Genomic DNA, 115343 nt, shown 5'->3' with positions numbered 1-115343 from the left:
AGAACTCCGAGCGATAACGTTGCAGGTCTTCCGCTTGCGCCGCCAATTCCTCGTTCTGACCGGCCAACGCCTCGGCCTCGGCCTCAAGGCGCAGGCGTTCGGCTTCTTCCAACAGGCGGCGGCGGCGTTCTTCAGATGCGGCACGGGCCAGCGCCGCGTTCAGATCCTGCCCCAAAGTTTGAATCTGAATCTCTGCGGCCTCATTCCGCTCTTCAAAATCGTCGAGCAATGCCTGTAACGACCCCAACTGCCCGCGCAGGGCGGCGATTTGTTGGTTCAGCAATACCGCTTCGCGCTGCGCCTCGGCCGAGATTTCTTTCTCATCCGAAAGCGTCGATTCCGCCAAAGCCAGCAACGCCTGACGCTGTTCAGCCAGCGTTCGTTGTTCATCGGCATCTGCCTGTGCTTGCGTCTGTGCCTGCAAAGCGGCTTCAAGCTGGGCCCTTAACTCATCAGGATTCACGTCACCGAACCGGCTTTCCAGTTCGGCCTGCGCGGCTTGTGCGGCGGCCAGCAGGGTCAACGTGTCTTCGGCCTCTTGGCGTTGCGCTTCCAATGCCAACGTCATGGCGGTTAGTTCCGCATCGGCATCTTGCAGGCGATTGCGCAACGCCTCAGCGGCGGCGGCTTCGGCCAGGCGGGCGGCTTCTTCATCGCTCAGTTGCTGTTCAAGGGACGTGATTTGCGCGGCACGTTCCTCACCACTTTGCTCAAGATCGGCAACCAGTGCTTCCAGCGCCTCACGGCGGGCGGCCGCCAGCCGGGCGGCTTCGGTTTGCGCATCAATTTCTTCACGGCTTTGGGCCAGAGCGAGGTTCAGGGCCTCTTGCTCGGTCAGCAATTGCTCACGCTGCGTCTCCAGCGCCGCGATATCGCCCAGTGCCTGTTCCTGTTCGGCCAATAGGGCGGCAACCTGTGCTTCGAAATTTGTGATCCTCGTCTGCGCCTGATCCAAAGCCGCGGCCTGTCGGTCACGCTCGGTGGTCAGCGAGGCGATCAGAGATTGTGCCTGGGCCAGATCGTCTTCGGCCTGCGATAAGGTTGTGTTCAACGCCCCAAGTCGCGCCTGCAAGCGGCTGTTCTCACGCTCCTCCAGACCCAAAGCACCTGCAAGCGCCGCAACTTCATCCGCCAACGAGGTCAGTTCATCTTCTTGCCCCGAGATGGTTTCGCGCAATACGAACTGGATCACCATGAAGATGGTCAGGACAAAAGTCAGCACCATCAACAGACCCGTCATCGCATCCACGAATCCAGGCCAGACCGAGCCCTGGAACCGTTGACCGGTGCGGCGGGACAGCGCCATGGGTTACTCTCCTTCCGGCGTGGTGCGTACTGCGCCGCGCGGCAGAGTCAGTGCCTTGACCAGAAGTTCGATATCCTTACGGAATTCGTTCATGCTTTCCTGTCGACCCGCCGAAATCTCTTCGAGAATACGCAGCAACTGAACGTCCATTGAACGAAGCCGCATTCGGCTTTCCGCGTCGATACCCTCACCTGCGCCGTGTTCACGCATGTGATCCAGCAGCGCATCCTGCCCAAGCGCAACACGCTCCAAAGCCGAGGTGACACTTTCGCTATTGGCCTGACGATTGTTCATCTCACCGATCACATCGACCAGTTGACCTAGCTTAGCCGAAACCTCTGCCCGATCACTTTCCTGGGCTGAGAACAAATCCTGCAGGGCGTCCATCTGTTCGGACATGGCATCTAAGACCGGCGCGAGCACAGCGATCTCGGCTCCGCCTTCCTCACCGCCTGCAAAGCCAACGCGCGTAATCGAAGACAGCCATTCTTCGAGTTCACGATAAAACCTGTTCTGCCCGTGTCCGGCAAACACTTCGAGCAGACCGACGATCAGAGACCCGGCCAAGCCCAGCAAGGACGAACCAAACGCAACACCCATACCCTGCAACTGTGCCTCAAGCCCGGTCATCAGACGGTTGAAGACGGCCAGACCTTCTTCGCCCTCCTGCGGGTTCAGGCTTCGGATGGTGTCAACGATGGCCGGAACGGTTGTCGCCAAACCAAAGAATGTGCCCAAAAGACCCAAATAGATCAGGACGTTGGTGATATAGCGGGTAATTTCTCGCTCTTCCTCGACCCGCTCCGCCACGGAATCCAGAATGGATCTGGTCGAGGTAGAACTGATCTGAGACCGGGCACCGCGCTCGCGCAATAGTGATGCCAAAGGGGCCAACAGCTGCGGTGTACGGGCGTCTTCTCGAACAACACCCCCCACAAAGGCTTCGATCCAGCGCACAGACCCAATCAGCTGTGTCACCTGATAGAAACACGCAAAAACGCCGATCAGGAATACCAGCAGGATAAAGCCATTCAGATACGGATTGGCGAAGAATACCGGCAGCACGTAGGGCAGCGCCAGAAACACACCCAGCCCGGACAGGCCGATTGCCATCAACATCAACAGGATTTGTCGTGTTGGATGCGAGAAATGGGGTCTCGCGCCCTGATGTGCCTGCGCCATGCGCGTGGTTCCCGGTCTTTGCCTGCTCTGCGATGAATCTAGCGAAATTCCGCGGGTTACGCCAAGAGTTTATGCGGTGATGCTGCGCACCCGTTGCGCCAACCACTCAAGATCGGAGTCGCGCAGACCGATCTCGGCCAAATGTTCGGCGGTATTGTACAGGTATTCGTCGTTGGGACCGCGCCCACCAATCGCGTTGGCGATGATCTGGGCCTGATCCTCTAATGGCATCCCACCGCAATACTGGACGTGGTCTGCATCGATCACATAGGTGACGGCATTGACGATGTCTCCGGTTTCCAGATGCACATCCAGCATCCGCTCGACATAGGCCGACGAAATCAGTTCGCGTTCGCGCAATTCGTGCAGGGTACGCTCTTCGTGGCCAGCCTCAACCGCCAGGGCCAAACCCGTGCAATTTGCGTTTACCTGCTCGTCCAGCGCCAGCACCAGACCCGGTTTTTCCTCGGTCCCGCGGTGGTGGATCGAGCTCATGCAGAAGGATCGGGCAAACCCGTGCAACGTTGCGCGTTCGCTGCGCGCCACCGGAAAGCCCGGATTCCACAGCAGCGATCCATATCCGAATACCCACATCGTCATTGCACTGGTCCTTGCCTGTTTCGGCCTATAAACATCAAATCCGAGGCAGGAAAAAGGGCCAAAGCTCATGCGCCGTCTATTACGAGTGTTCATCTTTATAGCCGCTCTGTGGAGCATCTATTGGTTCATCGCCGGATTTGGGCTGCGCAATGCCATCACCGGCTGGTTCGACCAACAGCAGGAGCTGGGCTGGCAAGCGGAGTTCTCGGAGGTTGAGACAGCGGGCTACCCGACCCATCACATGACACGGCTGAACAATCCCGCCCTAGCGGATCCGGTAACGGGTACCGCATGGAGCGCGGACTGGATTGAGTTCGAAAGCCCTGCGATCTGGCCCGGACGTCAGATCCTGCGCTTTGCCGATACACCGCAGCGCCTGTCATATTTCGATCAGACCGCAACGATCGAAGCAGATGCGTTGCAAGCGCAATTGCAGTTGCGGCCGGGCGTAGCGTTGGTTCTGGAAAAAATGGCACTGACCGCAGGCCCATGGTCCATTACCGAGAACGCGCAGGCTTTGGCCGCGGGTGGAACCCTGGAACTGCTGATGGAGCAAACCGCCACACCCGAAGCCTATAACATGGCTGTGCGCGTGGATGGATTTGCCCCTGGCGATGAGCTGCGTGATCTGATGAAGTCCGCCGCCTCGCTGCCGCAAGCTTTTGACACACTTGAACTGGACATGGTCGCGACCTTCAGCAAACCCTGGGACCGGTCCGCGCTGGAACAGGGTCGACCTCAGCCGGTCAGGATCGACCTTAAGCTCGCCGAGGCCAAGTGGGGTGGGCTCAGGTTATTCGCCACCGGCGCATTGGATGTGGATGAGCAAGGAATTCCAACAGGAGAGATAGCGGTCAAGGCAGAAAACTGGCGGGACATGATCGCCATGGCAAATGCGGCGGGTGCCCTACCCGATCAGGCCGTAGATCCGGTTACGCGCGCGCTCAACTTTATGGCTGGGTTGGGGGGGAACCCTAATGCACTGGACTTGCAGCTGAATTTCCGCGACGGATTTGTAGCACTTGGACCATTGCCCTTGGGGCCTGCCCCTCGCCTGATCTTGCGCTAGCGGCAGTAAGTGCCACTGCGATAGCGGGCTGTGTCCAGATGGAAATGATCCTTGTGATAGCGGTCTGAATTCGGCCCCAGAACGGTGCCAAACGGGCCGCACGCGCCGCGCCAGATCTTCTTGAGTTGCTTTTGCGAGGGGTTCTTGCGCCAGCCTTTCAGTACTGTCACCACCTCGCCATCGGCCATCGTGAACCCCGAGATGTCAATTGCCCGACCCTTGCCATGCTCGGAAATCCGAGCACCCTTGCGGTTGTTGCGGGTTCGGCACGCGTAATGGGCAGCCACTTGTAGCTCAACCACAGGGCCACGGCGCTTAAAAGTGGGTTTGACTGTTTTATCAACCCATTTGTTCAGTGCGATCGCGGTGCCACAGTCCATGGTCGAAGGACGGCTGAGCGCCACACCCGAGACAGAAGTGATCTGCACTGCGTCTTTGACGCCACAAGCTGAATTCTTACTTCCGACCCGACCCACTGGCTTGCCCTGAATGGCAATATCACCGCAGACCGAGCTTTTGCGCAGCTTGCGCTTCTTGAACAGCACCTCTTGTTCCAGCCATTCGGGGCGCATCAAGGGTCTAAGCGGCACCTCCGACGGACGCACCACCGCAGCTGTAACCTGTGGCGAAACCGGGCGTGATACAGGTCGCAATGTTGGTTGAGCACCGTCGGTTTTCGCGACCTGCCCCAACGCCGGACGCGTCAAAGGCACCAAGGACCGATCCAGAGGCGCAGCCTGCGATGTCATGGCCGTTAAGGCCAGGACTCCGATCAGAACGTGCCCCCAGCTTAGCTTCATGTACTTGACTTCCCGCGCCCAAAATCCGGAGCATCCGTATCCTGCCCCGCATCGATAATGCCGCGACGAATAGCACGCGTCCGGGTAAAGTAGTCAAACAAATGTTCTCCGTCACCGGTTCGGATGGCGCGTTGCAGGGCAAACAGCTCTTCGGTGAAGCGGCCCAGAATTTCCAGCGTGGCATCCTTGTTGGACAGGAAAACATCCCGCCACATGGTCGGGTCGGATGCTGCGATGCGGGTGAAGTCCCGGAAACCGGCGGCCGAATATTTTATGACCTCACTGTCGGTTACGCGTCGCAGATCGTCTGCCACGCCAACCATTGTATAGGCAATCAGGTGCGGCGCATGAGAGGTCACGGCCAACACCAGATCATGGTGATCTGCATCCATCTCATCGACGTTTGACCCCATGCCTTCCCACAACGCACGTAGGCGGGCAATCGCCTCGGGGTCCGAGTTCTCGACCGGGACCAACAGGCACCAGCGGTTGTCAAACAGTTCTGCAAAACCAGATTCCGGGCCGGAATGTTCGGTACCTGCCAACGGGTGTGCCGGGATAAAATGCACGGTTTCGGGGATGTGCGGCTGCACAGCGTCGATCACGTTGCGCTTGACCGAACCGACATCCGACACCGTCGCGCCGGATTTCAAAACGGGTGCAATCTCTTCTGCGACAGCCCCCATCGCCCCGACCGGGACACAGAGGACAACCAGATCGGCGCCCTCAACGGCTTCTTGCGCGGTATCGCAAACGCGGTCGCACAGCCCTATTCTGCGCGCGGTGTCCCGAGTGGCCTCGGACCGGGCATAACCCGTGACTTCCCCGGCCAGCCCTGCCCGTTTGATCGCCCAGAACATGGACGAAGCAATCAGGCCCAGCCCGATAAGCGCAACACGGTCGTATATCTGGCTCATGCTGCGCCCTTCTTAAATGCAGTAATCGCCGCAACGACACGGCGGCAGGCTTCTTCGTCGCCCACGGTAATCCGCAGGGCGTTTGGCAGGTTGTAGCCTGCAACACGACGGACAATCAAACCCTGCGATTTGAGGTAGTCGTCGCAGGCTTCGGCCTCGGCCCTGTCTGCGAAACGTGCGAGGATGAAGTTGGTACAGGACGGGTCCGAGGGCACATCGACCTTGTCCAGCTCATCCGCCAGAAACACACGCAGACGCGCGTTTTCAGATTGGCAAAAGGACAGAAACTCGACATCGTTCACCGCAGCCTCAGCCGCAGCCAAGGCAGTCAGTGAAAGGTTGAACGGTTGGCGTACCCGGTTCAGCACGTCGATGATCGATTGATGCGCATAGCCCCAGCCAACCCGCATTCCACCCAGCCCGTACACTTTTGAAAAGGTACGGGTCATGATGACATTCTCATGGGCATCGACCAGCGACGCACCGCCGTCGAACCCGTCCACAAACTCGGCATAGGCCCCGTCCAGAACTATCAAGCAGGTGTCAGGCAGACCCTGTGCAAGCCGTTCCAGTTCGTCATTCGAGATCATGGTTGAGGTCGGGTTGCCCGGGTTGGTGACAAACACGATCCGCGTTTGCCCCGTCACTGCAGACAGAATGGCATCCACATCCACCTTGCGGTCACGCTCGGCTACCATGACCGGCGTCGCACCCGCCATGCGGGCGATGATTGGGTACATCGAGAACCCGTGCTCGGTGTAAATCACCTCATCCCCCGGGCCCGCATAAGCCTGAGCGATGAATTGCAGCACCTCGTCACTGCCGACACCGCAGATGATCCGCGCCGGGTCCAGCCCGTGGCGCGCGCCGATTGCTGCGCGCAGGCTTGCGTGGTCAGTGCTGGGATAACGATGCAAAGTTGCCGCGCTGTCGCGTACCGCCTCAATCGCCTTGGGGCTTGGCCCAAACGGGTTTTCGTTCGAGCTCAGCTTGATCACGTGTTCCACCCCGGCCACATGCGACTGGCCGCCCTGATAGAGCGCGATGTCCATAATGCCGGGTTGAGGGGTGATCTTGGTCATTGAGAGGCTCCGTTGAATGGGCCTCTCATACCTGTCTCAACGGGTTGAGAAAAGCGGCAAATCCATCATGCGGCTTTGAAGCGCGCGGTTGCCGGGTCGGCGTTGTAAAAGGGCGCGAACTCTTCGGTTCGGCGGGACAAGTCATTGACGCTGTCGATAATGAACTGAACCGTTTCCTCGTCCATCAGATACGAGAAATTCAAGCGCACCCAACCGGGCTTCTTCATCTCTTCTCCGGCCGACAAATCCGCATGCAACTCCTCGGACATGGCGCGATCTATCCCCAACAAACGATGCGCATATGGTCCCGCGCAGGCACAGCCACCGCGCGCCTGAATACCATAGATGTCGCTGAGCATCCGGGTGAACAGCTGCTGATGCACCGGTTGTCCAGCATTGTCGCGAACAAGAAACGAGAAGATTGGCAAGCGATGCGGGTTATCGACCCCAAGCAAAGTCAGGTGCGGGTTGTCCTGCCAACCTTCCAGAGCCATCTGGTTGAATTGCGCTTCGCGCCCGGCAATTTCCTCTGTTCCGACGACATCCTTCACGATGAACGCCAGTGCCGCGCGTATGTCTCCGATCACGTTGGGCGTTCCGGCCTCTTCGCGAGTTGACAGATCGGCGCTGTAATCGTGGCGCCATGGCGATACAAAACTGACCGTGCCACCGCCGGGCCAGCTGGGGCAATTTCTTTGAACGGCCGATTGATTCACGATCAAAATGCCTGACGCGCCCGGACCACCGGGGAACTTATGCGGAGAAACCACGATGGCGTCTTTGCGCGCATCCGCCGGACCCATATCCATCGGCAGATACGGCCCGCCGCCGGCATAGTCCCACACGGCCAAAGCCCCATGCGCCTTGAGCAATCGCGTCACCGGATCTGGGTCAGTAATAATGCCCGTCACATTAGATGCGGCAGAAAACGACCCGATCAACAGGTCAGCGTCCGCATGTGATTGCAACGCATTTTGCAATGCGTTCAGATCAACACCCCCACCCCGTGCCTCGGGGATTTCGATCACCTGCGCCTTGCTCTCGCGCCAGGGCAAGATGTTTGAATGATGCTCGTATGGCCCGATCAAAACAACCGGCTGGTCAGCCTCTTCCACTCCCATCAAACTGACCAACCGGTTGAGCCCCGCCGTGGCACCGGACCCGGTAAAGATCACCGTGTCCTCTCCCCTCGCGCCAACAAGGCGGGCTATCTCATCGCGTGCTTCGCGACGCAGACGTGTCATGTAGGAACCGCAGTAGGAGGCCTCGGTATGGCTGTTCGCGTAGAACGGCAACACATGCTGCGCGACATAGTCTTCGACCTGCCGCAATGCACGGCCCGAAGCGACGTAATCCGCATAGACAAGCGGTACGTCCCCAAGCAGGCCCGGGATCAGAACATTTTCTCCGATAAGTCCGTCGCGCAGGTTGGAATTGTGAGTGGTCGAACAAAGATCCGCACGAAATTTGGACAGGGTCATGGCATGGGCTCCTAAGTGCCCAACCAATGTGATTTATTCGCACCGGGGAAACTTCACCTATCTTTGCGTAGATTTCGAATATTTTGTGTCATATGATCAAGTATGACTTCAAAATTAGATCAAATTGACACGCGCATTCTGAAAGAACTGCAAAAGGACGCCACCCTATCCCAACGGGAATTGGCAGATCGCGTTGGTCTTTCTCAAAATGCCTGCTGGCGGCGATTGAAGGCCCTCAACGAAGATGGCGTCCTGATTGGATCCACCGCTCGTATCGCGCGCGAGAAACTAGGGCTGAGCTTAGCGGTCTTTGTCATGCTGCGCACGCGGCATCATTCGGCCGAATGGCTTCAGGCGTTTCGCAGCCATGTTCTGACCATCCCAGAAGTCGTGGATTTTCATCGCATCGGCGGCGATTACGATTACCAACTGAAAGTCGTCACCGAAGATATGGCGTCTTACGACAAGGTCTACCAACGCCTGATCGAAAAGGTCGAACTGGACAGTGTGACCTCGTATTTCGCGATGGAAGCGATCGCCGAAGGGCGACCGCTGCCGATTTAGACCTCAGGCCAGCCCGAGCATCGTTTTCATTCCACCGATGAAGGTGGCATCGTCCAGTGCCTTGCGGTTGTCGAGGTATTCGACCGCATCCTCGCCCGCGCGATACCGCAATGTGTCAGTCCCCTCGGTCACTGCATCCCAGATCACGTCGGCCACAACGCTGGGCGGTGAGGTGCGCGATGCCATCTCTTCTGAACCCCAGGCGCCGAACAAGGCCTGGACCACCGGCTGGTATTCCGTCATGGATTCATCATTGACGAAGTCGAACGAGCGGCCGCCGAAATCTGTGGCGATCAGCCCGGGCTCGACAATCTTGACCTTGATGCCAGCCGCAGCGAGTTCGTAATGCAGCGACTCTGACAGACCTTCGACTGCGAACTTCGTGCCGTGATACAGCGCCCCAAGCGGGAAGGTGATCTGTCCACCGATGGATGAGATGTTGACGATGCAGCCAGAGCCGTTCGCCCGCATGTGCGGCAATACCGCTTTGGTTACGGCCAGCAGACCGATGACGTTGGTGTCAAATTGCCGACGAATGCGGTCCATCGGGAACGCCTCCAACGGCCCGTAGGCCCCATACCCTGCATTGTTCAGCAGAACATCGATCTGGCCGAACCGCGCGATCCCGTTTGCAACGGCCGTTGTGATCGAAGCTTCGTCGGTTACGTCCAGACGGGTGACCAGAACGTTTTCCAACTGCGATAGCTCGGTTTCCTTTTCCGGGCTGCGCATGGTGGCGATGACGTTCCAACCTTGTTTCTGAAACAGTTCTGCCGTGACTTTGCCGATACCAGACGACGCGCCGGTGATGAGGATGGTCTGTGCCATGGTCTTTCTCCGCAATGATAAGCCTGAGAGACAAATAACTTTGCGCACCGCGAAATACCTGCCGGATCCTCCTCAACTTCTGCCTGATTCTCCAAAGCTTCGGATTTTCAATGGTGCGAACACGCCCCACAAACTATGCTGGGCATAACCAAAAGGCGCTACAGCATGACGTTTGATCTGATCACCGATATTTGCAAAGCCGTACACGAACAGTCAGAAAGTGAACCGTTCTACACGACCAAACTGGATGGGTTCGGCCTGTTACATGACATCAGAACTAAACCCATTGAGGCGCAGGTTTATGAACCCATCGTCTGCCTAGTTCTACAAGGTAAGAAGGAAACACACATCGGAGATCGGCTTGTCCAATTCGGAGCAGGCGACTCTTTGATCGTCAGTCATTCCATCCCGGTATTGGCCGCTGTTACCGAAGCGAGCCGGCAGAAACCGTATGTCGGGCTTGTCTTCTCACTCAACTTGTCCATCCTTCGTGGATTGTATGATGAAGTCGGCTCTGCACCGGCAGCGCCCGAAATGGCACAAAGCCTTGCTGCGTCCAAAGCCACACCTGATCTAATCGATGCCATGACCCGCCTGTTTCGCGCCAGTCAGAACGCGATGGACACGCAGATTTTAGCCCCGATGATCAGCCGCGAAGTTCATTACAGACTGCTACAAGCGGATCACGGTGGAATGCTGCGGCAAATGCTATGGCGCGACAGCCCCGCCAGTCGAATCGCGCGGGTGATTGACGTTATCCGCTCAGGTTTTCGAACCTCACTACCGGTGTCTGACCTTGCGCAAACCGCTGGGATGAGCGTTTCAGCCTTTCACGCGCATTTTAAATCGGTGACGGCCAAATCTCCGCTGCAATATCAAAAAGACCTCAAGTTGCTCGAAGCACGGCGGATTTTATCACACGGCGCGGTAAGCGTATCGCAAGCGGCGTTTGACGTGGGATATGAAAGCCCCACTCAATTCAGCCGGGAGTATTCCCGCAAGTTTGGTGTTTCCCCAAGGCAAGACATTGGAACGCAAAACGCTGCATAAAAAAGGCCGCGCAACTTGCGCGGCCTTGGAAATCTGTATGTCGGCGAAGATTAGTTCTTCGCGTAGAATTCGACGACCAGGTTCGGCTCCATAACAACCGGGTAAGGCACATCGCCCAGACCAGGTGCGCGCACGAAAGTGGCGGTCATTTTCGAGTGATCCGCGTCGATGTAATCCGGAACATCACGCTCTGCCAGTGCGGCCGCTTCCAGAACAACGGCCAGTTGCTTGGATTTGTCACGCACTTCGATCACGTCACCTTCTTTGACACGGTAGGACGGGATGTTGACCCGCTTGCCGTTTACTTTGACGTGACCGTGGTTGACGAACTGACGAGCAGCAAAGACGGTCGCAACAAACTTGGCACGATAAACGACAGCGTCCAGGCGGCGCTCCAGCAGACCGATCAGGTTTTCACCGGTGTCGCCGTTCACACGTACGGCTTCGGCATAGATGCGGCGGAACTGCTTCTCGGTCAGGTCGCCATAGTAGCCTTTGAGCTTTTGCTTGGCGCGCAGCTGCAGACCGAAGTCCGACAGTTTGCCCTTGCGGCGCTGTCCGTGCTGGCCGGGGCCGTATTCGCGACGGTTGACCGGGGATTTCGGACGACCCCAGATGTTTTCGCCCATCCGGCGGTCAATTTTGTACTTGGCAGACGTGCGTTTGGTCACGGCTGATCTCCTTCGTTCAGGTCGAGGCCCAAAGGGCCACTATGAAGGGCGTTGTCCTCTTGAGGTTTCCCCCATGACAGGCTTCCCCTTGCGGGGGCCACCAACACCAATGAAGCCGCGCTTATATCCGCAGGATTGGCAGAGTCAATAAGCGAATTGAATCACGAAAAGGAGCGGCACTAAAACACGCCGACGCGGACCCGTCAGGAAAAGACGACAGGAAGTTGGTTCGCGCTTGGGATCAGCTGTGCCGCGACAGGGCCTGACGGGGAAAGCTTACAACCGTAGTGTCAGGCTCGGGCTGCACAAAGGCCGAGGCGACGAACTCGCTCACTTCGCTCACCCAAAAGGCCTGGTCCCGTGGGGGGCATCCATTCGTGAAGACAAATGTCGGATCAATATCACCCTCCTGAACGACCAGATCCGCACTGAACCTTTGCGCGCCATTGGTCAACACGACAGTGCCACACATGTCCCCAGTGATATCCCGAATGACTGCAAAGCGATCCTTCGTCGAAGAAGCGGTTCTTCCGACACTTCCAGATCGTTCAACAATCTGCTCGATACTCTCGCTCAGAAAAACGGCCTGACCACGCCAGGACCATGCTGCCCCGACGACCAAAAAAGCCAAAGGCGGTGCCTCAAGCTCATCAAGCTCTGTCTGGTTCCAAGAAATGGCTATTTGACCGTTTGCTCCGGCTCTCATCTGCCCACTCGCACTTTTTACCGCCCCAACATTTAGATAAACGCTTATCAGCACAGATTTCGGCGGAAAAGAGACGGAATTGCAGCATTCACGCGATTGTTGCAGATGTGAATCACAACTCAGTGAAGCAAACCCGAAGTTTTGCAACACCAACAAGAGGTTCAATGAAGATGCACCCTTGTGCTGTGTTTTATGAAAAACGCCCCGTAAATATCATATTGAAACCAACTGTACCGTCAGCGAACTCAGCGCAGTGCACTGTAAGTGTCGCGACAAAGTTCAAAGTGAACTGCAAGACCGGTTGCGATTAACCCTGGGTCCGAACCCTAGGCCTTGCCGCATGGCAATCTGGCATTAAACGAAGCCTTAGGAATCCTTTCCGAGCAGCAGACCATTGAAAGACGGGTTTACCCTGAACCGCCAGCAGAACACCGCCTGGTGAATCGGTTCTTTTGATCCACAAAAAAGAGCTAAGACAGGGCCCAAGCGGACCCCGCCTGATACGCTTTGGATCACTTCAAGGGCAGGCAGATCTCGGTCAGCAAATCATCCGGCGCTTTTTCGCGAGGGTCATTGAGGTAGATCTCGTAACACGGCTCGTCTGCAGGTTCTTCACCTGAGTCTGGAAGCCAGTTGCCAAACAGGCTGTGATAGGCAGCCGCAATTCCGGAGTATGGCCCCTTGTAAGTCAACACAGCCGTTTTGCCACCGGCGATCGACATCTCCTCCATCCCTTCAGGGGTTGTTGCACCCCGGAATTCAGCCCCGGCGTAACTACGCAATTGATCCTCGGGAACATCATCGGGACTATCGAAGTATAACGCCAGAACTGGCCCAACCTGCGGCCAAAGCTGGCGAGACTCGCACAAAGCTCCGAAAGCTTCAAAGCTTTTGCCGATCTCTGAATAAGCCCCTTTGTGCGGCAAGGCGACGACACGACGGGCAGGTTCTGTTCGGGTTGTGACAGGATGCATCGGATATCCTCCGGTTTTAAAATCAGGTTGCGCGGGGTGAAATTGACCCGCTTTACGAAAGGCGGCAGGGCTGCCGCCATAGGCATCAGAAAATGCCCGCGCAAAAGAACTTGGATTGGGATATCCCACAGACGCTGCAATATCCGTGATCGGCCGATCCGTGCACACAAGCCAAGTGGCCGCTCGGTGCAGACGAACGCGACGCACCGCCTGCGCACAGGTTTCACCGGTCAGAGCGCGAAACACCCGGTGCCAGTGAAACCTGGACATCGCTGCCACGTCGGCCAGCGCATCCAGCGACAAGTCCCCGGCAGGGTTGTCGTGGATATAAGCCAAAACGCGCAGCACGCGATCTTCATAGCTAGTGGCCATCGTCATCCTTCCTTCTTCTTGCCCAACCGTGGTCGCATAGTGCGAAGCCACAAATCTTGCTGAGTTGCATCCCGGGCAACGTCAGGCCATATAGCAGGGAACTTCCGCGTTGAGAGGCGTCATGACCCAGTATCTGGATTTCGAAAAACCGCTGGCCGAGATTGAAGGCAAAGCTGAAGAGCTGCGTGCGCTGGCCCGCACCAACGAAGAAATGGATGTGTCCGAAGAAGCCGCCGCGCTGGATGCAAAAGCCGCAAAGCTGCTGGAAGAGCTGTACGCCGATTTGACCCCCTGGCGGAAATGTCAGGTGGCGCGTCACCCGGAACGCCCGCACTGCAATGATTACGTGGACGCTCTGTTCACCGAGTTTACGCCGCTGGCAGGCGATCGCAACTTTGCCGACGATCTGGCCGTGATCGGTGGCCTTGCACGATTCAACGATCAGCCGGTTATGGTGATTGGGCACGAAAAAGGTTCTGACACCAAATCGCGGATTGAGCGCAATTTCGGCATGGCCCGCCCCGAAGGTTATCGTAAGGCCGTTCGCCTTATGGAGATGGCCGGGCGTTTCGGCCTGCCGGTTATTACACTGATCGATACAGCCGGGGCCTATCCCGGCAAAGGAGCCGAAGAACGCGGCCAATCAGAAGCCATCGCGCGGTCAACCGAGATGTGCCTGAAAATCGGCGTGCCTTTGGTCTCGGTTATTATAGGTGAAGGTGGGTCCGGCGGCGCTGTGGCGTTTGCCACGGCAAACCGCGTCGCAATGCTGGAACACTCGGTCTATTCGGTGATCTCGCCCGAAGGCTGCGCGTCGATCTTGTGGAAAGACGCAGAAAAGATGCGTGAGGCCGCCGAAGCGCTGCGCTTGACTGCCCAGGACCTTTATAAGCTGGGCGTCTGCGACCGTATTATCACCGAGCCCAAGGGCGGTGCGCATCGCGATCGTCCGGCAGCCGTTGAAGCCGTACGCTCTGCCATCGCCGCCATGCTGCAAGAGCTGGACGGAAAAGATGCAGCGGCCCTGATTCAGGACCGCCGTCAGAAATTCCTGGATATCGGTTCAAAAGGGCTGGCGGCGTAACCGTCAGCCGCCCAAGCGGCGCAGCAAACCAATCGAAGGTTCACCCGTGACAGGCAAGCCATTTGCGGTTTGATAAGCGCTGATGGCGGATGTGGTGTTCTTGCCAATCACCCCATCCGCGCCTTTGGTGTCATGCCCGGCGGATGTCAGACGGCGTTGCAACTCTTTACGGTCCTCCAACGTCAGACCATTTGCGTCCGGTCCGAACGAGGCCTGAAACGGCGCACCACCTGCGATCCTGTCTGCCAGATGGCCCACACCAATCGCGTAGCTATCTGAATTGTTATATCGCTTGATGACCTGAAAGTTACGGAACACGGCAATGCGCGGCCCCGGTGTCTGCGGTTGCAACACGGCGACGGGTGTACCCGAAACCGTTCCGACCTCTCCTCCCCAGGGTTGGCCCCGAACCCAACCGGCGCGCGCGAGATACGACGCCGTAGAGGCCAGCGAATCCGTCGGATCCTCGGACCAGATATCGCGCCGTCCATCCCCTGTGAAATCGACCGCATAGGCGAGGTAAGAGGTCGGGATGAACTGCGTATGCCCCATCGCCCCGGCCCAGCTGCCGGTCATGTTGGCGGGTGTGGTATCGCCTTCCTGCAAGATACGCAGAGCCGCGACCAATTGCTTTTCGAAAAACGCACCGCGTCGCCCGTCATAGGCCAGCGTCGAAGTGGCCGAGATCACAGGCACATCGCCGCGACGCGCGCCATAACGGCTTTCCAGACCCCACACGGCCACGACAACTTCCTTGTCCACGCCATATTGTGCCTCGATCTGCGCCAGGGTGCCGTTGTATTTGCGAAGCATCTGCTGACCGGTTTCGATCCGCTCGTCCGAGGCGGCGATGGCCAGATAATCCTCGAGCGAGCGCTTGAACTCGACCTGATTGCGGTCGCGTTCGATCACGTCGGGCAAATACCCTGCCCCGCGAAACGCTTGATCGAGTGTAGTCTGGGAGATTCCCTGCGATGTGGCGCGGGTCTTGAACCCGGCAACCCAGGCATCCCAACCCGCGTTCGGAACTGCCCGCATCCGGGATGCAGGGGCTCGAGTCGGAGCACTGCCGCCCGTGCAGGCAGCCAATAATGTTGATCCAAGACAAATAGAAAAGGCGCGGCGCGAAATCATGATGGGGTCTGCTCTTGTTTGTGATTTGACTCAAGAGTACCCCAGCAGAACCTCTCAGGCCAGTAGAGTGGCGCAAAGGAAGGGCATCAATGCAATGTCGGCGGGAAGCCGCTCAGCTCACCAGCAAACGCAACCCCTGCGTCACATCCGAGCGTACCGCCAGCCGCAAACCCGGCTCGTCCCCGGCCTTTAGCGCAGCAATGATCAGCTTGTGATAATGCGGGGGCTCAGTGCGCCGCAGACGCCCATACAACGCCCGCATTGTTGGTCCCAATTGCAACCAGACGGTTTCGGCAATGGCAAGCATCGCAGGCGCTTGCGCGCGCAGATACAAAGTGCGGTGAAACTCCAGATTTGACCGAATATAGCCAACCGCGTCTCGCTTGGTCACCATCTCGGCAACGGTCATGTTGATGCTCTGCAACCGATCGATCAGCGCGATATGCGCGCGCGGCAAAGCCCGGCTTGCCAGCTCGACCTCTAACAATGCCCGCAACGCTGCCAACTCCTCGATCCGGTCATTTGTCAGCTCCGGCGTCGATACACGGCCCGATGTAGAAAGGAAAAGCGCCCCTTCAGCAGCCAGACGGCGCACCGCCTCACGTGCAGGGGTCATTGAAACACCGAATTCCTTGCCGATGCCGCGCAGGGTCAGTGCCTGACCCGGCGCCATCTCTCCATGCATGATTCGAGATCGCAGGACCCGATACACCCGGTCATGCGTGGCTGTTTGGGTCTCGGAGGTGCGCGCGTTCATCATGCGCTTATGTGATCACAAAATCACGCGAGGTCAACTCGGCTTATCATCAAATCTAAAGCGATGCAGCTCCGCCCCGTTGTCGCGCAACCAGCGGCGAGGGTGTTGATAGGGACCAAAGATCTTCTCGACCTGCGCCCAGAACGCAGGCGAATGGTTCATTTCGGCAAGATGCGCCACCTCATGAGCCGCCACATAGTGCAATACCTCAGGTGGCGCCAGGATCAGTCGCCACGAGAACATCAGCCCACCATGCGAGCTGCACGAACCCCAACGAGACCGCGTATCTCGCAGACTCAGCGTCGAATAAGGCCGTCCCAGCATAGCCGCATAGTCGTCGCACGCCCCGGTTAGCCGGTCCCGCGCCAATTCCTTAAGAAATCGCGCCAACCGCCGCGCCTCTGCGCCCTCTGGAACCGCGACCTCGTTTGCTTGCAGCAAAACCCGCCGGCCAACAGCAGGCACGATTCGCCGATCAACGCCTTCAATTGGAATCGTTTGCCCAAACTGAACCTTGGCCATATCCGGCCGGTCCTCAAGATGCTGCCGAATCCATTCTTCTTTCGTGCGCGCAAAGTTCAGGGCCTCGGTCTCTGGCACGCCAATTGGGTACGTCAACGTAACCCGCCCATCCAACTGAGAAATTCGCAAACTGATACGCCGTGCCCGGGCTGATTTGCGCAGCCTCAGCGGCACCGGCGGCGTCCCTGGCAATGCGTGCTCTCCCATATCGCGACCTCTCTTGCGCAAAGACTTTGACAGTGCCCTCTGCCTGTGGCAGGTGAGCTGAATCATTTAGACGACTCACCTGATATCAAGGGGATTTGACATGCCCAAGGAAGAATGGGGCGTAAAGCGCGTTTGCCCGACAACCGGTAAGCGGTTCTACGACCTGAACAAGGACCCGATCATCAGCCCCTACACCGGCGAGATCGTGGAGCTTGAAACATCCAAAAGCCGCATGATCGCGGCGGATGCGGAAGATGCAGCTTCGGTCAAGGCGCGTGAAAAGGCGTCAGAAGAGGATCTGGTTCTGGACGATGACGATAATGTTGACGTCGAATTGGATGACGATCTGCTGGACGACGATGACGACAACAATGATGACGTTTCTTTGGACGACATTACCGACATGTCCTCGGAAGACGACAACTGATCAAGCAGAAGGCGGCCCCAAGGGTCGCCTTTTTCATTTGACCTGAAGGCGGGGCGGAAATTCACGCTCAAATCCAATTTTGGACTTGCACTTGCCGTCACTGTCTCCTAAACGTCCGCTCACCGCATCGACGGTACCATGATGGGGCCTTAGCTCAGTTGGGAGAGCGCTTGCATGGCATGCAAGAGGTCAGGGGTTCGACTCCCCTAGGCTCCACCAAAACCTAACAATACAACTAGATAGCAAGCATTAGAGCGGTGTGACACACAGGTGTGACACAAAATGAAGCTGCATGCGTATCTCTCACTGTACAGACACTGCATTTATAACTTCCGTCGGCCACTGTCCTATACGACACCACCCCCCCCCGCACGAGACCAAGCACCACACCTAGAACCGTTAGGATGAAGTGTATGGCGTTGTCATGGACGCTCCTGTGCAGTAGCGTCCAGCACCATGGTCATCCGGCGATACCCATTTGTGCTTTTGGTTAGCTTTCTGGTCATCCTGACCGGCATAGCTGGCGTTGCTCACGCGGTATCAAATGGTTGCATTGGCATTCATTGTGAAGAACATGCGCAAACTGCGAAACACTCTGTATCAGCAATGAGCAGCGGTGACATCTCGGTTCCAAGTCATCATCATGACCCAGAGAGTTCTGGAACCGGAGAATGTAATCCCTTTATCTGCCAAGTAGTGGTATTGCTCGTCGAGAACGGTGAACCCGCTCAAGGTCAACGTGATATTGACCTAGAGCTCCAGGATAGTGCCCAAGCCAAGCTGAATGAACCAGATAGCCCATACAGGCCCCCTGACCTTTGAAGCAGCGTAAATCCTTGCGGACGCAAGCGACAAGCCCGTGCGGCTGTTCGCGATGTTTCGCAGCACTAACAGCTTCCAAAATGTCAGGACCAATCTATGAAAAAAAGATACTTAACAATAGGCCTATGCACCGTCGCTGCTGTCGCCGCTTTCACAACTGTTCGGCCCGGTTCAATCGAAGAGGCCGCACCACAGGAACCACTTGAAGGCGATGCTATGGTCGCAATTCAGATGCCGCCCATCGAGGGTAACGCTGAAATCGGCCAGCGTGTCTTTGAGGTCTCCTGCGCCTCTTGCCATGGTGTCAATGCGGTCGGTGTGGAAGGCGCAGGACCGCCTCTGATCCACAAGATCTACGAACCCAGCCACCACGCGGATGAAGCCTTTCAGAGGGCAGTTTCACAAGGTGTGAGAAGCCACCATTGGCAGTTTGGCGACATGCCGCCCGTGGAAGGTCTGACGCGAGGTGACGTTGCCATGGTGATCGCGTACATTCGTGAAATTCAACGTGCCAACGGGATAAATTGAGGACAGGACCATGAAAAAGTTCATAACACTCGCACTCATGGCTGCCCTTCCCAGCGGCGTACTCGCGCATTCCAAGATCGAAGAAACAACTCCTGCCGACGGAGCCACAATAACCACTGTGCCCGCTGAAATTGGCCTCAACTTCTCTAAGGATATCCGGTTGACACGGATACAGATGGCCCATGAAGAACACTCGGCCGTAAGCCTGGATTTGGGCGACCAGACAAATTTTGGTCAGGAGTTCACGATCCCACTGCCGAGCAATGGAACGGGCACCTATGTCATCGAATGGCGTGGTTTAGGTGAAGACGGCCATGCGATGCAGGGCAAGTTTTCCTTTACCGTGGAATGAGCATGCCAGACATTTGGGGTATTGCCTCGATCCTCGCAAAGCTAGGGCTCTACATCGGCTTTGCGGGGTCCACCGGGCTTGTGATTGTTAGTTACCTCTATTCCGGCTTTGTCGCACCGATAAGCCTCGGGATAAAACGCCAAGCTAGAGCCTTAGCGTGGCTTGCTCTCGCCGCAACGGTTGTTGGTTTCCTGCTTCGTGGAGCCGCCTTAACAGGCGGAGTTGACGGCATGGTCGATCCAGAAATGCTTGGTCTGCTTTGGCAGACATCCGTGGGAGACGCCTTTGTCTACCGCCTTATCGGCGCAGTGTTGATCCTTGTGGGGCTGTCTGTTCCTCGCTTTGGTCAATGGATCGCACTGTTGGGTGGCACAGTGGCTTTGTGGTCCTTTGCACAGATCGGGCACGTACCCGAGCTAGAGAGTGTCGGCATCCAGCTCTTGCTGCTATTGCACCTGCTATGTGTAGCCTTCTGGGTGGGCATATTTAGCCCGCTGCGGAGTTTGGCTCTCATGCCTGAACATCTGACAGATGCTGCTGGACTGGGGCACAGGTTTGGACAAGCTGCTGCATTGATTGTTCCGACTTTGATCGTGGCAGGTCTCTGGATGGCTTGGTTGCTTGTTGGCAATCTCCAAGGGCTCTTGTTCACTGGCTACGGGCAGGCACTGTTGTTCAAAGTGTTGCTGGTGGGGCTTTTGTTGATACTCGCCGCAGCGAACAAGCTCCGATTTGTTCCGTCCATGCAAAGCGGAGATGCTAAAGCAGCGCGACACCTCGCCCGATCTATCGAGGTGGAGGCAATAGTCGTATTAGTGGTTTTGGCGACAACAGCCACACTCACGAGCGTACTAACGCTTCCGAGTTAAGGTAGGCAGAGATGAAAAAACACCTTTCCGCACTTGCTATATGCTGCATTGGTACCAGCGTCGCTGCAGACCATGAGTTGTTAGATAGAGACCTTGCGAATGGGCAGGAACTCTATGCAGAGCACTGCGCCTCATGCCATGGAGTTAATCTGGAAGGCCAACCCAACTGGCAGACACCCGACGATGACGGAGTGTTGCCTGCTCCACCACATGACGTGACAGGGCACACATGGCACCATGATAATCAGCTGCTGTTCGAGTATACCAAACTAGGTGGGGCAGACGCGTTGGCAGCACGCGGTGTTAAAGACTTTAACAGTGGCATGCCCGGCTTTGAAAGCACCCTGACTGACGAAGACATATGGGACGTGCTGGCCTACATACGTTCCACTTGGCCTGACGATGTTCAACAGATGCAGGCTAGTCGCAACCTGCCGCACCAATAGAAGACATTATTCCAGAGTGGGTTTGGGTACTGGCCGCAGAAGGCGTCTCGGGTAGTGAACTAATCGGCATACACCAATTACTTGAGAACTCGAACTGGAGTTTTGATGCCGCGCACCACTGTTTTGATGCGCGGCTTGCGACATTACTCGCTCCGAACGATGTCCGAGTAAGCACCATTTAGGTTGAGTGTGACGGTTACCGCCTCATCGTCCCTGTTTCGCCAGAACCAGCCGTGATCACCGGCGAAGGGGGTTTCAAAACTGCCCTCGCCTTCGTTTTGACCGCGCCCCTTCTCGTAGGTCACGTTTTGGTCGCCCGCATGCGCGTGGAGGTCGAAGTTGATACGACCACCTTCAGCCGCCCACGCGTAAAAGAGGGTCGCGCCCTCTTCCATAGTTGCCTTAATCTCGGTGAACTCGCCAGGTTCGAGCGTGAACGTGATTGTATCCTGCCACGCCTCCTGAGCAAGTGCTCTGCCAACGAACAGACCGAATACGTTATCCCATAAGCTTGACGACTGATCGGCCCCATGAAGCTGTTGGTCTTGTTCGGCTTCATCCGCCAGGTCCTGTTTGATTTCACCCATCTCGGTCAGGCCAAGCACGCGCCCTGCACCCGTTGGGTCGATCCCGTATTCCGCAGGCAGCACAACAGCGACCAGTATTGCCACGGCGCTGACAGCCGCGATGATGGTGGACCGAAGGAGTTGGGCTGAGCTTGGTAACTCTTCGAGGCTCGGTTTCTTTGCGTTAAACATTTGTGGGGTTCCTTATGCGGCCACAAAATAGCCGGTGAGTTGGTATCCCATCAGCACAAAGCCGATGGTCATCATGACGACATTGACGGTGTAGGCTTGTTCGAAAAACTTGGCGCTCTTTCGCCAGTACCCCATGACGATGAGGATGGCAGCCAATGCCAGAAGTTGCCCGATCTCGACGCCAACGTTGAACGCCAGGAGGTTGGGCAGAAGCCCGTCGGGTGCGATCTGGTAGTCGAGTATCTTCGTGGCCAAGCCGGTGCCGTGAAACAGGCCGAAGATGAAAGTCGCCGCCTTGGTGTTGGGCTGAAAGCCGAACCAACGTTGATAGGCCCCTAGGTTGTCGAGTGCCTTGTAGACAACGGACAACCCAATGATGGCATCCACAATGTATGAACTGATGCCCCAGCCAAACCAGACGCCTGCAAGCATCGTGATGGAATGCCCCACTGCAAAGAGGCTCACGTAGACTGCAACGTCTTTCGACCGATAGAGGAAGAAGACGACGCCAAGGAGGAACAGGATATGGTCGTAGCCCGTCACCATATGTTTGGCGCCGAGGTACATGAAGGGGATGATGTGCACGCCCCAGATTTCTTGGATGTAGCCAGCATCGCCGGGCGTAACATCATGCGCCAAAGCTGCGCTGGTCGATAGCAGCAACATGGATAGGACGAAGAACGCGAGACGCTTAGAATTGCGTCTGACGCCTTCAATGAAGGTTCTCATGGAGTAACTCCGCTTAGTATTTAGATTGATCGGTGATGCGCATGAACTGCGCAGTGCCGATCAAGCGCGCGGAGGTCGGTCTATTCTGAACTTACGGGTGGGGCCGTTGGCCGAAGCTAGCCGCCGCCACGCCTCGCCTATGTGCAATTCAGGAGCAGTGCTGGGACCACTGGAGAGAAACGCCTGGTTGTGGTCATGATCGGCCACATCGTGGCTATGACCGTGCATCGCCCAAAAGAGGTCTTCTTCAAACCCATGTGAGTGGCCATGATCCTCGACCATTTCCAGATGATCTTGGATTGTCTCAAAAATCGCCGGTGCGTGCGAGAATGATGGCGTTACGGACCAAACGACCAACGCGAGACAGAGGACAGCTAGGCCAGCCCTCAAAAAGTGTTGGTATGCCCGTTTCATTGCATGTGCCCGCCTGTCAGTCGCGACTTTCTCGCCGCCGTCGAAGTTATGTTTTGTCTACAATAGTGCTCGCCTCATGGTCAATTGCGTCTAACTACCCTGCGCAATGTGCAGCAGGGGTAACTGCGATACTGCGCGACTATAGTTTCGATAGCATCAACTTCTCCGCGATAAACAGAACACAATAAATCACTGTTGGAAGAAATAAACGACCACATGGTGCATACTACTGTGGAAGGGAACAGGGTGTTGACCAACTGATAGAGCAAACAAAAAACCAGACCCATAGATGCACTGACAAACAAACATTTGTACACACTTCGGTGTGACACACTGCAAACCAACACACTACAATAGTGTTTACTATCAGCGCATTAGGCGTTCGGCGACATTTCCCCTAGGCTCCATCAAGACTTTCACGTGACCACACACCCCACGCCGAGGCCATCAGGTTTCATTGCCACTGCTGAAGTGCGCAACTTTAGCGCGAGTGGCTTGGTCGCCAATTGGCCTGCCTCATAGCGTCACCAAGGTCTTTCCCATATTTTGGGTCCGCGAACAGCTTTTGAAACAGCGCGTCCACGCGACTGTCGGGCCACTCACGTGACAGTTTTTCTGACAGGGCCTGCGCTTTGCTTTCGTTGCCTAACATCTGATAAGACGCCATCAGGTAAGCAACAGACACAGGTCCGACAGGGCCGCCATTTTCGGTTGCTTGTTCAAAGGCTGATACAGCGCCTTCGTAGTCCTTCAAATGAAACTTGGCCGACCCCATTGCGTTTTGAAACACATATCCACGCTCGAGGTCGAATTTCGACCGCGCGTCCTCACTGATCACAATGACTTCTTCAAACGAACCCGAGTACAGCATTATCAGTGACACAAACTCCAATACATGAACGTCATTGGGCGCCAAACGCTGTGCTCTTTGGGCAGCCTCCATGGCCTCTGGCCAGTTATTTTTGGCGAATTCGACCCAAGCTTTTGCGGATTGGCTCCAACCCGTTTCCGGGGCCAACTCGACGGCCCTATTGGCTCGCGTGTCTGCGTAGCTCAACATGCTACTGGCCAGATCGGGATCCGGTGTCAGCACAGCAATCGTCGCCGCAACCTGCGCGGCGCCCGCAAGGCCGCCAAAATAGCTTTCGTCGTTCTCGATCGCCCCTTTGAATATGGTCAAGGCCGCGTCAAGTCGCGCGGGTTCCAGGGCCGGAAAGATCAGGTCCCGACCAGTATTGGCCAGATTTACAGCCTGAAGGCGCATTGGAGAGGCATCAAAAATGGCGCTGCGCTCATCTCGGCTCAGGCCGTCGACTGGCAAATCGGTTGCGCTGTCCTGCCATGTCGAAGCCAACCAAAAAGCAATCACACAACAGCCCAGTAAGAAAACCCCAGCGATCCCTGCACCTGGCTTTACCCATGCAGTCGCCTTGGTTTCGAACTTTGGGGTCTCAGGCAGGGCCGCCTCACCCAACCTTTTCGAGATCAGCGGGGCGTATCCGCCTTTTGGCAGGTCGAACACCGTTTTCTCGTCGCGCCCATCTGTGGCGTAGTATTCGGCAAGCTTGCGGCGCAAGCGACCAGCATCCACCCGCACCACGTTTTCGCGGCGCGGCATCTCGGACATTGATCCGCCATAGACATCCATCGCAATCGTTTTGGCCCGAATGTCGTCGGCCCGACCGCTCAGAGATTCCTCGACCACATACACAAGAAAGTCCTGCAATCTCTGTGATCCCTCGAAGGTCGAAGACCTCACAAGCCGCTGAAGCGCGGCCTGAACATCCTCGGCACTAGGGTTTATTCCCTCATTCACCACTGCTGATGATCCTCGGATAACACAATTTTTTCAAAAAGTTACACCTTTCGTTATACCGTATTATGCCCCGATAAACCTATTAAAAGAAGTGAATTTGTTGTTCGATCGAGAAAACGTCTTACCCATCAAACGTGCCGCCCAAATGAAAAGCAACGCCATTGAGACATTGTTTCCCAAGAACAAGGCCGCAATCGCGGACTTACGCCGTAGGGATCCTGTATTCGACGAGATTTGCAGGGACTACCAGCTTCTGAGTGAAGAATACCTCTCGATAAACGCTGAGCCGGGAAGTGAATCCGACCGGTTCGCCTGCGATATCCGTGAAACCCTGAATGGGCTTCGAGATGAAATTGCCCAATCGCTGCGGCGCGCGGGGAAGATGTAATTCAAACACGGGGAAGGGATACCAATGAGGTCAGTATTGATACACACCGCGGCCATGGTGCTGACGGCAGGCACGAGCTTTGCTCAGGATGCGCCTATCATTCGTGACGGAGAATTTGAATATCTTCGCGCACAGTTTGGAGAGCAATGGGATGCTCAGGATACAGAAATTGAAGCAAAGCTTGCCGAGATCCGAGACGCCAATGGCGGCAAGCCACCCAATATCCTCTACATTCTGATAGACGATGTCAGCTTTGGTCAGATGGGCAACCGGACGATGAACTACGTCACCGGCTTCGACACGCCCAACATCAACGACTTTGCCACGCAAGGCATGTCTTTGATGAGAATGTATACCGAGCCCTCCTGCACACCGACACGAACGGCCATGCTGACCGGTCGCCATCCGGTACGTGCCGGCGTGGAGGAGGTCAAAGTAGCGTTGGTTGGCGAAGGTCTTTCAGCCGAGGAGGTCACGATTGCCGAAATCCTGAAGGAAGAAGGCTATAACACAGCGCATGTCGGGAAGTGGCATCAGGGCGATATAGAACAGGCCTACCCGCACAATCAGGGTTTTGATTGGGCGGCCTTCCCCTTGCATCAACAGGTTCAGCTCAGCCTGATGACACGGGACGCCATGGTTGCTAACAACATGCTTGGCTTCCATCCGTCGGGTCAGTCGAACCAATTCCAGCTGGACGAGCGGTTCAAACCCTACGGCCTAGTAACCGGCGTTGAAGCGGAAGCTGGCGGTCTGGCGCGCGAAGTCGACATGGCGCCGGGCGAAGAGTGGACTCAGGCTAAATACGAGGAAATGAACCTGCGCTATCAGCGGCAAGCACTGGAGCAGCTTGAGCGGCTCGCAGCACAGGACAACCCGTTTTTCATGCAGTATTGGCCGCTCTATCCACTGAACTTTGCCTATCCCGATCAAGCCGTATCCCGCAATGGAGGCTTCCATGCCGACAAGTTGCAAGTTCTGGACGGCTGGATCGGGGATGTGCTGACCAAACTTGATGAAACCGGCAAAGCAGACAACACCATTGTCGTGATCATGGCTGACAATGGCTTGATGTATCACTACGAAGGAGCGTCCGGCCTGAACCAACTGATTTATCGCGGCGGCAAGACACAGCATCTTGAAGGCGGCGTGCGCACAGATACGTTCATCCGGTGGCCCGCCGCGATTGAGCCGGGCAGCGCAGCAGGTGACATCGTGCATGTCTCGGATCTGTTTACAACCTTTGCCCGTATCGCAGGCGCAACGGACCACATTCCGCGCGACCGCGTGATTGACGGTATTGACCAGACGGCGCTGTTGCTTGAGGGCGAAGGCAATTCGCGCCGCGACTTTGTTTATGTTTACGAAGGGCCCGTCTTACGCTCGGTGGTCAAGCAAGAGTTCAAGATGCATCTTCCAGCCCCTGGACAGCCCGGCGCTGCGGCACCCGTTTTCAATGTCTATCGCGACCCACGTGAAGAACATCCGCTTGTCGGGTACTCGCTTTGGTCCGGGGCGTCCTTCCAGGACATGGTCAAGCGCCACCAGAAAACCATCGCAAAGCACCCCCATCTGCCACTCGGAAAAGGTGTGCCTTATGAAGGCATAGAAAACCTTCGCCCTGAAAGCGAACTGACCCGAGACGTTTTCTCTAGCTGGCAATGACGAATTCAGACGGCGGTACCAAACCGCCGCCGTCTAATTACCCGCACCCATTCCGTCAGGTGAACTATGTCACGAATTTCCCTTTGCTCTGCTTTCCTGACCTCAGCGCAGCTTATGGTGGGTGCTGCCGCCGAAGCCGAAGAAAATGCTTCAAATCCACTGGCTGCAGTGAACAACACCGACATTCGCTATCAGTATTTCGATCTCGAAGGGGATGTCGACCGTCAGGATGCTTTCATCGACGGTGCATACATGTTGCGCCCCAATCTGAAACTGAAATATGAGCTTCACTACAACTCGACGAACGCGACCGGCACGCGGTTCAGTGGATTTGAAAAGACCAATTTCAAGCTGATCTATTTCCCCTCACAGCAGCCCCTGAATGACACCTGGAGCGTCAAATCCGCGCTTGGTTTGGAGTGGATACTTGATTTTGGCGAGCCGAACGAAGGCATCGGAACCGGATCGGATCAGATTGCACCATTTGGCGGGTTCGCCTTCGCAAATGCGAACACCGGATTGACTTTGATCCCTTTGGTCCAACACTTCGCTTCCTATAACGGTCCGACCGATATCAGCCAAACAGCGATGCGCCTGATTGCGCTTCAGCCGTTTGGTGATGGGTATTGGATCAAAGCGGATATCAAAGCGCCATACGATTGGGAGAATGACGCCTGGCCCGCCACTGCAGAATTCCAGATCGGTAAGAACTTCAGCCCCAGAGTTGCTCTCTATGCTGATATTCTGATCGGCATCGGTGCAGACCGCCCCTATGACCAAGGTGCCGGAATTGGGCTGAGATTCAACTACTAGCCTTCGCGACTGAAATGGGTCGCCCCAATACTCCATTCCCGGTCAACTTTCGCCGTAGGAATTGCCACGGTTTTGTAACGCCTGCGGAGTCTTACCTGCGCTCACATTCAAATATTGTTACTTTAGCGTCGACCATGACTATACCCAGAGCGCCGGAGCATTTGCCCGTGACCTAGCCCATCGTGGCCCTGTTTTAGCATCAAGAGTTTTCTAAAGTGAGTTTGTGAAGCCCGCGCCCCGCCCAAACAAAGATGTGGAAATTGTCTGGCTATTGATTTTCTTGGCGCGCGCAAAGAATATGTAAAAACATGATAAGATTAAGGCGGCTGAGTTCCGCAGGCAGACTGGCATGACCAAAATTAAGAACATGGAAGAATTCGCGGCCCTAAGCGGGATATCGCGGCCTACAGTTTCAAAGTATTTCCATGATCCCGATAGCGTTCGCCCAACAACACGGGCGCGCATAGAGGAGGCGCTGGAACGGTTTGACTACCGCCCGAACATCTATGCAGTGAACCAAAACCGGAAGCTTACAAAGAATATTGGCATCGTCGTGCCCTATCTGGCCGATCCGTTCTTTGCCGAAATCGCGCGCTATCTGGAACAATCCTGCATTGCAGCCGGCTATCGCCCATCCCTGTTCAGCTCACATGGCGAACAAAAGCTCGAGAACGAGATCCTGGATGGGCTGCAATCCTTGAAACCCGCAGGAGTGCTTTTGGCACCTTTGGGGCGTACCTCGGACAGATCTACTATCGAAAAGTTCTGTGCCAATGTGCCGACAATCCTGTTCGACAGTAACCTTGATGGCCTGGGGGCAGCCTTTGTCGGTTCGGATAACTTTAGCTTTGTGTCGCAGACCGTGGAGTACATGACAAGGACAGGTGAGCCACCTTCCTTTTTTGAAATGCGCACGCCCGCAAACCCAAACGCGAATAAACGACGTAAGGCCTATGTCGACGTGATGGAGCGGTTGGGCTTCGAGCCACATATCATTAAAGTCGATGGCACAGGCTGGGCCTTTGAAGAGATCGGCCACCGAGGCGCATTGAAAGTCCTGCAAGAGCGCGGGCTGAAGACAGATTCTGTTTTGTGCAGCAACGACCGGTTGGCCATCGGCTTTCTGGCAGCCTGTTTCGAACAAGGGATTCGGGTTGGTCGGAAAGAAGATTGTTCGCTTCGTGTCGCCTCAAACGATGACCACCCATTCGCAAAGTTTACCTGTCCCTCTTTGACGACAGCTGCGCATGACTACGATAATGTAGCCGGCCGAAGCGTCGAAACTTTGTTCGAACTCATTGAAAGTGGTGGGAAATTCTCAACGCGCACTGAAACCTTGTTCCCCGCGCGACTTGTCTTGAGGGATTCTGCATAATTTAACTTTTTAACGCGCGTAAAGTTTTTATTGACGGCGCGACAACTTACACTCTAGGCTCTCTGTACGACATCCAAGCTCAGGGAGGACAGGGATGTATCTGAAGAACGCACTTCGTGCGGCGACTGCACTGACTTTCGTCGCAACGGCAGCGGCTCATGCACAATCCATCACGATCGCCACTGTGAACAACGGCGACATGATCCGGATGCAGGGCTATACCGACAAATTCACCGAAGCGACCGGCATTGATGTGGAATGGGTGACGCTGGAAGAAAACGTACTGCGCCAGCGCGTGACCACCGACATCACCACCAAAGGCGGTCAGTTCGATATCATGACCATCGGCATGTATGAGACGCCGATCTGGGGCGCAAATGGCTGGCTGGTGCCGCTGGACGGCATGTCAGACGAGTATGACGTTGACGACATCCTGCCTGCTATGGCTGGCGGTCTGAGCCACGATGGAACGCTTTACGCGGCACCTTTCTACGGCGAAAGTTCGATGATCATGTACCGAACCGATCTGATGGAGAAGGCCGGCATGGAAATGCCCGAGGCACCGACCTGGCAGTTTATCCGGGAAGCCGCGGCTGCGATGACGGACCGCGACAACGACATCAACGGCATTTGCCTGCGCGGCAAGGCCGGATGGGGTGAAGGTGGTGCCTTCATTACCGTCACCGGAAACTCATTTGGTGCGCGTTGGTTCGACGAGGACTGGAAACCCCAGTTCGATCAACCCGAATGGAAAGAAGCGCTTACATTCTTTGTCGATATGATGAGTGAATCGGGTCCGGCAGGCTATGCCACCAACGGGTTCAATGAAAACTTGTCCCTGTTCCAGCAAGGCAAGTGCGGGATGTGGATTGATGCCACTGTTGCGGCGTCTTTTGTGACCAACCCGGATGACTCGACCGTTGCAGACAAGGTCGGCTTCGCTCTGGCTCCTAACTCGGAAGGCGTAGACAAGCGCGCCAATTGGCTCTGGGCCTGGGCGTTGGCAATTCCGGCCGGCACACAGCAAGAGGATGCGGCGAAACAGTTCATCGAATGGGCAACTTCGAAAGACTACATCGAATTGGTGGCCGAAAACGAAGGCTGGGCCAATGTACCACCCGGTGCGCGGACCTCGCTCTATGAGAACCCGAACTACAAGGAAGTTCCCTTTGCGAACATGACCTTGGAGTCGATCCTGATGGCCGACCCGCAAAACTGCTGCGCACAACCAACGCCTTACACAGGCATTCAGTTCGTCGCGATCCCAGAATTTGCAGGCATCGCCACGCAGGTGAGCCAGGAGTTCTCGGCGGTCTATGCCGGACAGCAAACGGTGGAAGAAGCGCTTGAAAAAGCTCAGGCCTTTACTGCCGAAGAAATGGAAGCCGCAGGCTACTGAGGCCCCAGCTGAAGCGGGCGGGCAGCCCCCTGCCCCCCGCCACACCAGACCCTTCCCTAACCCGCGTTTATCTCGCAGGCTAAGCTACGCCTGAACAGAGAGGTCTTGCGTCATGGCTACCGAACATTCCCGATCCGTTGCTCGCCTTATGATGGCACCCGCAGTGGTCCTGCTGCTTGGCTGGATGCTCGTGCCGCTGACGATGACGCTGTACTTTTCTTTTAAAAAATACCTGCCCCTGCGTGGTGGTGACTTGGGCTGGGTTGGCTTCGACAACTATGTCCGATTTGTCTCCTCAAGCTCTTTCTGGCCAGCGGTGCAGGCGACATTGATGATCGTTGGCGGCGTTCTAGTCATAACGGTCGTGCTGGGTATCCTTCTGGCGATGCTCCTGGACCAGCCGATGTGGGGTCAGGGCGTTGTCCGCATCCTCGTGATCGCGCCCTTCTTCGTAATGCCGACCGTATCCGCGCTGGTCTGGAAGAACATGTTCATGGACCCGGTCAACGGCCTGCTGGCGCATCTGTGGCGTTTTTTCGGGGCCGAGCCGATCTCGTGGCTGTCCGAGGCGTCGATGACCTCGATCATCATGATCGTTTCGTGGCAATGGCTGCCTTTTGCAACGCTCATCCTGCTGACAGCGATCCAGTCGCTGGACAGTGAGCAGCTTGAAGCAGCGGAAATGGACGGCGCGCCGGTGCTGAAGCGCTTCTACCACATCATCCTGCCGCATCTGAGCCGCGCGATAACGATCGTGATCCTGATCCAGACTATCTTTCTTCTGTCAATCTTCGCCGAGATCTTCGTGACCACCGGCGGCGCATTCGGCACCCGTACACTCACCTACCTGATCTTCCAGCGCGTGCTGGAAAGCCAAAATGTCGGCCTTGGATCAGCCGGAGGTGTCTATGCCATCATCCTTGCCAATATCGTTGCGATCTTCCTGATGCGCATCGTCGGCAAGAACCTGGACGCGTGAGGAGGTAAGACCATGGCCCGCGCCGTCACAACCCGCCGCAAATCGCTGAACACTGCCCTTGCCTGGGCCGTCGGACTGCTGATCTTCTTCCCGATCCTCTGGACCATCCTGACCAGCTTCAAGACCGAGGCGCAGGCCATTGCCAGCCCACCGCTGTTTTTGAACTTCGACTGGACACTTGAGAACTATGCCATCGTGCAAGAACGATCGGACTATATGCGGTTCCTTTGGAATTCGGTCATCATTGCTGGTGGCTCGACCATTCTGGGTGTGATCATTGCCGTCCCCGCTGCATGGGCAATGGCCTTTGTGCCTTCAAAGCGTACCAAGGACATCCTGCTTTGGATGCTGTCCACCAAGATGCTGCCTGCGGTTGGGGTACTCTATCCCATCTACCTACTGTTCATCAGACTTGGCTTGCTGGACACGCGTGGAGGGTTGGTCGTGGTCCTGATGCTGATCAACCTGCCGATCATCGTCTGGATGCTGTATACCTATTTCCGCGAAATTCCCGGTGAGATTCTGGAAGCCGCACGGATGGACGGGGCGACGCTGAAAGAGGAAATCCTCTACGTCCTCACCCCAATGGCCATTCCCGGCATCGCCTCGACCGTGTTGTTGAACTTCATCCTGGCTTGGAACGAAGCGTTCTGGACGCTCAACCTGACGGCCGTCGACGCCGCCCCCCTGACCGCCTTCATCGCCAGTTATTCCAGCCCCGAGGGCTTGTTCTTTGCCAAGCTCAGCGCGGCCTCGACCATGGCGATTGCACCAATCCTGATCCTTGGCTGGTTCAGCCAGAAACAACTTGTACGCGGCCTGACCTTCGGCGCTGTGAAATAAGGAACACGACACATGGGACGTATTCAACTCAAGTCCGTGACCAAAAGCTTCGGCGACGTGCAGGTCATTCCACCGCTTGACCTGACCATTGAGGATGGTGAGTTCACCGTTTTCGTCGGCCCCTCGGGTTGCGGTAAGTCCACGCTATTGCGTCTGATCGCAGGGCTGGAGGATATCACCTCGGGCTCCATCGACATCGACGGCGCGGACGCCACTGATGTCCCACCCGCAAAACGAGGGTTGGCAATGGTGTTCCAGTCCTACGCTTTGTACCCACACATGACGGTGCGCAAGAACATCGCCTTTCCTCTGCGTATGGCGAAACTGGATCAAGCCGAGATCGACAAGCGTGTCGAAGGCGCAGCCAGCGTCTTGAACCTGACCGACTACTTGGATCGACGCCCCGGGCAATTGTCCGGCGGTCAGCGGCAGCGTGTCGCCATCGGGCGTGCGATTGTCCGCGAGCCGGCCGCGTTTCTGTTCGATGAACCGCTTTCAAACCTCGACGCCGCGCTACGGGTTGGCATGCGGTTGGAGATCAGCGAGCTGCACGAGCGACTTGCGACCACCATGATCTACGTGACCCACGACCAAGTCGAGGCGATGACAATGGCCGACAAGATCGTCGTTCTACAAGCAGGTGTCATCGAGCAAGTTGGAAGCCCGCTAGAGCTGTACCGATCGCCCCGCAACCTGTTCGTGGCAGGTTTCATTGGCTCACCGAAGATGAACTTCATTGAAGGGCCCGAGGCCGCAAAACACGGCGCTCAAACCATCGGGATCAGACCAGAACATATTGGGGTTTCTGAAACCGAAGGGGACTGGTCCGGCGTTGTGAGCGTCTCGGAGCATCTCGGATCGGATACCTTTTTCCACGTGCACGAAACCGGTCTGGCAGAAACAATCACCGTCCGTGCAGATGGCGAGGTTGGATTTCGTCACGGAGATCGCATTCACCTGACCCCACGGACGGATGTAATCCACCGGTTTGACGCGCAAGGTCTGCGTATCGAATGACACGTCTGGCAGGCAAAACCGCCCTGATCACCGGGGCCGCAAGGGGCATCGGGCTGGCCTTTGCCAAGGCCTATGTGGCCGAGGGCGCACGTGTTGCCATCGCTGACATCGATTTTCAACGCGCGCAGGTCGCAGCCGCCGAATTTGGCGAGGATGCAATTGCAATCGAGATGGACGTGACCAAACAGCAGAGCATAGACGCGGCCGTCGCCAAAACAGCCTCCTGCCTTGGCCCCATCGACATCCTCATCAACAACGCGGCCATCTTCACGGCCGCACCAATCGTTGAGATCGAGCGCGCCGACTACACCCGTGTTTTCGACATCAACGTCGCTGGTGCATTGTTCACAATGCAATCGGTCGCGCGCCATATGATCGAACACGGCACCAAGGGCCGGATCATCAACATGGCGTCGCAGGCCGGGCGCAGAGGCGAGCCCTTGGTCGCGGTATACTGCGCCAGCAAAGCCGCAATCATATCTCTGACCCAATCTGCGGGGCTGAACCTGATCACTCATGGGATCAATGTGAACGCAATAGCTCCAGGCGTGGTTGACGGCGAGCACTGGGACGGAGTGGATGCTTTCTTTGCGAAATACGAAGGCAAAGCCCCCGGTCAAAAGAAACGCGAAGTGGCAGCATCTGTGCCGTATGGCCGAATGGGTTGCGCCGAAGACCTGACCGGCATGGCGGTGTTTTTGGCGTCGGACGATGCGAAATACATTGTCGCCCAAACCTACAACGTCGATGGTGGGAACTGGATGAGCTGATGGACCCCGTGGCGAACGCAAAAACTCCGGTACGGTTGCGGCGTGACAGGCTTGAAGACCTGCCCGTAACTGTCAGGACACCTGCATATGCTCCCTCGGATCTGACGCCGGGCATAGTGCATATCGGGTTGGGAAATTTTCACCGCGCGCATCAGGCCTGGTACATTCACCAGCTTATGCAGCAAGGTCAGGCCCGCGATTGGGCGATCATCGGCGCAGGTGTTCGAAGCTACGACGCCGAAATGCGAAGTAAGCTGCTGGAGCAGGATTGCCTGACAACGCTGATCGAGCTGAATCCGAACGGCGTATCAGCCGAGGTGATTGGTCCGATGATCGACTACCTGCCGATTGAGACGGGCAACACAGCGCTGACCGTCAAGATGGCAGACCCTTCCATCCGTATTGTGTCCTTAACCGTTACCGAAGGCGGGTACTATCTGGACGCCAATACCGGCGCTTTCGATACACATCACGAAGACATTCGTCATGACGCGGCCAACCCAAACCAACCACGCACAGTTTTCGGAGCCATGGTTGCAGCCCTCAGACAACGACGAGTGAAAGGCATCACCCCCTTCACGGCGCTGAGCTGCGATAACCTTCAGGGCAACGGGACAATCCTGCGAAACTGCGTTGTAGGTTTGGCGCGGATGTCCGATCCTGATCTGGCCGACTGGATCGACCAAAACGGCGCGTTCCCAAACTCGATGGTCGACAGCATCGTGCCGGCGACGACGGAACAAGTAGTATCTCAATGCAGGGCACTTGGCATCGATGACCGCGCTCCGGTCTCGCACGAAAACTTTCGCCAATGGGTGATCGAGGATGACTTTTGCGCAGGTCGGCCGCCATTGGAACAGGTCGGGGTGACGCTGACTCACAATGTTCACAGCTATGAGACGATGAAGCTGCGGATTTTGAACGGAGGACACCAACTGCTTGCAAATGTCGGGGAAATCTTGAACGTCCCGACGATTTCCGACTGTATGCAGGATTCGGACATCCTGGCTTTTTTCGGAAAGGTTCAATCCGAAGAAATTCTTCCTCATGTCGACGCCGTTCCCGGAACCACCGCGAAAGAGTATCTTGAGCTGGTCGAGACGCGATTTGCGAACACCGCGATTCACGATACGACGCGCAGGGTTGCGTTTGACGGATCGGCACGACACCCAGGGTTCCTGCTGCCATCGCTGCGCGACGCATTGGCGTCTGGATCTTCTGTGAACGGGCTGGCGCTGGCCGAAGCGTTTTGGTGCCGAATGTGTGCCGGTGTTCGGGAAGACGGCTCTGAAATCGTGCCCAATGACCCGCAATGGCAGAACTTGCAAAAAACCGCATTAGCGTCCCGATCTGACCCAGAGTGTTGGCTGCAACAAGCCCAGTACTATGGTGAGATTGGGCGCAATACACGTTTTGCCGATGCCTTTACGTCCACGGTGTCTGAGATATGGCAAAACGGTAGCCGAGCAGTCCTATCAGAATACGTCGCTGAAACCTCAATACCGTGAGGATCGCAAATTGAAAAAACGGTCAGCTCTGTAGGCAACTTGCTGCTTTTACAGCAGGAACCGAGGCATTGGTTCAGGTTTGGGTATCTTCCCAGGCAAATACTGTCGCAAGTATTTCTTTCATCATACTGCGGCCAAAGCGAAGCAGCCATCAATCCTCCGCGCAAATGAGGCCTAGTGAAAGCCCACCAAGTACTTTGGGACTTGTTTCCGCGTGCATTCGCGTCAGTAGTTCTGAGCGTCGGCATGACACTGAACGCAGCAGTGCGACCGCTCACCTAGCCACTGGTGATTCACGCAAAACTCGCGACCACGCTCTGGCAACCTAATTGTTGTCAGTCGGTCAGAACTCTCATCGGCTATTAATTCAACAGGTTTTCGTCGTAAGGATAGCTGTCGAGCTGTTCGAGACCTGTCGCGGTAACCAGAAACTGATGCTCGATCTTGACGCCGCTGCCGCCTCGATCTGATCCAACATACCCCTCAACGCAGATCATCATGTTTTCCTCTATGATCCCGTCATAGCCAATGTCGTCCCAGTCCTGCGGGTAGGGAACATAGGGGTATTCATCGCACATCCCCACACCGTGCATGATGCACGGATAGCGGTGCGCGTGGAATTCTTCAGGGTGGCGGAAGCTCTTGTCCACCAGTTCTTTGAACGACACACCGGGTCGCACATTGGCCTTGTTGTGTTCGATTTCGTCCAGAGCGCGTTTGTAGAGGTCTCGGAATGCGTTTGGCGCCTTCCCTTCGCCGCAGTACCAAGTGCGCGAAATGTCGGACATATAGCCAAAAGGGCCGACCATATCGGTGTCAAAGCCCATCAGCTCTCCTTTTTGAACGCGGCGTTCGCCTGCCTCTTGCAGCCAGGGGTTTGTCCGCTCGCCCGAGGCCAACATGCGGGCTTCGGACCACAGGCCGCCATGGGCGATGTTGACCTGGCTCAGGATGCTCCACAGCTCGTTTTCCGAAATGTCGGGCTGGAAGGCTTCGCGCATCCGGGCGATACCCAGCTGCGCCACTTCGATTGCATAGCGGCACAGCGTAATTTCTTCCTCTGATTTGATCGAGCGGGCCTTTTCCAGAAAACCGGGCGCGTCGACGACCTCGAACCCGGCCTGCATCAAGCCCTGAACAGCAGAGGCGTCCAAACGGTCAAGCGCCACACGGCAACGCCCTTTGCCGGCCAAACGGCCGCGGACGAAGTCTACGAATTTGCGCGTATTCTCCACCTGATCAAAGCCCGCAAGGAATGGCGCAAGCCCGAACATTGGGATGTATTCCGTGACATGGTCCAGATCCTTGATGAACGCGCCGCTGAAGACCACCGGGCCGTCGGCAAAGACAAACAGCATCATCAGCGGGATACGCGCCTGGAACTGCATGTATTCATGGTAATTCACCGCATAGCGCATGGTCAGCGGGTTGGTAATGACAGCCAGTTCCACGTCCCGTTCGGCCATGGCCTCGCGGATGCGGCCCATGCGGTAATCGTTCAGTTTGGTCCAATCGATTTCGGGCGCTGGCAGTATCGCTTTGCCAAAGTCAGTAGGAGTGTTCATACCTTCAACCTTTCGTTTTTCGGATCGAACACCGCATCGGCCAGCACTTTGGCTTTGCACATCTGGCCAAATACGATCACCTCCAGCGCCGTACCGGGGTTCGCTGCCTTTGGTTTGACAAAGGCAAAGGCCAGATTGCGACCAGTTACCGGGCCGAACCCGCCTGAGGAAACCGACCCTACTTTCTCGCCATCCAAATAAACCGCCTCGCCGCCCAGCACGTCTGTGTCCACCAGCTCAATGTCGAGATACGCAATAACCGAACTGCTGCCGGTTTCGGCGAGGTTGCGCAGCGCGTCTTTGCCTATGAACTCTTTGTCGAATTTCACAAAGCGCATCTGGTCGGTGTGCACGGGACTGGTGTCATTGGCCAGTTCATGCCCACCGCGATAGGCCTTTTCCATGCGCATCATTTCCACCGCCTTCGATCCAAACGGGACCATGCCATGGGGTTTGCCCGCGTCCCAAACCGCATCCCAAAGCTCGCCAAGTTGGTCCAAGTTTGCGTGCAGTTCCCACGCCAGTTCGCCCGAGAATGACAGGCGCATCGCGATCAGCGGGATGCCCGCCACAGCGATTTCGCGCGCCTTGAGCCACCTGAAATCGGAGTTTTCCAGAAACGCATCGCTGAGCTGACCCAGCACCGCGCGCGCCTTGGGTCCGGCCACGGTCAGGATACCCCAGTCATCGGACAGGTTCCTGACCGTCACGTCTTCGGACCCGCGCTGATGAACCGTGATCCAGTCCCAGACCCGGCGCTCTGAGGGGCCGCCGGTGACGAACCAGAACCGATCTTCGGCCAGCCGGGCAATCGTTGCCTCGCCCTCAATCGTGCCTCGTTCATTCAGCAAAAGGGTCAGGCACGTGCCGCCCACCTTTTTCGGCATTCTGTTCGCACAAAGGCGGTTCAGATAGGCCTCGGCCTCGGGTCCGGTGATTTCGAACTTGGAAAAGGCCGAGAAGTCGCCAATGCCGACGCTTTCATGCACCGCAAGCGCCTCGGCCAGCGCAGCCTCCCACGACGGGCCACGCTTCCATGATTGCGGTTCTTTGCCATCCCATTCCGGTTTGCCATAGACCCGCGGGCGTTCCCATCCGCCCGCTTCCTCAAACACCGCGTTCAGCGCCTTGGTTCTGTCATGCACGCCAGAGGTTCGGATCTCGCGGCAGGTTTCATATTGCAACTGTGGATAAGGCAACGACAGGCGCGTCATGTAATTTTCGCGGCAGCGCTGATAGGTGTAATCTTTATCAACGCGCGAATGGAACCGACGCGGATCAAACCCGCGCATCGAGATATCGGCCGTGCCATGCACCATCCATTGCGCCAGCGCCCGGCCCAGTCCCGGCCCCCAGGCAATGCCCACGGTCGCACCGCAGGCCAGCCAATGATTGCGCAAGCCCGGCGCAGGCCCGACCAACGGGTGCCCGTCAGGTGTATATGTGATTGCGCCATTGACGATGCGTTTGATGCCGCGCTCCATCAGGCAGGGATAGCGTTCAAAGCATTTTTCCAACCACGGCATAATACGGTCATAGTCGGGTTCAAACAGTTCGTTCTCGCTGTCCCAGGGGCAGCCATCGCGCCATTTGGCCAGCGCATCATGGGTGTCATAAAGCCCGATCAGCGCCCCACCCTGTTCGCGGCGCAGATAGCCGGTGAAGTAATCATCGCGGGTGACGGGGATTTCATGACCCATCGCCTCGAACTCGGGCACCGCATCGGTGACCACATAGTGGTGCTGCATCGGGACAATCGGCAGGTCGAGCCCGCTGAAGGCCCCGATCTGGCGCGCATGGTATCCACCGGCATTGACCACATGCTCACAGATGATGTCGCCCTGCTCGGTCACCACCTTCCATTCGCCCGAGGGCATCTGCTGCACATCCGTCACCCGGTTGCGGCGCAGCACTTTGACCCCCCGCATCCGCGCGCCCTTGGCCATCGCCTGACAGGTGCCCGACGGATCAACATGGCCGTCATCGGGCGTATAAATCCCGCCGATGATATGCGACGTGTCATAGATCGGGTTCAGCTTGGCGATTTCTTCGGGAGTAACCCAGCGACACTCCTGCCCGCGGGCCAGTACCGCGTCACGCGTGTGCATCAGCCAGGCACGATGATCCTCGGTCGCGGCCACGCGCAAGGACCCGCAATTGTGCCAGCTGACGCCCTGCTCGGTCTCATCCTCAATGGTTTTATACAGATCCACCGCATAATCGTGACAGATCCCCAACGCATGGCCCGCCGTCATTCGGCTGACCAGCCCCGCCGCATGCCAAGTGGCCCCCGATGTCAGCTCGGCCTTTTCAACAAGAACAACGTCTGTCCATCCTTCTTTTGCCAGATGGTACAGGACGCTCGCCCCCATATTGCCGCCACCGATTACAACAACACGCGTGTGTTCAGTCATCTATTGTCTTTTCATGGTAACGGGAGTGTTGGCCCAGACGACCTGGGCCTCGACTTTGCCGGGATTGTGGTAACGGTGTGGGATGTCAGCGGAAAAGCTAAAGCTATCACCAGCCTGAAGGCGAAAGACCTGGCTATCCAAGGTCAGTTCGATTTCACCCTTCAGCACCATCCCGGCCTCTTCCCCTTCATGGGTATAGAGGTCGTCGCCGGTGCTGCCTCCGGGCTCATAGGTGGAAATGCCCATCGCCAGCTGCCGGTCAAGGCTGGCGGACAGCAAGTGATCTTCGAACCCCATATAGTCTGTCCCTGAAAGCCCGGAATAGGTCAGCTTGCGACGCCTGTCGGCGCGCACGACAAAGGGGCGTTCTTCGGCGGGAGCTGGGCCATCGGTCTCAAAGAACCATCCGACAGGTACTCCAAGTGCTTCGGCGACCTCCTGCAGCGCCGTGACTGAGGGTCGGGCCAGACCGCGTTCAATCTTTGACAGAAACGAAACCGAGCGCCCCGAAGTTTCAGACAGGTCGTTCAGGGTCATGTTCTGTGCTTTGCGCAGGGCGCGTAAGTCTTCACCCAACTTATTGAGCGACTCTTGATTGCGTGTTTGAAGTTTTTTCTTGACGATCATGAAAATTTACCGTGCATAATTTTCCCAGTTGCGCAAGAATTATCCGAATGGAGGCCTCATGAGTGGCCAGTTCCCCGATACACCGATCCTCAAAAAGGTTAAGGCATTGCTGGGTGAAGAAGGGTTAGTCCAGACATTTGCCCCGATTGAGGAAGCCAGCGGCCTTCCAAATGCAGCCTATTGGTCCAAAGAATGGTTGGCATTGGAGCAGGAGCATTGCTTTCGCAGGTCGTGGGTATTTGCGGGGGCTGACGCGGAATTGCCCGAGCGCGGCGACATGAAACCGGTCGACATTGGTGGTGCGCCACTGATCATCCTACGCGACCAGGACGGAGCCATTCGCGCACTGCACAATGTGTGCCGGCATCGTGGCGCAAAACTTGTCACTGAACCCTGCAAGAGATCAACCCTGACTTGCCCATATCATGCCTGGGTTTATGGTCTGAACGGCAAGCTGCGAGCACGGCCCCATTTCAACGGACCGGATATAACGGACCACTTCAAAGACGGAGGTGGCGACAAGCTCGATCTACAAGAGGTCCGGTGCGAGGTCTGGAACGGCTGTGTTTTCGTCAATATCTCAGGGGATGCAGAGCCGCTGGAGGACTGGTTGAAACCGATGCTTGCACGTACGCCGGGTTATGATTTCACATCGATCCGCTGGGCCGGGAAAATCGATTTCGAAGTCAATGCCAATTGGAAGTTGGTCTACGAGAATTACATGGAGGGCTATCATGTCTTTGCCGTGCATCCCAAACTTTTGAAGTTTGCACCGATGAACGTGCGGTGGTCGGGTGAATGGGACCAACACGTATTCTACAACGACTACATCTTTCCTGAATTGGGTGAAGGGCGCGGTGATCGTCTGCCGCACTATCCCGATCTGTCACAAGAAGATGCCAAACGCGGTCTTTGGTTCTTATGCTTCCCACATTTCGCCGCCGAAGTCTTCCCAGACCAATTTACAGTTCTAGTAAGTTATCCAATTGCACCGAACAAAACGCGTGAAGAGCTGCATGTTTTCCTGATCGGAGATGCTGCGACGTCAGAGGACCATGCCAACGCAAGGGCCGAACTCATGCAAATGTGGGATGATCTCAACCGAGAGGATCTTGGTATGCTCGAACTGCTGCAGCAGGGGCGCCTGTCGCCTGCCTATGACGGCGGTCGCCTCAGTCCGTATTGGGAAGGACCGACACATGAATTCGGGCGGCGCGTGGTTGAACGTATACTTTCTTGAAATTTCGCGCCGTGTTTTACCGATTTGACGAAGATCTCGTCAGCAATCGGTTTTGACGCCAAGGCTGCTCATCATCGGATTTTGCGCAGCGTCTGAGACGCGGGCAAAAATTGTTAACAAAGTGTGAATCAATTGGCGCTTCGGATCAAATTCATGCTTTGACAACCAACTTCATTTTGTCGTTCGATTGCGCAAAAGTGTCTTTTTGCAAGATACGCGACGCACCCTCTTTAGCTTTCCAAAACCACCATCGCGACAGCCTTAATTGGTTGATCGACTTGACGACTTCGTCGCAATTCGCCTTCAGAAGTTCTTTAAACTCCGCAAAGGAGCACCTTCGAGGATCATTGCCCTCATGTCCGTTTCTTCTCTGAAACCGATATGGGTGTAGTAGGCAAGAGCAGAAGGGTTGGTGCGATGGACCGCCAGTTTAAGGAAGCACGCGCCTGAAGATTTGTCCGCATCGAAAACCGCACGAGACAACAGTTTGTTTCCAATACCTCGCCCTCGCGCCGAAGAGGAAACCCAAAGATCACTTACAAACAAGCCGCCACCCCCCTTGGTCGTTGAAAACACTGGCGTCCAAACAATTGCGCCGACGACCTCGGCTTCATTGTAGGCGAGCAAAGCATTGAAGGCCGGATGGTTACCAACAAATGCAGCTTTCAAAACGTCAACATTCGCGACGTGCCTGTCGTTCATTTCAGCCGACAACGCCCTTAGCGCAAAATCCAGATCGTTTATTTTGTCGAGCGTCACCGGAGAGATGGCAACCTGTGTCATTCGAAACCTAACCTATGTTTCGCAACCGCCAACAAAAGACTGTCTGACCCTTCACAGTGCATCATAATCCGCCAGTCGGTCCTTGAGGAATGTATAGTCTTTTCTTGCTTGTAAGAGCTGGCCCTTGTTGATGGTCACGTGACGGAAATCTTCAGCTGTTTCGGCAAACCGCACAGGCAGAATATTTTCATCCATCCAAGGCCAACAGAAGATCGAATTGCCCCAGGTTTCTCCGGCCCGGTTAAGGGACAAGAAAAAGATCTGATTTTCCATCGCGCGCGCCATGGCGAAATTGTGCCAGGTTTCGAAGGACTCGTCGCGATAATATGCCCCGCAATGCAGGATGAGATCGACGTCGTGCCTTAGTGTCAGGGTGCGTGCCAGTTCGGGAATTCGGATATCGTAGCAAATGATTGGAGAGATAGTTATTCCATTGATTTTGAATGTGAATATGTGATCCCCAGCGTCAAAATATTCCTTCTCCATCGAAGCGCCATATTGGCAAAGGTGAAGCTTGTCGTAATAGCCGGTCAGCGCACCGTCCGGGTTGACGACCGCAATTGAAATATGCGTCCCCAATGCCCCCCGGCGCGCAAAACTGTAAGTGACATGGACACCGAATTCTTTGGCGACCTCGCGCCATTTTTCAAAAGAAGCGCCTTCCAGGGGTTCCGCGATCTCATTGAGCCGGTCGAAGGCCGAGCGGGCATAATCGATACTGGATAGCTCAGGCAAAACCACGAGGTCCACGTTCCGGCGGCTGAGCTGATCTCGCACTTTCGCGGCGCTTTCCGCAAGATGTCTGTCTCTCGCGGCGGCGCTCTTGGTGGCGGGGATTTCGATCTGACAAGCCAGCAGAGACAGGGTGTCACTTGATGTCATTGTTTGGCTTACCCCTCTTGGATCCTTGGCTCGATTGTTTCGGTTGGATTGTAGCTGCGCTGTTCAAGCGGCACCGATGCAAGCCGGTTTCGAAACATGTCAAGCAGTGCTTTTTCCGCGCGATTCAGGCGGGCGCTTTTGTGGTGCACCAGATGAATATCAATTGCCAACGCATTTTCATAAGGTGGCAAACGCCACAGTTCGCCGCGATTGACGAAGCGTTCGGCGATGTGAACAGGCAGAGGGCCAAACCCGAGCCCCGCGCCGATCATCCGCTGTGCCTCGCCCAGGTCAGAAGTGTAACCGATCACTTTGTTGTCGAGCTTGTGCTGCGCGCGCAGCAACGCCACCGGACGTAACGCATCCCAAAGCTGGTCTGTCCGGAATGAAACCGACGAATGGTCTCGCAAGTCGTCGAGTTTCAGATCGCGTTGCCCGAACAATGGGTGGCTGGGACCACAGTAGAACCCAAAGTAGGACCGATAAAGAACCTCATGCTGCAGACTTGGATGGGTGTCATGCACCAAGCAGACGCCAAGTGTCGCGGATTTTTCAAGAACCGCCTGCCTGACGGCTTTGCTGGACATAACCTCAATATCAAAGCTGACTTCGGGGAATTGGCGATGAAAGTCCGCCAGTATCGCATCAAAAAAATCGCTTTCAATCCTACTGAGAAGCGCGAGTTTGACGGTACCCGTCACGATGTCTTCCGTTCCCTGTGCGCTTTGGATAGCCCGCGCCAGGCTTCCAAACATGTCCAGACATTCCTGGTACAGTGTCTGCCCGGCTGGTGTGATGCGGAAATGCGATGGGCTGCGATCAATCAGCGGCATTCCAAGCCGTGTCTCAAGACGTTTCAGGGCTTGGCTGACGGAAGGTTGTCGCCGCATCAGGCGCTGGGCCGCCAGGGTGATGCTGCCTTCCTGAACAATGACCATAAAGGTGCGAAGCAGATTCCAATCCAGCTCGCGGATCAATTTGTCCTGTTCAGCGGCGTTATCCATTGATTCAATCAATATGCTTAATTCTCATTATCTATTTGCCCTATAAAAGAATCCAACACAAGGTTGGGTATCGCTCCTGCATCGCCACACCTGTCAAAGAAGAAAAACCGTGAAGGCATCGAACCTTTTCTATCAAAGTCGCGCGCGCCGCCCCGAGGTCGATCGCGCAGAAGGAATCTATATTTGGGGCAAGAACGGCCAGCGTTATATTGATGGTTCGTCCGGGGCGATGGTCAGCAATATTGGCCATTCAAATCCCAATGTTCTGGCTGCAATGAAGGCGCAGATGGACAGCGCAACCTTTGCCTATCGTCTACACTTTGAGAACGCCCCAGCAGAAGACCTGGCCACAGCCATCGCAGATCGCACACCGGCAGGCCTGGACAAGGTCTTTTTTGTTTCTGGCGGGTCCGAGGCCGTGGAGTCTTGCGTGAAATTCGCGCGGCAATGGGCGGTTGCTGATGGGCAAGCCAGTCGGTGGAAAGTCATCTCGCGCTTTCCATCTTATCACGGTTCTACCTTGGGCGCGCTGGCGATTACCGGATACGGGCCGCTGACGAACGCGTTTGCGCCGCTTTTCAAGGAAATGCCGAAAATTCCTGCGCCCACTTGCTATTTGGACCGCGACAACCTGTCCGACCACGATCGTGGTCTGAAATATGCCGAGATGCTAAGGGATGAGATCATTGCACAAGGGCCCGACACGGTTCTGGCTTTTGCCATGGAACCGGTGGGCGGTGCATCTATCGGGGCGCTGGTTGCGCCCGACAGCTACTATGGGCGGGTGCGCGAGATCTGCGACGAATTTGGCGTCCTGCTGATCATGGACGAGGTCATGTCTGGTGTCGGACGCACTGGTACGTTTCTGGCTTCGGAGCACTGGAACATCCGCCCCGATCTTGTGGCCCTGTCCAAGGGATTTGGCGCAGGCTATGCCCCGTTGGGGGCCATGATCGCCGACAAAGCGATGGTTGAAACCGTGCTGGACAGCGGCGGATTTGCCCACGGCCACACTTATGCCGGTAACCCGCTCGCATGCAGCGCTGGGTTGGCTGTTCTGAACGAAATCGACCGGCTGGACCTGATGACCAATGCGCGGATCATGGGCGAAATCCTGATGGCGGGGCTCATGGACCTCATGGCGCGTCACCCGTTCATCGGTGATGTGCGGGGAAAAGGCCTGCTAACCGCCTTTGAAATGGTCTCGGATCGGGACACCATGTCACCATTGCCCAAGGACCTGAACGCCTATGAACGGTTCGTGGAAATCTGCTACGAGCGCAACCTGATCACTTATTCGCGCCGCACTCGCGGCGGTGTTGAGGGCGATCATTTCCTGATTTGCCCGCCTTTGATCGCGACCGAAGCGCAGATCAACGAAATCCTGAACATACTCGACGACAGTCTCCGGGACTTTGCCCGTGAATGTGCATTGGAGGTTTGACCCATGGCGCAAAAAATTATCCTGACTTGCGCCGTGACAGGCTCGATCCACACGCCGACCATGAGCCCACACCTGCCGGTTTCGCCTGACGAAATAGCCAAGTCTGCAATTGAGGCGGCAGAAGCTGGTGCATCTGTTTTACACCTGCATGCGCGCGAACCCGACACCGGCCGCCCAAGCGCGGATATCAATGTCTTTCGCCAGTTCCTGCCAAGGATCAGGGACGCGAGTGACGCGGTTATAAACTTGACCACGGGCGGCAGCTCACAGATGAGTGTGGAACAGCGGCTTTCGGCCCCCGTGGAACTGGCGCCCGAGATGTGTTCGCTCAACATGGGCTCCATAAATTTCGGCCTCTTCCCGATGAAGGATCGCTATTCCGATTGGACCCATGATTGGGAAGAGACCTTTTTGGAGAACACACGCGACACTGTGTTCAAGAATACATTCCATGACATAGAAACCGTGTTTCGAATGCTGGGCGATGCTGGTGGCGCGCGGTTTGAATGTGAATGTTACGATGTGGGGCACATTCAGACGCTGGCGTTCTATCTGAAGCAAAAGAGCATTGTGCCACCGGTCTTTCTGCAATTTGTGATGGGTGTACTGGGCGGGATCGACGCCAGCCCGCACAGCCTGATGTATTTGAAGGAAACGGCTGACCGATTGTTGGGCGACGCCTACGAGTTTTCGGCGCTTGCCGCAGGGCGACAGCAGATGCCACTGGGCACTATGAGCGCCATCCTGGGTGGGCATGTGCGTGTTGGTCTTGAAGACAGCCTGATGATCGGACGCGGGCAACTTGCTACCAGCAACGCTCAACAGGTCACTAAAATCCGGTCGGTTCTGGAGAAGCTGGGATACGAGATCGCAACACCTGACGAGACGCGCGCGATGCTCGGTCTTAAAGGGGCAGACAAGGTAGGGTTCTGACACATGAAAGTCTTTTCTGACCAGGAACGGCAGGGCCAGCATAATCCCAGCGGGTTTCTGGTAAACGGAGTTATGCAACCCAACCCCGAAAAACCTGAGCGGTTGGAGCGCCTACTTGCAGGCGTCGCGGCGGGCGGTCACGCTGTGCACGCCCCGACTGATCATGGCCTAGCTCCAATCGCGGCAGTACACACTCCGGCCTACCTGAAGTTCCTGTCGACGGTTTATGAACGGTGGGCGCGCATTCCCGACGCCACGCCCGAGATATTCCCGAATATCCACCCGGATCGCCGCACGGCCAGCTATCCCTTGTCGGCAGTCGGTCAGGCAGGATTTCACGTCACCGACATGTCCTGCCCTATCGGTGCACACACCTGGGAAGCAGCGCGCTGGTCCGCAAACTGCGCCGTGAGCGCAACCCAGGCAGTATTGGACGGGGACAACGTGGCCTATGCGCTCTGCCGGCCGCCGGGGCATCATTGCTTTAGCGATCTAGCTGGCGGATTCTGTTATCTCAACAACAGCGCTATTGCTGCACAATACCTACGGCAAACTCATGACCGCGTGGCGATCATCGATGTTGACCTGCACCACGGCAACGGAACGCAAGGCATCTTTTACGAACGTAACGACGTATTCACCCTGTCTATCCACGCGGACCCGGCGCGGTTCTATCCATTCTTCTGGGGTCACGCTCATGAGGTCGGTGAAGGCGCGGGGCACGGATACAATTTGAACATACCGCTCTTACGTGGCACCGGGGATGACGGGTTTATGAAGGGTCTGAACGAAGGTTTGAACGTCGTCAGGAACTTCGCGCCCGGTGCAATCGTCATAGCCCTTGGACTTGATGCCTTCGAAGGCGACCCCTTTGGTGGTCTGGCGGTTTCGACACCTGGATTTGCCAAGATGGCAAGGATGCTGGCAGCGCTCAACCTGCCTACCGTGATCGTGCAGGAAGGCGGGTATCTCTGCAATGAATTGGGCGCAAACCTGCAGTCTTTCCTCGACGGCTTCGAGGGCAGGTCCGCATGAGTCAAGGGGATACATTGCAGGCCGGACACGTGGACCGACTACAGCGACTACATGAGACATGATGGCCTTTAACGATACACTGGATGCCACCCTGGCCGCGAAGCACAGGCATATCGCCCTTGCGGCCAAGCCCGGCCAAACAATCGCGCTTTCCCGACAATGATGAAGCAAAGCCTTGTTGCCACGAGCTGCGAAACCAAGAGTTACTCAAAAAAATCAACTGAAGGAGGGGCTAAAATCAAAAAAACCAGCAGACGTGAATCAAATTGCACTGTGCAATTTGTTTGCTTAGGCTGGCCGGACAGATTGACCAGCTAAGGTCAGCAAAAATATCTGAACGAACAAACGTCAACAGGGAGAGTATTCCATGAACTTTGCGAAATTAACCACGGGCATCGTGGTTGGTGCAATGAGCGCGCTGATGTCGACTGCCGCAATTGCTGACGATGTCAAGCTGCGCTTTGCCGGCGTGTTTCCAATTGATCACCAAGGTACCAAGATGATGGAGCAGGTCGCCGCAGATGTTGCAGCGGCAGATGTCGGCCTGACAATCGAGGTGTTCCCAGCCAACCAGCTTGGTTCGGGCGAAGCGCTGTTCGAAGATGTTGCGCGGGGCAATATCGATCTGGCTGCGGCCTTTATCTATGCCGATACCGACCCGCGCCTGGAGTTCCTGTCGATGCCGTTCCTTGTAGGGGGCTGGGACGACATGGACAACATCATGCGCAACATGGATTCTGAGTATAATCAGATCTTGCAGGAAATCACCGACGAGTACGGCGTGAGGGTCATGGCCCAAAATCCCGAAGGGTTTGTGGGTATCGTGGCCACGCAGGAACCGACCAACTGGAACAACTTCGACGACAAAGGCATGAACATTCGTGTTTGGTCGTCGCCCGCCGTGAAAGCCATGGTGGAAGCGCTTGGTTACCAGGCCACGACCATGGCGTGGGGTGATATCTTCCCCGCGATCCAGTCAGGTATCGTTGATGGCGCAATCTGCTGCACCAAGACGGCAACCTACTCGATCTTCGCCCAGTCGGATGTTGGTACGCACTTTGTCGAGTACAACTCGATCTCGGAACTGACCACATTCTACGCGTCACAGCGCACGCTGGATAAGCTGAACGATGAGCAGCGTGCAGCGCTTCAGGCCGCGATGACCAAGGCCTCGGATGACTTCTTCCAGTATAACCGCGACAATGACGCGGCCTTTGGACAGAAGCTTATCGACAAGGGCTACACAATCCTGAGCCTGAGCGACGAAGAGCAGGCTGCCATGGCCGCTCATATCCAGGAAAACATCTGGCCTATGATGGCCCAAAGCGTCGGCCAGGACGTGATCGATCGCTTGCTGGCGGCGAAGAACTGATAACCTGACCACGGAAGGGCCGGCATATTTGCCGGCCCTTTTTTGCTAATTCCTCAAAAAAATGTCAAAATGGGGGGGACAGATATGCCGAATGACGAAGACGGCTTGCCGCGGTTCGTCGGCGATGAAGACGAGGGCAAACCACAAAAAATCACAGACGAACTTCCGCCAATCATTGGGTATCCTATGAAGGTGATCGCGTTCGTTTGTAGACAGCTCGTAATGTTCTGCGGGTTCTTGATGGCATTCACCTTTGGCGCTGTTGTCGTGATCAGATACGGCTTTGGAGGCGACCTTTTTGCCTATGAGGAATGGCTTTTGGCCTTCTCCATTGTCGGTTTTTTTGCCGGTGCCGTTCTGGCTTCTGCCCGCAATCTGCACATCAACGCTGATATCCTCAGCATTGTAATACATAATCAACGGTTGATTTGGTGGCGCAGCTTCGTGGTGTTGCTGGTTGAACTCGTGGTTATCTTGTTTCTCTTTTACGCCTGCTATGTTTCGCTGCTGGACGACTTCTCGTTCCCGCGACTACGGTCCACCCCGGTGTTGCGCATTCCGTTTGTCACCTGGCGCATTGCGATCATGTGTGCCTTCGGCTTCATGGCGATGTTCACCGCTGCGTATCTCTACGTGCACATCCGAAAAGGCCTTGGGTTGCCCCTTCGGTCTGAGACGATGAAAGGAGCCGCCAAATGATTATCACCGGAAGCCTGATTATCGTCTGCCTAATGCTGCTGCTCGGTGTCAGCGTCTACGTGGCCTTTGGATCGGTTCTGATCTTTATTGCCATTGTTGGGGATCAGTCCATTACCGGCTATCTGCCGACCGGTGCGACTGGAATCCGTTCGCTGGTGCTGTTGGCAATCCCACTCTTCATGATCGCTGGCGGCATCATGGAAAAAGGTAAAATCGCAGCCCCCCTTGTGGCGCTGGCCGAGATGTTCATCGGCCACATAAAGGGCGGCCTGAATGCGGCCTCCGTACTGGCCTGTGGGGTCTTCGGCTCGATCTCGGGGAGTGCGAATGCGACACTGACCTGCATTGGCGGTATCATGATGCCGCATCTGAAAAAGGCGAATTATCCTGGCGGGCAATCGGCGGCGCTTATCGTCAGTGCAGCACCCTTGGGCCTTTTGATCCCGCCCAGCTCGTCGCACATTCTTTATGGCTGGGTGGCGCAACAGCACGTGCTCAAGTGTTTTCTGTCAACCGTGATTCCGGCGATCATCCTGATAACTCTTCTGATTGTCACCAACCAGTTCATGTTGCGGAAGTATGACGACATTCAACTGAAGGAGCGTCCAGATCCGTTCATGCCCGCGCTCTTGGGTCAGGGCCGTCTGGCGGGTCCAGCGCTCTTGATGCCCATCATTATCTTGGGTGGAATCTATGGCGGGGTCATGACCCCGACCGAGGCCGCAGGCATTGCGGTATGCTATGCTATCCCGGTTGCGATCTATTTCTATCGTGGGCTAACCTGGAAAACGCTTGCTCAGACCATCCAGACTTCGGGTGTGACGATCGGTGTGGTCATGGTCATGATCTTTATGGTGCTGATCGTTTCGGACAACCTGATCTCGCAGGGTGCGCCTCAGTTGGCCAAGGATATGGTTTACTCGGTATCGGACAATCCGATCGTGATCCTTTTGATGATCAACGTGGTCATGATCCTGATCGGCATGCTGATGGACGATATCTCGGGCTTGCTCTTGGCCACGCCAATCCTGTTGCCGATTGCCCAAAGTGTAGGTGTCGATCCAATCCACTTCGCTGCGATCATCGGTGTCAATCTTGGTATGGCCAACATCACGCCTCCGACGGCGCCGTTGCTCTATCTCGGTGCGCAGATTTGCGACACGTCCGTGTCCAAGATGCTGTGGCCAACGTTGATCTTCATCGTGTTCGCCTGGTTGCCGACGCTGATGCTGACCACCTTTGTCCCGTCATTGTCGCTCTGGCTTCCGGAACTGCTGCTCAGCCGGTAATGGATTCAACTAGAAACAAAGAAAGGAGCCCGGGCTTCGGGCTCCTTTTTCATTCGCAAACGGCCATGCAGCCAACCTGTTCCAATCAAATCAATCTGCATTCATCAGATCAATCGTGGTTAGGTTTGAATTACTGAACATAAATCCAGGCATGCACACCAATCAGCAGGGCGGTTGCAGCGATCAGGCTCAAGAGGCTGAACGCATCTTTGATTTCTTTTGCCATCGTCTTGGTCCTCATCAGGAGTTTCATTTACCGGACGCATATATGAGAGCATCGCGATTCCGACTACCAAGATTTCTCGAATACTCGCTTTGCAATTTTTGCATAGCAGTCGAGGCCTTTCACCAAGCCAATTTCACGTTTGGATCGCTAGATGAAAGCCAAACGTTAGAAACCAAAACGCAGGCACGGGCGGCTCGAGAGGTAACCAGATTTCTTGCCCTAGTAGATTGGCGGCAACGCCCGATGCGACAGCAAAGGAACCTGTCATCAAAGCATTGGGGTTTTGAGCACAGCAGAACATCGAAGCCGAGGTGGCACTGGCATGCGCATTGGCATCCAAGATGGTGTGGAAATGCCAAAGCGTCCTTCAAGTCGGTGCCTTGCCCGACAAGCGATCCGTGATCCGGTTTCACTTTCGCGATGAGCCGACGGTTTACGACACATTCTGGTTTCCGTCGCAGCGATGCGCGCCACCTTAGCTTTGTGCGCACAATCCAGAGCTGGAGGCTGACCTTTACGTAGAAAACACTGTGATCGCGGTGGGTGGCATCGCTATGGGACGAACAACCTTGGCGAAAGAGACCGAGCTTGGGCCGTTTTTTTTGAGCGGCGATCATCGACTTGCGAGGGCGCTTCAGAATTGGCTTCCGACAGCGCCCTATTCAAAGGCCCCCGATATTTTTGCTCGAGATCTCAACAAAATATTGGGTGTTCGTTGTCTGCGCAAATCCCGTCGAGGTTGGATATTAGTTGCCACAGCTCGTCATTCAAAAGATGGCGGCTGCTGCACTACAACCAGACTGAGCCTGCCTCAGAGACCGGTAGAAGGCTCAAAGCTGTGAAGTTCGAAAGTCCTTTTCCCGTCGGCATTGAATTTTTGTATCGAGCCCCCGACACGCAGCACAATCATACAGCGGTAGCGCCCTTTGTCGGCAACCATTGAAACGCAAACCTTGTCTGTGTCTGTGATGGCAAAGGCACCCGCTCCGCTCCAACCACCGTTCGTCAGCTCTCCGCTCACGATGTTATTCGGGTCATAGAAGAAGCGAAACGTCTTCTCTCCGGACGTGGCTGTGACGGTTTTGCCGATCAAAAGTTCCGCGATCTGTTCAGCATCGAGACGCTCGGCTCCATTGTTCAATGCCGTTTCAAGATCAGATTGAGCGAATGCAGGGCTTCCCGCCAGGGCTACAGCAGCCGCTACGCAAAGTGTTTTTAAGTGTACCATATCCTATCTCCATAAAGTGTTGGGCAAAGCAAAAGAGCGTTAGCCAAGTAAACGCTAGTTGCAGCAGGCACGTCGGGCTTGATCAGAAGCTGATTTTTTCTGACATTCTTCTGACAATCCCCAAACTTCGTTGAGCCAAGGATAAAGCGGGGTGTAGGTTGCAGTATGTACCGTTTCTTGGAGTTCCGACTTGATCCAACGCAGGGTTTGAACCGCCTTGGCCAACCTGTTCCTTTGGAACCACAGGCCCTGCAATTGCTTGAGTTTTTGGTCAGGAACCGAGACAGGATCGTCAGCAAACACGAGATTATTGACGAGATTTGGGGTGGGGCCGCAATCACAGACGCTGCCTTGAACACGCGCATCCGGTCCGTACGCAAGGCTTTGGGAGACACCGCGGCAAATTCGGATTATATCAAAACCTACCCCAAGCGCGGGTTTCAATTTGTGGCCCCGGTTGAATCGGATGACGCCCTGCCCGAGCGTGATGCCAACACGCCGAAAACCGGCCTTCTCATCGCGGGTGCTCTGCTGGGTCTGGCCATAGCACTGTTCTCAATTTCCTTTTTTGCCGACCGACAGAGATTGCCGGACAATGGAAAGCCCTCTTTGGCTATCGTGCGGTTTGACAACATTGGGGGCGAAAGAACAGGGCAGTATTTCGTCGATGGTCTCACCGACGACCTGAGCGCGCATCTTTCGCGCAATCGCGAACTGTTCGTCGTGTCCAGTGCAACCATGTTCTCTTACGCGAAGGATCAAGCAACCCCGCTCGAAATCGCACGCGATCTTGGCGTTGAGTATGTGGTCCGCGGTAGCGTTCGCCGCGTGGGTGGTCAGATGCGCGTGAGCGGAGAGCTTATCGATGTCGACAGTGCCGAAACCATCTGGGCCGAGGTTTTCGATCGCCAGGTGACAGATATCTTTGACGTACAGGACGAGATTAGCCAGGCCATCGCCGGCCAATTGCTACCCAAAATCTATGAGTCTGGCGAAACGAGATCGCTGGGAAAACCAACCCAGGATATGGGGGCATGGGATCTGTATCTGCGTGGTCGGGCCCGGCAGGCGATCTTTTCGCACGAGGCGCAACAGGACGCGGTGGCATTTGCGCAGGAAGCCATCGACACTGATCCTGGGTTCGCTGCGGCACACAGTCTGTTGGCCCGCGCGTTGGGCACGATTTTCTTCTTTCAGTGGTCAGACACTCCTCAGGATACGCTGATAGCCGCAACCGAAGCGGCCAAACGGGCGATTGAGTTGGATGATCAGGACGCGCAGGCGCATGCAGCCCTTGGCTATATCTACCGCTTTACCGGTGAAGCAGATCCTGCCATCGCTAACCTTGAACGCGCCGTCGCACTTAACCCTAATGACGCACGCATTAGACTGGAACTGGCGCATACCTATGATTGGTTCAGAATGCAGGATCGCGCCCTGCCCGAGATAGAGATGGCGATCAGACTCAGTCCGCGCGATCCAATGTTGCAAAACATGTATTTTTATAAAGGGCACATCCTGTTTCACCTTGGACGCTACGAAGAAGCGCTGGACGCCGCCCGTAAGTTGGGCGCAATGGCGACGAGCAATACGTGGCGGCTGTTTCATCATCTGCTGAGCGCCGCCACTCTTGCCGAAATGAACAAACCAGAAGAGGCACAAAAAGCCGTCGACGCTGCGCTGAAAATTAACCCAAAACTGTCGATTTCAGCGATGCGTAGGCAATTCGTAGGGTCCAAAAACCATCCTGAAAACCGCCGAGTCTGGTTGGCGAGCCTGCAAAGAGCGGGCGTGCCTGAATAGTGCTTAGTTCTTTGTGAGCAGTCGGATGCAATAAACGCTCTGAACCGGCGGCTAGACGCGTTAACCTCCGTTTTCCACTTCCAAAGGGGCGTACTGTCCTTCGGGTAATCCCACAGCTCTATATGCTTCAACAAATGGACGAATAAGTTCATCCGGTCGCGCAAAACGCCGGTACATCCAAACGATATCGGCGATTTTAATATTTGGGCGGATTCTGTTGAGCCTGTCTCTCGCCGCCAATGCGGCGCTATGTGGACCAAGCTCGGCCAAAATCGCGACCTCAATCGAAACCGACCACCACAGATCAGGCTGCGCACCTTTGCCGTACGTTTCCAATGCTGTTTCATAATCCTCATTTAGGAAGTGATACTCGGCAAGCGCCTGGAACCAGTTCGGGTCTGCTGCATTTGGGTCAAGGGCAATTGCGTTATCAACAAGAGCAGCGCCCAATTCCAGACGCCCGGACCAAATGAACTCGTAACCGATCTGGCCCTGCAGATAACGGTCTGTCCCTAACGCGAGTGCGGTCTCGGCAGATGAGAAAAACCCATCAAGATCGCGCTGAATCTGCAAAACAAGAGCCAACAGGTAATGACTACGCGCCGAATACGGATTCAACGAAACGGCCCTGCGGGCGGCATCTTCGGCCCGAGCGATTTTTTCGTCCTGTGTGCCGTCATACAAACCGGTAAAGAACTTGACGTCCGTCAGAAGCGCCTCGGATAACTGCGCCCAGCCGCGCCAATAATCGGGTTCGTCCTCGACGACACGTTCTATACAACCACGGACGCGCTCTTGAATGTCTCGCCTGTTCATAAACCCGACACGCATCAGAGAACATTCATAAGACGACAAGTGTTCAGGAGATTTCGCGCGCGCGTGCCCGGCATGAATGCGTTTAATCGCGCCACCGGCGTCCCCGACTGCAGAGGCAACTTTTTCAGTAATTTGTAATTGAACGTCGAGAATATTCGATGTTGTGAGACTTTCGTCATACGCATCCGACCAGACCTGAAGGCCTGATGTTGTGTCGATCAGCCGTGCCGTCACGCGAAGGCGTTCTGAAACCTGCCGGACCGAGCCTTCCAGCACATAGTCCGCTCCGAATTTCTGCCTGATACTGCGCGGATCACTTTCTTTCGGATCAACAGTATGGGTGGACTGGCGGGACAATACATTGAGGTCCTGATAACTTCCTAGTTCAACGATGATGTCTTCGCCAATGCCTATCGCCAACAAATCGCGAGCATCAGTGTTGCTAAGGTTTTGAAATGGCAAAACAGCAACCGTCGGGCCAGTTGGTTCCGCCAAAATTACCCTGTCATCGAAAGTCGTGACGTTGGACTGCTCGCGACCAATTCCGATCCACCACGCCAAGAAACCCACCGCGCACAGGCAAATCAGCGCCGATGTGATTGCCATCAATAGGCGTTTGTTTGATAGCCGCCGAGGGGTAGAAGCTCCGTCGTACAAGACCCGGAAAACGCGAACTGGTTCTGCAATGTTCTTAAGTTTTTGCAGGCCAAGATCTTCAAATGCGGCTTCGACCTTGCCCATTGCCTGACCCACGACACTCTCGGAGACCGCGACACCACCAGGGTCGGCCAAACCTTCAAGACGCGAAGCAATATTCACCCCATCACCAAAAAGATCCCCGTCAGCAATCAGGACATCGCCGAGGTTAATACCGATCCGAAGCTGCAGCCGGGATCCATTGGCAAGTGTCGGCGCGGTCCTGGCCACAGCACGCTGAATATCGACACCACAGTTTACGGCATCTACGACCGAAGAAAATTCGACAAGGGCACCGTCTCCCATCAACTTGACGATGCGCCCATTATATCTGTCGATCGTAGGATCAAAAATCTCCGAACGCAGCAATTTGAGAGCGGACAATACCCCCGCTTCATCGTCTCCCATCAACGACGAATACCCAACGACATCTGCAGCCATGATTGCGGCAAGTCGGCGCTGCATAGGACCCTCCTAATCGCAGTCTAACTGATGTCGTAAATTCACGACAGTGCATGCCATGCCGGCTCGCTGCATTCGCGATGAATGACGGCTTTGCCCCCATCCTCTGTCGCCACGCGGCAAATCAGCCAGAACAGGCACCTTTATCGTCTGACCTGCACATCAGCCCAGTTTTTTCCCAAAAGGAAGTCAGGATCAAACAGATCGATTTAGATGCCGGATGAACGGTGTAAGGCGAAAATGGCAAGGTTATGCCACTGATGGAAGAACTATCCATCGCCCAAAATCTACTGTGAAACGACATTAACCTTTGACTCCATTGGCAGCCAAAACGTCGTCGAAGAATTCGTTCTCAGGCTTTTTTCAGGGCCGACCGCTCAGAGCTATCCTGACGCGCTGCAGATCAACCGATCAAGCGTTTCGAACTTCTGCTTGATGAAATCGAGCACACGGTTTGACGAGGCTGACGTGCTACGAGCATTTAGTGTGACGCAGCCCAAGTGACGATCGGGATCACCGATTTTTATCGGAAGTGCCGTCAGAGTTTTTTGCCTTTGCATCATGAAGACCACTGAAAACGGCAGAACAGTCAGGGAATCCGAGCCTGTTAGAACGTTCACAACTGCACTCAGCGACCCGCCGGTAAAACTTATTTTGAAGTCTCGCATACCGATACCATCAAGCGTGTTTCGCAAATCACGAAACAGCGGACTGTTGGCGGGTGGCGCAATCCAGGAATACTCGGTGATATCTTCCAGCTTCACCTCTTTCTTGCGCGCCAATGGGTGCCCAACGCGGCAAGCAATGACGTTTCGACCCGGTAGGATTTGACGAAACTCGTACTCATCTGACACGTCTGCCGGGCGCATAGGGAGAATGGCCAAATCCAGAGTTTCGGCGGACAACTGGGACAAAAGCTCGGTAGGGTATCCATAAGATTGGTCGATCCGAATATTGGGGTACTCGGCTTGAAACTCTGCAATAACGTTCGAGATGACACCGTCCATGAAGATCGGCGTGCCAGCAACCCGTACTGCACCGGCAAGACCTTGACGGTGTTCGTCGACAAGACGGCTTGCATGGCGACCAGCGCTCAGAATTCTTTGACCTTCCTGGGCCAAAGCAAGTCCCAGCTCAGTGGGTTGCAATGGCCTTCGGGTTGGCAGGAATAGAGGCTCCCCCACCCTATCCTCCAACAGAGAGACGCTTCTGGAGACACTGGGTTGCGATTTCCCAAGTAAAGCAGCGCCTTCGGTCAATCCACCGGCTTCGACAATAGCGGCAAGAATCTCGAGATGTCTTGGATCAAGCTTCATAACCCAAAGTTATATTGAGCGTCGATAATTCGATCAAGAGTGCTGTCTTTGCCTGCTAGCGTTTCCTTCAGATCTGCAATCCAGCGCTTGTCAGGAATTCGCCCAGTGGCTCTCAGTACCATCAGTATCAATGGCCAGAAAGTCCGGTTCGGCGTAGGTTTGCGTGACGACATCTGCACGGAACTAACAGCGCTGAGATCGAACAAAGCGCTCATCCTTTCGACACCTCAGCAAGTCGATATGGCCATGGAGCTTGCGACAACTGTTGGGGATCGTGCTGCGGGTGTCTTTACGCGAGCAACGATGCACACCCCGGTCGACGTGACGGAAGAAGCGGTTGAACACGCCCTGTCTGTAAATGCGGATAGCATCGTGTCTATCGGAGGAGGCTCAACGATTGGCTTAGGCAAGGCGATTGCCCTTCGGACCGATTTGCCGCAAGTCGCCATCCCGACCACATATGCCGGCAGCGAGGCTACTCCGATCCTGGGTCAGACTGAGGATGGCATCAAAACTACCCTGACAGACCAGAAGGTTCTGCCGCGGGTCATTCTGTACGATCCGGAACTTGTTGCCTCATTGCCGCCCGCAATGACCGTGACCAGCGCCTTGAACGCGATGGCTCATGCCGCCGAGGCGCTTTATGCCAAGGACCGAACTGATGAGACCACGGAATTGGCTATCGACGGTCTGAAGGCGTTTGCAGAGGGACTGCCAACCGTTGTCGGAAACCCCAACGACCTGAAAGCCAGAGAAGAAACGCAGCGTGGTGCATGGGCCTGCGGTACGGTGCTTGGTCTGGTCGGAATGGCGTTGCATCACAAGCTTTGCCATACGCTGGGCGGGTCATTCAATCTGCCACACGCGGAAACCCATGCGATCATTTTGCCCCATGCCATCGCCTACAACGCGGTGGGTGTGCCAGAGCTGCTGGAACCCGTGTCAAATATTCTCGGTGGCTCTAAGCCAGGCCAGGCGCTTTGGAATTTTGCCAAAAGCATGGGCGCGCCGATGGCTTTAAAGGACCTTGGACTTTCCAAGGCCGATCTGGATCGCGCCACCGAAATCGCACTCAACAACCCGTATTGGAACCCGCAACCGGTCACTGCTGATGGGCTGCGGGCGCTTCTTCAAAACGCGTGGGCAGGCACTGCCCCAAGCGTTTGACTTCACCGTGTCAAGGGAGGGACACATGATCACACGACGCAAATTGCTGCAATCCAGCGCTGCAACCGGCCTGGGATTGGCCGCCGGCACGCTCGCTGCGCCCGCTATCGCTCAGGGCGCCAAGATCAAGTTGGGCTATGTCAGCCCGCAATCAGGTCCTCTGGCCGCCTTCTCCGAGGCAGACAAGTTTATTCTGGAGAATTTCGCCGCATCCGAAGCCGGTGCGAATTTCGAAGTCATCGTCAAAGACAGCCAGTCGAACCCGAACCGAGCGGCAGACGTCGCGGGCGAACTGATCGTGGATGATGAGATCGACCTGATGCTGGTCGCTTCGACACCCGAAACGACCAACCCGGTTGCCTCGACCTGTGAGGCCGAGGAAGTGCCGTGTATTTCCACCGTTGCGCCCTGGCAGCCATGGTTCATCGGCCAGCAGGGCAATCCCGGTGATCCAGCCAGCTGGGAGCCGTTCTATTACGCTTATCACTTCTTCTGGGGCCTTGAGGACGTAATCTCGGTTTTCACGGCAATGTGGAACCAGTTGGAGACCAACAAGCAGGTCGGTGCGCTGTTCCCGAATGACGGCGATGGCAACGCTTGGGGCGACCCAAATGTAGGTTTCCCGCCTGTTCTCTCAGAGTTGGGTTACACATTGACGGATCCCGGGCGGTACCAGAACCTTACCGATGATTTCTCGGCCCAGATCAACGCGTTCCGGCAGGCGAATGTTGAAATCGTAACCGGCGTTCCGATCCCGCCTGACTTCACCACTTTTTGGAGCCAGGCCAAACAGCAAGGCTTCACCCCGAAAGCCGCGAGCATTGGCAAGGCCATCTTGTTCCCGCAAGCCGTCGAAGCTTTGGGCAACGCAGGCAACAACCTGAGCTCTGAAGTTTGGTGGTCCCCCACCCATCCGTTCTCGTCATCGCTGACCGGCGCAAGCTCGGCTGAACTGGCGCAAGGGTACATGGCCGCCACCAACCGTCAGTGGACCCAACCCATCGGCTTTGTGCATGCGCTGTTCGAAATGGCAGCAAACGTCATGGGCCGGGTTGATGACGCGGGTGATGGGGATGCAGTGGCCGAAGCCATCGCAGCTACGCAGCTTGACTCCATTGTTGGCCGGATCGCGTTTGATGGTGCGGGCCTGCCGCCCTTCGCTGCGCAGAACGTTGCCAAAACGCCCTTGGTCGGGGGGCAATGGAGGCTGCTCGACAATGGCAGCTATGACCTTGTGATCGTCGACAACTCTTCCGCGCCCGAAATTCCGACCGCGGGTGTGATGGAAGAAATCTCCTGATCGCAATGAAATCAACGCCCCGGATTTATTCCGGGGCAGGAACACCGGTATGACCATTCTTTCGCTTAAAAACGTCTCGAAAAGCTTCGGTGCTCTGACCGTCACCGACGATGTCAGCTTCGACGTCGAGCAAGGCCAAGCCCTTGGGATCATTGGCCCAAACGGGGCCGGGAAGTCGACGCTGTTCAACCTGATCACGGGCAACCTGACCTCTGATGCGGGATCGATCCATTTCGATGGTGCTGACGTTACTCGGGTGCCACCTATGCAACGATGCTTGTCGGGCATAGGGCGATCGTTCCAGATCCCTCAGCCGTTTGATCATCTGACTGTATTCGAGAACCTGCTGGTGGCTGCGACGCATGGACAGAACAAGTCCGAACACGAGGTCGAACAGAACTGCGCCCGCATTCTTGAGCAAACGGAATTGCTGGAAGTGGCCAATGACACAGCTGGTGGATTGCGGCTGCTGCAACGCAAACGGCTAGAGCTGGCGCGCGCCATGGCAACAAACCCAAAGCTGTTGCTGCTGGATGAAATCGCCGGAGGGCTGACCGATGCGGAATGCACCGCGCTGATCAACACGATCAAGGGGCTGCACAGCAGTGGCGTCACGATCATCTGGATCGAACATGTCCTGCATGCGCTCACATCGGTCGTTGAACGGCTGCTGGTTCTGGATTTCGGGAAGGTGATCGGTCTGGGCGATCCGGACGAGATCATGAACAGCCGGGAAGTCAAAGAAATCTATCTAGGGATCGAAGTCTGATGAGCCTGCTACAGACCCATTCGCTGACCGCCCACTACGGAGATTTCCAAGCCCTGTTTGGCGTGGATGTGCATCTGGATGAAGGCGAAACAGTTGCCATCATCGGTGCAAACGGGGCGGGCAAATCGACCCTCATGCGCTCGATCTCGGGTGTTCTGACCAACGGGACAGACCAAGTGCGCTTTGACGGACAGCCCATCGGAGACCTCGGTGCGGACGAGATCATGGCGCGCGGAGTGGCCATGGTACCCGAGGGGCGTCGGCTGTTTCCTTCCCTAAGTGTCGAGGAAAACCTACTGATCGGAACCTATGGCCGAAAGGTATCGGGCCATTGGTCCCTGCAAACAATCTACGACCTGTTCCCAATCCTGAAAGAGCGCCGGAACCATCCCGGTACAGCCCTGTCTGGCGGGCAACAGCAGATGGTTGCAATCGGTCGCGCGCTGATGAGCAATCCCCGTGTTCTGCTCTGTGACGAGATCAGCCTTGGCCTCGCGCCGGTAGTCATCAAAGACATCTACGATGCCGTCCCTCGCATTCAGGAGGCCGGCGCCAGCCTCATCGTTGTGGAACAGGATATTGGCCAGGCAATGAAGGTCTCCGACCGCGTCTATTGCATGATTGAAGGCCGCGTCACGCTGGAAGGCACAGCAGACACGCTCAGTCGCGAGGCCATACACGACGCCTATTTCGGAGGAGCCGCCGCATGATCTGGATCGATACCATCATTCAGGGTGTTTTGCTGGGCGGGCTTTATGCGCTGTTTGCAGCAGGCCTTAGCCTTGTGTTCGGGATCATGCGCTTGGTTAATCTGGCCCATGGTGATCTGATCGTCTTTGCCGCCTATCTGATCCTTCTGTTGGTCTCGCTGCTAGGGCTCTCTCCGTTTCTGGCAGCCATCCTTGCCGCGCCGATCATGTTTGGCGTGGGTTGGGCTTTGCAGAGACATGTGCTGAACCGCGTGCTGGGGCCTGATATCCTGCCGCCCTTACTTGTGACGTTCGGTTTGTCGGTCGTCTTGCAGAACGCATTACTCGAAGGCTTCTCGGCGGATAGCCAGCGGCTCCCTGCGGGCGAAATCGCAACGGCGTCCGTTCAGATGGGCGGGCTGAACCTCGGCGTTCTGCCGTTGCTGACCTTTGCCTCGGCGATCCTTGTGATTGTCGGTCTGAACCAGCTTTTCTATCGGACGGAACTGGGCCGTGCGTTCCGCGCGACCTCGGATGATGCGGTGACGGCGGGTTTGATGGGCATCCGCCCAGAACGTATTTTCGCGACCGCGACAGCCATCGCAATGCTCGTGGTGACCTTGGCAGCGCTTTATCTGGGAATGCGGGCGAATTTTGACCCCAATATCGGCCCAGCGCGCCTGATCTATGCCTTTGAGGCTGTGATCATTGGTGGCCTCGGCAGCCTATGGGGCACGCTTGTCGGAGGCATCATTATCGGTGTCGCTCAGACTGTCGGCGCGGCGATCAATCCCGAATGGCAAATCCTGGCCGGTCATCTGGCCTTTCTCATCGTGCTTCTGATCAAGCCCAGAGGCCTGTTTCCAAGGGCGGTGGACTGATGACTGATACTGCAATGTACCGCGTCCAGACACAGACCCGCGCGTCCTACAGCGCAGGAGCGGTCTGTATCGCTTTGATCATCCTGTTCATCCTGCTGCCGACCTTCGCTAGCCGGGGATTGATCCAGGACCTGTTCTTTATCTTCACGATGCTGGTGTTGGCACAGTTCTGGAATTTGCTGGCTGGTTACGGCGGTTTGGTTTCAGTCGGGCAGCAAGCCTTCGTGGGCATGGGCGCTTACGCCATGTTTGGCGGCGTGATCCTGTGGGGCTTGGACCCGGTTCCGGCAATCCTTTTGGGCGGCGTCGCAGCCCTGATCGTCGCTATCCCTACGGCCTTTTTCACCTTCCGACTGCAAGGGGCCTATTTCGCCATTGGCACCTGGGTCATCGCAGAGGTCATGCGCCTGCTGGTGGCCCAATGGAAAATGCTCGGCGGCGGCACCGGAACCTCTCTGCCAAGAACCGCAACGCGTGAGATGTGGGCGACCGAGTGGATTCAGACCACCTTCGACGTTCGCGGTGCTGCAGCGCGCGATATCTTGACCTACTGGCTGGCTTTGGCGCTTGTGATCGCAACGATTGCGGGCATCTACTGGCTGCTCAGAACAAAGCGCGGGCTGGCGCTGGCTGCAGTACGTGACAATATTGAAGCCGCGAAATCCGTTGGCGTCGATGCGGCGCGGATGAAATGGCTGGTCTACTTGGTCTCCGCCGCGGGAACCGGGCTGACCGGCGCTCTGATCTATGTGCAAAAGCTGCGGATTTCGCCGGATGCGGCGTTCTCGGTCACCGACTGGACTGCCTATGTGATCTTCATCGTCGTGATCGGTGGAATTGGCACCATCGAAGGCCCGATCCTGGGCGTGCTGATCTTCTTCATCTTGCAAAGCCTGCTGGCCGACTACGGCTCCTGGTACCTCATGGTGCTTGGTCTAATCGGGATCGCCGTCATGCTCTTCGCCCCCCGCGGTCTGTGGGGGCTGATCTCAGAAAAGACTGGGCTGCAGATTTTCCCTGTGCGCCGTCGCCTTGTGCTGACGAACCCAAAGGACGGCCTCAACTCAATTCAATCTGACAAACAGAGGGAGGCGTAACATGGCCACCATCACAACGGATGTCCTGATCATCGGGACCGGCCCAGCGGGGTCTGCAACGGCGGCTTTGCTGTCCAGCTACGGCGTCGAGAATATGGTCATCAACCGCTATCGCTGGCTGGCCAATACGCCGCGGGCACATATCACCAATCAGCGCACGATGGAGGTGCTGCGCGACCTTGGTCACGAGGTTGAAGCAGAGGCCTACATGCACGCAGCGCATCAGGACTTGATGGGTGAAAATGTGTTCTGCGAAAGCCTCGCGGGCGAGGAAATCGGACGGATGAAAAGCTGGGGTAATCATCCTCTGTCCAAGGCCGAACACCTGCTGTCCAGCCCGACGATGATGAACGATCTGCCACAAACATTCATGGAGCCGATCTTATTTGGCACGGCCTGCCGCCGAGGCACGCAAGCGCGGATGAGCACCGAATACTTGCGACATGAGCAAGATGCAGATGGTGTGACAACGACGTGTTTAGATCGTTTGTCCGGCAAAGAAATCACCATCCGGTCGAAATACCTGGTCGGCGCGGATGGGGGCAATTCTCTGGTCGCCGAACATGCCGGTCTGCCTTTCGAAGGACAGATGGGCGTCGGCGGGTCCATGAACATCCTGTTCCGCGCAGATCTCAGTAAATATGTCGCGCATCGGCCGTCGGTCCTCTACTGGGTGATGCAACCAGGCGCGAATGTCGGTGGCATCGGCATGGGTCTGGTCCGCATGGTCCGCCCATGGAACGAATGGCTCATCGTCTGGGGCTATGACATCAACCAACCAGCGCCCGAAGTTGACGAGGCCATGGCTACGCAGGTTGCGCGCCAGCTTGTTGGCGACCCCGAGCTTGAGATCGAATTGATCAGCGCCAACACCTGGACCGTCAACAACATGTACGCGACCCATATGCAGAAGGATCGCGTGTTCATCATGGGTGATGCGGCACACCGACACCCACCGTCGAACGGGCTGGGGTCGAACACGTCGATTCAGGATAGCTTCAACCTCGCCTGGAAACTGGCGGCTGTCCTGAAAGGTCATGCAGGAGAAAACCTGCTGGACAGCTACAGCGAAGAACGTGCGCCAGTGGCAAAGCAGATCGTCACACGGGCCAATCAATCCATCGGTGAATTCGGACCGATCTTTGAATCGCTCGGAATGGCCGAAGGCGTCGACCCAGAGGTCATGCAAAGCAACCTTGAGGCACGCTCAGGATCAACGCCTGAAGCCGCAGCACAAAGACAAGCCATCCGCGAGGCGATTGCCTTCAAGAAGTATGAGTTCGATGCACATGGCGTGGAAATGAACCAACGCTACGACTCCTGTGCGATTGAAACGGATGGTCAACCCAATCCCGGTTTTGATCAGGATGCCGAGCTGCACTACCAGCCGACGACATGGCCCGGTGCGCGCATTCCGCATGTCTGGGTGTTCGATCATGACACCGGGAACAAGCATTCAACGCTGGATCTGTGCGGTCGTGGAGAATTCACTGTGCTGACCGGGATTGGTGGCGAGGCATGGGTAAAAGCAGCCGAGATGATCGCGAAAGAGCTGGGCATGCCCATTCGCTGTCACGTTATCGGCCCGCGCCAGACCTATGTTGACCACACCGGGGATTGGGCGCGCGCGTCCGAGATTTCGGATACAGGCTGTTTGTTGGTCCGTCCTGATCAACATGTGGCGTGGCGCTCAGCCGATATGGTTGCGGATGCCGAAGCCGAACTGCGTCGCGCGCTGACAACAGTACTTTCGCGATGAGCCAATCTGGAGCAAACTTACACAAGTCAGGAGGCCAAAATGGACTCGCATGAGATGGGATACTTTACCGAAGAAAACTCGGCCGAGGTCGTCACCGCACGGAACAAAAACGCAGAAAGCGAACGGCTGAAGCAGGTGATGGAGGTCATCACGCGAAAGCTCCATGAAGCCGTGAAGGAAATTGAACCAACGCAGCAGGAGTGGTTTGAGGCGATCATGTTCCTGACCAAGGTCGGGCACATGTGCGATGACTGGCGGCAAGAATACATTCTCCTGTCCGATGTTCTGGGCGTGTCGATGCTGGTGGATGCCGTGAATTCTCGTCGTCCAACCGGTGCCTCCGAGAACACCGTGCTGGGTCCTTTCCATGTGGGCGGCGCGCCGGAATATGAGATGGGGCACAACATTTGTCTCGACCAAAAGGGTGAGGACATGGTGGTGCGGGGTCGTGTCACCGATGTGGAAGGCAGCCCGTTGGAAGGCGTCAAGATTGATGTCTGGCAAGCCAATGATGACGGGTTTTACGACGTACAACAGAAAGGCATTCAGCCCGATTTCAACCTGCGCGGCGTCTTCACAACCGGTGTTGATGGGACCTATTGGTTCCGTGCGGTGCGGCCAAAGAACTATCCAATCCCGGATGACGGGCCGGTTGGCGATCTGTTGAAGCGTCTGGGACGGCACCCGTTTCGGCCAGCGCATCTGCACTATATCGTGTCGAAAGACGGGTATGACGACCTGACAACCCATATCTTTGATCCCGATGACAAATACATCAACTCGGACGCAGTATTTGGGGTCAAAGAGAGTCTGATCGCAGAGTTCAATCGCGTCGATGACCCGGCACGATCTACAGAAGTTGGCTTTGAGGGCCCGTATTGGGACGTTGAATTCGATTTCGTTCTTGCCCCCAAAGAGGCGTGACATGGCAGAGCCTTGTATAATTTGCGTCGCGATCACCGGGTCATTGCCGACCAAGGCCAACAACCCGGCGGTGCCGATAAAGGTCGAGGAACAAATCGAAAGCACACACGCGGCATTCGAGGCAGGAGCGACGATCTGCCATGCTCATGTTCGCAACGATGATCAAACACCGTCGAGCGACCCTGAGAAGTTCGCAAGGTTGAAAGAGGGGCTGGAGAAACACTGCCCCGGTATGATCATTCAGTTTTCAACCGGAGGACGGTCCGGAGCGGGCAAGACGCGTGGTGGCATGTTGCCGTTGCGACCGGACATGGCCTCTTTGTCGGTAGGATCGAACAACTTCCCCACACGCGTCTACGAAAACCCGCCCGATCTGGTCGACTGGTTGGCGGCTGAGATGGTGACGTATGACATCAAGCCTGAGATCGAAGCCTTCGATCTCAGCCATATTCTGAAAGCGGCTGAGATGCACACGAAAGGGCAGATAAAAAACACGCCCTATGTGCAGTTCGTCATGGGTGTCAAAAACGCAATGCCTGCTGATCGGGACGTCTTTGATTTCTACGTGAAAACTGTCAACCGGCTGTTTCCGGGGGCACCTTGGTGTGCGGCCGGCATCGGTGCGCAACAAGAGGTTCTGAACCACTGGGCGATTTCCTCAGGTGGTCATGCGCGAACAGGGTTAGAAGATAACGTGCGCCTGGATCGCAATACGCTGGCACCATCAAACGCAGCGCTCGTGATGCGGACTGCTGAAATCTGCGCCCAGTATAATCGTCCGGTTGCCACAGTTGATCAGGCACGAGACATTCTGGGGCTGTAAATCGGGATTACGGACTATCAAGAAATGACTACCCCGGGCCAAAACGACAGGTCTAAGGCTCGAATTTACTTTGCGGCGGTGTTCGCTCAAGTTCTTGCGTGATCGGGATATGGTCGGCAACATCACCCGGCGGTAGCTGGAATTGACCTTTGAACCAATCCGCCGCCTTCCATGCCTTTTTGACTTGCTCAATCATGTCTCTGGACAATGAAACGAAGTTCCACCAGCCACAACGCACCTCCCTCAGCGATGCGCGTAAGGTTGCGATAAGACGCATACCCTATTCACCTGTGCGAACGCTTGTTTTGCCACCAGGTCCAAGGATCATCATTTGCCCCAGCAACTGAAAATGCACATCTGGCGAAAGTATGAAACCGACGCAGAATGTCTCAGACTGCATCGTAATGGGGCTGGATTTTCCACAAGCCGCTCTTGGCTGTGTTCTGACACACAGTAATCTCTGGGTATTTGTCTTCCGGCGCAGCTTCTCCAATTTCAAAAAAACAGCCTTCTGCACGATCGATAAGACAAACGGCAGCATCAAGACGACGTCGTGTTGCGAAGTTGTCAGCCTAAAATTTTGGTCGCCTGAATAGGTTTTCTCAGAATTCTCTTCTTCGCAGTAAATAAATTCGGATTTTTGACTTTGTTAAATAAGCGCGTACAATTTCAACAGCTTTAGACGCAAAATCCGCAAGTTGAGCCACCTTCACAGAGACGAAGAGAGAAATGCGGGTCGTACGGGAGGGGGATATGAGGAAACTATCTGTTTGGCTTTTTGCTTTCGTGTTGCTTACCGGCTGCTGGGAGAAGGAAGAAGAAGCGACCGAAACAACAATCCGACCTGTCAGAGCAACTGAGATTTCTGACCTTTCGAGTTTGCATGATCGTTACTTTGTGGGAACGGCCAGAGCTGCACGCGAAGTATCATTGGCCTTTCGCGTGCCGGGCAATGTTGTTGGCGTCGACGTTCAGGTTGGTGACCTTGTGACGAAAGGTGCTGTTGTCGCGGCCTTGGATCCGGCCCCCTACCAGGCTGAAGTCGATCGGCTTACTGCTGAGCTTGAGAGCGCGCAGGCGACGTTCGAAAACGCCAAATTGCAAACAGATCGGCAGCGATCGTTGGTTGAAAAAGATGTTGCCGCTCAGGCGACACTCGACCGGTTTGTTGCAGGCGAAACGTCGGCTCAGGCAGCAATCAATTCTGTTCAAGGCGCACTGGACAGAGCGACTTTGGATTTAACCTATACGAGCTTGGCCGCACCGTTCGATGGTCGTGTTGTCGCCAAATACATTGAAGATTTTGAAGAAGTCGCAGCACAAACTCCAGTGCTGCGCATTCTGGATGCCGAGCACATCGAAGTGGTGATCGATATCCCCGAACGATACATTGCCCTTATCCCGCACATTGAAGACATAACCGTCACTTTTGACGCTTTGGGGGACGTTGTTCTACCCGCAGAAATTAGTGAGATTGGATCAGAGGCTTCGGCGACGACACGAACATTCCCTGTCACATTGATAATGGAGCAGCCCGAAGACGCACTTGTTCTTCCGGGTATGGCAGGACGCGTTCGCGGAAAACCAAAGGAAGGGCACGAACCATTCGATGCGATCATGGTTCCTGCCAGCGCGGTTTTCGTGCCTGAAGGGGAAACCGATCCGCATGTCTGGGTATTTGATACCGGCTCAGAAACTGTAACGGCAAGGAAGGTTTCGCTTGGCACTCCACGGTCGCAAGGGGTGGCCGTTAGCGAGGGGCTGGAATTTGGTGACGTGGTTGTCACTGCCGGGGCAAACTCTCTGCGAGAAGGTCAGAAAGTTTCGCTGCTTTCTGAGGACACGGACTAATGGGTTTGGCGGCTTTTTCGATCCGCAACGCCAAATTTGTTTGGTTCACTGTCGTCATGCTCACGTTGGGCGGCATTTCAGCATTCTTTAGCCTTGGGCAGTTGGAAGACCCCGAATTCACAATCAAGACTGCTGTTGTGACCACCCTCTATCCCGGTGCCAGCCCGGCCGAAGTTGAGCAGGAGGTTACCGAACGGATCGAACTAAAACTCCAAGAGATCAAAGAGATTGACTACATCTCGAGCGAAAGCAGAGCGGGTGTGTCGACAATCATAGTCGAGATCCGCCCGAACTATTGGTCGGATCAACTACCGCAGATCTGGGACACGTTGCGTCGCAAAGTCAGAGACGTTGAAACAGACCTTCCACCAGGCGCTGGTCGTCCTGCGATCAATGATGATTTCGGTGATGTTTTCGGTCTACTTCTGGCGATGACGTCTGATGGCTTCTCCGCCCGCGAGCTTGACGATTTTGCCGAAGACTTCAAACGAGAGCTTTCGTTGATCGACGGCGTCGGCCGAGTCGATCTTTGGGGGGATCGCGATAGGGTCATCTATTTGGAGACACGGGAAGAAGCCTTGGCAGCATTGGGTGTTTCGGCTCAGACCATCCTCAATACCTTGCAAACCCAAAACGCGATTGTGGATGCAGGCCGCGTAAATATCGGCGACTATCGCATGCGCATTGCGCCAAGCGGCACATTCACCAGCCCGAAAGACATCGCTGATTTGGTTGTTCGGCCAAGCGGTCTGGACCAAGCTCAAAGCGGCCAGCGCCGTGGACCAGAGTTACTAAGGCTTGGTGAAATCGTTGAGGTCCAGGAAGGCTATGCTGATCCACCGACGACCATGATGCGTTATAACGGCCTTCCGTCTATTGGTTTGGCGATATCCTTCCAGTCTGGTGTCAACGTTGTCAGCGTTGGTGAGGCCGTAGACGCCAGAGTAACGGAACTGATCGCAGGCCTGCCGGTAGGCATCGAGGTCGAACGGGTTCATTGGCAATCTGACGACGTGAATCTGGCAGTCAGCAGCTTCTTAGTCAGCCTTGGACAAGCTGTCGCGATTGTTCTGGTCGTTTTGACCCTGGCGATGGGTGTTCGCATGGGGATCATAATAGGTAGCGGATTGATCCTGACGATACTTGCCACCTTTATCCCGCTCGCGATGCTAGGAATAGATCTTCAACGCATGTCCTTGGGCGCGTTGATCATTGCGCTTGGTATGATGGTCGATAACTCGATCGTGGTTGCAGATGGCGCCATGGTTCGAATGTCACAGGGAATGGACCGGGCGAAAGCCGCTATCGATGCTGCCACGCGCCCCGCTATGTCTCTGCTTGGGGCAACATTCGTTGCAGTTATGGCGTTCTACCCGATCTTTGCGTCAGTTGAGAGCGCAGGAGAATACTGCCGGACGCTGTTTTCGGTTGTCGGAATCGCGCTGTTGGTCAGTTGGTTGTTGTCGATGACAGTCACGCCTTTACAGTGTGTTGCCATGCTGCCGGACCCAAAGGGTGGAGCCAAAGAGACCTTTGACACCGGTCTATACGCCGTTTACCGCCGCTTTCTGGCCGCTGCGATCCGGGTTCGCTATCTGACGATCGGAGTGGCCGTCGCTGCACTGGTTATTGCCGGGATCGGTTTTGGAACCGTTACACAGTTGTTCTTCCCGACCTCTTCGATGACCAAGTACATGATCGACTATTACGCCCCAGAAGGAACTCGGATCGAAGCAGTATCCGAGGCCATCACGCGGATCGAAGCGCAGGTGGAAATGGATGATCGCGTAACCGGTATCGCAAGCTTTATCGGCGCTGGCCCGCCGCGTTTCTACTTGCCGGTCGACCCTGAAGGAACAAACCCGTCCTACGCGCAAGTCATCGTGAACGTCGAGGATTATCGCGACATTCCAGAGATGACCAAAGAGATCTCGCTTTGGATTGCAGCCAATATGCCCGAGGCGACCTCCTTCACACGTCAATTCGGTGTGGGACCCAGCAATACTTGGGCTTTCGAAAACCGCATCATCGGCCCAGCGGATGCCGATCCCGAGACTTTACGCGAAATTGGCGACAGAGCCGTCGCGATATTGGATCAACATCAATGGACGAAGGTGGCGCGCACCGATTGGCGCAACCGTGTCCTGAAAACAGTCCCCGACTATGATCAGGACCGGGCACGATGGACCGGTATCACCTATGAAGATCTTGGGAATACGACAAAGCGTGCATTCGACGGACGCTCAGTCGGCCTCTACCGCGAAGGTGACGAGTTGCTGCCCATCATTGTTCGACCGGGCGCGGACGACGTGGCTGCCGTGGATAACTTTGAACTGCTGCAACTGCAGTCACCGTTTTCTGTTGAGCCTGTCCCATTGGCGCAGGTCGTACGCGGCGTGAATATCCAGCCCGAAGACCCGACGATCAATCGTCGCGACCGGCGCCGTGTTCTGACGGTGCAAGCCAATCCGATCGACAGTGTCACTCTGCCCAGCTATCGCGCTGCGGTTCTCGCTGATTTTGACGCTTTGGAGGCTGAGTTGCCGCCGGGCTATAGCATGGAATGGGGCGGGGAATACGAAGACACTGTGTCTGCACAAGCGTCCTTGATTCCGGGAATGATACCCGCATTTTCGATCATGGCGCTTATCGTCGTCGGGCTGTTCAACTCATACCGCAGACCGCTGGTCATTTTCCTGACCGTGCCTTTTGTGCTGATAGGCATTGTTCCGAGCTTGCTCCTCACGAATACACCATTTGGGTTCGTGGCACTGCTGGGGGGCATGAGCCTTGCGGGCATGATGATCAAAAACGCAATCGTTCTGATCGACCAGATCAACGATAACTTGGCCGAAGGTCAGCCGGGCTATGACGCGGTTTTGAATGCAGGGGCCTCACGGCTTCGCCCCGTGGTACTGGCCGCGGCCACGACAGTTCTGGGTGTGATACCGCTGCTGCCAGACGTGTTCTGGGTGGGTCTTGCCGTTACGATCATGGGCGGGCTAACGGTGGGCACGATGCTCACAATGATATTGGTCCCGGTTTTGTTCGCCACGCTGAGTGGCATTCGACATTCACCGAAAGCCGTTTGATATCGCCTTTCAAACGGTCTTTAGATCGCCTTTGCAAAGCAGGCGGCTTTTGAGTTTAGGTATTAATTTCTGGGGGGAGTAAATTGGACAATACGGTACTGTACTTCTTAGTTGGCATCTTCGTGGTTGGTCTAATCTCGTTGGGATACTTCGCCAGAGGTAGCGGAGCGCTTTGGGTGATTGTGGTGTTGTTGAGTGTGTTGGTGGTAATGATTGCATTTTTTGGAGGTTACTTCGGCGAAACTCCCAAGTGAGGCTGGTTGCGGGAAGCACCAGTTGAACCGAGCACAAGGCTCTTTGCTCCAAGCTTTTGCTTTTCGATCGAATAGATGGATTGCCTGTTTTAACTCACCACTTCTTTCATGGTGGCCGGGGTTGCAGCATGGCACCTGCTAAGTGGTAATCGCGCGGCCGAGGTCACCCGCATGTTCTCGATGGCAAAGTGGATGGCCGTTCTGGTCACCCCTCTGCAGATCGTTGCTGGCGATCTTCATGGTTTAAACACACTGGAGCATCAGCCGCAGAAAGTGATGGCGATGGAAGGTCCGTATTGAGGCCCAGATCAACCGCTACCACCCTCAACGGTGCCAAACTGTGCCGGGTAATGGCTGAAAAGTGCCCGTTTGAACGTTTCAGGTCGGACAGACTTCAAGATGCGTCCAAGTTTTGGCCGATCGTTCAACCAGATTGGGGTCTTCGATGGATCGAACACCATGACCGATCCTCTGCGGGTTCAGCTTTTCAATTGTCTCTACGACGCTGTCTGCTCCTGCCAACTCGCCCGCATGGGCAATACAATTCAGACCGGCTTATCTGACAAGTTTGAATGCTGGAATATGCGGATCAATCGGAAAATTGGCTTCATCGCCTGCACATCTCGACACGCCAACATGCAAGGTTCGTCCGCGACTCGGTGACATCGTTCAGTCTCGAGGCGAGCGCCTACGGCGCCCATCCAATGAGGAGAACCAAAGTCACTCAGATTTACACGAAGGCCGGAAACCGTCGAACTGTTCGGCTCCTTCTTGGCTACACCAAGATGGACAGCACCGTCCGATACCTTGGTGTGGAACTTGAGAATGCCCTGGCTATCACCGAAGCCATTGAAATCTAGGACGTGGGGCCGTCTGAGAGGGGCGGCCCAAAAGAGATATTCCCCGTCCCTACGCGTTGCTGTGTTTGCCGCCCGTGTTGCCGACAATCGCTACGAGCGCAAGATTGGACACCAGAGAACTCAGTAAAGGCAGGTATTGCTGACGACGGTCGGATTGAGTGGTTCAGTTACTGGTGGTCGTATAGCCTCGCAAAAGGTATTCAGTAGATGGGAGGGAAAACGTGGAGAGAAAGCTGGCGGTTATACTGGTGGCCGATATGGTCGGCTATGCAGCCCGAATGGAGCGGGACGAAACCGGCACGCTTGAAACTCTGTCAGCCCACATGACTGAATTTGTCATCCCGCTTGTTGAACGGAATCGCGGCAAAGTCATAAAATTGCTTGGGGATGGCCTTTTGGCTCAATTCGAAAGCGCCTCAGATGCCGTTTCTTGCGCGCTTGATTGGCAAAAAGCATCGCCAGACGGCAGTGATCCACTTTGCTTCCGCATAGGCATCAATCTAGGTGATATAATTTTGCGCGATGGAGACGTGTTCGGCTCAGGTGTGAATTTGGCTTCACGTCTGGAACAACTCGCTCCACCCGGTGGCGTGCTTGTGTCTGACGCAGTGTATCGCGCCGCAGGCAATCGTCTGACAATCTCTTGGGAAGACGCGGGGACTTTCAATGTCAAGAACGTTGCCGAGCCCGTACACGCATGGCGATTTGGCGGATCGGATAGGTACCACAACCAACGGCCGCATTCGGAGGCAAAACTAAAACCGACAATCGCTGTTTTGCCGTTCCACAATATGAGCAACGATCCAGAACAGATTTTTTTTAGCGATGGCATAGCAGAAGACATCATCACCGGCTTGTCGCGTTTTCGCACTCTCCAGTTGGTCTCAAGAAACGCCTCCTTTCGTTTTAGAAGCCAAGAGGCCAATCCGGCTGAAACCGCGGAAGCTTTGGGTGCGGATTATCTTGTGCAGGGCAGTGTACGGAAGGCAGGGAGCCGCGTCAGGATTTCGGTACAGCTTTCCGACGCTAATTCCGGATCACAATTATGGTCGGATCGATATGATCATGAATTGGAGGACGTTCTGGAGGTTCAAGACGATGTGACACGAAGCATCGTGGCGGTCCTTCCCGGGCGCGTCCAGCACGATGTAGCCGATCGTTCAACCAGAAAACCGGAAAATGAAATGAAGGCTTACGAGCTGATGCTGAAGGGCAAAGCCCTTCGCGACGGCCTGAATGCACGCGATACTGCAAAAGCTCGGGCCCTGCTGGAACGGGCCGTCGCTCTCGATCCGTCAATCGCGAGGTCATTCATGTACCTCTCAGATACATATGTCATAGATCTTTGGCTGGGATTGGCGGACTCTGACGCGGCAGACCATGCATTGCATATCGCTCGAAAGGGAGCGGCGTTGGATAACCAGGATGTCTACATCCAGGACCAACTCGGTTTCGCCTATTTGTGCGCCGGCCTTTGGACGGAGGCTGAAACCCAATTTGAAAAAACGCTGTCTTTGATCGAAACCGAGGCGGAGTCCATGGCTTGGTGCGGATACGCGTTTCTTTTGCTTGGAAGGCATGAGAAGGCGCGAGACGTCGTTTCTGAGGCAATGCAGATGGATCCTCTGCACCCCCCGGCTATCGACTGGATAATGGGACAGATACAATTCTTCTGTGAAGACTTTGAAGCAGCTCTCGGGTTACTGATGGGAGAGGCCCGGCTCAATTCCTTGGCGACGGCTTTCGTGGCTGCCTCCTTCGCGAAGCTTGGTCGCCAGGTCGAAGCCGAGGCAGCCCTACTTGACTTCACAACCGAACGTCGCGACGAACTCATGAGCCGAGACATCCAAGTAAATGAAGAAACCGTTTCTGCCCTCGCTCGTGGATTCCAGACCATGTGGCGGCGACCAGATGATTTCGGACGCCTTGCTGCTGGTCTGCATGCGGCCGGTTTGCCCAGCTGAACTCAAGTGTAAAAAACACGTTGCAACTCAGTCGGGCTCGAAGCAGACCCTGGACACATTATAACCTTTGGGGCTCAGACATATTCCGCTTGGACGAGGACGGCCCAACCCGGGCATTCAATCGAGCATTGTAATGCTGCACTTGCATTAGGCATCGCGGACATTGTTTTGAGGCATTGGCTTATGGGTTTCGCAGATTGGCGCATGTTACAGGGGCTGTTTTTTGGCGTGATGTACTCCAAAAACGGCTCGTTGCAGGTTCTAGCCGCGGACCAGATGACCACCGTCTATGTCCAGGACGGTGCCGGTCAGGAAGCCATTTGTCATCGCCAGGATAACGGCTTGCGCAACCTCTTCCGCCACTCCGACGCGTCCGACGGGCAAGCTGGCGCCGACTTTAGCATACATATCGTCTCGTGCCTCGTCCGGCATCACAGCATAGGCTTCCGTGGCGACCATGCCGGGACTGATGCAGTTCACACGCGCCCGTCCAGACAGTTCAAGCGCCAGCCCCTTGGCCAGTGCCTCGACCGCGGCATTTACAGCACCAAGACCTGTCGCGCCGGTAGACGGGCGGCGGCTGAGCACACCGGAAAAGAACGTAACGGACCCACCTTTGACCAACGCGGGTAACACTTCGCGCGCAGCCATATAGGGGCCGATAAACTTGGCCTCGAACATGGTGCGCAGATCGTCTGTGGGCAGCTCGGTGAACGCCCCATGCGCAGCACTTGAAGCAGAGATCACCAAATGATCCACCGGCCCCAGCCCTCTGGCCCAGGAGGTGACGCCCGCCTCGTCGGTCGTATCAACTGGCGCGATCTGCGCTCCGTTCCCGATTTCGACTGCGGCGGCCTGCAACTTGGCAACGCTTCGGCTGGCAATCGTAACCTTCGCGCCAAGGGCCGCAGCCATCTTTGCGGTAGCCTTCCCGATGCCGCTGCTACCACCGACGATGACGATATGCTTGCTTTTCAGCTCGGTTTCGAAAACCGTACTCATTGCTATGTCTCCTCTCATTGTTGGGTCGGTCAGTCGATGCTCAGCACCAATTTGCCCGTGGTTTCGCCGGCTTCCAGACGACGATGCGCCTCGGCAGCTTGATCAATGGACAGGGTCGCGACCTGCGGACGCAGAACACCCGTTTCAAGCAGATCAAATACTGTGGCCATGTCCGCGTTGAACTGATCGGGTCGGTTACCGAAATATGTGTATATGTCGCTGACCCGAACCGAGACGGATTTCTGAAAGTGCTTCGCCAAGTCCTCGGCAAAACTGCCTGCGGGCGGACCGGCAAGGAACCCAAACAGAACTGCGGTGCCCAGAGGTGCCAGAACGTCGAGGTCTGATTTCAGGGTTCCACCGGAAATCGGGTTCAACGTCAGGTCCACGCCGCATCCTTCGGTAATTTCCATCACCCGCTGGGTGACATCTTCGGTGCGATAGTCGATAACGTGATCAGCGCCTTGCTCTTTGGCATATCCAGCCTTGTTGGTGCTGGTCGAGGCAATCACCGTCATGCCCAGGTGTTTCGCGATATGCAGCGCCATGGTGCCGACACCTCCGGCTGCCGCATGAACAAGAACGGAATTACCAGCCGTCGCGCCTCCCAGATTGACCAGCATGTGATAAGCAGTCATCCCGTTGACGGGGATTGCGGCTGCGGTTTCGAAATCCACGGCGTCGGCCAACCGTGTGATGCAGGGCGCAGCGATCACCGAATGCGTCCCATATCCACCGGCTCCAATCGGTCCCATCCATGCCACTCGGTCCCCAACAGAGAAGCCTTGCACCGCCTCACCCAGCGCCTCTACAACTCCGGCCCCTTCGACCCCAGGGACATGCGGCAGATCAGGCATCATCCCCTCAGGCATCTCGCCGCAACGGATGATGGTGTCGATAAAGTTGACCGCCCCGGCTTTGTTCCGGATCAGGACTTCCCCAGCATTTGGGGTTGGGGTCGTACGGCTGGTTTTGCGTAAAACATCCGGCTTGCCGGTCTGGGTGATTTCAACTGCGAAAGGCATCATCTGTCTCCTTCTGTTGCGCAGAAGGTAGAGGTCCGCAAATTCAATGATAATAGTTGATATTGGAACTTATAATCCCAAAAATAGGATAATGATCTATAACGACCTTGCCCTGTTCACTGTAGTCGCCGACCATCTCAGCTTTTCCAAGGCCGCGGACCGTTTGGGGATACCGCTTAGCCGGGTCAGCCGCAGGATCGCAGAGTTGGAAGACTACCTGGGCACTAAACTGTTCGAGCGGACAACCCGACAGGTTCGCCTGACAGAAGAGGGTCGCCGTCTTCTGGGCATTTGTCAGGGCCCGGTCGAGGCGCTTCAAGGTGTTGTGGGCTTTGCCGACGATACCAAACGTCACAGAATCCGAGTTACGGCACCACCGCTTGCTGCTCGGACAAACATCGGCCCGCGCTTGCTGGATTTTGCGCAACAGAATCCAGGTGTGGAACTCGAATTGACGACAACAAATCTCATGATGGATTTCTTTCGCGACAATATTGATCTGGCCTTTCGGGTCGGCCCGCTGACAGATTCCAGCCTTGTCGCGAAACGGCTATGGTCGATCCCTTACTGCTTTTGCGCCGGTTTGGGTTTCATCCACGAGCATGGGTTGGATAGGCCGATATCCAGACCTGATCTTCTTGTTTTGCCCGCGCTTGCAGCTGGTCAGCCCTGGGTGCTTGAGAGCGGGGAAACACTGCACCCAAAGCACACCGCACACAGCTTATCCGACCTTGATGTCATTGCGCTGGCCGCCCGCCGTAATCTGGGTGTCGCAATGCTGCCATTGGATATGGTGGACGGAGACCTGCAGCAGTTGCAGGTCACAGACACCCTACCTTTGACTCGGAACATGTTCGCCGTCTATCCCAGCCACCGCCTTTTGCCAGCGCGGGTCAGGAAGCTGATTGACTTCATGGCACGCGGCTGAACCTACCAATCAATTGGGACTCCGTCGCGAAAGAACCCTCCCGTCGCGCCGCCTTTGGGCAAATTCGCTGCCCAGGCTGTACCTTTCGTCCCCTCAGAAAAAGGGCGGTGACCGCCCATATCCGTGGCGACCCAGCCGGGGGATACGGCGTTGACGAGAATACCATGAGGTTTCGACGCGGCAGCGGTTTTGATAGTCTCAGCATTCAGCGCCGCTTTGGAGATACCATAGCCGGGCGTGCTGGCCGGGGCCCTACAGCAGACGACACGTTGACGATCCGAGCGTCCTCAGCGCGTTGCAAAAGCAGCACAAAGATCAAGGACCGAGAACTGTGGCAAGTCGTGGAATTGTTGCGGGTCAAGGAACACACCAAATCCGGATCATACAAAGCATTCAAACTTCGCCGGGTTCAGCGCGAGAACAACGACATCAGACTAATCATACCATCGCCAACTCGAGCGTATCCCGACAGGAGTGACGAAAATACCTCCTTGCAAATCATGCAATCACGCAACGTGCCGCCCGCAAGTGCTGAACCCCATGCGCGTTTGCCTGTGGATACATAAGGGCATGATGTTCTGCGAAAACTGCTTCGGGCTTATCGTCCGGTTCTGCATGAAAACGCCCCAATGATATCGACCCAACGGCCGAAGGATGCCCATTCCCTTCGCTGTTAAGCAACGACTCGGAATGTCAGATGTCTGCATACCTCAGTGGCAACTTCTGTTTACCGCACTGACCTTGGCCAGTTTTCGCAGTTATCTGACTTGCAGACAACGTGTTTGGTTTTATGCAGGAGACGGAACCGCTCAATTCACCTGCTGGGTCTGACTTTCCACATTAGTTGCGTCACTCCAATAGGACCCCTCTTTCCTGTCTATGTGGAGTTTCAGTACGTCCAACGCTTTTGAAACATCGCCATTCTCGACGCACTGAAGCAACTCAATGTGCTCGCGATAGGACTTAGCCATATGATCCGGGTGGTGTCCCAACCGGCTGCGCAATGCCGCCATTTTAAGAGCAATCGTCTGGTACGCGTCATTCAGAAACCGATTATCCGCACAATCAAATAGGCACTGATGGAAAAGAGTATCCTGATACAGGTACTCTGCATCGTTCGCCGCCTCTCGCGCCGCCTTCATCCGATCGATGCATTCGGCAAGTGCGGCTTGAAGCTCTTGTGGGTTTGCTTGCATGGCCGAAGTTAAAGCGGTTGTCTCAAGGCAGACACGCGCGTCGCAGAGCTTTGCCAATTCGTCGGGCTCCAAGTTGAACACGAAAGACCCACGTTGTGGTTCGACGACGAGCAGCCCTTCCATTTCAAGTCGATTGATTGCCTCACGAACAGGGGTGCGGCTGACCTCAAGATTCTTGGCGATTCGAGCCTCAGACAGTTGCTCACCCAGTTCGAACTCGCCTTTGACAATCCGCTCGCGCAGGTTTTCGGTCACCAATTCCGTCAATGATTTCGGTCTGTTGAATGGGCTCATGTCGCTCTCCTCAGTTCGACAGTAGCAGTGATGTATCTGGCATACAATGTGTTAGTGTTGACATATTAGCATACTGTATGCCAGTTTTGATTCTCATAAAGAGACGGCATCGGGAGGGGCGTCTTTGCAAAGGTTGGAGACATGGATTGTTGCACTGAACCGGGCGCTGGTCGCCGTGGCCCTGGCTACGGTTTTCGCAATCGTCTTTGCCAACGTGGTTGGGCGCTACGGTTTCGGCGCATCTTTTGCCTGGGTTGAAGAGGTCGCCCGCCACCTGATGATCCTTGGTGCGTTTTGTGGTGCTGGTCTTGCTTTGCGCGAGGGCCGGCTGGTGGCAATCACCACAATTCCGGACTTGCTGCCGGATGCGTTGGCCCGCCTTTTGCGCTGGGGCATCGTCATTGTGATGTTTGGGTTCATGGCAACGATGCTGCGGCTGGGCATCCAGTTCGTCGAATTCGGTTGGAACAAGGAAACTATGTCCACCGGTATCTCGCGCGGCATTCCGTATCTGGCCATCCCGATTGGTTGCGCGCTGTTTCTGATCCAACTGGCCTTCTTCGCCAAACGCTTCGTCAATCAGGATTTTGAACATGGCCCCAACCCCGACGGCGACGAGGCGGAGGTCTGAGCCGTGGCAAAAACCCTGATCATCTTGTTCTTCGCGACGCTGTTTCTGGGTGCTCCCGTAGCCTTCACGATGGGGATCGCCGGCCTGTCGGCGATTTTTATCGACGGTTCGTTGAACCCACTGGTCGCAACCCAACGCATGTTCGCCGGGATCGACAGCTTCCCGCTGATGGCGGTACCGTTCTTCATTCTCGCGTCTGAGCTGATGACGGCCTGCGGGCTAACAAACGCTTTGTTGCGCTTTGCCAACGCTCTGGTTGGGCACGTACGTGGTGGGCTGGGGCATGTGAACATCCTTGTGTCGATGCTGTTCGCGGGGATCAGCGGTTCTGCCCTCGCGGATGCCGCAGGGCCTTCTGCCATCGTCATGAGGATGATGCGTGAAGCTGGATATGAGAAGAACTATGCCGGTGCCTTGTCCGCCGCGACAGCCACCATCGGTCCGATCATCCCACCGTCCATTCTGGCTGTTATTTTTGCGATCTCTACAAATGGAGTGACGGTCGCGGGACTGTTTTTGGCTGGAATTGTGCCTGGGGTTCTGCTGGGCGTTGCGCTGGCCATCGCGAACCATATCGTGTCCACCCGCAACGGCTACCGCGGGCGCGAACATCGCGCCACCATGGTTGAATTGCGCAGCGCAACTCTGGCGGCCATTCCAGCCCTGATCATGCCAGCAATCATTCTGGGCGGCATCCTGTTCGGTGTGTTCACCCCGACCGAGGCGGGCGCGGTGGCCTCTGCCTACGCTCTGTTTCTTGGCTTCATCCTGCGCGCTTTCACGGTCCGCGCTCTGTACGCCGCGTTTGTGCGGGCCGCGGTGGTGACGTCGTCGGTCTTCCTGATCGTGGCGATGGCGTCGATCTTTGCCTGGCTGCTGACCTATCTGCAAATCCCGCAGGAACTGGCCAAACTGATCACCCAGATCACCGACAACCGTCTGGGCATTCTGTTCATTCTTGCGGCATTCGCACTGATCTGCGGCTTCTTCATCGACACGCTGCCCGCGTTAATCATCCTGACGCCGATCCTCGGCCCTATCGCTTATTCTGCGGGGATCGACCCGCTGCAATTCGGGATGATGCTAGTGCTGAACCTCACCATCGGAATGATCACCCCTCCGGTTGGTCCAGTACTGTTCGTGATCGCCACCGTCGGACAACTGAAAATCGAACGCCTGTCAAAAGCGGTTTTGCCGCTGCTGCTGGCTGAGCTCGTGGTGCTGCTTCTGGTCATTCTCGTGCCGGGTGTCAGCACCTTAATCCCCAACTTCTTTGGATTTGCGAACTGACATGAAAGGGAGGAACCTCATGAAAACCATGTCGAAACTGATGACGGCAACAGCCGTTGTTGCAATGACCGCCGCCAGTGCGGCTTCGGCCAAAGAGCTGAAATACGCGCATTTTCAGGCCGCTGACCTGAGCTCGCCCAAACACGCCGCGGCGCTGGCGTTTGAAGCCTGCGTCGAGGGCAAGACCTCAGGCTCGATCGACGTTCAGATCTTCCCGGCCTCGCAGCTGGGCGGAGGGTCCGAGATCATGGAAGGTCTGCAGCTGGGCACCGTTCAGATGGCAGCGATCCACGACGGCCCGATCTCAGCGGTCTACAAACCCTTCTCAGTTCTGGCGATGCCCTACCTGTTCGACGATCAGGCGATGGCCTGGGCAGTGATGGACGGCGAATTCGGTGACGCGCTGGCCGACGATATGCTGGCAAAGACCGGCATCCGCAGCTTTGGTGTGGCCGATAATGGCGTGCGCAACTTCACTAATAACGTCAAACCCGTGGCCGAGCCTGCCGATATGGAAGGCTTGAAAATGCGCGTAATGACCGCGCCGGTCTGGGTGACTCTGGTCGAAAGCCTGGGCGCATCGGCAACTCCAGTGCCATGGCCGGAACTGCCGGGCGCTCTGCAGCAAGGAGTTGTGGACGGGCAGGAAAACGGCGTGACGAACATCGTCAACGCCTCGCTCTATCAGCATCAGAAATACGTGTCTCTGGATGGACATGTGTTTAGCTGGCACGCCTATCTGATGTCGGACATGTTTTTCGAAAGCCTGACCGATGACGAGAAGAAGGCTGTCGAGCAGTGCGTCGAGATTTCGAAAACGATCCACCGCGGCATGACCGCCGCGCAGGACGCAAACGCAACTGCGATCCTGTCCGAAAAAGGCATGGAAGTTGTTCCCGTCAGCCCCGAGCAAAAGGCCATGTTCCGCGCCGCCGCTCAGCCTGCTGTGCGTGAGTACATCGTCAGCGAAATCGGTGAGGACTGGCCAAACCGCCTCGACGCAGCCGTCGAAGCTTACAAGGCACAGTAATCCATGCCGAGGGATCGTCACATGACCAACCAGACCATCGCAATCCTTGAACCAGGCTATGCCGCCTATGACACCGAGGCTTCGGTGCTGGCTAAGCAAGATGTTCAGATTGCACCGGTCACGCCGGAAACAGCGGCGGTCCCAGCTTTGCAGGCGTTGGACCCGGTTGCCATCCTCGTTCGCGAACGCGCCGTGGACGCAGCCGTAATCGATGCCTGCCCAAATCTCAAAGTCGTCGTCCGCTATGGTGTGGGCGTCGATAACATCGACTTGGACTACGCGAAGTCGCGTGGCATTTACGTCGCGAACGTCCCCGATTATGGGGCCGAAACTGAGGTCAGCGAACATGCGCTGGCGCTTTACCTGGGGGTTCAGCGGCGTATCCCATCGCGTGATGCTGAAGTGCGACAGGGCCAATGGGGTATAGGCCAAGCAGCCCTGATCCCCAGCCGCGAAAACGCCACCCTTGGCCTGATCGGGTGTGGCAAGATCGGTTTACAGGCAGCCCAGAAATTTCGAGCGCTGGGGTTTGCGTCCGTGTTGGTCTTTGACCCGTATATGAGCGACGAGGCCGCAGCCGCTGCCGCTGTGCAAAAGGTCGGTTTGACCGAGCTTTGCATGGCAGCCGACGTGATCAGCCTGCACGCACCGCTTACCCCTGAAACGCGGCATATCCTGGATGCCGAACACATAGCGCTGATGAAGCCAAGTTCGATCGTGATCAATGTATCGCGCGGGGGCCTGATCGATGAGGAGGCGCTGGCCGACGCTCTAAACCACGGGCGCATATTTGGCGCAGGCATCGACGTGTTCGAACACGAGCCGGTCGCCCCGGATAATCCACTGCTGCACAGCGCCAACACCATCGTGTCCGACCATGCCGCCTGGTATTCGGAACGTTCAGTCGCGGTTCTGCAACGAAATGCAGCCGAAGAAATCACCCGCGTTCTCAACGGGGATCAGCCCAAAAGCTGGAAAAACCCGTGGTGAGACGCCCCGCCTTCTAACTATCTTACCCAAGAGGATAATACTCATGAACACTCAAGAACTCGTTGCCGGGTTTCGCAAAGTGGCCACCGCATCCGTCGCAGACGCGGTTGACAAGATCGCAGGTAAAACCGGCTTTCTGCCTGCCTCGATCAAGCCGCGCATCAACGAAAAGAAAATCGTTGGCCCTGCCGTGACCATACTGGAAGGTCCGACTGATGAATTTATGCCACCCCAGCACGCGCTGGACGCCATTGATGAGTCCGAGGCTGGTTCGGTCATTGTGATCTCGACCAACGGCACCACTGACGTTGCCCTGTGGGGTGGTCTGATGACTGCGGGCGCTGTCGCCAACAAGCACGAAGGCGCGGTTCTGGATGGCGGTGTCCGCGATCTGGTCGAAATCAAACGTGACTATGACTTCCCGGTCTATTCCCGCTGCGTCAGCCCGGGCACCACGCTAGGCCGCATCCGGACGCTGGCCTCGAATGTCGAAGTGGCGATGGGCGAAGTCATCGTGCACCCCGGCGATATCATCGTAGCCGATATTGACGGTGCGGTGGCCGTGCCGCGCGACCATGCCGAGGCAATCCTGGAAATGGCGCGCGAGATCGACGAGCGCGAAGCCGAACAGGCCCGCCTGATTATCGAAAGTGGCTCGCTGCGCGAAGGTCTGGCGAAATACGGTCGTATCTAAACCAAACGTTCCGCAGGCCGCGGCAACGGCCTGCGGAACACCAAAACTCAGCAAGGGAGGAATACATGCTGAAACGAATGCTCAACACGGTGGCCCTTACCGTCGTTCTGGCCACCCCGGCGCTTGCGATCGAGCCCGAGGTAGTAGCGGAATGGAACAGTCTGCCCTATGCCGTCAAGGACGAGGCGACAAAATCCGCATGGGAAGGCAGCGAAATCTTCGGTAAAGCGCTGGTTCAGGGCGCCAAGGTCGACAGCCAGGGCAACATCTATGTGTCCACCGCGCGCTGGGGCGGGGCCGAGATCCCCTCGACCGTCTCGAAACTGGCCAAGAACGGCGACACGTGGGAACTGGAGGCGTTTCCGTCTGAGGAAATGAACAGCATGTCGAACCCTGATGGCCTTAAGGCCGTTCTGGGTTTTGAGATCGACCGCAACGATGTTATGTGGATCCTGGATCAGGGCCACGTGGCCGGCCCTCCGTTTGAAGACGGTGACGCCAAGCTGGTGCTTTGGGATCTGAAAGAGAACAAGGAAATCCAGCGCTATGTCTTCACAGCGGAAGAAGCGGATCGTCAGTGTTCTTTCCTGAACGATCTGGCCGTCGATAACGACACCGGCTTTGCCTATATCGCGGACAGCGGCATTTTCTGCGACCCGCTGCATGGCGGCCTGATCGTCTATGACAGCAACACCAACTCGGTGCGCCGCATTCTGGATCAGCACCGGTTCACCAATGATGAACCTAATTTCTTCTTCAACATCGACGACCGCCCGGTACTGAAGAATGGCGGCATGCGCACCGGTGCCGATGGCATCGCGTTGTCGGGCGACAAGGAAACGCTTTACTGGACCAATTTGACCGGCAATCACCTGTATAGTTTGCCGACCGAAATCCTGCGTGATTTCGAGACCAATGAGACGGTCATCGAAAACGCGGTTGAGGTTGCCGCAGTGCTGCCCTCGAACACCGATGGGATGACGGCAGACAACGCAGGCAACATCTACATGACCGCGCTGTCCCTGGACGGGATCATGAAGTTCGATGAATCCACGCGCGAGGTCAGCCGTTTCGTCCACCACCCGGAAATGAACTGGCCCGACACGCTGGCCTGGGGGCCGGATGGTGAGATGTATGTGGTGTCGAACCACCTGCACATCTGGGTCGATGGCGACATGAATTTTGAAGACCCCGAAATCCCGAACTTCCGAATCTGGAAGATCCCGGGTGTCGGCCAAAGCTATACGGCCGAATAATCCTCCCATACAACTTGGTCAGCCCCAACGGGCTGACCCTTTTACGTGAAATGAGACAGCAATGACCCCCGATATTCTGTGCCTTGGCGAACCGATGCTGGAATTCAACCAGCAGCCCGATGGGAACTACCTGCCTGGACATGGCGGCGACACCTCGAACTGCGCCATCGCAGCCGCGCGACAGGGGGCATCCGTCGGCTATGTGACGCATATCGGCGCGGATACGTTCGGCAATTCCTTCATGGACCTTTGGAAGGCTGAGGGGATCGACACCTCGACCGTACGTCAGGTCGCAGACGCTCATACCGGGGTTTATTTCGTGACGCATGGCGCGACCGGGCACGAGTTCAGCTATTTTCGTGCAGGCTCTGCCAGCAGCCGGATGGGACCAGAAGATCTGCCGGTAGCCGCGTTGCAATCGGCCAAAATCCTGCATGTTTCGGGCATCAGTCAGGCAATATCGGATATTGCGGCCGATGCTGTATTCCGGGCAATACAGATCGTGAAGGATGCCGGGGGCCTCGTGTCCTACGACACCAATCTGCGCCTGAAGCTCTGGCCGATCGCGCGCGCACGCGCCGTAACACATGCCGCCATGTCACAGTGCGATATTGCCCTTCCCGGTCTGGATGATGCAGAGCAACTGACAGGCCTTTCCGATCCAGATGCCATCGCAGACTTCTACTTGAACCTCGGGGCAAAAATTGTCGCTTTGACGCTGGGGGCCGAAGGGACCCTGGTTGCGACACCTGAAAAGCGTGAGCGTGTCAAAGGCCGCCGGGTCGAAGCAGTGGATGCCACGGCTGCGGGCGACACATTTGACGGTGCCTTCCTGTCTCGTATTGTTTTGGGCGATGACCCGTTTCAGGCCGCACGTTATGCCAACGCCGCCGCCGCCCTTTCGACCCAAGGGTACGGTGCAGTTGCCCCAATGCCTCGCAAAGACGCGGTCGAGGTGTTTCTTGCGGAAGGAGACTGACCCATGAAGCACGCCGTTGTTATTGGCGGCACCCGCGGCGTTGGCGCTGGTATCGCAGGGGAACTTCGCCGCAAGGGATGGCGCATCACAGCAACCGGCGTCGGGGCTGACGAGGTTTCGGCCTATGCTGCGCAGCACCCTGACGGTGTCTGCGCACAATTGGATGTGCGGGATACTTCGGCCGTTACCGCATTTTTCGGTGGGATTGAGCACCTCGACGGGCTGGTCAATTGCGCAGGTATTCTGGCGCGCGGCGCGGAATATGAGATCGATGTTTTTGAGACAGTAATCGACATCAACCTGACCGGCACAATGCGCTGCTGTCTGGCCGCGCAACCTCTGTTGGCCGCGTCAGGCGGAGCCATCGTGAACACCGCATCGATGCTAAGCTATTTTGGTGGGCCACTTGTTCCGGCCTATTCTGCCAGCAAAGGCGGGGTCGCCCAGTTGACCAAGGCTTTGGCCGGGAAATGGGCTGAGGATGGCGTGCGCGTCAATGCGGTTGCACCGGGATGGATCGAAACCGAAATGACCGAAGCCTTGCGCGCCGATCCAGCGCGTAACCAGCCGATCCTTGGTCGCACACCGCTGGATCGTTGGGGCAAGCCAGCGGAGGTTGGTGCGCTGGCCGCATGGTTACTGTCAGACGAGGCAGCATTTGTAACCGGAGCCGTTTACCCGGTCGATGGCGGTTATTCCGCGATGTGACAAAGGAGCAGAAAATGCCATTACAAGAAAACGACGACGATCCGAGAATGCCGTATCAACTGCCGTTTCCCAAAGAGGCGCAGGAAGAGATCGTGATCCCCGACGCGATTGCATTGGATGAGCGTATCTGGGTTCCCCAAACCGAGAACGTGTCGTTCCGGCCTCTGTGCCTGAACAGGTCGCAAGGCTATTGGATGAACCTTCTGCGCGTCCGGAAATCAGGTGTCCTGTCCCGGCATCGGCACCCTCAACCCGTGCATGGGTTTGTTCTGAAGGGGCGCTGGCACTATCTGGAACATGACTGGGTCGCACAAGAAGGCGGCTATGTGTATGAGCCGCCGGGTGAAACTCATACGCTAGTCGTGCCCGATGATGTGGATGAGATGATCACATACTTTCAGGTGAACGGAGTAATGCTCTATGTCGACCCATGGGGCAAAACCATGGGTTACGAGGACGTCTTCACCAAAATCGACATGTGCCGTAAGCACTATGAGGAAGTCGGCCTGGGTGCGGATTATGTCGAGCAGTTCATCAGATAGTCGGCTGCAACTAGCATTGGTTGCGCATGACGCCAAGAAAGACCTGATGGTCGAATGGGCCAGAAGGCATTCCGAAACTTTGCATCAAGCCAACCTTTTTGCCACAGGTACCACTGGCGGGCGTATAAACGCAGCCCTGCCCGAGCTTCAACTGACCGCCCTCAAAAGCGGTCCGTTGGGGGGCGATCAGCAGCTTGGTGCAATGATTTGTGAGGGTAAGCTCAACGGCCTATTCTTCTTCATAGATCCACTGTCACCGATGCCCCATGATGTGGATGTCAAAGCTCTCAGCCGCCTGGCGATTGTTTACGACCTACCTTTCGCAAGCAGCCCAAGCACAGCGGATTTCGTTTTGAACGGAATTTTTCAGTAGAGAATCCGGTAAGGAGTGACTGGCAGTTTTATGACTGCTTCCTGCCCATTCTTTAAAAAAACAACGTGTTCCGGCGCAAAGAGTTACGGCGCAGCCCACACCGCCGCACAGGTTTTGGGATCAGTGGGATTTGGACAAACCAAACGACCCTGACCGTCTGGGGCAAGGTGCTGCCTTCCCCCTCGGGCAACCCTATTTGACGACACCGTGTCCTCGGCTGCGCCCGCGCGCCGCACCCCTATTGTCTAATAACATGGCCTGGCGCCCGTATGCGTTCGTCACGTGGCAGATCAGCAAGCATAAACGCCTTCGGCGTCTGATCTGCAAATCAGCCCTGATTTTCCCATAAGGAAATCGGGATCAATGAAATCGGTCTAGGTGCTGGATGAAGGAAGTGAGGCGAAAATGGCAAGGTTCTGTCGCTGGTGGCAGAACTATGTTTCGCCTGACACAGATACCAATGGCGGACCGAGGAGCAACTATATATTTTTCGTAATTGTTTGTTAAATTTTAATAAAAAAATATCCATAGCACCCATACCACTAAATATACCACAATAAACATAGAATCTTGCGTTTCAAAGCCTCAGGTTCGAGTATGACGGAACGACCGGTAAGACGTAATATGACAGACGCTCGCGCAAAGTGCAGCAAACGACTGCTTCGAGCCCAAAGCGGATTATCAAAATTCTTAACCCGTATGGACGACGAGCTGACTGTGGGCATCGGAAAATCGCATAGTATTGCGAGCGGGCTACGGCCTATCCCTAGATTTTTTTCGCTTCCTTGATGCTATAGTGAATTGGCTTGGTTCCGGAGGTTGGTTAATGCTCATCGTCTTAAGTCTTTACTTCGGCTTGATTTGGTTGGTTTTTTCTAAACTCAAATGGCTTCCGTGGAACGCTTTTTGGAAAACAGTTATCTATGGTGGCGCTGCAGTAATTGCCCTTGTGGTCTTGGGAGCTCTCAACCACACAACACCGACAGGGCCAGTTTCAGTTCAAGGAATTGAGACAAACATCGCACCTAACGTATCCGGAACTGTTGTCGTGGTGGCTGTCGAGGCCAATCAATCCGTTAATGAAGGTGATCTACTCTTCAAAATTGATCCTGAGGTTTTTGCTGCTGAAGTGTCACGTCTCGAGGCCTCTCTTGAAACCGCTAAGTCCTCGGCTGACCAGTTACTGACTGATCTCGCTGCAGCCGAGGCTGAAATCGAGTCTTTGAATGCCCAGCTGCTCTTTGGGCAACAGAGGCGCGACGACATCGTCCAATTGGAAGAGCGAGGCGCATCGACAACCTTTCAACTCCAAGAAGCCGTTGCTACGATTGATCAATTGACCGCGAATATCCGAGCAGCTGAAGCGCGCAAGAAGGGAATAGAGCGTCGAATTTCCGCTACGATTGATGGCCGAGACGCCGCAGTTGTGGAAGCTGAAATGGCGCTCGAGCAGGCCAGATGGAGTCTTGAAGAGACAGAGGTTCATTCACCAGGAAATGGCGTTGTCTCTGCTGTAACACTTAGACCAGGAAACCGCGCCACTACGCTTCAAGGTGCGATAACATTTATTGATCCGTCGGATTTTGCAATTGTAGCCTCCCTTCCACAATCGAGTCGCCAAAACGTAAACATTGGAGACGAGATTAGGTTGGCACTGCGGACACAGCCTGGCACAGAGCTCTCTGGCATCATTGTTGCTTTACCGGTGGGATCCGCCGAGGGGACACTCGATCTGCGCGCAGGGCTTCCTTCAATTCGAGAGCTGGCCGGTATCTCTAGCTACCCAGTGCTGATCGAGTTATCTGACGTTTCCGATTTGGAAGTTCTTCCTTTTGGTACATCTGGAACAGCATTGGTAATGACTGAAAAAGCAGGCGCAATTGGTGTACTTGCCGAAGTCTTGTTCTGGGTAACTAAACAGTTGAATTATTTGTAGCCTTTGGACGTAGTTCAACTGCACCATTCCCTTTTTCATGTTCGGCTTCGTTCGAACAGCAGACATTCGCTCAAACTCTAAGAGCGACCGCTTCGAGCCCGAAGCGGACCTGTATGATTGAGCAAAGAAGTTTTATCTTTCGATGCCAAACCGGGCCACAGCGTGTGCGAGCCCGGTTTGTTCCATACTTGCGGCAGAGGCATAAATTGCGTCTAAATATCTGCCCAGGATTTGTTAGTGATCAACCAGCCGCCAGCAGACTTCACCAGCATGAAGACCTCGTCGCAGTCGCCCCCCATAAATCCAAGTTCACGGCACTGCGCGACAGCAACACTGCCGAACACGCGAATGTCATCAATCTCCAAACGGTGGTCGGGCCCTGTTTGACCGGGCTGTAGTTCAGATGAAGCCCAATCGAACAGGCCTTGGATCGGTGCTTCACAAAGGTCGGGTCCAAAGTCACCGAAGAAGTTAGCGTGTTCGTGGAAAGCACTCTTAAGCAGAGCAACATCGGCGGTTTTCAAACCTTCAAAATAGCGGCCAATTGCTCCGCGGATGGCATCTTTGTCGTTCTGTAGCATGGTTGTTTACTCCTCATGTCGACCATGAGCACCATGTTGAGAATCGAACGTCGGAAAATCGTCGGAACGCCGTCGGAGCCGCTAGCTCCTCAATCGGGTAACCCAAGGCCAACCAAGGATGCTCTAAGACGGTTGGTGATTGAAGCGTCGCAAAAAGAAAGCGCATCAAGACAGCGACTAACCTCGAAATGTGGGGCGAGAGCCAGTAGTTTGATCCGGGCATCTGCAGCTTTCTTAGCCTGACCGTCCTCAGCTAATGCAGCAGCCATGAAGGCAAGGCTCTGGTCGTTGGGTTGTGTCATTTGCGCGAGTTCGTTCGCTGCTTCGCCACAATCGCCCTGTGCATAAAGGGCCATACCAGTGCCCCAAGTGTACCAATCGGGATAAAACGGATTGAGACGCGTTGCTTGACGAAGCTGATCGAGAGCTTCGGTCGTCCGCCCAGTAAAGACGAGGGGCCAGGCCATGTTCGCCATCGCATCGGAATTATTTGGATTCAGGTCCAAAGCACGCTGGAAGCCAGACAATGCCTGTTCATTGTCACCGGCGGCTAAGTTGGCCGCACCTAATGCCCAGTGGGCGAAGTCCAAGTCAGGGTCAAGCTCGACGGCTTTCTGGGCGGCTCGGAAAGTCTCATCCAAAGCGGCCTCGATCTCATCCGTCCAACCCATGTAAACCTCGAAAAACCACGTCCATGCCAGCCAGCCATATGCCGCCGCCATCGTCGGGCTGATCGATATCGCGCGTTCAAATAACGAACGAGCGGTACGCATGTCATCTTTCAAAAAGTGTTCTTTTAGGGCCATACCTTGCATCAATAGGTCGTAGGCCGTCAGATCAACTTCGGACTTCGACCGAGCCCTTCGCAATTCAGTTCGCTGTATGACGCCTTTGTAGCCACGTAGCGTTGCAACAATGCGAGCGACGATCTCATCTTGTATCTCCAGCATCTCGGGTCGTTCGCAATCGTAGGTCTCACTCCATACAAGGGCGCCACGGACGCCATCGACTAATTGGACATCAAGGCGCATTCGTGCGGGATCCATGCGCACTCGTCCCTCAACCAGATACCGAACGCCAAGTTCGTTGGCGACTTCCGCCGGCTTGACTGGAAGAGAGCGATACTGAGATGTTGATCCTGTCGAGATCACAAAGAGTGATCGGTCGCGCGATAGGCCGCTTGCAATCGTCTCAAACAATCCCTCGACAATGTGGCTGTGTCGCGCCTCGCTGGTTCTATCAACGAACGGCATGACTGCAATCGAAGGCACTGAAGGCCGCTCCAATTTCTCTCGCGGCAGTAGCCTTTCGCCTCGTCGGATATGTTCATTCAGCTCCAAGGTCAGATCGTCAGGCTGCGCGTCTAGCTCTTGGAGCAGAAGGTTTTGTAGGTCATCAAAGTCCTTAAGCGCATCGGAACGTCGACCAAGCGCCACTTTCGCTCTCATAGACAAGCGGTTCGCCGGTTCGTCGAGCGGGTCTATCGCGATAAGTTCTGTCACGATTTCGAGTGCGCGCTCGCCGTTTCCTTCGGCCAGAGCGGTTTCAGCGGCATCCATTGCTTTGACCGATGCAGCCTTGGTCAGTCGCACTCGCGTCTCAGAAATCCAATCGTCAAAAGCGATCGATCCGATTTCGAAGCCAGAGAGAAACGCCGCCGCCTGAGCGGGAGTCAAATCGCTCACTATGTCGGACTCGACGGTATCAGGATCGACGCACAGATGATTGCGATGGACCTCCAGTACCGTGCTCGCATTTGTTTCGAGCGCCTTCTTGACCTCGTAGATGGTGCCCCTTAGCGCTGTTTTGGCAGAGCTCGGGCCGCGGTCTCCCCATAACAAGTCTGCCAGTGCGTCGCGGGGAATACGTTCTCCGGGCCTGACTACAAGATATGTAAAAAGCGCTAATCCGCGCTTTGTCGGAAAGTGCACCGCTGTGCCATCCATCCGTTCGAAGGAGGGAGACCCACACAATTTTGCAGATAAAAATCTCTCAGGCACCTACTTTGATCCTTGCCGCTTAGGCAATTGATGATCGCCTCTTCATTTCATTTTGGCAAATTAGCGATCATGTTTTGATTATGTTTTCAAAGAACGAGAGGTTTTACTTTGGTTTGCGTGCTGCTTGGTAGAACGCAACCATTGATCATCGCATGTGGTCACGAGTGACTGATAACCGTGGCCCGGCTGACATCTGACCGAAAGCATCTAGCTGGTTGGTTGCCAACTAAACCGGGTCTACTGTGCCACCATGACCGACACTCAACCCTCTGACGCTCTAACGTTTCGCTACCGTGTCTCAGGTATGGACTGCGCAAAGGATGCGGCGCAGATAGAACGCGCGGCACAGGCCGCCGGAATTGCGCCAAACGCGGTGAAGGTATCGGCAGCCACTCACATCATGACCCTCAATATACCTGAGGTGCGGCTGCCGGAGATCGAGAAAGCAGTTGCGACGACAGGTTACGAATTTGACCGCATTGAGGGCGACGGTGATGCTCAGGCCGGCGCGGCGCATCAAGATCCGTCCTATCGTCGTGCTCTTTGGACCGTCGTCCTTCTGAATGTCGGCTACGGCGTGATAGAGATGGTTGGCGGATTTCTGGCTGGGTCACAGGCCGTCAAGGCGGACGCGCTCGACTTTATCGGCGACGGCCTCATTACGCTTCTAGGTCTTCTAGCCATCGGTTGGACCGTTGCATGGCGGGCGCGATCTGCTCTGATCCAAGGCATATTCCTTGGTATCCTCAGCCTAATTGTGCTGGCGACAACGCTATGGAGGATATTCACCCAGACCATGCCCGACGCGACGCTTATGGGCGTATTTGGGATCGTTGCTCTCGCGGTAAACGTGCTCGCCGTACTGCCACTGATGCGGTTCCGCAAAGGAGATGCAAATATGCGTGCCGTTTGGCTGTTTTCACGCAATGACGCTATTGGCAACGCTGCCGTCGTTGTGGCGGCTGGGCTTGTTGCTTGGCTCGGGAGCGCGTGGCCCGATCTGATCGTTGCCTTTGGGATTGCCGGACTATTCATGCATTCGTCTTGGTCGATCATCCGCGATGCGCAGGCCGATTTGAGAGGAGGCCGATAACCCCGAAAGGCGGACGATAAATTTGAGTTGGCATTGGGCGGCTTTGTCCGCTTAGCGACTGTTCACCTGAACTTGTCGAATGACGGAGCCGAGCCCAAAGCGGACACCAATTCTTGCGGCAAGATGCTCGTTATTCTGATACGAGACAGCCTTGGATCTTTTGGGTTAGTCTTCCCCGCGACATGGGGGAAAATCGCATGAAAAAGTTTAGAAATGCCCAACTTTCCGATGCGGATCGCTGCTTCGAAATTGAAACCTCGGCTTATGAGGGAGACGAAGCAGCAACCCATGCTAAAATCTGTAAACGGATAGAGACCCATCCCGAGGGTTTTTTGATCCTTGAAGTGGACGGTGAAGTTGTTGGCTTCATCAATTGCGGATGCGCTCATGAGGTCGAGATGTCTGACGAGGACTTCAAAGAGCTTATTGGCCACGACCCTGACGCCCCGAATGTGGTCATCATGTCCGTTGTCGTTGATCCCAAGAGACAAAGAAAAGGCTATTCAAGGTCGCTGATGGACGAGTTTGTAAAACGCATGCAACGGATGGATAAAGAAATGATCTATCTGATGTGCAAAGAACATCACGTGCCGCTCTACGAAAAGCTCGGCTATAGCTATCTGAAACCGTCGACCTCCGACCACGGCGGAATGACATGGCACGAAATGAGCATGCGACTTTGAACCAATACTAGTCGTTTCTACTTCAATCGGTTGTTCAACCGAATTGAACGCGTCGCTGCGCAACCAACACGCGCCTTTATGTCTAGGTATGGGTCTCTTAGTGGCGTCGGTATCCAAATTTGAAAGGTTCTGGTAGTTTGCCTCTTCATCTGGGGAGGAACGCTTGATGGAATACTATAAACTCGGGAACTACTCTCGAAAGATCACTACATCTTCATTCTGGTGAGAGAGCAATAACTCAATGGGGATGAAGTACACGGCTTAACGAATATGACTTCTGGGGTGCACAATTAAGTGCCTTGCTGCTGGGAAAGCTCTTTGGGAGGCTACGATGGAACAACGACTTTCAGCCATTCTTGCGTCTGATATGGTTGGCTATTCTCGATTGATGGAAGCGGATGAGTTGGGTGTTTTGTCGCGTCAAAAGACGTACCGAAAAGACTTGATTGACCCGGAAATCGCTCGAAACCGAGGGAAAATTGTAAAGACGACTGGAGATGGCCTATTGGCAACATTTCCTTCTGTTCAGAACGCTGTACGCTGCGCGTTGGAAATCCAGAAAGAGATGGGGCGGAAAGAGTTGGACTTGGTCGAAGATCGGCGGATCCGATTCAGAGTGGGTATCAACCTTGGCGATGTAATCTTTGACGACGACGATATCTTTGGCGACGGTGTGAATGTTGCCGCGCGACTAGAGGGCCTGGCGGAACCGGGTGGCATCTGTGTTTCGGACATTGTGCATCAATCTGTTCTGGACAAGATCGATGAACCATTTCGAGACATGGGCGGGCAGCGCGTGAAAAACATCACACGACCAATACGTGTGTGGCAATGGACGCCTAATGTGGTGCAGGAACGAAAAGCGCCGGAAATCTCCTATCAGCAGCGCGTGAAATTCTGCAAATCCGCTGATGGGATTAATTTGGCTTGGGCTTCAACGGGAACCGGAACACCTGTTCTTAAGGCTCCCAACTGGCTGAACCACATCGAATATGAGTGGACCAGTCCTGTATGGGGGGATTTCTTATCTGAGTTTTCCAAACTCTGCCGGCTGGTTCGGTTCGATCAACGCGGCAACGGACTTTCTGACTGGGACGTCGACGACATCTCCGAGGACAGAATGATAGATGATATGGTTGCCGTCGCTGATGCATCTGGCTTGGATCGTTTTGGTCTGTTTGGAATAAGTCAGGGCTCAGCGTTCTGCGTTCGATTTGCCGCGAGATACCCAGAGAGGGTCAAATTCCTGATCCTTCTAGGCGGATATGTCCGTGGAAGAATGATGCGAGGAAATCCTGAGGCTGAACAGTTTTATGAGGCGTCCCGTGCAATGGTTTCAGCGGGCTGGGGGTCGCCTAATCCTATTTATCGACAGTTCTTTACGTCCAGCTATATGCCAGACGCAACTCCAGCGGAGAGTGCCAGCTTTGATGAAATGCAGCGAATTTCTGCGAGCCCGGAAACTGCTTTAAGGATTATGGCCATGAACTCAAAAGTTGATGCGCGAGCAGACGCCCGAAAGTTAAATGTGCCTACACTTGTGCTACACGTGCAGGGGGACATGGCAGCTCCCATCAGTGAAGGTCGTGAAACAGCGCGTGAAATAGCCACCGCAGAGTTCGTTGAACTTCCCGGTGCTAACCATTGCATGATCCGCGGTCATGCAGGATTTGATGAATTCTTTCATGAAATTGGCCCATTCCTTGCGGAACAACAGGATTGACCGCTTCATCCGCACAGCGGTCGTTCTGCGTGCCTGCCAGCGTCGCGCGGCAGCTACTGCCTGCTTCGCGCCCAATGCCCTTACGCTGCGAGACGAACGGAGGTCGGCTTACCCATCACAACCGTTGTGACGCCGCCACATTGTTGGGTCATGTCCTTCCGGGACTGTGGCGCATGGATCATCTGAGTACCCGCGCAAGACGCTGTATTTTCGAACTTGCTCGTCACTCAGAAGAGCGGGTGTCGCGAGATGTCTGGACAAATGAACCAAACGCAACGCTGCCCGGGCTTCAGCAGCTCTCGCCAAAAGCCCCGCGAGTTCCTCTTGTGTAAGGTCGGCCTCTTCAAAAGCTGCGCTAACTGCTGCTTCAGCTGCTATGAAGTTTTCTCCTGCCGCTATGGCCTCGGCTCGCATCTCTTCAAATATCAGGGTAATTGCAGCAACCTGATCGCTGGAAAGCGCAAGTTCTTCTTGAAGTTCTAGCAGATGGGCCGGGCCAGGAAGGCCATTCAACTCCGCCGGAAGAGCCAGTCCCCATCCACCGCCGCGACGAAGTTCGGCGATGTCTTGATCGGATAGACTTTTGATCTCACGTGCCTCGAACCCGGCATACGGGGAACCACCATGGTTGTGGCCTTGATCCTGTGCAAATGCTGACAGAGGCATGGCAAATGAAACAACTGCCATCGATAAAATGAACTTCATAAGCGTTTTTCCCCAAAAAGAGAGCGGCATTTGGCCATTCAAACGACAGTATGGATCTTCCTGCGCCGCACACAAGCAATCGTTGGCACAGTTCGCAGCGAACAGCAGCTTCGTCCGCAAAGCGGCTGTTCAACTGAACTCATCGCATGACCGCTCGGAGCCCAAACCGGACACCTATCCGGCTGGAACAGCTAGACAGATGTCCGAATTGGCATTCGTTAGTCGGATGTCGGGTGGGCGTAAGTTTGTTGGGAATTGGCATCAGTGAGGATTGCGCCAATCTCGACAAGACCCAAATCGACGTCCGTGGCCGACGTCTCATATTTGTCGCGTGGTGGCATTGGGCGCGATTGCCATTCAGGTTGGAAGGCAAAGCTGGACACAGATCGTCCTTCAACCAGCGCACCATTTCCAGCGCCCAATGCATAGTCATAGTACAGTTTGACGATCTCTTCTTCGCTGACCTGGTCGGTGGCCTCGTGGGCCATGCAAGCGGCGCGCCATTTTTTGACACGTTCATATTCCGGCCCTACAGGTAGCTCAAAACCCTCGTAGTAATCCAAGAACCAGAAGCGTTTGAAGACAGGCGCAAACACGGCTTCGGCCAGACTGAACTCCTCAAACAAGAAGGTGCCATCCGGGTTATGTTCCATCAAAAAATCATTCAGGTCCCGGTACAGTGAGAGCAATTTGTCATTGTGGGCCTCTTTCTGTGCCCGGTCCTGGTTCATGACATAGATGTATCCCGCCATGGTGAAGGGGCCTTCTTTGGCAATCAGCATGCTTTCGATCGCATGTTCGCGAGGGTCGGCGCGGCGAAGCCGTGGCCCCTCCAGAACTTCATCAAGATAACGCAGGATCACCAGGCTTTCCTTGATGATGTGACCTTCTGCCGTTTCCAGTACTGGCAGGGCGGTTGTCCCACGGGTTTTTCGCAAGAGCTCGGGGTCACGTGGTTTGGTGATGTCGACAACTCTGAACTCGACCGCGTCCTGCATACCACGAAGTTCCAGAAGGATTTCGAGCCGTTGGGAGAATGGGCAGACTGGGATGTGATATACTATGTGCTTGTTCATGGAGCTCAATCCAATGGCGGACCGGTGAAGGTCATGTTGTGTTTGGTGGCAGAGGTTTCGATGGCCGGCATATCCTCGGGGATTTTGCACTGTCCGTCTGCCATGTCCTGAAAGAACCCCTCAAAGCCGCCCGGGGTCAGAATAACGAGATGACGAGACGGTTCGTCGCCGATCACCTTGAATGTGTGTTCCTTTCCACGCGGGATGAAGACGCTTTCGCCCGGGCCCGCAATCGTCTCGATCCCTTCGATCCAGATTTTGCAGGTTCCCGTGATCATCACGAATGTTTCGTCTTCATTGTGATGAACGTGGCGGGGCGGTCCGCTGCCGACGGGCGACAGGCTGTCGACGATCGACATGGCCCCACCGGTTTCTTCCGCTGTCAGGATGGTTTTGTAACGGACGCCAAGCCATTCGATTGTGGCGTCATCAGTCATCAAATCTTTCATCGTTTCAGTCCCTGTTCTTGAGATGAAACGAAAGCGCTTTCGTTGGTTTCCATTTACCGGGATTATTCGGTATCACTCCAACGAAACTTCAAAATACAGGGTATCACCAACGTGAATTTCGCCACTCTTGACCTTAATTTGCTCAGAATTCTGGACGCAATTCTGCGCGAAGGATCGACGACCAAGGCCGGCGAAAGGCTGGGGTTGTCGCAATCTGCGGTTTCCAATGCCCTGAACCGGCTGCGACATTCCTTGGATGACGCCCTGTTTGTTCGACACGGGAACCAGTTGGTCCCAACCGATTTCGCCGCTTCGATCAAAGATGGCTTGCGCGAAGAACTCAATCGGCTGGAGGGATTGCTAACTCCACCCAAAGATTTCGATCCGCTGCAGGCACAGGGCAACTTCAAAATCTCGGCAAGCGATTTCTTTGCAGAACTCCTCATGCCAGCGCTTGGCGACCACCTCAGTCACAATGCACCGGGAATAACCGCCCAGTTGGTCGATTTGGTTCCCTACAATTACGTCGAAAGCCTTGACCGATATCAGGCCGACGTCGCCCTTATTCCGGATACGGACCTACCAGAGTGGATAAATCGCGAACCTCTGTTCCATTCGTCTTTTTCCGTCATTGGCAGAGCCACCAATCCCGCGCTTTCAAGCTTTGTTAGCGGCGGTGAAATGTCTTTGGAAACTTTTTGCGACTTGTCCCATGTCCTGTTTTCTCCTGAGGGCAAAATGTCGGCCATGGGGGATGCAGCCTTGGCAAAGGTCGGACGAAAACGTCAAGTCGCCATGACTCTGCCAGTGTTTTCGGGCGTGTGCAGAACCGTCAGCGAAAGCGATCTTATCGCGCTGGTGCCGACGCAACTGGCCCAAAAGGTCTCGATAGGATTTGACCTTAAGCATTTCACGCCACCGTTCGAAATCGCTCCTGCCTTGATCATCGCGATTTGGCACAAAAGATCTGATGAGAACCCGATGGCAAAATGGATGCGCCAGCAGATCTTTCAACTTATGAAGCCATTGGATGAGAGTTAGCTACAGGTGCGGACCCTCTCGAAAGAACGGGAAGCGTCCGCTTTGTCCGCAAAGCAGTCATTGCCATGTTTTCCGCCCACGTCTGCCCTAGTCAAAGCAGCCGTTGACGCTGGAACCTCTTCAAAGGCCCAGAGCCCTCGCATTTCAGACGAAGCTAACTGGCTTCAGATAAGGGCCGATGCATAGTTTGCTGCAGAAGCGCTATAAAGGGCGTAGGCAATCAAAACTAAAAGAACGAAAACTGGTCCAGCTATTTCAAAGAAAGCTCGTACAGGTGTTTGAGAGCTTTTCCCAACTGAGACATATTGGGAGAGATTACTTTCTGTTTGGAATAGCTTCCATTTACTCAGGTTTACCATATTCAACTCGCACAAAAACAACGGTTAAAAATTAGCACTCGTAGCCCTGATCGCATAAGGATATCGTGTTTTTCAGAGATTGTACGGCCCAGATGGCAAGATGAGTGCACATTCACGATCCAACAACACGCATTGTTAACCTTTGCGGGAATGTTTGGTGTTTTTAGACCATTTGGGGCACCACTCCTCAAACTTCCAAACTTAGGAAAGACTTGTCGCGATTTGGACAATTGGAGCGTACTTTCACTCAAACCGCCTGCTTTGTCCGCATTGCAGACATTGGGCGCTATTAACTGAATGTCCGCATCGAGCCCAAAGCGGACTGAAATGTGCTCGCCAAAAATGAAGTGCGGCGATAGACATTCTCTTGAGCGGTCTAACCCATCACTAAATGCATTCACCGCCATCGATAACCAAGGCTTGCCCCGTCATAAAAGCGGATTCATCTGAAGCTAAATAGACGATCCCATGGCCAATCTCTTCAACTGTCGCCCACCGACTCATAGGGATCGCCTGCTCGATGTAGCTTTCCAGTTTGGCACGGCCACCCATCTGCTTTTCGAAGCCTGCATTGAAGGGGGTGTCTACAAATCCTGGACAAAGGGCATTGAAACGGATTGCATGGACAGCGTAGTCGGCTGCCATCTGCCGAACCATCGCAACAGCTGCGTGCTTTGTAGTCGCATAGGCGATCATCCCCCGGTCGTATTGAACCCCAGAATTGGAGGCCGTGACGATCACGCTGCCTCCACCTTGTGATTTCATATGGGGGACGGCTGCGCGCGCGGCAATGAAGTGAGCGCGGACATTCAATGCCCAAGATGCATCCATTCCATCTGGTTCCACTTCTTCCAGCGTTCCTTCGATCTGCAACCCAGCATGAGAGTGCAACACGTCAAGCCGACCGAAGTTTTTTACTGCTTCGTCTATGGCTTTGGTAAGGGCATCGTCATCAGTCACGTCAAGCTGTAGGGCAGATGCTTGATTCCCCTGCGCAACGATCGCGGCCACAGTGTCTTCAGCAAGAGTTGCATCGCGATCCGTTACCACAACATGCGCACCCTCTTGTGCCATTGCCATTGAACCCGCCCGACCAATTCCTGATCCCGCGCCCGTCACGAGCGCGACTTTACCTGCAAGCCGCATTTCACTTGGCTCCTTTATTTAACTATTCGATTTTGAGGCGCCTCGGCGCAAAAGCAGTTGCGCTGCAACGAGCAACAAGAGCGACGCGCCCATAACCATAGTGCCGATGGCATTGATCTCGGGCGTTACGCCGCGTCGGATGGATGAGAATATGTAGATAGGCAGGGTTGTTTCTGAGCCAGCTACGAAGAACGCTATGATGAAATCATCAAATGAGAAAGTGAAGCTGAGCAGGAAGCCCGCCAAAATTGCCGGTGCTATCAACGGCAGGGTCACCTGCCGAAAGGTGCCCCAGGGCGTCGCAAAGAGGTCAGCTGAGGCTTCCATGAGGGCACGGTCCATACCCGAAAGCCTTGCACGTACGATGATTATGACCAGCGCCATTGTGAACATGGTGTGTGCGGCGACAAGAGTGGGCATCCCCATGGAAAGTTGTGGGGGATTTGCTCCATCGGGCCATAGGCTCACAAGAAGCGGGTTTAGCCAGCCGAATACGGTGACCAGGGCAATGAGTGTCGCGATACCGATGACGATACCTGGTATCATTATCGCAATATAAATCATCGCATCGAACAAAGTTCGGAGCCATCCCTTAACCCCTTGTAAAGCGATGGCGGCCATGGTTCCGAGTGTGGATGCGAGGCAAGCAGTTATGAATGCCGCAAGCAGACTGGTCTCGAGCGCGTCCATAACAAATGGGTTGTTGAGCGCTTTGCCATACCATTGGGTCGAGAACCCCATGAACTGGCTTGCGTGTCGTCCGGCATTGAAGCTGAAAAGCGCGATGATGCCGATTGGAATATAGAGAAAAAGGTAGACGCAAGTCGCGTAAAAACGCATCGGACCCTCACATCAGCGAGACATCTTCGCGCTGGCCACCCAGGCGCGAGATGAATTTCATGTAAATTGAGACAGTGACAAGCATTACGACAACCAGCGTCATTGCGACCGCCGAACCGTACGCCCAGTTTCGAGACTGCAAGAACAGGTCCACCAGCGCATTTCCGACGAAAAACACTTTTCCGCCACCTAAGATCGCTGGGATCAGAAATTCGCCCATGAGTAGGATGAAGACCAGCATGCAGCCAGTTGCGATACCTGGTACCGACAGAGGAAGTGTTACCTGACGGAACGTACGCCACGGAGTGGAGCCGAGATCCGCTGAGGCTTCCAGAAGGCGTTTATCCAGTTTGTCCAAGCTTACAAAAATTGGGAAAACCATCAAAGGTAGATACCCATAGACAATCCCCACAAGCACAGCGAACGGCGTATTTATCAGGCGGACATCATCGATGCCGATCGACTCCAGTAAAGCGGGCAAGCCACGCCCCCCAAGGATGAAAATCCATGCGTATGACCGGATCAGGATCGATGTCCAGAACGGCACGATCACCAGGATCAACAGCGAAGTTTTCCACTTTGGTGAACAACGCACCGCAAGAAAGTAGGCGAGCGGGTAGGCAATTACCAACGCAGCGATAGTCCCCAGAGGTGCAAGGATCAAGGTGTTCTTAAACGCCGTCCATCGCGCAGGAAGGTTGGCATATTGTTCCAAAGTGAACGCTGGAACATAGCCTCCGGCGGCACCCCGTTCGCCAAAGGAAAAGACGAAGACGACCAGTAGTGGAAGGGCAAGCATTACCAAAAGCCATATTCCTGCCGGTGCCAGCAACAGTGCTTTTCTGCCTCGTTTGGTCATATTGTCCTCGTCTTTTCCGATATTGCGGCCTTGCCGCTTAGGCCGACTTGAAGCGGGCGAGCAACTCGGCACGGTTTGGATCGGTTAGCGTAGCCGCCGCGCCAAACTCGAGCGCATTCAAAAGGTCAGCTGCCGGATAAAGGATCGGATCTTCCAGCAATTCCTTTGGCAGCAACGCATTGGTGCGAGCATCAGCCGATGGATAGCCATGAGCGAGGACTTCTTTCGCATTAACTTCCGGGTTCAGCAGGAAGTCGATCAAGGCATAAGCGGCATCCATATGGGGTGCGCCCTTAGGAATAGCGTAGTAGTCGGACCAGAGTTCACCGCCCTCGGCTCCCAGAACGTAGGCGATCTCAGGCATGTCCACATTCATCTGCTTGCCGTCACCTGTCCAGCACATCGTCATCCACGCGTCACCGTTACGCATCGGTGGCTGATAATCCGACGAGATTGCAAACAGATGCGGTTTAGCATCCAGCAACAATTTCTCGGCATCCGCCAGTTCCTTCTCATCGACCGAGTTGAAGGAGTAGCCGAAGTATTTCAGGGCATTACCGATGGTGGTGAGTTGGTAATCATGCACCATTGTCCGACCTGAGTAACCTTCCATAGTAAGGTCCCAGAACTCTTTCCATGTGGTTGGAGTCGGAGCGCCGTCAAGCTTACTAGTATTCACTGCAAAGCCGGTCGTGCCCCAGTTTTTCGGCACCGCGTAAAGCTGGCCATCGACAGAGCCGGCATCTGAAAAGCGCTGTTCGAATGAACCTGCGTCGTAGTTTGGCAGTTTGGACGTATCGAGCGGGATGATCAGATCTTCGCCCACATACGTAGTGATCGTGTAATTGGTTGGAACGAACACGTCCCAGCCAGACCCTCCGGCTTGCAGTTTTGCCAACATCTCTTCGTTCGAGCCAAAAACATTGACCTGAACGTGAGCGCCAGTGGCTTCCGTGAAGGCTTCGAAGTTCATCTCGTCATGGTAGTTCGGCCACGTGGCGAGGATCACTCGGTCGCCAATGTCTCCGGCAGCAAATGCCGGGCGTGGACGCAACCCAGGCATAGCCGTGCCCAGAACGGCCGTTGCCATCCCAAGACCTGTCACGCCCAAAAAATGTCGCCGTGTGACCGAACCCTTTTGGTACCGGCGAAGCTCTTCCATGAACTTTTGCTTGGAAATAGTCCCATTATCCTTGGTCATTGTGAACCTCTCTGTTGTTGGACTGCGGGATTTGTTAATTTTCCAGGATCAGCAGTGCGCCTTCGCCCCATGAAACAAAGGCCTGTTCTCCTGCATTGAACGTCCCCTCGTTCAATTCCGCTTGCCTTGGCACAAGTACGTGGAAATCACCCAGTGCTTCGTTGCGCGCAAGGTATTCTGTGTGCTCCCCAAGGAAGATCCGATTTTGAATGGTAACTGGCAGAGCAATTTCAGCTGCGGGCAGCGCGCGGGTCAGCGCTATCTGTTCAGGACGGATGCTGACGCACACTTCCTGCCCTGCATCTATTGGAATCTCCGGAGTTCCGTGCACCTTTTGGCCACTCGCTAAACGCACAGTGATTTGGTCGGCTACTGCGTCAGTCACAGTTGCATCAAAGAAATTCGAGGTGCCAACAAATCCAGCCACGTAACGGCTGCGGGGCATGTCATAGAGTTCGCGTGGGCTGCCTACTTGCACAATACTGCCGCCTTCCATCACACAAATTCGGTCGGACATTGAAAGCGCTTCTTCTTGGTCGTGCGTGACGAGGACAAAAGTTATTCCCAGTTGTCGTTGCAGGTTCTGCAGTTCAAACTGCATTTCTTTTCGAAGCTTTCGATCCAGAGCAGCCATTGGTTCATCGAGCAGCAAAAGCTTGGGCTCGTTTACGATCGCACGCGCCAAAGCGACGCGTTGCTGCTGACCACCAGACATCTCCCAGATTCGACGTGGGCCAAACCCACCCAGACGGACAGTTTCCAGCGCCTGCTTAACCTTTGTCGCGATTGTTTGTTTGTCTACGCGTGGTCGTTGTTGGCGCAGGCCGTACGCGATGTTGTCGAACACGCTCAGGTGAGGAAAAAGAGCGTAGTGCTGAAACACCATGTTGACTGGGCGATGGTGCGCATCCAAGTCGTTGACGACTTCGCCATCGAGCAACACCTGACCTTCGGTTGGTTTCTCGAAACCCGCCAGCATCCTAAGTGCAGTGGTTTTGCCGCAACCAGATGGGCCTAAGAACGACAGGAACTCTCCTTTCCCAATGGAAAGATTCAGGTCTTTGGCAGCGACCACATTCCCGAAGGTCTTAGTCACTCCGCGGAGTTCCGCAATCGTCTGCATGGTGACGCTCATGTCAAAGCTCATATACTGCCTTTTTCCTTTTGCTTGATTTTTTGGCATTTATTGGCATACCACTCAAACAGGGAAAAAGTAACAATAACTCCGATTAGCTGTATATACCACAATTGGGGTATAGAGCTGCTTTTCGAAAATCTGGAGCAGCGTGTGTACGATTGGATGGAAGAGGCCGGCAGGGTCGTGGAGAAGATCGGAACCCCAGAATTTCCATGTGCTTTGGCAGATGGCTTGCGGCAGGTCGCACCATTCGATTTTACAGTGGTGTTTGGCCATGTCGGAACCGAAGCACCTATAGACCTTCACGACGATTTTCCCAAAAGCAAACGGCGTATTTTTGTTGAGGATTACCAAGCAGGGCCCTACGTACTCGATCCATTTTTTTTGGCCGCGACAAAACCGATAACACCGGGTCTGTACCGCATGCGCGATATCGCACCGGACAGGTTCTATCAGGGCGAATACTATCGCAGCTATTACAAAAGGACTGGGTTAGCAGAGGAGATTGGCTACTTTATCGATATCCCAAGCACTGGGATGCTTGTGGTCTCGCTCATGCGATCAGTGAAGCCTTTTTCAGCCAAGGAAATTCGTCATTTGCACGCTCTATGGCCGCTCGTTCGGGCAGCCTGTTGCAAACATTGGAGTGACTTTCCAACGATGACCCGCGGCGCCGCAGCGAATGGCGTTAGTCGTCGCGTCGATCTTGCTTTCCAGGCATTTGGCGATGGCGTTCTGACGCCACGAGAAAGAGAAGTCGTTGAGTTCACGTTGAAGGGCCATTCGGCAGAAGCTGTCGGCACAATTCTCGGCATCTCTCCAGGCACAGTCCGCATCCACAGACGCAACATTTACGCGAAACTTAGGATCAATTCGCAGGGTGAGCTTTTTTCAAAGTTCATTGAAAAGGCACTTTAAAAGGTTCCTTGAACACCCACTTTGTCCGTATTGCCGACCTTGCTACCGTGTGATCCGGAACGCCCCAACCATTGGGACGACACCGTCTGATAGCCAAGGAAGCCAACGGGAGAGGGTCGGGACGCCCGGGACCCATGTCGGGACTCTATTAATACCCGAAAACGCTTTCGGAAGTGAAGACAAGTATCCTTCCCACTCTACACAACTGTGTACTGTAAACCCAAGGATGGCCGATTTGTTTGGAGAACCATAGACCGCTTTGTCCGCAGAGCTGACGTTCAAGCAAGTTGCAGCGAACAACCGGTTTGAGCCCGAAGCAGACTCCAGTTCACGACACCAGACCAACTCACGTTCAATAATTTGTCCGCGAGCCGAGATGGTCTGCAAGCTGATCAAAAACCAACCTGATCCTTCGCGCTGTTTGTAACTCAGAGTGTGTGGCCAACCAGATAGGAAATTTGAATGGCTCGCGTTCGGGCAGAACACGCTCCACACCGGGTGTAAGGGCCGCCACATCGTCTGACATAACACTAATGCCGAAGCCTTGGCGCACAAGCTCCCATGACACTATCCCGCTCTGCGATCCAATCCGAAAATTCTTGCGGGTTACTTCGATGCCAGCCGGATTGAGAAATCCAATCATCGTGTCAACATCGCCAAAGCTGACGAAATCCAACTTAGCAAGTTCGTCTTCATTTCGTGGTCGCCCAACCTGTTCGAGGTATGAAGGGGCAGCGTAAAAATGTGCCGTCGCTTCTGACACGAGCTTTGCAATCAGGTCCGGCTGTGTCGGGCGCACATGCCGAATTGCGATATCTGCCTCGCGCCGCTGTATGTCTCGTATGTCATTTGCTGCGACAACGTCGATTTCAAGCCGCGGTGCCGCGATCCTGATCTGTTTGAAAATAGGCGGTAGCTGATAGGCTGACATCACGTCGGAAGCAGTGATCCTGACTTGCCCTTCAACTGCTTGTGACTGGCTTGTTGCGGTCAGAGAAATTCTGTTCGCGACATTTGCCATTTCACTGACATGCACCAAAAGCTCAGCACCGGCTGTTGTCAGATTAAGCGACTTGCCAACCCTTTCAAACAAGGTGACGCCTAGCGCCTGTTCCAGCGCGGCGACCTGACGACCCACGGTTGGCTGGGTCTGTTCAAGCACGCGCGCCGCGGCGGAAAACGAGCCTTCTTCTGCCGTTGCAAGAAAAGACCGAGCCTGGTTCCAATCGAAATTGATTGCCTTCCAATTCATGCATTAATGCATAACAGTTCTGCAATATCTGGCAATTTAATAAATTGGCGTTTTAAGATATTGGCTGCGGTGACGCCAAAGGAAAAGAGAAACGATATGGCTACATTGTCCAAAGATGCCGCATTTTGGAGCAAGATTTCGCGCAAATATGCGGCTGATCCTATCCGAAATATGGAAGGGTATCTGAACACGCTCGAACGTACAAAGTCCCACCTGAAAGCCGAAGACAGCGTGCTGGAAATCGGCTGTGGAACGGGGTCGACCGCGTTGTTGCTGGCACCGGATGTGGCTCAAATAACTGCCTCCGATCTCGCACCGGGGATGATCGAAATCGCTAACGAAAAACTCGCTGAAGAAGAGCTGGAGAATGTAACGTTCAAAGTGGCCGAGGTTCTGCAGCACGATCCTAACGACGGTTCTTACGACGCTGTCCTCGCACATAATCTGCTGCACCTTGTTCCCGATCTGGGCAAAGCACTCGAACACATTGCGACCCTTACAAAACCCGGTGGGGTATTCATTTCCAAAACCGTCTGCGCTCCGGAGAGTGGAGGGTTGAAATATGGCATGATCAGCCGAATAGCGATCCCGATTATGCAGTTGCTCGGGAAAGCTCCGTTCGTAAATTTTGTGTCCGTAGCTGAACTCCAGCAAGCCATTGAACTTGCGGGCTTCGATATCGTCGAGACAGCGGATCAAGCCGGGTTATTGCTGAGCCGGTACATTGTCGCGAGAAAGCTGTAAAAAAAGCATTCGCGCCATAATTATGTGCATGCAAGGGACAGCTCGGGCCATCAAATGAGTATAATGATGAAAGATGGGATTTCATTTGCACGCCTTTCGGAAATCGATCCGAATGACATTGCGGTTCATATGTCCGACCCCCGGGTAGCAGAGCATATGCCGCTTTTGACGTTCAATTGGAGTATCGAGGTCGCAAGAGAGTTTATCACTAAGAAGGAAGGCTACTGGGCGCGGGACGGTCTTGGACATTGGGCGTTTTTGTCAGGCGGTCAGTATGTTGGTTGGGGGGGCTTTCAAAAAGAAGATGACGAGTGGGATTTTGGGTTGGTTTTGCGGCCCGACGCCTTTGGCCTTGGGAAACGGATTTCCAAAATGGCAATCGACTTTGCGATCGCTGACAAACGTATCCCCTTTGTCACGTTTCTGTTGCCACCAAGTCGAAAAAATCTGGGTGCGCTCCGGAAACTCGGCGCCAAACACATAGGCGAGATCGAATACGAAGATGCTCAGTTTCTCAAGTTTCGCCTGTATACGGAGTGAACTCCGTTCTTCCTGATTTTTCCCGGTGGTGCGCCAAACACCCGTTTGAAAGCTTTGTTGAACGCAGGCTCTGAAAAGTATCCGATGTCAGCGGCAATCTGCGAGATAGGTTGATCGGTGGACACCAACCTTTCGCTGGCCAGGTGCATACGCCACGTTGCAAGATACTGGATTGCTGGAACGCCTACCAACTCAGTAAACCGCGCCGCGAAAGCGGATCTGGACATACCAGCAACCTCCGCGAGAGACTCGACTGTCCAAGCCGCAGCAGGCATACGGTGAATTGCGACTATCGTGCGCCCGATCTGCGGGTCTCGCGCTGCTTTCAGCCAGCCTCGATCTGCATCGGGTGCGCTGTTCAGCCAACGACGAATAGCCTCGATGACAACCACATCGGCCAGTCGCGTGATCACGGTTTCGCCGCCAGGTCTCAATTCCCGCGCCTCTTTTGCGATGAATTGCAAAGTTGCCTGTAGCCAGCTTCCGGCGTCCTCCTCCCACGGGTCGATTTTGAGTACATCCGGAAGCAAGCGCATCAACATATCACTGGCGGCGTGATCTATTCGGACCAAGCCGTACATGATGCCCGTCTCCGCGCCGCCGCCGCCGTATTCCAGTGTTTCATAAAGCTCGGTTACCTTGCGAATAGGCAACTCCTCCAGCGTCAAAAGCGGAGTGTCTTCTGAGCTAAAGAATCCGGCCGGTGCTCCGTTGGTCATCAAGACCAGATCGCCTTTTTCGACCTCGAACGGGTCATTGTCACCGACCTTCATCAAGCACCGCCCGTGTGTGATGACCGCAAAGCTCAGTACGCCGGCAAATCCCGGTATCGATACGCCCCATGGTGCAGTCATGCGAGACTGGCAATAGAATGTACCTGTCAATTTCAGCAAATGGAGGATTTCCCCCAGCGGATCGCCGATCGGCTGTGCCAGTGCATCTGGGTCAGGGATATGCGGTTCAACCTTGTTCATGTGGGGACCTTGGCTGAAATTTAGCTCTTCGTCTATCTAATTTGGACGATTGAATAAGAAAATAGGATTCTGAAGAATAGAACATCTCTATTGATTGCCTAATATCGGGCCATCAAGTGAACTCATGGAGATAACCAATGACACAGCAACCCATACTTGTACTTGGTGCAACAGGCAAAACCGGATCGCGGATCGCGAGACGTCTGGAAGAAAAAGGGCAGGCAGTCCGGCGCGCATCGCGGAACAGTGAAACGCCATTTGACTGGGATCAACCGCAGACCTGGCCCCCAATCCTGGAAGGCGTCTCGTCTGCCTATATTTCTTACTTTCCTGACATCGCTTTTCCAGGCGCGGTTGAGCAAGTCGAAGCCTTCACAGCATTGGCTCGTGAAAAGGGACTACGGCGTTTTGTGCTGCTAACCGGGCGTGGCGAGTTTCATGCGGAACGGGCGGAAGCAGTCGTACGCAATTCCGGAGTTCCGTTCACAATCGTTCGTGCAGCATGGTTTGCACAAAACTTTTCTGAAGGGGCATTGCTTGGTCCGGTCATGGCAAGTGTCTTGCCGATGCCCGCCGGCGATGTACGCGAACCAATCATCGATGTGGACGACATCGCCGATGTTGCCCTAGCTGCTTTGACAGAAGAAGGACACGATGGCGAACTTTACGAGGTCACGGGACCACGTCTCATGACGTTTGCCGACATGGCCGCAGAGCTTTCGCGCGCCATGGGCAGGACTGTGCAATACCTGCCAATTTCATTCGAAGATTTCCACGCGGAAATCGCGCATGCGAATGGCGAGATGATTGCTGATGTGATTACGGACATCGCGCGTGAAACGTTGGACGGGCGCAATGCGAACCTCGCGGACGGGGTGCAGCGTGCGCTTGGACGCACGCCACGCGACTTCGCCGACTTCGCAAACAAAGCTGCAATGTCTGGCGCGTGGACCAGAGCCGCTTGAGCCGGGCCAAAGGATATGGGAGCAATCATGAAACTTGAACTTAAACGCAGACTTGTCTTGGGCATGTCCGGATTAACCGCGTTAGCCATAGGTCTGGCCATCACACTGGATCCACAGTCTTTCTACGCCAACTACGGCATCGTACTCTCGCCGCAGCCAAACCTGATGAGCGAGTTGCGCGCACCTGCTGCCAATCTCGCGGTACTTGGCCTGATCATCTTGTTCGGTGTATGTTACCAAAAGTTGGTACAGACCTCAGCCTGGCTTGGAGTCACGGTATTTTCTGCTTTTGCCCTCGGTAGGACAATTAGTTTCGTCCTCGATGGCTTGCCATCCGAAAACATTCTTGCCGCATTTGCGATAGAGGTTTTGCTTGCGGTGTTGTGTTTGTGGGTTGTCGGTGGAAATGCGAAGTCTGCAGCGCCTGCCTGAGACGGTTTTGTCCGCATTGCAGACGTCCAAGCAAGTTGCAGCGAGTGACCGCTAAGCGGACTTAGCTGCCGTTGCGGATCTGACCGATGGTTGCGCCAACGCAACCCAACATTGACAGGATTGGCTTATGCCGACCCTGAAGATCACGGCCACTCCTATGTGTCGCCGGTCTATGGAGACTTTACCAAGGGATTTCCGCCAATCCTGATCCAAGGCGGGACCAAAGAACTGCTGCTGAGCGGCTTCGTACGATTGTATCAGGCAATTGACCAAGCGGGACAAACCGTAAAGCTCGACATTTACGAAGGTATGCCCCACTTCTTCATGGAAACGCATCCGGAGACAGCAGAGGCGAAGATTGCGATCGGAAAAGTGAACGACTGGGCGGTCGAGTATCTGCTCAATGACTAGGGTGCTTCGTAGTTGGGTTGCTGCGGCTTGCATTCCCTTCAAGAGTATCAGCTTCCAATTTGCCAGACATGCGATTCAGGAACCTTTCTCAATTCTTATCGCAGTGGGGAAAGGTATTGCCACGCCTTCGGCATCGAAGGCTTCCTTGACCGCTCGAATAGTGGCGAAACGTAGGTTCCACAAATCCGCAGTAGCGCACCAAAGCCTTACGGTGAAATCGACTGAGTAGTCGCCGAGGTTTGTTACTCTCACAAAGGGTTCTGGATCTTTCAAAACACGTTCGTCTGAGCCGACAACCTTCCAGATCACTTCTTCCGCATGCTTGAGATCGGTACTGTATGAAACGGGAAAAACAATATCGCAGCGCCGTGTTGGCATCGTCGATAGATTGGTGATCACTCCTGAATAAACATCTCCGTTTGGCACGATGACCACCATGTTGTCGGTGGTAATGAGCCTTGTGCTGATAAGTGAAATCTCATCAACCGTACCAGCCTCCCCTGCGATGCGTACAAAATCGCCTACCTTGAAAGGGCGAAAGAATATTAGCATCACACCAGAAGCAAGATGGCTGAGCGTTCCCTGCAATGCCAAACCTATCGCTAGACCTGCGGCACCTATCAGCGCGGCCAGCGAAGTCGTCTGGATGCCAAGACGCGAAAGCACCGCCATCCCAGCAAACACAAGAATGGCATAGCGCACGAAACTCGCAAGGAACCGCGTTAGCGTTGGGTCGAGTTTAGTTCGCTTGTCGCCGAATTGGCGGATCCGTCGAGCCACTAAGCCGCTGGCGAACATAGCAACAGCAAAGATCATCAACCCGTAGGCTACGTTCAAGGCCAACCCTACAAAAGGCCCAATCTCCCCAAACTGGCTAAAGTCCATTCTCATTTCTCCCTGAAGTGTAGCAAAAGAGTTGGCGCAGCATCCTAGGCAGAATTTAGCAGCCCGCCTTCAATGGGCCTTGATTAGGATCAACGATGAGTATCCAAGATAGGAGGCAATTGATCCGTTATTACAGAAAGGCTGCTTTGGGCTCGAAGCAGCCGTTCACGACACACTGCTCGAACAACCGCTGTGCGGACAAAGCCGTCAGGCGTTGGTTTTGCGAAATTTGACTGCTCAGGGCGGTCTAGTTGCTTAACTTACTTCAGCACTTAGGAGTGCTTTTCCCAAAGCTACCGGTCAACAAAAGCAACACATCCAAAATGACCAAACAATTTCTAACAGCCGCTCATTTTCTCTCAAATCTGTAGACACCGTCCCAATCTGGGTCCGGTGGCTGCATGATAAAGGCATTACATCGATCAATAAATGTGTCGACGAGAACTTCGTTCCTTTCCAGCTTTCTTTGCTTCTCAAATGCACTCAGTGCATCTTGCCATGCTGCCGACCTGTACAGCGAGTAGCACGCTTCCCAACTTTCAATGACGCGTTTCTTTGCGTCACTCTCAGCGGATCCGTTTTCACATACGAGTTCATAGATGCGGCTGGGTTTGCTTGTTCCAAACGGTACGACAACGTCAATCTCGCGCAACAAGAACTCGGATTTAGCATGGAATGCGACAGCTTCTGAGACAAGTATTCTGGTCCCGTAAACTTTGTTCAAGCCTTCCAGCCTCGAAGCAAAGTTCACGGCGGCGCCAAGCGCTGTGTATTGAAGCCTTGAATGTGATCCAACGTTTCCAACGACCACGGGACCAGTGTGCAGCCCGAAACGAGTATGCAGCGGACGCAAAGGCGAGGTGCCTTGTCCAGAGTTGAGGTGTTCTTCCGCGCGCAAACATGCCAGCGCCGCCCGGCATGCATTATTTGGATGTTCAGGGTCGTCAAGAGGGGCATTCCAAAGCGCCATAATGGCGTCTCCGATGTACTTATCCACGGTGCCCAAGTTCGAAGAAATTTCGGTCTCCATAACCTCGAAATATTCGGATAGCGCGGGCATAAGAACTTCTGGCTCAAGCCCCTCCGATCGAGAGGAGAAACCTTGAAGATCAGCGAACATAAGCGTCACTTCCCGCGAGTTGCCGCCAACTCTAATTCGCTCTGCTTTTGAAACGATGGAACGAACCAACTCTTTCGGAACGTAAGCACCAAAACTCGACAGACCTGCCTTCATGCTCGCAATCGCGCTTTCCAGCTCAGCAACTTCCTGAATATTCGACTTTAAGTTTAGTTCATCGCCGAGTTCGAAATTGCTGACCTTTCGAGCTTCAGTTGTAACCCGACCCAGGCTTTTGCTTAGAAGACGGGCGACAAAAAAAGTGAAAGCCACCGCCACAACCATTGCCAACCCGCCAAATTGCAAAGCACGCGCCGTCGTGCGCTCTATGCCTCCGACGAACTCCTCTTCGGGTACGGTCAGTCCAAGCGTCGGTTGAGCGCCGAAAATCTCCGGAATTGGCGCTATATATGCCAAGTGGTTTTGCGCAGTGGCGGGTGGAACAAAGTTGAAGAACTCTTGCCGTTTGACCTGCCATTGGTCCACCGCGCTGGCAATAATGTCGTTTGTCATTTCAGTCAGTTCGTCTGGGTTGGAACTCACATACCGCGAAGCCCCACCATCTGAACGTGTGCTTGTATAGGCAAGTAGCCGACCCTGACGATCCATCATGAAGGCGAGGCCATGATCCCCAATCCTAATATCATTCAGAATTTGTGACAAAGCAGTCATTGTCATGTCGAGCGCAACCACACCGACCAGCTTTCCGGAATTGTCAAACACGCTCTTAGAGAAGGTGACTCCTAAACTTCCCGTACTCTCGAACAGATAAAGAGGTGTGATGAATATTTCAGATTGCTCTATTGCTCCAATGTACCATGGACGCGAACGTGGATCATATTCAGTGGCTCTGCTGAGAAATGGTCTTGGAGGGGCGCTGTCATTTGTCCAGTAATATGTCTCGACACGCATATCCGCGCGTTCCGAGATAATGCGTTGCACGCGGTCGATGCCCTCGGGCACCGGTCTTTGATCAGGGCCGAAAGTCTGCCAGTTGCTCGGAATGTTGATGTTCTGATAGAAGTCGCCGGATTGCTCTGCCGCAAAATACAATCCGTAATAGTGCTCATTGCCTTGGATCTGAGAATAGAGAACGTCCAGACCAACAAGTGAGCTTGCCTGTTCGGGGAAATTCGACAGAAAAACGGACGCTGAAGACACGACATTTCCGGCGCCGCGAATAACAGTCAGCATATCTTCCACTGACTGAGCTCTGGCTGCCGCCATTTGTTCTTTTGCGGTTTCAATAGCGAGTTGCTTGTTGCCAAAATACAGAATGGCCACAAGCATTGCCGTAACGAACAATGTGAGTAGCGTGAATACCGTCGCGACGCCGATGTGTAGACGAACTTTCATCTCATATTCTAGCCTTGATTAGTGAATGGAAGTCCAGATGCAGGTTGCCGATTGGTTGGTTTATTGACGCGATCAGGGAATGAGAAAGAAGGGCGCAACCTGTTCTAGCGCTTGCGGCAACGACTGTCTGCTACGGGCTCGGAGCAGTCATCCGAGCACTTCGCTCGAACGACTGCTTTGCCTTGCTTGCGAGGCCTTGCCGAGTCACTTGATTAGTTTCTCTAGTTCCTTGTCGGCGCGGATCAGGTCATTGATGATCTTGCGCATTTCTTCGGCCTTTCGCGATCTCTCTCCGTGCTTCCACGAAGGATGGCTTGGCCCAGCAGCGTGCCCACCTCTAGCCCCATGCACGCGACAAACACTCCAGCCTTGAACGGCGGGTGCCCGGCATCGCTTGCCAGTGGACTTCGCCGTTGCTGTGCATCTGGGCGCATCATTGAGCCGTTTAGTAGGGTTCGTGAGGTTGTCGTCACTTTTTGTCATCCGACCGCCCCCGTTTTGAACATTACCAACGATTGCCTGCCCACCTTCTCTGACCTCGACGCGTTCAACACGGACGGTTTGATCTGCCTTGGAGCGATACCTTTTCAGGGTTTCAACCTGGCTCGTGAAGGTCCGCGAAAGCTTGTTGAGCGCTCGTTCTGCTGAATCTTGCTGTGGGAGAGTTTTTACGTGGTTCAGGCGCCGTGCCATCATCATTGCGGCTTGATGGATCGCGCCCATCTGGATTGCAAGCATGGCTTCAATCTCGTCCTGCGGTCGGACCCCGGCAACAACGGACATTACGAAGTTCGATGCGGTTTCAGAAACCGAGCTGTCGTGTTGTCCGAGAATTGCGACTTGGTCCATCACGCCTTCGAAGAACCGATAATCAATCGTACCCAGCTCATGCATAGCCAATGCACAGGCCACCTTTGGGTCTTTCCCCATGTGCCCGACCTTGAGCCTGCGTGTATCTTCATCGAAGTCCAATTTGATGTCCGGGGCCCGAACGCTTGATCTCTTCCGTTCCTTCAAATCCGCAACCGCGTTGGTCTCCGCTTCGGTGAGCTCGGAATCCTTTGTCTGAAGATCGCTGCCATTGTCTTTCTGAGTCTTGCTCATGTCCGCCTCGCGTAACAAGGAGTGGTTAGTATTAGTGTTCCGTTTCAGAACCGACGGACCGTCGAGAAATCGGCCTGACGGGTTCTGGTTTGGAACCATGAGAGGTCTTTGGGTTCTCAAACGGAACCACTGAGGATGCTGACGGGTCCGTCTCAGAACCGCGTTTTGTTTTTTCGGGCTGCCAGAATCGCCAGTCATTGGTGGCGGCCTTCTTTCCAGATCGGGCCTGCGTCGCCTTGGTCGTCAACCGCCATTCATGCGCTCGCCGATGATACCAGTTGCCTTCCTGCTCCAACACAAGGAAGCCTTTGCCTTGCAGATCCTCGAAGGCGCGCTGAATAGTGGCCTTGCCCAATCCGAGAGTTTCCGCCGCCTCGTTCATCGACAGA

General features: G+C 55.1%; 109 protein-coding genes, 1 tRNA gene and 2 pseudogenes (2 of these 112 cut by a window edge). 64 read left to right on the top strand and 48 right to left on the bottom strand.

Features of this window, described 5'->3' with window-relative positions:
• From GS630_RS17625 to GS630_RS17615, 3 genes are all read right to left on the bottom strand, one after another.
• Window positions 1–1306 carry the 5' portion of a peptidoglycan -binding protein gene (locus GS630_RS17625; protein WP_171181337.1) on the bottom strand. It extends 437 nt beyond the left edge of the window, so 1306 of the gene's 1743 nt are visible here — the first part of the coding sequence; the start codon lies at window positions 1304–1306; its stop codon lies off the left edge, out of view.
• A gap of 3 nt (window positions 1307–1309) precedes the next feature.
• Window positions 1310–2488 carry a biopolymer transporter ExbB gene (locus GS630_RS17620; RefSeq protein WP_171181335.1) on the bottom strand — a complete coding sequence of 393 codons (1179 nt, stop codon included), beginning with the start codon at window positions 2486–2488 and terminating at the stop codon, window positions 1310–1312.
• Between the two features lie 69 nt (window positions 2489–2557).
• Window positions 2558–3088 (bottom strand): gamma-glutamylcyclotransferase, encoded by a 531-nt coding sequence (locus tag GS630_RS17615; RefSeq protein ID WP_171181333.1) that lies wholly within the window; start codon window positions 3086–3088, stop codon window positions 2558–2560.
• A gap of 67 nt (window positions 3089–3155) precedes the next feature.
• Here GS630_RS17615 and GS630_RS17610 point away from each other — a divergent pair, with 67 nt between their 5' ends.
• Window positions 3156–4157 carry a DUF2125 domain-containing protein gene (locus GS630_RS17610; RefSeq protein ID WP_171619851.1) on the top strand — a complete coding sequence of 334 codons (1002 nt, stop codon included), beginning with the start codon at window positions 3156–3158 and terminating at the stop codon, window positions 4155–4157.
• Here GS630_RS17610 and GS630_RS17605 read toward each other — a convergent pair.
• The 4 genes from GS630_RS17605 to GS630_RS17590 form a co-directional block, all read right to left on the bottom strand.
• Window positions 4154–4957 (bottom strand): extensin family protein, encoded by an 804-nt coding sequence (locus GS630_RS17605; RefSeq protein WP_171181319.1) that lies wholly within the window; start codon window positions 4955–4957, stop codon window positions 4154–4156. The genes GS630_RS17610 and GS630_RS17605 overlap by 4 nt on opposite strands.
• A complete protein-coding gene (locus GS630_RS17600) occupies window positions 4954–5874 on the bottom strand; it encodes a prephenate/arogenate dehydrogenase family protein (RefSeq protein WP_171181317.1) in 921 nt (306 codons plus the stop codon). Before GS630_RS17600 ends, GS630_RS17605 begins: the two co-directional genes overlap by 4 nt.
• Window positions 5871–6956: a histidinol-phosphate transaminase gene (gene hisC / locus GS630_RS17595; protein WP_171181315.1), complete on the bottom strand. Its 1086-nt coding sequence runs from the start codon at window positions 6954–6956 to the stop codon at window positions 5871–5873. The genes GS630_RS17600 and hisC overlap by 4 nt, the downstream gene beginning before the upstream one ends.
• A 65-nt stretch (window positions 6957–7021) precedes the next feature.
• Window positions 7022–8437, bottom strand: a complete 1416-nt coding sequence (locus GS630_RS17590) for an aminotransferase class V-fold PLP-dependent enzyme (protein ID WP_171238359.1) — start codon at window positions 8435–8437, stop codon at window positions 7022–7024.
• 102 nt (window positions 8438–8539) lie between these two features.
• On the opposite strand from GS630_RS17590, the gene GS630_RS17585 reads away from it, so the two are divergent.
• Window positions 8540–9001 (top strand): Lrp/AsnC family transcriptional regulator, encoded by a 462-nt coding sequence (locus GS630_RS17585; RefSeq protein WP_171619853.1) that lies wholly within the window; start codon window positions 8540–8542, stop codon window positions 8999–9001.
• Between the two features lie 3 nt (window positions 9002–9004).
• Here GS630_RS17585 and GS630_RS17580 read toward each other — a convergent pair whose 3' ends face one another.
• The gene (locus GS630_RS17580) at window positions 9005–9829 is read right to left on the bottom strand and encodes an SDR family oxidoreductase (protein WP_171238360.1); all 825 of its coding nucleotides are present in this window, start codon (window positions 9827–9829) and stop codon (window positions 9005–9007) included.
• A gap of 165 nt (window positions 9830–9994) precedes the next feature.
• Here GS630_RS17580 and GS630_RS17575 point away from each other — a divergent pair, with 165 nt between their 5' ends.
• On the top strand, window positions 9995–10879 hold the full coding sequence (locus GS630_RS17575; protein WP_171181306.1) for an AraC family transcriptional regulator: 885 nt from the start codon (window positions 9995–9997) through the stop codon (window positions 10877–10879).
• Between the two features lie 50 nt (window positions 10880–10929).
• Here GS630_RS17575 and rpsD read toward each other — a convergent pair whose 3' ends face one another.
• From rpsD to GS630_RS17560, 3 genes are all read right to left on the bottom strand, one after another.
• Window positions 10930–11550 (bottom strand): 30S ribosomal protein S4, encoded by a 621-nt coding sequence (gene rpsD / locus GS630_RS17570; RefSeq protein WP_058275494.1) that lies wholly within the window; start codon window positions 11548–11550, stop codon window positions 10930–10932.
• A gap of 241 nt (window positions 11551–11791) precedes the next feature.
• Window positions 11792–12256: a hypothetical protein gene (locus tag GS630_RS17565; protein ID WP_171238362.1), complete on the bottom strand. Its 465-nt coding sequence runs from the start codon at window positions 12254–12256 to the stop codon at window positions 11792–11794.
• A gap of 512 nt (window positions 12257–12768) precedes the next feature.
• On the bottom strand, window positions 12769–13602 hold the full coding sequence (locus tag GS630_RS17560; protein ID WP_171619855.1) for a GyrI-like domain-containing protein: 834 nt from the start codon (window positions 13600–13602) through the stop codon (window positions 12769–12771).
• A 121-nt stretch (window positions 13603–13723) separates the two neighbouring features.
• On the opposite strand from GS630_RS17560, the gene GS630_RS17555 reads away from it, so the two are divergent.
• Entirely contained in the window at window positions 13724–14686 is a 963-nt protein-coding gene (locus GS630_RS17555; RefSeq protein WP_171619857.1) for an acetyl-CoA carboxylase carboxyltransferase subunit alpha, read from the top strand.
• 3 nt (window positions 14687–14689) lie between these two features.
• Here GS630_RS17555 and GS630_RS17550 read toward each other — a convergent pair whose 3' ends face one another.
• The 3 genes from GS630_RS17550 to GS630_RS17540 form a co-directional block, all read right to left on the bottom strand.
• Window positions 14690–15820, bottom strand: coding sequence for a lytic murein transglycosylase (locus GS630_RS17550; protein ID WP_171619859.1), 1131 nt, complete (start codon window positions 15818–15820; stop codon window positions 14690–14692).
• A 112-nt stretch (window positions 15821–15932) separates the two neighbouring features.
• Window positions 15933–16577, bottom strand: coding sequence for a GntR family transcriptional regulator (locus tag GS630_RS17545; RefSeq protein WP_371809081.1), 645 nt, complete (start codon window positions 16575–16577; stop codon window positions 15933–15935).
• A 33-nt stretch (window positions 16578–16610) separates the two neighbouring features.
• Window positions 16611–17306 (bottom strand): M48 family metallopeptidase, encoded by a 696-nt coding sequence (locus GS630_RS17540; protein ID WP_245223304.1) that lies wholly within the window; start codon window positions 17304–17306, stop codon window positions 16611–16613.
• 100 nt (window positions 17307–17406) lie between these two features.
• Here GS630_RS17540 and GS630_RS17535 point away from each other — a divergent pair, with 100 nt between their 5' ends.
• The 6 genes from GS630_RS17535 to GS630_RS17510 all read left to right on the top strand — a co-directional run bounded on the left by GS630_RS17535 (window position 17407) and on the right by GS630_RS17510 (window position 20750).
• Window positions 17407–17733, top strand: coding sequence for a TIGR02300 family protein (locus GS630_RS17535; RefSeq protein WP_171181290.1), 327 nt, complete (start codon window positions 17407–17409; stop codon window positions 17731–17733).
• A 143-nt stretch (window positions 17734–17876) separates the two neighbouring features.
• Window positions 17877–17952, top strand: a tRNA-Ala gene (locus GS630_RS17530).
• Between the two features lie 699 nt (window positions 17953–18651).
• Window positions 18652–19083: a cytochrome c gene (locus tag GS630_RS17525; RefSeq protein ID WP_171619861.1), complete on the top strand. Its 432-nt coding sequence runs from the start codon at window positions 18652–18654 to the stop codon at window positions 19081–19083.
• 10 nt (window positions 19084–19093) lie between these two features.
• Window positions 19094–19435 carry a copper resistance CopC family protein gene (locus tag GS630_RS17520; RefSeq protein ID WP_171181708.1) on the top strand — a complete coding sequence of 114 codons (342 nt, stop codon included), beginning with the start codon at window positions 19094–19096 and terminating at the stop codon, window positions 19433–19435.
• A gap of 2 nt (window positions 19436–19437) precedes the next feature.
• Window positions 19438–20304 carry a copper resistance D family protein gene (locus tag GS630_RS17515; RefSeq protein ID WP_171619873.1) on the top strand — a complete coding sequence of 289 codons (867 nt, stop codon included), beginning with the start codon at window positions 19438–19440 and terminating at the stop codon, window positions 20302–20304.
• 11 nt (window positions 20305–20315) lie between these two features.
• On the top strand, window positions 20316–20750 hold the full coding sequence (locus tag GS630_RS17510; protein ID WP_171181712.1) for a c-type cytochrome: 435 nt from the start codon (window positions 20316–20318) through the stop codon (window positions 20748–20750).
• A gap of 143 nt (window positions 20751–20893) precedes the next feature.
• Here the strand turns inward: GS630_RS17510 and GS630_RS17505 are convergent, their stop codons facing one another.
• From GS630_RS17505 to GS630_RS17495, 3 genes are all read right to left on the bottom strand, one after another.
• Entirely contained in the window at window positions 20894–21508 is a 615-nt protein-coding gene (locus tag GS630_RS17505) for a transmembrane anchor protein (RefSeq protein WP_171619875.1), read from the bottom strand.
• A 12-nt stretch (window positions 21509–21520) separates the two neighbouring features.
• On the bottom strand, window positions 21521–22174 hold the full coding sequence (locus GS630_RS17500) for a HupE/UreJ family protein (protein WP_245223309.1): 654 nt from the start codon (window positions 22172–22174) through the stop codon (window positions 21521–21523).
• A 958-nt stretch (window positions 22175–23132) separates the two neighbouring features.
• On the bottom strand, window positions 23133–24377 hold the full coding sequence (locus tag GS630_RS17495) for an adenylate cyclase (protein ID WP_171619877.1): 1245 nt from the start codon (window positions 24375–24377) through the stop codon (window positions 23133–23135).
• A 235-nt stretch (window positions 24378–24612) separates the two neighbouring features.
• Here GS630_RS17495 and GS630_RS17490 point away from each other — a divergent pair, with 235 nt between their 5' ends.
• The 10 genes from GS630_RS17490 (at window position 24613) to GS630_RS17445 (ending at window position 35224) form a co-directional block, all read left to right on the top strand.
• Complete coding sequence (locus GS630_RS17490) at window positions 24613–24855, top strand: hypothetical protein (RefSeq protein ID WP_171181722.1); 243 nt, start codon at window positions 24613–24615, stop codon at window positions 24853–24855.
• A gap of 36 nt (window positions 24856–24891) precedes the next feature.
• Entirely contained in the window at window positions 24892–26520 is a 1629-nt protein-coding gene (locus GS630_RS17485) for a sulfatase-like hydrolase/transferase (RefSeq protein ID WP_253285875.1), read from the top strand.
• A gap of 66 nt (window positions 26521–26586) precedes the next feature.
• Window positions 26587–27333 (top strand): hypothetical protein, encoded by a 747-nt coding sequence (locus GS630_RS17480; protein WP_171235947.1) that lies wholly within the window; start codon window positions 26587–26589, stop codon window positions 27331–27333.
• 349 nt (window positions 27334–27682) lie between these two features.
• Window positions 27683–28708 carry a LacI family DNA-binding transcriptional regulator gene (locus GS630_RS17475; RefSeq protein WP_171181728.1) on the top strand — a complete coding sequence of 342 codons (1026 nt, stop codon included), beginning with the start codon at window positions 27683–27685 and terminating at the stop codon, window positions 28706–28708.
• A gap of 94 nt (window positions 28709–28802) precedes the next feature.
• The gene (locus GS630_RS17470) at window positions 28803–30107 is read left to right on the top strand and encodes a sugar ABC transporter substrate-binding protein (RefSeq protein WP_171181730.1); all 1305 of its coding nucleotides are present in this window, start codon (window positions 28803–28805) and stop codon (window positions 30105–30107) included.
• A 112-nt stretch (window positions 30108–30219) separates the two neighbouring features.
• Window positions 30220–31086 carry a carbohydrate ABC transporter permease gene (locus GS630_RS17465; protein ID WP_171181732.1) on the top strand — a complete coding sequence of 289 codons (867 nt, stop codon included), beginning with the start codon at window positions 30220–30222 and terminating at the stop codon, window positions 31084–31086.
• Between the two features lie 12 nt (window positions 31087–31098).
• On the top strand, window positions 31099–31929 hold the full coding sequence (locus GS630_RS17460) for a carbohydrate ABC transporter permease (RefSeq protein WP_170614620.1): 831 nt from the start codon (window positions 31099–31101) through the stop codon (window positions 31927–31929).
• A 12-nt stretch (window positions 31930–31941) separates the two neighbouring features.
• On the top strand, window positions 31942–32946 hold the full coding sequence (locus tag GS630_RS17455) for an ABC transporter ATP-binding protein (protein ID WP_171619879.1): 1005 nt from the start codon (window positions 31942–31944) through the stop codon (window positions 32944–32946).
• Window positions 32943–33716, top strand: coding sequence for an L-iditol 2-dehydrogenase (locus GS630_RS17450; RefSeq protein ID WP_171619881.1), 774 nt, complete (start codon window positions 32943–32945; stop codon window positions 33714–33716). Before GS630_RS17455 ends, GS630_RS17450 begins: the two co-directional genes overlap by 4 nt.
• On the top strand, window positions 33716–35224 hold the full coding sequence (locus GS630_RS17445; RefSeq protein WP_171619884.1) for a mannitol dehydrogenase family protein: 1509 nt from the start codon (window positions 33716–33718) through the stop codon (window positions 35222–35224). Before GS630_RS17450 ends, GS630_RS17445 begins: the two co-directional genes overlap by 1 nt.
• A 362-nt stretch (window positions 35225–35586) precedes the next feature.
• On the opposite strand, the gene GS630_RS17440 is transcribed toward GS630_RS17445, so the two are convergent.
• Genes GS630_RS17440 through GS630_RS17430 form a run of 3 tightly spaced genes read right to left on the bottom strand, consistent with a single transcriptional unit; the run spans window position 35587 to window position 39830 of the window.
• Entirely contained in the window at window positions 35587–36789 is a 1203-nt protein-coding gene (locus tag GS630_RS17440) for a Xaa-Pro peptidase family protein (RefSeq protein ID WP_171238413.1), read from the bottom strand.
• The gene (locus tag GS630_RS17435) at window positions 36786–39203 is read right to left on the bottom strand and encodes an FAD-dependent oxidoreductase (protein ID WP_171712145.1); all 2418 of its coding nucleotides are present in this window, start codon (window positions 39201–39203) and stop codon (window positions 36786–36788) included. The genes GS630_RS17440 and GS630_RS17435 overlap by 4 nt, the downstream gene beginning before the upstream one ends.
• The gene (locus GS630_RS17430; RefSeq protein ID WP_171238415.1) at window positions 39204–39830 is read right to left on the bottom strand and encodes a cupin domain-containing protein; all 627 of its coding nucleotides are present in this window, start codon (window positions 39828–39830) and stop codon (window positions 39204–39206) included.
• Window positions 39831–39888: 58 nt separating this feature from the next.
• Here GS630_RS17430 and GS630_RS17425 point away from each other — a divergent pair, with 58 nt between their 5' ends.
• Window positions 39889–41070, top strand: a complete 1182-nt coding sequence (locus GS630_RS17425; RefSeq protein WP_171619888.1) for an aromatic ring-hydroxylating dioxygenase subunit alpha — start codon at window positions 39889–39891, stop codon at window positions 41068–41070.
• Between the two features lie 303 nt (window positions 41071–41373).
• Here GS630_RS17425 and GS630_RS17420 read toward each other — a convergent pair whose 3' ends face one another.
• From GS630_RS17420 to GS630_RS17410, 3 genes are read right to left on the bottom strand one after another with little or no spacing between them, the layout of a single operon-like run.
• A complete protein-coding gene (locus GS630_RS17420) occupies window positions 41374–41853 on the bottom strand; it encodes an N-acetyltransferase (RefSeq protein ID WP_171238417.1) in 480 nt (159 codons plus the stop codon).
• A gap of 51 nt (window positions 41854–41904) precedes the next feature.
• Window positions 41905–42735 (bottom strand): carbon-nitrogen hydrolase family protein, encoded by an 831-nt coding sequence (locus GS630_RS17415; RefSeq protein ID WP_171238418.1) that lies wholly within the window; start codon window positions 42733–42735, stop codon window positions 41905–41907.
• 8 nt (window positions 42736–42743) lie between these two features.
• Window positions 42744–43739, bottom strand: a complete 996-nt coding sequence (locus GS630_RS17410; RefSeq protein WP_171619890.1) for a LysR family transcriptional regulator — start codon at window positions 43737–43739, stop codon at window positions 42744–42746.
• Between the two features lie 109 nt (window positions 43740–43848).
• Here GS630_RS17410 and GS630_RS17405 point away from each other — a divergent pair, with 109 nt between their 5' ends.
• From GS630_RS17405 to GS630_RS17380, 6 genes are all read left to right on the top strand, one after another.
• Window positions 43849–45183: an aspartate aminotransferase family protein gene (locus GS630_RS17405; RefSeq protein ID WP_371809083.1), complete on the top strand. Its 1335-nt coding sequence runs from the start codon at window positions 43849–43851 to the stop codon at window positions 45181–45183.
• Between the two features lie 3 nt (window positions 45184–45186).
• Window positions 45187–46116 carry a 3-keto-5-aminohexanoate cleavage protein gene (locus GS630_RS17400; protein WP_171619892.1) on the top strand — a complete coding sequence of 310 codons (930 nt, stop codon included), beginning with the start codon at window positions 45187–45189 and terminating at the stop codon, window positions 46114–46116.
• A 3-nt stretch (window positions 46117–46119) separates the two neighbouring features.
• Window positions 46120–47151: a histone deacetylase family protein gene (locus GS630_RS17395; RefSeq protein ID WP_171619894.1), complete on the top strand. Its 1032-nt coding sequence runs from the start codon at window positions 46120–46122 to the stop codon at window positions 47149–47151.
• A 367-nt stretch (window positions 47152–47518) separates the two neighbouring features.
• Window positions 47519–48523, top strand: coding sequence for a TRAP transporter substrate-binding protein DctP (gene dctP, locus GS630_RS17390; protein WP_171238422.1), 1005 nt, complete (start codon window positions 47519–47521; stop codon window positions 48521–48523).
• An 84-nt stretch (window positions 48524–48607) separates the two neighbouring features.
• Window positions 48608–49222 (top strand): TRAP transporter small permease, encoded by a 615-nt coding sequence (locus GS630_RS17385; protein ID WP_171238423.1) that lies wholly within the window; start codon window positions 48608–48610, stop codon window positions 49220–49222.
• Window positions 49219–50511, top strand: coding sequence for a TRAP transporter large permease (locus GS630_RS17380; protein WP_171181766.1), 1293 nt, complete (start codon window positions 49219–49221; stop codon window positions 50509–50511). Before GS630_RS17385 ends, GS630_RS17380 begins: the two co-directional genes overlap by 4 nt.
• A gap of 1037 nt (window positions 50512–51548) precedes the next feature.
• Here GS630_RS17380 and GS630_RS17375 read toward each other — a convergent pair.
• The gene (locus tag GS630_RS17375; RefSeq protein ID WP_171712143.1) at window positions 51549–51965 is read right to left on the bottom strand and encodes a hypothetical protein; all 417 of its coding nucleotides are present in this window, start codon (window positions 51963–51965) and stop codon (window positions 51549–51551) included.
• Window positions 51966–52130: 165 nt separating this feature from the next.
• Here GS630_RS17375 and GS630_RS17370 point away from each other — a divergent pair, with 165 nt between their 5' ends.
• On the top strand, window positions 52131–53768 hold the full coding sequence (locus GS630_RS17370; RefSeq protein ID WP_171712141.1) for a winged helix-turn-helix domain-containing tetratricopeptide repeat protein: 1638 nt from the start codon (window positions 52131–52133) through the stop codon (window positions 53766–53768).
• A gap of 60 nt (window positions 53769–53828) precedes the next feature.
• Here the strand turns inward: GS630_RS17370 and GS630_RS17365 are convergent, their stop codons facing one another.
• Both GS630_RS17365 and GS630_RS17360 read right to left on the bottom strand, forming a co-directional pair.
• Window positions 53829–55745: an adenylate/guanylate cyclase domain-containing protein gene (locus GS630_RS17365; RefSeq protein ID WP_171238426.1), complete on the bottom strand. Its 1917-nt coding sequence runs from the start codon at window positions 55743–55745 to the stop codon at window positions 53829–53831.
• 380 nt (window positions 55746–56125) lie between these two features.
• Window positions 56126–57058 carry a LysR family transcriptional regulator gene (locus GS630_RS17360; RefSeq protein ID WP_171238427.1) on the bottom strand — a complete coding sequence of 311 codons (933 nt, stop codon included), beginning with the start codon at window positions 57056–57058 and terminating at the stop codon, window positions 56126–56128.
• A gap of 105 nt (window positions 57059–57163) precedes the next feature.
• Between GS630_RS17360 and GS630_RS17355 the strand changes: the two genes are divergently transcribed.
• The 9 genes from GS630_RS17355 to GS630_RS17315 are packed head-to-tail and all read left to right on the top strand — an operon-like array spanning window position 57164 to window position 66467.
• Window positions 57164–58225 (top strand): maleylacetate reductase, encoded by a 1062-nt coding sequence (locus GS630_RS17355; protein WP_171235929.1) that lies wholly within the window; start codon window positions 57164–57166, stop codon window positions 58223–58225.
• 25 nt (window positions 58226–58250) lie between these two features.
• On the top strand, window positions 58251–59525 hold the full coding sequence (locus tag GS630_RS17350; protein ID WP_171619903.1) for an ABC transporter substrate-binding protein: 1275 nt from the start codon (window positions 58251–58253) through the stop codon (window positions 59523–59525).
• 49 nt (window positions 59526–59574) lie between these two features.
• A complete protein-coding gene (locus GS630_RS17345; RefSeq protein ID WP_171235927.1) occupies window positions 59575–60294 on the top strand; it encodes an ABC transporter ATP-binding protein in 720 nt (239 codons plus the stop codon).
• Window positions 60294–61004 (top strand): ABC transporter ATP-binding protein, encoded by a 711-nt coding sequence (locus tag GS630_RS17340; RefSeq protein ID WP_171619905.1) that lies wholly within the window; start codon window positions 60294–60296, stop codon window positions 61002–61004. Before GS630_RS17345 ends, GS630_RS17340 begins: the two co-directional genes overlap by 1 nt.
• A complete protein-coding gene (locus GS630_RS17335; RefSeq protein ID WP_171619907.1) occupies window positions 61001–61864 on the top strand; it encodes a branched-chain amino acid ABC transporter permease in 864 nt (287 codons plus the stop codon). Before GS630_RS17340 ends, GS630_RS17335 begins: the two co-directional genes overlap by 4 nt.
• A complete protein-coding gene (locus GS630_RS17330) occupies window positions 61864–62961 on the top strand; it encodes a branched-chain amino acid ABC transporter permease (protein WP_245223302.1) in 1098 nt (365 codons plus the stop codon). The genes GS630_RS17335 and GS630_RS17330 overlap by 1 nt, the downstream gene beginning before the upstream one ends.
• Window position 62962: 1 nt before the next feature.
• The gene (locus GS630_RS17325; RefSeq protein WP_171619909.1) at window positions 62963–64720 is read left to right on the top strand and encodes an FAD-dependent monooxygenase; all 1758 of its coding nucleotides are present in this window, start codon (window positions 62963–62965) and stop codon (window positions 64718–64720) included.
• Between the two features lie 39 nt (window positions 64721–64759).
• Window positions 64760–65644 (top strand): intradiol ring-cleavage dioxygenase, encoded by an 885-nt coding sequence (locus GS630_RS17320; protein ID WP_171238433.1) that lies wholly within the window; start codon window positions 64760–64762, stop codon window positions 65642–65644.
• A gap of 1 nt (window position 65645) precedes the next feature.
• Window positions 65646–66467 carry a 3-keto-5-aminohexanoate cleavage protein gene (locus tag GS630_RS17315; protein ID WP_171238434.1) on the top strand — a complete coding sequence of 274 codons (822 nt, stop codon included), beginning with the start codon at window positions 65646–65648 and terminating at the stop codon, window positions 66465–66467.
• A gap of 52 nt (window positions 66468–66519) precedes the next feature.
• Here the strand turns inward: GS630_RS17315 and GS630_RS17310 are convergent, their stop codons facing one another.
• A complete protein-coding gene (locus GS630_RS17310; RefSeq protein WP_171235922.1) occupies window positions 66520–66744 on the bottom strand; it encodes a hypothetical protein in 225 nt (74 codons plus the stop codon).
• 476 nt (window positions 66745–67220) lie between these two features.
• Between GS630_RS17310 and GS630_RS17305 the strand changes: the two genes are divergently transcribed.
• The 3 genes and pseudogenes from GS630_RS17305 to GS630_RS17295 all read left to right on the top strand — a co-directional run.
• Window positions 67221–68318: an efflux RND transporter periplasmic adaptor subunit gene (locus GS630_RS17305; protein ID WP_171181793.1), complete on the top strand. Its 1098-nt coding sequence runs from the start codon at window positions 67221–67223 to the stop codon at window positions 68316–68318.
• Window positions 68318–71410, top strand: coding sequence for an efflux RND transporter permease subunit (locus tag GS630_RS17300; RefSeq protein ID WP_171619911.1), 3093 nt, complete (start codon window positions 68318–68320; stop codon window positions 71408–71410). Before GS630_RS17305 ends, GS630_RS17300 begins: the two co-directional genes overlap by 1 nt.
• A 347-nt stretch (window positions 71411–71757) precedes the next feature.
• Window positions 71758–71961 (top strand): annotated as a pseudogene (locus GS630_RS17295) (cytochrome ubiquinol oxidase subunit I); the annotation flags it as partial.
• 81 nt (window positions 71962–72042) lie between these two features.
• On the opposite strand, the gene GS630_RS22660 reads toward GS630_RS17295, so the two are convergent.
• The gene (locus GS630_RS22660) at window positions 72043–72204 is read right to left on the bottom strand and encodes a hypothetical protein (protein WP_371810072.1); all 162 of its coding nucleotides are present in this window, start codon (window positions 72202–72204) and stop codon (window positions 72043–72045) included.
• 71 nt (window positions 72205–72275) lie between these two features.
• Between GS630_RS22660 and GS630_RS17285 the strand changes: the two are divergent.
• Together GS630_RS17285 and GS630_RS17280 are read left to right on the top strand one after the other, a co-directional pair.
• A pseudogene (locus GS630_RS17285) lies at window positions 72276–72524 on the top strand (integrase); the annotation flags it as partial.
• Between the two features lie 221 nt (window positions 72525–72745).
• Window positions 72746–74488 (top strand): adenylate/guanylate cyclase domain-containing protein, encoded by a 1743-nt coding sequence (locus GS630_RS17280; protein ID WP_171619913.1) that lies wholly within the window; start codon window positions 72746–72748, stop codon window positions 74486–74488.
• 261 nt (window positions 74489–74749) lie between these two features.
• Here GS630_RS17280 and GS630_RS17275 read toward each other — a convergent pair whose 3' ends face one another.
• Together GS630_RS17275 and GS630_RS17270 are read right to left on the bottom strand one after the other, a co-directional pair.
• On the bottom strand, window positions 74750–75490 hold the full coding sequence (locus GS630_RS17275; RefSeq protein WP_171619915.1) for an SDR family oxidoreductase: 741 nt from the start codon (window positions 75488–75490) through the stop codon (window positions 74750–74752).
• A 29-nt stretch (window positions 75491–75519) separates the two neighbouring features.
• Window positions 75520–76515, bottom strand: a complete 996-nt coding sequence (locus tag GS630_RS17270) for a zinc-binding dehydrogenase (protein ID WP_171619917.1) — start codon at window positions 76513–76515, stop codon at window positions 75520–75522.
• 91 nt (window positions 76516–76606) lie between these two features.
• On the opposite strand from GS630_RS17270, the gene GS630_RS17265 reads away from it, so the two are divergent.
• A complete protein-coding gene (locus GS630_RS17265) occupies window positions 76607–77443 on the top strand; it encodes a LysR family transcriptional regulator (RefSeq protein ID WP_171619919.1) in 837 nt (278 codons plus the stop codon).
• A gap of 2 nt (window positions 77444–77445) precedes the next feature.
• On the opposite strand, the gene GS630_RS22655 is transcribed toward GS630_RS17265, so the two are convergent.
• Together GS630_RS22655 and GS630_RS17255 are read right to left on the bottom strand one after the other, a co-directional pair.
• Window positions 77446–77637 carry a hypothetical protein gene (locus GS630_RS22655; protein WP_371811587.1) on the bottom strand — a complete coding sequence of 64 codons (192 nt, stop codon included), beginning with the start codon at window positions 77635–77637 and terminating at the stop codon, window positions 77446–77448.
• A 615-nt stretch (window positions 77638–78252) separates the two neighbouring features.
• Complete coding sequence (locus GS630_RS17255; protein WP_171619921.1) at window positions 78253–78933, bottom strand: GntR family transcriptional regulator; 681 nt, start codon at window positions 78931–78933, stop codon at window positions 78253–78255.
• Window positions 78934–79057: 124 nt separating this feature from the next.
• Here GS630_RS17255 and GS630_RS17250 point away from each other — a divergent pair, with 124 nt between their 5' ends.
• From GS630_RS17250 to GS630_RS17200, 11 genes are all read left to right on the top strand, one after another.
• Window positions 79058–79564, top strand: coding sequence for a TRAP transporter small permease (locus GS630_RS17250; RefSeq protein WP_171235915.1), 507 nt, complete (start codon window positions 79058–79060; stop codon window positions 79562–79564).
• A gap of 3 nt (window positions 79565–79567) precedes the next feature.
• Complete coding sequence (locus tag GS630_RS17245) at window positions 79568–80854, top strand: TRAP transporter large permease subunit (protein WP_171619923.1); 1287 nt, start codon at window positions 79568–79570, stop codon at window positions 80852–80854.
• A 19-nt stretch (window positions 80855–80873) separates the two neighbouring features.
• Window positions 80874–81884 (top strand): DctP family TRAP transporter solute-binding subunit, encoded by a 1011-nt coding sequence (locus tag GS630_RS17240; protein ID WP_209509718.1) that lies wholly within the window; start codon window positions 80874–80876, stop codon window positions 81882–81884.
• A 21-nt stretch (window positions 81885–81905) separates the two neighbouring features.
• Window positions 81906–82874: a C-terminal binding protein gene (locus GS630_RS17235; protein WP_171235913.1), complete on the top strand. Its 969-nt coding sequence runs from the start codon at window positions 81906–81908 to the stop codon at window positions 82872–82874.
• 43 nt (window positions 82875–82917) lie between these two features.
• Entirely contained in the window at window positions 82918–83568 is a 651-nt protein-coding gene (locus tag GS630_RS17230; protein WP_171235912.1) for an RraA family protein, read from the top strand.
• A gap of 65 nt (window positions 83569–83633) precedes the next feature.
• Window positions 83634–84824 (top strand): L-dopachrome tautomerase-related protein, encoded by a 1191-nt coding sequence (locus GS630_RS17225; protein ID WP_171619925.1) that lies wholly within the window; start codon window positions 83634–83636, stop codon window positions 84822–84824.
• A 61-nt stretch (window positions 84825–84885) separates the two neighbouring features.
• Window positions 84886–85803 carry a sugar kinase gene (locus GS630_RS17220; protein WP_171235910.1) on the top strand — a complete coding sequence of 306 codons (918 nt, stop codon included), beginning with the start codon at window positions 84886–84888 and terminating at the stop codon, window positions 85801–85803.
• Between the two features lie 3 nt (window positions 85804–85806).
• Entirely contained in the window at window positions 85807–86511 is a 705-nt protein-coding gene (locus GS630_RS17215; RefSeq protein ID WP_171619927.1) for an SDR family NAD(P)-dependent oxidoreductase, read from the top strand.
• Between the two features lie 14 nt (window positions 86512–86525).
• A complete protein-coding gene (locus GS630_RS17210) occupies window positions 86526–87053 on the top strand; it encodes a 2,4'-dihydroxyacetophenone dioxygenase family protein (RefSeq protein ID WP_171238444.1) in 528 nt (175 codons plus the stop codon).
• Window positions 87031–87426, top strand: coding sequence for a methylglyoxal synthase (locus GS630_RS17205; protein WP_171238445.1), 396 nt, complete (start codon window positions 87031–87033; stop codon window positions 87424–87426). The genes GS630_RS17210 and GS630_RS17205 overlap by 23 nt, the downstream gene beginning before the upstream one ends.
• Before the next feature lie 826 nt (window positions 87427–88252).
• Window positions 88253–89362: an HlyD family secretion protein gene (locus GS630_RS17200; RefSeq protein ID WP_171619929.1), complete on the top strand. Its 1110-nt coding sequence runs from the start codon at window positions 88253–88255 to the stop codon at window positions 89360–89362.
• A 212-nt stretch (window positions 89363–89574) separates the two neighbouring features.
• Here GS630_RS17200 and GS630_RS17195 read toward each other — a convergent pair whose 3' ends face one another.
• Both GS630_RS17195 and GS630_RS17190 read right to left on the bottom strand, forming a co-directional pair.
• A complete protein-coding gene (locus GS630_RS17195; protein ID WP_171619931.1) occupies window positions 89575–89943 on the bottom strand; it encodes a nuclear transport factor 2 family protein in 369 nt (122 codons plus the stop codon).
• Between the two features lie 89 nt (window positions 89944–90032).
• Entirely contained in the window at window positions 90033–91943 is a 1911-nt protein-coding gene (locus tag GS630_RS17190; RefSeq protein ID WP_171619933.1) for a BTAD domain-containing putative transcriptional regulator, read from the bottom strand.
• A 250-nt stretch (window positions 91944–92193) separates the two neighbouring features.
• Here GS630_RS17190 and GS630_RS17185 point away from each other — a divergent pair, with 250 nt between their 5' ends.
• The 3 genes from GS630_RS17185 (at window position 92194) to GS630_RS17175 (ending at window position 95442) form a co-directional block, all read left to right on the top strand.
• Window positions 92194–93036 carry a cation transporter gene (locus GS630_RS17185; protein ID WP_171619935.1) on the top strand — a complete coding sequence of 281 codons (843 nt, stop codon included), beginning with the start codon at window positions 92194–92196 and terminating at the stop codon, window positions 93034–93036.
• Between the two features lie 113 nt (window positions 93037–93149).
• Complete coding sequence (locus tag GS630_RS17180) at window positions 93150–93719, top strand: GNAT family N-acetyltransferase (RefSeq protein ID WP_245224488.1); 570 nt, start codon at window positions 93150–93152, stop codon at window positions 93717–93719.
• A gap of 331 nt (window positions 93720–94050) precedes the next feature.
• On the top strand, window positions 94051–95442 hold the full coding sequence (locus tag GS630_RS17175) for an alpha/beta fold hydrolase (protein ID WP_170756228.1): 1392 nt from the start codon (window positions 94051–94053) through the stop codon (window positions 95440–95442).
• 108 nt (window positions 95443–95550) lie between these two features.
• Here GS630_RS17175 and GS630_RS17170 read toward each other — a convergent pair whose 3' ends face one another.
• The 3 genes from GS630_RS17170 to GS630_RS17160 form a co-directional block, all read right to left on the bottom strand.
• On the bottom strand, window positions 95551–96147 hold the full coding sequence (locus GS630_RS17170; RefSeq protein WP_174822143.1) for a hypothetical protein: 597 nt from the start codon (window positions 96145–96147) through the stop codon (window positions 95551–95553).
• A 218-nt stretch (window positions 96148–96365) separates the two neighbouring features.
• Window positions 96366–97223, bottom strand: a complete 858-nt coding sequence (locus GS630_RS17165) for a glutathione S-transferase family protein (protein WP_171619937.1) — start codon at window positions 97221–97223, stop codon at window positions 96366–96368.
• A gap of 5 nt (window positions 97224–97228) precedes the next feature.
• Window positions 97229–97660: a cupin domain-containing protein gene (locus GS630_RS17160; protein WP_253740689.1), complete on the bottom strand. Its 432-nt coding sequence runs from the start codon at window positions 97658–97660 to the stop codon at window positions 97229–97231.
• Between the two features lie 123 nt (window positions 97661–97783).
• Between GS630_RS17160 and GS630_RS17155 the strand changes: the two genes are divergently transcribed.
• Window positions 97784–98713 carry a LysR substrate-binding domain-containing protein gene (locus tag GS630_RS17155; protein WP_171619941.1) on the top strand — a complete coding sequence of 310 codons (930 nt, stop codon included), beginning with the start codon at window positions 97784–97786 and terminating at the stop codon, window positions 98711–98713.
• A gap of 746 nt (window positions 98714–99459) precedes the next feature.
• On the opposite strand, the gene GS630_RS17150 is transcribed toward GS630_RS17155, so the two are convergent.
• The 5 genes from GS630_RS17150 to GS630_RS17130 are packed head-to-tail and all read right to left on the bottom strand — an operon-like array spanning window position 99460 to window position 104253.
• Window positions 99460–100218 carry an SDR family NAD(P)-dependent oxidoreductase gene (locus GS630_RS17150; protein ID WP_171236888.1) on the bottom strand — a complete coding sequence of 253 codons (759 nt, stop codon included), beginning with the start codon at window positions 100216–100218 and terminating at the stop codon, window positions 99460–99462.
• 18 nt (window positions 100219–100236) lie between these two features.
• Window positions 100237–101058 carry an ABC transporter permease gene (locus GS630_RS17145; protein ID WP_171236887.1) on the bottom strand — a complete coding sequence of 274 codons (822 nt, stop codon included), beginning with the start codon at window positions 101056–101058 and terminating at the stop codon, window positions 100237–100239.
• 7 nt (window positions 101059–101065) lie between these two features.
• A complete protein-coding gene (locus tag GS630_RS17140; RefSeq protein WP_171236886.1) occupies window positions 101066–101917 on the bottom strand; it encodes an ABC transporter permease in 852 nt (283 codons plus the stop codon).
• A 37-nt stretch (window positions 101918–101954) separates the two neighbouring features.
• On the bottom strand, window positions 101955–103118 hold the full coding sequence (locus GS630_RS17135) for a PotD/PotF family extracellular solute-binding protein (RefSeq protein WP_171176818.1): 1164 nt from the start codon (window positions 103116–103118) through the stop codon (window positions 101955–101957).
• A gap of 34 nt (window positions 103119–103152) precedes the next feature.
• Complete coding sequence (locus GS630_RS17130) at window positions 103153–104253, bottom strand: ABC transporter ATP-binding protein (RefSeq protein ID WP_253284522.1); 1101 nt, start codon at window positions 104251–104253, stop codon at window positions 103153–103155.
• Window positions 104254–104406: 153 nt separating this feature from the next.
• Here GS630_RS17130 and GS630_RS17125 point away from each other — a divergent pair, with 153 nt between their 5' ends.
• Window positions 104407–105174, top strand: a complete 768-nt coding sequence (locus tag GS630_RS17125) for a helix-turn-helix transcriptional regulator (protein WP_371809085.1) — start codon at window positions 104407–104409, stop codon at window positions 105172–105174.
• Between the two features lie 352 nt (window positions 105175–105526).
• Here GS630_RS17125 and GS630_RS17120 read toward each other — a convergent pair whose 3' ends face one another.
• Window positions 105527–106426 carry a LysR family transcriptional regulator gene (locus GS630_RS17120; RefSeq protein WP_170616688.1) on the bottom strand — a complete coding sequence of 300 codons (900 nt, stop codon included), beginning with the start codon at window positions 106424–106426 and terminating at the stop codon, window positions 105527–105529.
• A gap of 96 nt (window positions 106427–106522) precedes the next feature.
• On the opposite strand from GS630_RS17120, the gene GS630_RS17115 reads away from it, so the two are divergent.
• The gene (locus GS630_RS17115; RefSeq protein WP_170616690.1) at window positions 106523–107170 is read left to right on the top strand and encodes a class I SAM-dependent methyltransferase; all 648 of its coding nucleotides are present in this window, start codon (window positions 106523–106525) and stop codon (window positions 107168–107170) included.
• 66 nt (window positions 107171–107236) lie between these two features.
• Complete coding sequence (locus tag GS630_RS17110; protein ID WP_171619943.1) at window positions 107237–107710, top strand: GNAT family N-acetyltransferase; 474 nt, start codon at window positions 107237–107239, stop codon at window positions 107708–107710.
• Here GS630_RS17110 and GS630_RS17105 read toward each other — a convergent pair.
• Window positions 107677–108684, bottom strand: a complete 1008-nt coding sequence (locus GS630_RS17105; protein ID WP_171619945.1) for an AraC family transcriptional regulator — start codon at window positions 108682–108684, stop codon at window positions 107677–107679. The genes GS630_RS17110 and GS630_RS17105 overlap by 34 nt on opposite strands.
• 137 nt (window positions 108685–108821) lie before the next feature.
• Between GS630_RS17105 and GS630_RS17100 the strand changes: the two genes are divergently transcribed.
• From GS630_RS17100 to GS630_RS17090, 3 genes are all read left to right on the top strand, one after another.
• Entirely contained in the window at window positions 108822–109649 is an 828-nt protein-coding gene (locus tag GS630_RS17100) for an NmrA family NAD(P)-binding protein (protein WP_171619947.1), read from the top strand.
• A gap of 27 nt (window positions 109650–109676) precedes the next feature.
• Window positions 109677–110081 carry a DUF4345 domain-containing protein gene (locus tag GS630_RS17095; RefSeq protein WP_171619949.1) on the top strand — a complete coding sequence of 135 codons (405 nt, stop codon included), beginning with the start codon at window positions 109677–109679 and terminating at the stop codon, window positions 110079–110081.
• 90 nt (window positions 110082–110171) lie between these two features.
• Window positions 110172–110492 carry an alpha/beta hydrolase fold domain-containing protein gene (locus GS630_RS17090; protein ID WP_171619951.1) on the top strand — a complete coding sequence of 107 codons (321 nt, stop codon included), beginning with the start codon at window positions 110172–110174 and terminating at the stop codon, window positions 110490–110492.
• A gap of 75 nt (window positions 110493–110567) precedes the next feature.
• On the opposite strand, the gene GS630_RS17085 is transcribed toward GS630_RS17090, so the two are convergent.
• The 4 genes from GS630_RS17085 to GS630_RS17070 form a co-directional block, all read right to left on the bottom strand.
• Window positions 110568–111377, bottom strand: coding sequence for a mechanosensitive ion channel family protein (locus tag GS630_RS17085; protein ID WP_253285877.1), 810 nt, complete (start codon window positions 111375–111377; stop codon window positions 110568–110570).
• Between the two features lie 349 nt (window positions 111378–111726).
• Entirely contained in the window at window positions 111727–113850 is a 2124-nt protein-coding gene (locus GS630_RS17080; RefSeq protein WP_171619955.1) for an adenylate/guanylate cyclase domain-containing protein, read from the bottom strand.
• Between the two features lie 204 nt (window positions 113851–114054).
• Window positions 114055–114954, bottom strand: coding sequence for a hypothetical protein (locus GS630_RS17075; RefSeq protein WP_171619957.1), 900 nt, complete (start codon window positions 114952–114954; stop codon window positions 114055–114057).
• 31 nt (window positions 114955–114985) lie between these two features.
• Window positions 114986–115343, bottom strand: partial view of a helix-turn-helix domain-containing protein gene (locus GS630_RS17070; RefSeq protein WP_171619959.1) — the 3' portion only. 170 nt of this gene lie beyond the right edge of the window; 358 of the gene's 528 nt are visible here — the last part of the coding sequence; its start codon lies off the right edge, out of view; its stop codon occupies window positions 114986–114988.

The sequence above is a fragment of the Ruegeria sp. HKCCD7303 genome (assembly GCF_013111185.1).
Lineage (GTDB): Bacteria > Pseudomonadota > Alphaproteobacteria > Rhodobacterales > Rhodobacteraceae > Ruegeria.
Note: the sequence above shows the minus strand (reverse complement) of the source record. Positions and strands in the feature narration are given on the sequence as shown.

What these genes read in the sequence shown, in the direction of transcription:
- GS630_RS17620 (WP_171181335.1), bottom strand. Translation starts at nt 2,488, where the DNA reads ATGGCGCAGGCACATCAGGGCGCGAGACCCCATTTCTCGCATCCAACA.
- GS630_RS17615 (WP_171181333.1), bottom strand. Translation starts at nt 3,088, where the DNA reads ATGACGATGTGGGTATTCGGATATGGATCGCTGCTGTGGAATCCGGGC.
- GS630_RS17610 (WP_171619851.1), top strand. Translation starts at nt 3,156, where the DNA reads ATGCGCCGTCTATTACGAGTGTTCATCTTTATAGCCGCTCTGTGGAGC.
- GS630_RS17605 (WP_171181319.1), bottom strand. Translation starts at nt 4,957, where the DNA reads ATGAAGCTAAGCTGGGGGCACGTTCTGATCGGAGTCCTGGCCTTAACG.
- GS630_RS17600 (WP_171181317.1), bottom strand. Translation starts at nt 5,874, where the DNA reads ATGAGCCAGATATACGACCGTGTTGCGCTTATCGGGCTGGGCCTGATT.
- hisC (WP_171181315.1), bottom strand. Translation starts at nt 6,956, where the DNA reads ATGACCAAGATCACCCCTCAACCCGGCATTATGGACATCGCGCTCTAT.
- GS630_RS17590 (WP_171238359.1), bottom strand. Translation starts at nt 8,437, where the DNA reads ATGACCCTGTCCAAATTTCGTGCGGATCTTTGTTCGACCACTCACAAT.
- GS630_RS17585 (WP_171619853.1), top strand. Translation starts at nt 8,540, where the DNA reads ATGACTTCAAAATTAGATCAAATTGACACGCGCATTCTGAAAGAACTG.
- GS630_RS17580 (WP_171238360.1), bottom strand. Translation starts at nt 9,829, where the DNA reads ATGGCACAGACCATCCTCATCACCGGCGCGTCGTCTGGTATCGGCAAA.
- GS630_RS17575 (WP_171181306.1), top strand. Translation starts at nt 9,995, where the DNA reads ATGACGTTTGATCTGATCACCGATATTTGCAAAGCCGTACACGAACAG.
- GS630_RS17565 (WP_171238362.1), bottom strand. Translation starts at nt 12,256, where the DNA reads ATGAGAGCCGGAGCAAACGGTCAAATAGCCATTTCTTGGAACCAGACA.
- GS630_RS17560 (WP_171619855.1), bottom strand. Translation starts at nt 13,602, where the DNA reads ATGGCCACTAGCTATGAAGATCGCGTGCTGCGCGTTTTGGCTTATATC.
- GS630_RS17555 (WP_171619857.1), top strand. Translation starts at nt 13,724, where the DNA reads ATGACCCAGTATCTGGATTTCGAAAAACCGCTGGCCGAGATTGAAGGC.
- GS630_RS17550 (WP_171619859.1), bottom strand. Translation starts at nt 15,820, where the DNA reads ATGATTTCGCGCCGCGCCTTTTCTATTTGTCTTGGATCAACATTATTG.
- GS630_RS17545 (WP_371809081.1), bottom strand. Translation starts at nt 16,577, where the DNA reads ATGAACGCGCGCACCTCCGAGACCCAAACAGCCACGCATGACCGGGTG.
- GS630_RS17540 (WP_245223304.1), bottom strand. Translation starts at nt 17,306, where the DNA reads ATGGGAGAGCACGCATTGCCAGGGACGCCGCCGGTGCCGCTGAGGCTG.
- GS630_RS17535 (WP_171181290.1), top strand. Translation starts at nt 17,407, where the DNA reads ATGCCCAAGGAAGAATGGGGCGTAAAGCGCGTTTGCCCGACAACCGGT.
- GS630_RS17525 (WP_171619861.1), top strand. Translation starts at nt 18,652, where the DNA reads ATGAAAAAAAGATACTTAACAATAGGCCTATGCACCGTCGCTGCTGTC.
- GS630_RS17520 (WP_171181708.1), top strand. Translation starts at nt 19,094, where the DNA reads ATGAAAAAGTTCATAACACTCGCACTCATGGCTGCCCTTCCCAGCGGC.
- GS630_RS17515 (WP_171619873.1), top strand. Translation starts at nt 19,438, where the DNA reads ATGCCAGACATTTGGGGTATTGCCTCGATCCTCGCAAAGCTAGGGCTC.
- GS630_RS17510 (WP_171181712.1), top strand. Translation starts at nt 20,316, where the DNA reads ATGAAAAAACACCTTTCCGCACTTGCTATATGCTGCATTGGTACCAGC.
- GS630_RS17505 (WP_171619875.1), bottom strand. Translation starts at nt 21,508, where the DNA reads ATGTTTAACGCAAAGAAACCGAGCCTCGAAGAGTTACCAAGCTCAGCC.
- GS630_RS17500 (WP_245223309.1), bottom strand. Translation starts at nt 22,174, where the DNA reads ATGTTGCTGCTATCGACCAGCGCAGCTTTGGCGCATGATGTTACGCCC.
- GS630_RS17490 (WP_171181722.1), top strand. Translation starts at nt 24,613, where the DNA reads ATGAAAAGCAACGCCATTGAGACATTGTTTCCCAAGAACAAGGCCGCA.
- GS630_RS17480 (WP_171235947.1), top strand. Translation starts at nt 26,587, where the DNA reads ATGTCACGAATTTCCCTTTGCTCTGCTTTCCTGACCTCAGCGCAGCTT.
- GS630_RS17475 (WP_171181728.1), top strand. Translation starts at nt 27,683, where the DNA reads ATGACCAAAATTAAGAACATGGAAGAATTCGCGGCCCTAAGCGGGATA.
- GS630_RS17470 (WP_171181730.1), top strand. Translation starts at nt 28,803, where the DNA reads ATGTATCTGAAGAACGCACTTCGTGCGGCGACTGCACTGACTTTCGTC.
- GS630_RS17465 (WP_171181732.1), top strand. Translation starts at nt 30,220, where the DNA reads ATGGCTACCGAACATTCCCGATCCGTTGCTCGCCTTATGATGGCACCC.
- GS630_RS17460 (WP_170614620.1), top strand. Translation starts at nt 31,099, where the DNA reads ATGGCCCGCGCCGTCACAACCCGCCGCAAATCGCTGAACACTGCCCTT.
- GS630_RS17455 (WP_171619879.1), top strand. Translation starts at nt 31,942, where the DNA reads ATGGGACGTATTCAACTCAAGTCCGTGACCAAAAGCTTCGGCGACGTG.
- GS630_RS17450 (WP_171619881.1), top strand. Translation starts at nt 32,943, where the DNA reads ATGACACGTCTGGCAGGCAAAACCGCCCTGATCACCGGGGCCGCAAGG.
- GS630_RS17445 (WP_171619884.1), top strand. Translation starts at nt 33,716, where the DNA reads ATGGACCCCGTGGCGAACGCAAAAACTCCGGTACGGTTGCGGCGTGAC.
- GS630_RS17440 (WP_171238413.1), bottom strand. Translation starts at nt 36,789, where the DNA reads ATGAACACTCCTACTGACTTTGGCAAAGCGATACTGCCAGCGCCCGAA.
- GS630_RS17435 (WP_171712145.1), bottom strand. Translation starts at nt 39,203, where the DNA reads ATGACTGAACACACGCGTGTTGTTGTAATCGGTGGCGGCAATATGGGG.
- GS630_RS17430 (WP_171238415.1), bottom strand. Translation starts at nt 39,830, where the DNA reads ATGATCGTCAAGAAAAAACTTCAAACACGCAATCAAGAGTCGCTCAAT.
- GS630_RS17425 (WP_171619888.1), top strand. Translation starts at nt 39,889, where the DNA reads ATGAGTGGCCAGTTCCCCGATACACCGATCCTCAAAAAGGTTAAGGCA.
- GS630_RS17420 (WP_171238417.1), bottom strand. Translation starts at nt 41,853, where the DNA reads ATGACACAGGTTGCCATCTCTCCGGTGACGCTCGACAAAATAAACGAT.
- GS630_RS17415 (WP_171238418.1), bottom strand. Translation starts at nt 42,735, where the DNA reads ATGACATCAAGTGACACCCTGTCTCTGCTGGCTTGTCAGATCGAAATC.
- GS630_RS17410 (WP_171619890.1), bottom strand. Translation starts at nt 43,739, where the DNA reads ATGGATAACGCCGCTGAACAGGACAAATTGATCCGCGAGCTGGATTGG.
- GS630_RS17400 (WP_171619892.1), top strand. Translation starts at nt 45,187, where the DNA reads ATGGCGCAAAAAATTATCCTGACTTGCGCCGTGACAGGCTCGATCCAC.
- GS630_RS17395 (WP_171619894.1), top strand. Translation starts at nt 46,120, where the DNA reads ATGAAAGTCTTTTCTGACCAGGAACGGCAGGGCCAGCATAATCCCAGC.
- dctP (WP_171238422.1), top strand. Translation starts at nt 47,519, where the DNA reads ATGAACTTTGCGAAATTAACCACGGGCATCGTGGTTGGTGCAATGAGC.
- GS630_RS17385 (WP_171238423.1), top strand. Translation starts at nt 48,608, where the DNA reads ATGCCGAATGACGAAGACGGCTTGCCGCGGTTCGTCGGCGATGAAGAC.
- GS630_RS17380 (WP_171181766.1), top strand. Translation starts at nt 49,219, where the DNA reads ATGATTATCACCGGAAGCCTGATTATCGTCTGCCTAATGCTGCTGCTC.
- GS630_RS17375 (WP_171712143.1), bottom strand. Translation starts at nt 51,965, where the DNA reads ATGGTACACTTAAAAACACTTTGCGTAGCGGCTGCTGTAGCCCTGGCG.
- GS630_RS17370 (WP_171712141.1), top strand. Translation starts at nt 52,131, where the DNA reads ATGTACCGTTTCTTGGAGTTCCGACTTGATCCAACGCAGGGTTTGAAC.
- GS630_RS17365 (WP_171238426.1), bottom strand. Translation starts at nt 55,745, where the DNA reads ATGCAGCGCCGACTTGCCGCAATCATGGCTGCAGATGTCGTTGGGTAT.
- GS630_RS17360 (WP_171238427.1), bottom strand. Translation starts at nt 57,058, where the DNA reads ATGAAGCTTGATCCAAGACATCTCGAGATTCTTGCCGCTATTGTCGAA.
- GS630_RS17350 (WP_171619903.1), top strand. Translation starts at nt 58,251, where the DNA reads ATGATCACACGACGCAAATTGCTGCAATCCAGCGCTGCAACCGGCCTG.
- GS630_RS17345 (WP_171235927.1), top strand. Translation starts at nt 59,575, where the DNA reads ATGACCATTCTTTCGCTTAAAAACGTCTCGAAAAGCTTCGGTGCTCTG.
- GS630_RS17340 (WP_171619905.1), top strand. Translation starts at nt 60,294, where the DNA reads ATGAGCCTGCTACAGACCCATTCGCTGACCGCCCACTACGGAGATTTC.
- GS630_RS17335 (WP_171619907.1), top strand. Translation starts at nt 61,001, where the DNA reads ATGATCTGGATCGATACCATCATTCAGGGTGTTTTGCTGGGCGGGCTT.
- GS630_RS17330 (WP_245223302.1), top strand. Translation starts at nt 61,864, where the DNA reads ATGACTGATACTGCAATGTACCGCGTCCAGACACAGACCCGCGCGTCC.
- GS630_RS17325 (WP_171619909.1), top strand. Translation starts at nt 62,963, where the DNA reads ATGGCCACCATCACAACGGATGTCCTGATCATCGGGACCGGCCCAGCG.
- GS630_RS17320 (WP_171238433.1), top strand. Translation starts at nt 64,760, where the DNA reads ATGGACTCGCATGAGATGGGATACTTTACCGAAGAAAACTCGGCCGAG.
- GS630_RS17315 (WP_171238434.1), top strand. Translation starts at nt 65,646, where the DNA reads ATGGCAGAGCCTTGTATAATTTGCGTCGCGATCACCGGGTCATTGCCG.
- GS630_RS17310 (WP_171235922.1), bottom strand. Translation starts at nt 66,744, where the DNA reads ATGCGTCTTATCGCAACCTTACGCGCATCGCTGAGGGAGGTGCGTTGT.
- GS630_RS17305 (WP_171181793.1), top strand. Translation starts at nt 67,221, where the DNA reads ATGAGGAAACTATCTGTTTGGCTTTTTGCTTTCGTGTTGCTTACCGGC.
- GS630_RS17300 (WP_171619911.1), top strand. Translation starts at nt 68,318, where the DNA reads ATGGGTTTGGCGGCTTTTTCGATCCGCAACGCCAAATTTGTTTGGTTC.
- GS630_RS17275 (WP_171619915.1), bottom strand. Translation starts at nt 75,490, where the DNA reads ATGAGTACGGTTTTCGAAACCGAGCTGAAAAGCAAGCATATCGTCATC.
- GS630_RS17270 (WP_171619917.1), bottom strand. Translation starts at nt 76,515, where the DNA reads ATGCCTTTCGCAGTTGAAATCACCCAGACCGGCAAGCCGGATGTTTTA.
- GS630_RS17265 (WP_171619919.1), top strand. Translation starts at nt 76,607, where the DNA reads ATGATCTATAACGACCTTGCCCTGTTCACTGTAGTCGCCGACCATCTC.
- GS630_RS17255 (WP_171619921.1), bottom strand. Translation starts at nt 78,933, where the DNA reads ATGAGCCCATTCAACAGACCGAAATCATTGACGGAATTGGTGACCGAA.
- GS630_RS17240 (WP_209509718.1), top strand. Translation starts at nt 80,874, where the DNA reads ATGAAAACCATGTCGAAACTGATGACGGCAACAGCCGTTGTTGCAATG.
- GS630_RS17235 (WP_171235913.1), top strand. Translation starts at nt 81,906, where the DNA reads ATGACCAACCAGACCATCGCAATCCTTGAACCAGGCTATGCCGCCTAT.
- GS630_RS17230 (WP_171235912.1), top strand. Translation starts at nt 82,918, where the DNA reads ATGAACACTCAAGAACTCGTTGCCGGGTTTCGCAAAGTGGCCACCGCA.
- GS630_RS17225 (WP_171619925.1), top strand. Translation starts at nt 83,634, where the DNA reads ATGCTGAAACGAATGCTCAACACGGTGGCCCTTACCGTCGTTCTGGCC.
- GS630_RS17220 (WP_171235910.1), top strand. Translation starts at nt 84,886, where the DNA reads ATGACCCCCGATATTCTGTGCCTTGGCGAACCGATGCTGGAATTCAAC.
- GS630_RS17215 (WP_171619927.1), top strand. Translation starts at nt 85,807, where the DNA reads ATGAAGCACGCCGTTGTTATTGGCGGCACCCGCGGCGTTGGCGCTGGT.
- GS630_RS17210 (WP_171238444.1), top strand. Translation starts at nt 86,526, where the DNA reads ATGCCATTACAAGAAAACGACGACGATCCGAGAATGCCGTATCAACTG.
- GS630_RS17205 (WP_171238445.1), top strand. Translation starts at nt 87,031, where the DNA reads ATGTCGAGCAGTTCATCAGATAGTCGGCTGCAACTAGCATTGGTTGCG.
- GS630_RS17200 (WP_171619929.1), top strand. Translation starts at nt 88,253, where the DNA reads ATGCTCATCGTCTTAAGTCTTTACTTCGGCTTGATTTGGTTGGTTTTT.
- GS630_RS17195 (WP_171619931.1), bottom strand. Translation starts at nt 89,943, where the DNA reads ATGCTACAGAACGACAAAGATGCCATCCGCGGAGCAATTGGCCGCTAT.
- GS630_RS17185 (WP_171619935.1), top strand. Translation starts at nt 92,194, where the DNA reads ATGACCGACACTCAACCCTCTGACGCTCTAACGTTTCGCTACCGTGTC.
- GS630_RS17175 (WP_170756228.1), top strand. Translation starts at nt 94,051, where the DNA reads ATGGAACAACGACTTTCAGCCATTCTTGCGTCTGATATGGTTGGCTAT.
- GS630_RS17170 (WP_174822143.1), bottom strand. Translation starts at nt 96,147, where the DNA reads ATGAAGTTCATTTTATCGATGGCAGTTGTTTCATTTGCCATGCCTCTG.
- GS630_RS17165 (WP_171619937.1), bottom strand. Translation starts at nt 97,223, where the DNA reads ATGAACAAGCACATAGTATATCACATCCCAGTCTGCCCATTCTCCCAA.
- GS630_RS17160 (WP_253740689.1), bottom strand. Translation starts at nt 97,660, where the DNA reads ATGACTGATGACGCCACAATCGAATGGCTTGGCGTCCGTTACAAAACC.
- GS630_RS17150 (WP_171236888.1), bottom strand. Translation starts at nt 100,218, where the DNA reads ATGCGGCTTGCAGGTAAAGTCGCGCTCGTGACGGGCGCGGGATCAGGA.
- GS630_RS17145 (WP_171236887.1), bottom strand. Translation starts at nt 101,058, where the DNA reads ATGCGTTTTTACGCGACTTGCGTCTACCTTTTTCTCTATATTCCAATC.
- GS630_RS17140 (WP_171236886.1), bottom strand. Translation starts at nt 101,917, where the DNA reads ATGACCAAACGAGGCAGAAAAGCACTGTTGCTGGCACCGGCAGGAATA.
- GS630_RS17135 (WP_171176818.1), bottom strand. Translation starts at nt 103,118, where the DNA reads ATGACCAAGGATAATGGGACTATTTCCAAGCAAAAGTTCATGGAAGAG.
- GS630_RS17130 (WP_253284522.1), bottom strand. Translation starts at nt 104,253, where the DNA reads ATGAGCGTCACCATGCAGACGATTGCGGAACTCCGCGGAGTGACTAAG.
- GS630_RS17120 (WP_170616688.1), bottom strand. Translation starts at nt 106,426, where the DNA reads ATGAATTGGAAGGCAATCAATTTCGATTGGAACCAGGCTCGGTCTTTT.
- GS630_RS17115 (WP_170616690.1), top strand. Translation starts at nt 106,523, where the DNA reads ATGGCTACATTGTCCAAAGATGCCGCATTTTGGAGCAAGATTTCGCGC.
- GS630_RS17110 (WP_171619943.1), top strand. Translation starts at nt 107,237, where the DNA reads ATGAAAGATGGGATTTCATTTGCACGCCTTTCGGAAATCGATCCGAAT.
- GS630_RS17105 (WP_171619945.1), bottom strand. Translation starts at nt 108,684, where the DNA reads ATGAACAAGGTTGAACCGCATATCCCTGACCCAGATGCACTGGCACAG.
- GS630_RS17100 (WP_171619947.1), top strand. Translation starts at nt 108,822, where the DNA reads ATGACACAGCAACCCATACTTGTACTTGGTGCAACAGGCAAAACCGGA.
- GS630_RS17095 (WP_171619949.1), top strand. Translation starts at nt 109,677, where the DNA reads ATGAAACTTGAACTTAAACGCAGACTTGTCTTGGGCATGTCCGGATTA.
- GS630_RS17085 (WP_253285877.1), bottom strand. Translation starts at nt 111,377, where the DNA reads ATGGACTTTAGCCAGTTTGGGGAGATTGGGCCTTTTGTAGGGTTGGCC.
- GS630_RS17080 (WP_171619955.1), bottom strand. Translation starts at nt 113,850, where the DNA reads ATGAAAGTTCGTCTACACATCGGCGTCGCGACGGTATTCACGCTACTC.
- GS630_RS17075 (WP_171619957.1), bottom strand. Translation starts at nt 114,954, where the DNA reads ATGAGCAAGACTCAGAAAGACAATGGCAGCGATCTTCAGACAAAGGAT.